The organism is Paenibacillus soyae, assembly GCF_024623455.1.
Taxonomy (GTDB): domain Bacteria; phylum Bacillota; class Bacilli; order Paenibacillales; family Paenibacillaceae; genus Pristimantibacillus; species Pristimantibacillus soyae.
This window is the reverse complement of record NZ_JANIPJ010000001.1, coordinates 403,701-519,043: the sequence shown is the minus strand read 5'-3', so window position 1 is coordinate 519,043 and position 115,343 is coordinate 403,701. Positions and strand designations below refer to the sequence as shown.

General features: G+C 54.5%; 100 protein-coding genes, 1 pseudogene and 1 other annotated feature (2 of these 102 cut by a window edge). Of the genes and pseudogenes, 9 read left to right on the top strand and 92 right to left on the bottom strand.

Features of this window, described 5'->3' with window-relative positions; translation table 11 throughout:
- A protein-coding gene (locus NQZ67_RS02290; protein WP_306812647.1) for an ROK family protein crosses the window boundary here: on the top strand, positions 1–502 show its end. 698 nt of this gene lie to the left of the window's left edge; the window shows 502 of its 1,200 coding nt (coding positions 699–1,200); its start codon lies off the left edge, out of view; its stop codon occupies positions 500–502.
- Between the two features lie 106 nt (positions 503–608).
- Here NQZ67_RS02290 and NQZ67_RS02285 read toward each other — a convergent pair whose 3' ends face one another.
- The 16 genes from NQZ67_RS02285 to NQZ67_RS02210 all read right to left on the bottom strand — a co-directional run bounded on the left by NQZ67_RS02285 (position 609) and on the right by NQZ67_RS02210 (position 27,434).
- Positions 609–2,984 carry a DUF4962 domain-containing protein gene (locus NQZ67_RS02285; protein WP_257442348.1) on the bottom strand — a complete coding sequence of 792 codons (2,376 nt, stop codon included), beginning with the start codon at positions 2,982–2,984 and terminating at the stop codon, positions 609–611.
- Positions 2,981–5,074, bottom strand: coding sequence for a heparinase II/III family protein (locus NQZ67_RS02280; RefSeq protein WP_257442346.1), 2,094 nt, complete (start codon positions 5,072–5,074; stop codon positions 2,981–2,983). The genes NQZ67_RS02285 and NQZ67_RS02280 overlap by 4 nt, the downstream gene beginning before the upstream one ends.
- Complete coding sequence (locus NQZ67_RS02275) at positions 5,071–5,838, bottom strand: SDR family NAD(P)-dependent oxidoreductase (RefSeq protein ID WP_257442345.1); 768 nt, start codon at positions 5,836–5,838, stop codon at positions 5,071–5,073. The genes NQZ67_RS02280 and NQZ67_RS02275 overlap by 4 nt, the downstream gene beginning before the upstream one ends.
- Entirely contained in the window at positions 5,828–7,702 is a 1,875-nt protein-coding gene (locus NQZ67_RS02270) for a sensor histidine kinase (protein ID WP_257442344.1), read from the bottom strand. The genes NQZ67_RS02275 and NQZ67_RS02270 overlap by 11 nt, the downstream gene beginning before the upstream one ends.
- Complete coding sequence (locus tag NQZ67_RS02265) at positions 7,702–8,745, bottom strand: response regulator transcription factor (RefSeq protein WP_257442342.1); 1,044 nt, start codon at positions 8,743–8,745, stop codon at positions 7,702–7,704. Before NQZ67_RS02265 ends, NQZ67_RS02270 begins: the two co-directional genes overlap by 1 nt.
- A 133-nt stretch (positions 8,746–8,878) precedes the next feature.
- Entirely contained in the window at positions 8,879–10,480 is a 1,602-nt protein-coding gene (locus tag NQZ67_RS02260; protein ID WP_257442340.1) for an extracellular solute-binding protein, read from the bottom strand.
- A gap of 147 nt (positions 10,481–10,627) precedes the next feature.
- Complete coding sequence (locus NQZ67_RS02255) at positions 10,628–11,500, bottom strand: carbohydrate ABC transporter permease (RefSeq protein ID WP_257442418.1); 873 nt, start codon at positions 11,498–11,500, stop codon at positions 10,628–10,630.
- A 23-nt stretch (positions 11,501–11,523) separates the two neighbouring features.
- Complete coding sequence (locus NQZ67_RS02250; protein ID WP_257442338.1) at positions 11,524–12,435, bottom strand: ABC transporter permease; 912 nt, start codon at positions 12,433–12,435, stop codon at positions 11,524–11,526.
- Positions 12,436–12,441: 6 nt separating this feature from the next.
- Positions 12,442–12,624, bottom strand: coding sequence for a tautomerase family protein (locus NQZ67_RS02245; protein WP_257442337.1), 183 nt, complete (start codon positions 12,622–12,624; stop codon positions 12,442–12,444).
- Positions 12,625–12,795: 171 nt separating this feature from the next.
- Positions 12,796–13,464, bottom strand: a complete 669-nt coding sequence (locus NQZ67_RS02240) for a DUF1961 family protein (RefSeq protein WP_257442335.1) — start codon at positions 13,462–13,464, stop codon at positions 12,796–12,798.
- Positions 13,465–13,611: 147 nt separating this feature from the next.
- Positions 13,612–14,730 (bottom strand): type I phosphomannose isomerase catalytic subunit, encoded by a 1,119-nt coding sequence (locus NQZ67_RS02235; protein ID WP_257442333.1) that lies wholly within the window; start codon positions 14,728–14,730, stop codon positions 13,612–13,614.
- Entirely contained in the window at positions 14,727–15,956 is a 1,230-nt protein-coding gene (locus NQZ67_RS02230; RefSeq protein WP_257442331.1) for an MFS transporter, read from the bottom strand. The genes NQZ67_RS02235 and NQZ67_RS02230 overlap by 4 nt, the downstream gene beginning before the upstream one ends.
- Positions 15,953–18,250 (bottom strand): DUF4962 domain-containing protein, encoded by a 2,298-nt coding sequence (locus tag NQZ67_RS02225; protein WP_257442329.1) that lies wholly within the window; start codon positions 18,248–18,250, stop codon positions 15,953–15,955. Before NQZ67_RS02225 ends, NQZ67_RS02230 begins: the two co-directional genes overlap by 4 nt.
- 175 nt (positions 18,251–18,425) lie before the next feature.
- Positions 18,426–19,904, bottom strand: coding sequence for an S-layer homology domain-containing protein (locus NQZ67_RS02220; RefSeq protein WP_257442326.1), 1,479 nt, complete (start codon positions 19,902–19,904; stop codon positions 18,426–18,428).
- The gene (locus tag NQZ67_RS02215; RefSeq protein ID WP_257442325.1) at positions 19,901–23,527 is read right to left on the bottom strand and encodes a CBM96 family carbohydrate-binding protein; all 3,627 of its coding nucleotides are present in this window, start codon (positions 23,525–23,527) and stop codon (positions 19,901–19,903) included. Before NQZ67_RS02215 ends, NQZ67_RS02220 begins: the two co-directional genes overlap by 4 nt.
- 25 nt (positions 23,528–23,552) lie before the next feature.
- Entirely contained in the window at positions 23,553–27,434 is a 3,882-nt protein-coding gene (locus NQZ67_RS02210) for a discoidin domain-containing protein (protein ID WP_257442324.1), read from the bottom strand.
- A 313-nt stretch (positions 27,435–27,747) separates the two neighbouring features.
- Here NQZ67_RS02210 and NQZ67_RS02205 point away from each other — a divergent pair, with 313 nt between their 5' ends.
- The 3 genes from NQZ67_RS02205 to NQZ67_RS02195 all read left to right on the top strand — a co-directional run bounded on the left by NQZ67_RS02205 (position 27,748) and on the right by NQZ67_RS02195 (position 30,950).
- Positions 27,748–29,067, top strand: coding sequence for a polysaccharide lyase family 7 protein (locus tag NQZ67_RS02205; protein WP_257442322.1), 1,320 nt, complete (start codon positions 27,748–27,750; stop codon positions 29,065–29,067).
- Positions 29,068–29,313: 246 nt separating this feature from the next.
- Positions 29,314–30,270: a sugar kinase gene (locus tag NQZ67_RS02200; RefSeq protein WP_257442321.1), complete on the top strand. Its 957-nt coding sequence runs from the start codon at positions 29,314–29,316 to the stop codon at positions 30,268–30,270.
- A gap of 11 nt (positions 30,271–30,281) precedes the next feature.
- Complete coding sequence (locus NQZ67_RS02195; RefSeq protein ID WP_257442320.1) at positions 30,282–30,950, top strand: bifunctional 2-keto-4-hydroxyglutarate aldolase/2-keto-3-deoxy-6-phosphogluconate aldolase; 669 nt, start codon at positions 30,282–30,284, stop codon at positions 30,948–30,950.
- Positions 30,951–31,664: 714 nt separating this feature from the next.
- Here the strand turns inward: NQZ67_RS02195 and NQZ67_RS02190 are convergent.
- The 5 genes from NQZ67_RS02190 to NQZ67_RS02175 form a co-directional block, all read right to left on the bottom strand.
- A complete protein-coding gene (locus tag NQZ67_RS02190) occupies positions 31,665–31,871 on the bottom strand; it encodes a DUF5348 domain-containing protein (protein WP_257442416.1) in 207 nt (68 codons plus the stop codon).
- Between the two features lie 17 nt (positions 31,872–31,888).
- Positions 31,889–32,689 (bottom strand): ExeA family protein, encoded by an 801-nt coding sequence (locus NQZ67_RS02185; RefSeq protein ID WP_257442319.1) that lies wholly within the window; start codon positions 32,687–32,689, stop codon positions 31,889–31,891.
- Positions 32,682–34,037 (bottom strand): DDE-type integrase/transposase/recombinase, encoded by a 1,356-nt coding sequence (locus NQZ67_RS02180; RefSeq protein ID WP_257442318.1) that lies wholly within the window; start codon positions 34,035–34,037, stop codon positions 32,682–32,684. The genes NQZ67_RS02185 and NQZ67_RS02180 overlap by 8 nt, the downstream gene beginning before the upstream one ends.
- 46 nt (positions 34,038–34,083) lie before the next feature.
- Positions 34,084–34,506 (bottom strand): DUF6431 domain-containing protein, encoded by a 423-nt coding sequence (locus NQZ67_RS30560; RefSeq protein WP_371825253.1) that lies wholly within the window; start codon positions 34,504–34,506, stop codon positions 34,084–34,086.
- A 1,032-nt stretch (positions 34,507–35,538) separates the two neighbouring features.
- Positions 35,539–35,811, bottom strand: a complete 273-nt coding sequence (locus NQZ67_RS02175) for a hypothetical protein (RefSeq protein ID WP_257442317.1) — start codon at positions 35,809–35,811, stop codon at positions 35,539–35,541.
- 128 nt (positions 35,812–35,939) lie between these two features.
- Between NQZ67_RS02175 and NQZ67_RS02170 the strand changes: the two genes are divergently transcribed.
- A complete protein-coding gene (locus NQZ67_RS02170; RefSeq protein WP_257442316.1) occupies positions 35,940–36,284 on the top strand; it encodes a hypothetical protein in 345 nt (114 codons plus the stop codon).
- 448 nt (positions 36,285–36,732) lie between these two features.
- Here NQZ67_RS02170 and NQZ67_RS02165 read toward each other — a convergent pair whose 3' ends face one another.
- Positions 36,733–37,245, bottom strand: coding sequence for a DUF6042 family protein (locus NQZ67_RS02165; RefSeq protein ID WP_257442315.1), 513 nt, complete (start codon positions 37,243–37,245; stop codon positions 36,733–36,735).
- Entirely contained in the window at positions 37,226–37,642 is a 417-nt protein-coding gene (locus NQZ67_RS02160) for a hypothetical protein (protein ID WP_257442314.1), read from the bottom strand. The genes NQZ67_RS02165 and NQZ67_RS02160 overlap by 20 nt, the downstream gene beginning before the upstream one ends.
- 129 nt (positions 37,643–37,771) lie before the next feature.
- Between NQZ67_RS02160 and NQZ67_RS02155 the strand changes: the two genes are divergently transcribed.
- A complete protein-coding gene (locus NQZ67_RS02155; protein ID WP_257442313.1) occupies positions 37,772–38,125 on the top strand; it encodes a helix-turn-helix domain-containing protein in 354 nt (117 codons plus the stop codon).
- 596 nt (positions 38,126–38,721) lie between these two features.
- Here NQZ67_RS02155 and NQZ67_RS02150 read toward each other — a convergent pair.
- From NQZ67_RS02150 to NQZ67_RS02080, 15 genes and pseudogenes are all read right to left on the bottom strand, one after another.
- Positions 38,722–39,150: pseudogene (locus tag NQZ67_RS02150) on the bottom strand (AAA family ATPase); the annotation flags it as partial.
- 75 nt (positions 39,151–39,225) lie between these two features.
- Positions 39,226–39,981, bottom strand: coding sequence for a class I SAM-dependent methyltransferase (locus tag NQZ67_RS02145; RefSeq protein ID WP_257442311.1), 756 nt, complete (start codon positions 39,979–39,981; stop codon positions 39,226–39,228).
- Positions 39,974–40,372, bottom strand: a complete 399-nt coding sequence (locus NQZ67_RS02140; RefSeq protein WP_257442309.1) for a VOC family protein — start codon at positions 40,370–40,372, stop codon at positions 39,974–39,976. Before NQZ67_RS02140 ends, NQZ67_RS02145 begins: the two co-directional genes overlap by 8 nt.
- 197 nt (positions 40,373–40,569) lie before the next feature.
- Complete coding sequence (locus NQZ67_RS02135; protein WP_257442307.1) at positions 40,570–41,325, bottom strand: tRNA threonylcarbamoyladenosine dehydratase; 756 nt, start codon at positions 41,323–41,325, stop codon at positions 40,570–40,572.
- Between the two features lie 31 nt (positions 41,326–41,356).
- Positions 41,357–43,171 (bottom strand): aspartate--tRNA ligase, encoded by a 1,815-nt coding sequence (gene aspS, locus NQZ67_RS02130; RefSeq protein ID WP_257442305.1) that lies wholly within the window; start codon positions 43,169–43,171, stop codon positions 41,357–41,359.
- Between the two features lie 56 nt (positions 43,172–43,227).
- Positions 43,228–44,472: a histidine--tRNA ligase gene (hisS, locus tag NQZ67_RS02125; protein ID WP_257442304.1), complete on the bottom strand. Its 1,245-nt coding sequence runs from the start codon at positions 44,470–44,472 to the stop codon at positions 43,228–43,230.
- Positions 44,473–45,013: 541 nt separating this feature from the next.
- The gene (locus NQZ67_RS02120; RefSeq protein WP_257442303.1) at positions 45,014–45,181 is read right to left on the bottom strand and encodes a hypothetical protein; all 168 of its coding nucleotides are present in this window, start codon (positions 45,179–45,181) and stop codon (positions 45,014–45,016) included.
- Between the two features lie 90 nt (positions 45,182–45,271).
- Positions 45,272–45,715 (bottom strand): D-aminoacyl-tRNA deacylase, encoded by a 444-nt coding sequence (gene dtd, locus NQZ67_RS02115; protein WP_257442302.1) that lies wholly within the window; start codon positions 45,713–45,715, stop codon positions 45,272–45,274.
- Between the two features lie 19 nt (positions 45,716–45,734).
- On the bottom strand, positions 45,735–47,921 hold the full coding sequence (locus NQZ67_RS02110) for a RelA/SpoT family protein (protein ID WP_257442301.1): 2,187 nt from the start codon (positions 47,919–47,921) through the stop codon (positions 45,735–45,737).
- A gap of 240 nt (positions 47,922–48,161) precedes the next feature.
- On the bottom strand, positions 48,162–48,692 hold the full coding sequence (locus NQZ67_RS02105; RefSeq protein ID WP_257442300.1) for an adenine phosphoribosyltransferase: 531 nt from the start codon (positions 48,690–48,692) through the stop codon (positions 48,162–48,164).
- Positions 48,693–48,736: 44 nt separating this feature from the next.
- Complete coding sequence (recJ, locus tag NQZ67_RS02100) at positions 48,737–50,752, bottom strand: single-stranded-DNA-specific exonuclease RecJ (RefSeq protein ID WP_257442299.1); 2,016 nt, start codon at positions 50,750–50,752, stop codon at positions 48,737–48,739.
- Between the two features lie 32 nt (positions 50,753–50,784).
- Positions 50,785–51,198, bottom strand: a complete 414-nt coding sequence (locus NQZ67_RS02095; protein ID WP_257442298.1) for a cation transporter dimerization domain-containing protein — start codon at positions 51,196–51,198, stop codon at positions 50,785–50,787.
- Positions 51,199–51,344: 146 nt separating this feature from the next.
- Positions 51,345–52,268, bottom strand: coding sequence for a protein translocase subunit SecF (gene secF, locus NQZ67_RS02090; protein WP_257442297.1), 924 nt, complete (start codon positions 52,266–52,268; stop codon positions 51,345–51,347).
- Complete coding sequence (gene secD, locus NQZ67_RS02085; RefSeq protein WP_257442296.1) at positions 52,258–53,496, bottom strand: protein translocase subunit SecD; 1,239 nt, start codon at positions 53,494–53,496, stop codon at positions 52,258–52,260. Before secD ends, secF begins: the two co-directional genes overlap by 11 nt.
- Positions 53,497–53,578: 82 nt before the next feature.
- On the bottom strand, positions 53,579–53,818 hold the full coding sequence (locus tag NQZ67_RS02080; protein ID WP_257442291.1) for a post-transcriptional regulator: 240 nt from the start codon (positions 53,816–53,818) through the stop codon (positions 53,579–53,581).
- A gap of 183 nt (positions 53,819–54,001) precedes the next feature.
- Between NQZ67_RS02080 and spoVB the strand changes: the two genes are divergently transcribed.
- The gene (spoVB, locus tag NQZ67_RS02075) at positions 54,002–55,573 is read left to right on the top strand and encodes a stage V sporulation protein B (RefSeq protein ID WP_257442283.1); all 1,572 of its coding nucleotides are present in this window, start codon (positions 54,002–54,004) and stop codon (positions 55,571–55,573) included.
- Here the strand turns inward: spoVB and NQZ67_RS02070 are convergent.
- Positions 55,566–56,324, bottom strand: coding sequence for a YetF domain-containing protein (locus tag NQZ67_RS02070; protein WP_257442414.1), 759 nt, complete (start codon positions 56,322–56,324; stop codon positions 55,566–55,568). The two genes, spoVB and NQZ67_RS02070, sit on opposite strands and share 8 nt — an antisense overlap.
- Before the next feature lie 227 nt (positions 56,325–56,551).
- Between NQZ67_RS02070 and NQZ67_RS02065 the strand changes: the two genes are divergently transcribed.
- Complete coding sequence (locus tag NQZ67_RS02065; RefSeq protein WP_257442281.1) at positions 56,552–56,947, top strand: TIGR04086 family membrane protein; 396 nt, start codon at positions 56,552–56,554, stop codon at positions 56,945–56,947.
- Positions 56,948–56,997: 50 nt separating this feature from the next.
- Here NQZ67_RS02065 and yajC read toward each other — a convergent pair whose 3' ends face one another.
- The 49 genes from yajC to lonB all read right to left on the bottom strand — a co-directional run bounded on the left by yajC (position 56,998) and on the right by lonB (position 110,356).
- Positions 56,998–57,318: a preprotein translocase subunit YajC gene (yajC, locus tag NQZ67_RS02060; protein ID WP_257442279.1), complete on the bottom strand. Its 321-nt coding sequence runs from the start codon at positions 57,316–57,318 to the stop codon at positions 56,998–57,000.
- A gap of 14 nt (positions 57,319–57,332) precedes the next feature.
- Complete coding sequence (gene tgt / locus NQZ67_RS02055; protein WP_257442412.1) at positions 57,333–58,466, bottom strand: tRNA guanosine(34) transglycosylase Tgt; 1,134 nt, start codon at positions 58,464–58,466, stop codon at positions 57,333–57,335.
- A gap of 25 nt (positions 58,467–58,491) precedes the next feature.
- Positions 58,492–59,541, bottom strand: coding sequence for a tRNA preQ1(34) S-adenosylmethionine ribosyltransferase-isomerase QueA (gene queA / locus NQZ67_RS02050; protein WP_257442278.1), 1,050 nt, complete (start codon positions 59,539–59,541; stop codon positions 58,492–58,494).
- 7 nt (positions 59,542–59,548) lie between these two features.
- Positions 59,549–61,660, bottom strand: coding sequence for a SpoIID/LytB domain-containing protein (locus tag NQZ67_RS02045; protein WP_257442276.1), 2,112 nt, complete (start codon positions 61,658–61,660; stop codon positions 59,549–59,551).
- 22 nt (positions 61,661–61,682) lie between these two features.
- The gene (gene ruvB, locus NQZ67_RS02040; RefSeq protein ID WP_257442410.1) at positions 61,683–62,687 is read right to left on the bottom strand and encodes a Holliday junction branch migration DNA helicase RuvB; all 1,005 of its coding nucleotides are present in this window, start codon (positions 62,685–62,687) and stop codon (positions 61,683–61,685) included.
- Positions 62,688–62,710: 23 nt separating this feature from the next.
- Positions 62,711–63,346, bottom strand: a complete 636-nt coding sequence (gene ruvA / locus NQZ67_RS02035) for a Holliday junction branch migration protein RuvA (protein WP_257442274.1) — start codon at positions 63,344–63,346, stop codon at positions 62,711–62,713.
- Positions 63,343–63,846: a crossover junction endodeoxyribonuclease RuvC gene (gene ruvC / locus NQZ67_RS02030; RefSeq protein ID WP_257442271.1), complete on the bottom strand. Its 504-nt coding sequence runs from the start codon at positions 63,844–63,846 to the stop codon at positions 63,343–63,345. Before ruvC ends, ruvA begins: the two co-directional genes overlap by 4 nt.
- Before the next feature lie 247 nt (positions 63,847–64,093).
- Positions 64,094–64,738, bottom strand: coding sequence for a BofC C-terminal domain-containing protein (locus NQZ67_RS02025; RefSeq protein ID WP_257442269.1), 645 nt, complete (start codon positions 64,736–64,738; stop codon positions 64,094–64,096).
- Between the two features lie 195 nt (positions 64,739–64,933).
- Positions 64,934–67,270, bottom strand: a complete 2,337-nt coding sequence (locus NQZ67_RS02020; protein ID WP_257442267.1) for a LysM peptidoglycan-binding domain-containing protein — start codon at positions 67,268–67,270, stop codon at positions 64,934–64,936.
- A 290-nt stretch (positions 67,271–67,560) separates the two neighbouring features.
- Positions 67,561–68,445 carry a branched-chain-amino-acid transaminase gene (gene ilvE, locus NQZ67_RS02015; protein ID WP_257442265.1) on the bottom strand — a complete coding sequence of 295 codons (885 nt, stop codon included), beginning with the start codon at positions 68,443–68,445 and terminating at the stop codon, positions 67,561–67,563.
- 37 nt (positions 68,446–68,482) lie between these two features.
- Entirely contained in the window at positions 68,483–69,358 is an 876-nt protein-coding gene (pheA, locus tag NQZ67_RS02010) for a prephenate dehydratase (RefSeq protein ID WP_257442259.1), read from the bottom strand.
- Complete coding sequence (thrB, locus tag NQZ67_RS02005; protein WP_257442258.1) at positions 69,355–70,338, bottom strand: homoserine kinase; 984 nt, start codon at positions 70,336–70,338, stop codon at positions 69,355–69,357. Before thrB ends, pheA begins: the two co-directional genes overlap by 4 nt.
- Positions 70,339–70,342: 4 nt before the next feature.
- Positions 70,343–71,629: a homoserine dehydrogenase gene (locus tag NQZ67_RS02000; protein ID WP_257442251.1), complete on the bottom strand. Its 1,287-nt coding sequence runs from the start codon at positions 71,627–71,629 to the stop codon at positions 70,343–70,345.
- Positions 71,630–71,656: 27 nt separating this feature from the next.
- Complete coding sequence (locus NQZ67_RS01995; RefSeq protein ID WP_257442249.1) at positions 71,657–72,094, bottom strand: ACT domain-containing protein; 438 nt, start codon at positions 72,092–72,094, stop codon at positions 71,657–71,659.
- 113 nt (positions 72,095–72,207) lie between these two features.
- Positions 72,208–73,533, bottom strand: coding sequence for a GTPase ObgE (gene obgE / locus NQZ67_RS01990; protein ID WP_257442248.1), 1,326 nt, complete (start codon positions 73,531–73,533; stop codon positions 72,208–72,210).
- 13 nt (positions 73,534–73,546) lie between these two features.
- Entirely contained in the window at positions 73,547–74,284 is a 738-nt protein-coding gene (locus NQZ67_RS01985) for a Spo0B domain-containing protein (protein ID WP_257442246.1), read from the bottom strand.
- A 140-nt stretch (positions 74,285–74,424) separates the two neighbouring features.
- Positions 74,425–74,736, bottom strand: coding sequence for a 50S ribosomal protein L27 (rpmA, locus tag NQZ67_RS01980; RefSeq protein ID WP_257442238.1), 312 nt, complete (start codon positions 74,734–74,736; stop codon positions 74,425–74,427).
- Between the two features lie 47 nt (positions 74,737–74,783).
- A complete protein-coding gene (locus tag NQZ67_RS01975) occupies positions 74,784–75,119 on the bottom strand; it encodes a ribosomal-processing cysteine protease Prp (protein WP_257442237.1) in 336 nt (111 codons plus the stop codon).
- 12 nt (positions 75,120–75,131) lie between these two features.
- Positions 75,132–75,443 (bottom strand): 50S ribosomal protein L21, encoded by a 312-nt coding sequence (rplU, locus tag NQZ67_RS01970; RefSeq protein WP_257442236.1) that lies wholly within the window; start codon positions 75,441–75,443, stop codon positions 75,132–75,134.
- Positions 75,444–75,458: 15 nt separating this feature from the next.
- Positions 75,459–75,542: a sequence feature (ribosomal protein L21 leader region), on the bottom strand.
- Positions 75,543–75,634: 92 nt separating this feature from the next.
- A complete protein-coding gene (locus NQZ67_RS01965; protein WP_257442235.1) occupies positions 75,635–76,882 on the bottom strand; it encodes an Rne/Rng family ribonuclease in 1,248 nt (415 codons plus the stop codon).
- Positions 76,883–76,922: 40 nt separating this feature from the next.
- A complete protein-coding gene (locus NQZ67_RS01960) occupies positions 76,923–77,804 on the bottom strand; it encodes a M50 family metallopeptidase (RefSeq protein ID WP_257442234.1) in 882 nt (293 codons plus the stop codon).
- A complete protein-coding gene (locus NQZ67_RS01955; protein ID WP_257442233.1) occupies positions 77,797–78,795 on the bottom strand; it encodes a M23 family metallopeptidase in 999 nt (332 codons plus the stop codon). Before NQZ67_RS01955 ends, NQZ67_RS01960 begins: the two co-directional genes overlap by 8 nt.
- A gap of 171 nt (positions 78,796–78,966) precedes the next feature.
- A complete protein-coding gene (locus NQZ67_RS01950) occupies positions 78,967–80,115 on the bottom strand; it encodes an FtsW/RodA/SpoVE family cell cycle protein (RefSeq protein ID WP_257442231.1) in 1,149 nt (382 codons plus the stop codon).
- Positions 80,116–80,122: 7 nt separating this feature from the next.
- A complete protein-coding gene (gene minD / locus NQZ67_RS01945) occupies positions 80,123–80,914 on the bottom strand; it encodes a septum site-determining protein MinD (protein WP_257442230.1) in 792 nt (263 codons plus the stop codon).
- A 3-nt stretch (positions 80,915–80,917) separates the two neighbouring features.
- Entirely contained in the window at positions 80,918–81,580 is a 663-nt protein-coding gene (gene minC / locus NQZ67_RS01940; protein WP_371825252.1) for a septum site-determining protein MinC, read from the bottom strand.
- Positions 81,581–81,648: 68 nt separating this feature from the next.
- Positions 81,649–82,173 carry a rod shape-determining protein MreD gene (mreD, locus tag NQZ67_RS01935; RefSeq protein ID WP_257442228.1) on the bottom strand — a complete coding sequence of 175 codons (525 nt, stop codon included), beginning with the start codon at positions 82,171–82,173 and terminating at the stop codon, positions 81,649–81,651.
- Positions 82,170–83,018, bottom strand: coding sequence for a rod shape-determining protein MreC (gene mreC, locus NQZ67_RS01930; RefSeq protein WP_257442226.1), 849 nt, complete (start codon positions 83,016–83,018; stop codon positions 82,170–82,172). The genes mreD and mreC overlap by 4 nt, the downstream gene beginning before the upstream one ends.
- Positions 83,019–83,104: 86 nt before the next feature.
- Complete coding sequence (locus tag NQZ67_RS01925) at positions 83,105–84,136, bottom strand: rod shape-determining protein (protein WP_257442225.1); 1,032 nt, start codon at positions 84,134–84,136, stop codon at positions 83,105–83,107.
- A 57-nt stretch (positions 84,137–84,193) separates the two neighbouring features.
- The gene (radC, locus tag NQZ67_RS01920) at positions 84,194–84,883 is read right to left on the bottom strand and encodes a RadC family protein (RefSeq protein WP_257442224.1); all 690 of its coding nucleotides are present in this window, start codon (positions 84,881–84,883) and stop codon (positions 84,194–84,196) included.
- A 68-nt stretch (positions 84,884–84,951) separates the two neighbouring features.
- Positions 84,952–85,581: a Maf family protein gene (locus tag NQZ67_RS01915; protein WP_257442223.1), complete on the bottom strand. Its 630-nt coding sequence runs from the start codon at positions 85,579–85,581 to the stop codon at positions 84,952–84,954.
- Between the two features lie 54 nt (positions 85,582–85,635).
- Positions 85,636–85,878, bottom strand: a complete 243-nt coding sequence (locus NQZ67_RS01910) for a DUF4321 domain-containing protein (protein WP_257442222.1) — start codon at positions 85,876–85,878, stop codon at positions 85,636–85,638.
- Between the two features lie 62 nt (positions 85,879–85,940).
- Positions 85,941–87,347: a hypothetical protein gene (locus tag NQZ67_RS01905; RefSeq protein WP_257442220.1), complete on the bottom strand. Its 1,407-nt coding sequence runs from the start codon at positions 87,345–87,347 to the stop codon at positions 85,941–85,943.
- 178 nt (positions 87,348–87,525) lie between these two features.
- Positions 87,526–88,926 (bottom strand): UDP-N-acetylmuramate--L-alanine ligase, encoded by a 1,401-nt coding sequence (gene murC / locus NQZ67_RS01900; protein WP_257442218.1) that lies wholly within the window; start codon positions 88,924–88,926, stop codon positions 87,526–87,528.
- 7 nt (positions 88,927–88,933) lie between these two features.
- The gene (locus NQZ67_RS01895; RefSeq protein WP_257442216.1) at positions 88,934–90,322 is read right to left on the bottom strand and encodes a bifunctional folylpolyglutamate synthase/dihydrofolate synthase; all 1,389 of its coding nucleotides are present in this window, start codon (positions 90,320–90,322) and stop codon (positions 88,934–88,936) included.
- A gap of 28 nt (positions 90,323–90,350) precedes the next feature.
- Positions 90,351–92,993, bottom strand: a complete 2,643-nt coding sequence (locus tag NQZ67_RS01890) for a valine--tRNA ligase (protein WP_257442214.1) — start codon at positions 92,991–92,993, stop codon at positions 90,351–90,353.
- Positions 92,994–93,493: 500 nt separating this feature from the next.
- A complete protein-coding gene (locus tag NQZ67_RS30555; protein ID WP_257442207.1) occupies positions 93,494–94,888 on the bottom strand; it encodes a LysM peptidoglycan-binding domain-containing protein in 1,395 nt (464 codons plus the stop codon).
- Positions 94,889–95,169: 281 nt separating this feature from the next.
- Positions 95,170–96,153: an RluA family pseudouridine synthase gene (locus NQZ67_RS01880; RefSeq protein ID WP_257442205.1), complete on the bottom strand. Its 984-nt coding sequence runs from the start codon at positions 96,151–96,153 to the stop codon at positions 95,170–95,172.
- 24 nt (positions 96,154–96,177) lie between these two features.
- On the bottom strand, positions 96,178–97,476 hold the full coding sequence (gene hemL, locus NQZ67_RS01875) for a glutamate-1-semialdehyde 2,1-aminomutase (RefSeq protein ID WP_257442203.1): 1,299 nt from the start codon (positions 97,474–97,476) through the stop codon (positions 96,178–96,180).
- The gene (gene hemB, locus NQZ67_RS01870; RefSeq protein WP_257442201.1) at positions 97,476–98,480 is read right to left on the bottom strand and encodes a porphobilinogen synthase; all 1,005 of its coding nucleotides are present in this window, start codon (positions 98,478–98,480) and stop codon (positions 97,476–97,478) included. The genes hemL and hemB overlap by 1 nt, the downstream gene beginning before the upstream one ends.
- The gene (cobA, locus tag NQZ67_RS01865) at positions 98,477–100,030 is read right to left on the bottom strand and encodes a uroporphyrinogen-III C-methyltransferase (RefSeq protein WP_257442200.1); all 1,554 of its coding nucleotides are present in this window, start codon (positions 100,028–100,030) and stop codon (positions 98,477–98,479) included. The genes hemB and cobA overlap by 4 nt, the downstream gene beginning before the upstream one ends.
- A 2-nt stretch (positions 100,031–100,032) precedes the next feature.
- On the bottom strand, positions 100,033–100,995 hold the full coding sequence (gene hemC / locus NQZ67_RS01860; protein ID WP_257442198.1) for a hydroxymethylbilane synthase: 963 nt from the start codon (positions 100,993–100,995) through the stop codon (positions 100,033–100,035).
- Complete coding sequence (locus tag NQZ67_RS01855; protein ID WP_257442197.1) at positions 100,979–101,662, bottom strand: precorrin-2 dehydrogenase/sirohydrochlorin ferrochelatase family protein; 684 nt, start codon at positions 101,660–101,662, stop codon at positions 100,979–100,981. Before NQZ67_RS01855 ends, hemC begins: the two co-directional genes overlap by 17 nt.
- A gap of 20 nt (positions 101,663–101,682) precedes the next feature.
- Positions 101,683–102,495 carry a cytochrome c biogenesis protein CcsA gene (gene ccsA / locus NQZ67_RS01850; protein WP_257442195.1) on the bottom strand — a complete coding sequence of 271 codons (813 nt, stop codon included), beginning with the start codon at positions 102,493–102,495 and terminating at the stop codon, positions 101,683–101,685.
- A 38-nt stretch (positions 102,496–102,533) separates the two neighbouring features.
- A complete protein-coding gene (hemA, locus tag NQZ67_RS01845; protein WP_257442189.1) occupies positions 102,534–103,916 on the bottom strand; it encodes a glutamyl-tRNA reductase in 1,383 nt (460 codons plus the stop codon).
- 199 nt (positions 103,917–104,115) lie between these two features.
- Positions 104,116–104,514: an adenosylmethionine decarboxylase gene (gene speD, locus NQZ67_RS01840; protein WP_119601759.1), complete on the bottom strand. Its 399-nt coding sequence runs from the start codon at positions 104,512–104,514 to the stop codon at positions 104,116–104,118.
- Positions 104,515–104,851: 337 nt separating this feature from the next.
- The gene (locus NQZ67_RS01835; RefSeq protein ID WP_257442186.1) at positions 104,852–105,442 is read right to left on the bottom strand and encodes a non-ribosomal peptide synthetase module; all 591 of its coding nucleotides are present in this window, start codon (positions 105,440–105,442) and stop codon (positions 104,852–104,854) included.
- Between the two features lie 201 nt (positions 105,443–105,643).
- A complete protein-coding gene (yihA, locus tag NQZ67_RS01830; protein ID WP_257442183.1) occupies positions 105,644–106,246 on the bottom strand; it encodes a ribosome biogenesis GTP-binding protein YihA/YsxC in 603 nt (200 codons plus the stop codon).
- Positions 106,243–108,615, bottom strand: a complete 2,373-nt coding sequence (gene lon / locus NQZ67_RS01825; protein WP_257442182.1) for an endopeptidase La — start codon at positions 108,613–108,615, stop codon at positions 106,243–106,245. Before lon ends, yihA begins: the two co-directional genes overlap by 4 nt.
- A gap of 37 nt (positions 108,616–108,652) precedes the next feature.
- Complete coding sequence (gene lonB / locus NQZ67_RS01820; protein ID WP_257442180.1) at positions 108,653–110,356, bottom strand: ATP-dependent protease LonB; 1,704 nt, start codon at positions 110,354–110,356, stop codon at positions 108,653–108,655.
- Positions 110,357–110,632: 276 nt separating this feature from the next.
- Here lonB and NQZ67_RS01815 point away from each other — a divergent pair, with 276 nt between their 5' ends.
- Positions 110,633–110,881, top strand: a complete 249-nt coding sequence (locus NQZ67_RS01815; RefSeq protein WP_257442178.1) for a hypothetical protein — start codon at positions 110,633–110,635, stop codon at positions 110,879–110,881.
- Between the two features lie 61 nt (positions 110,882–110,942).
- Here NQZ67_RS01815 and ispG read toward each other — a convergent pair whose 3' ends face one another.
- The 4 genes from ispG to tig all read right to left on the bottom strand — a co-directional run.
- Positions 110,943–112,052 (bottom strand): flavodoxin-dependent (E)-4-hydroxy-3-methylbut-2-enyl-diphosphate synthase, encoded by a 1,110-nt coding sequence (gene ispG, locus NQZ67_RS01810; protein ID WP_257442176.1) that lies wholly within the window; start codon positions 112,050–112,052, stop codon positions 110,943–110,945.
- A 165-nt stretch (positions 112,053–112,217) separates the two neighbouring features.
- A complete protein-coding gene (gene clpX, locus NQZ67_RS01805; RefSeq protein WP_257442175.1) occupies positions 112,218–113,474 on the bottom strand; it encodes an ATP-dependent protease ATP-binding subunit ClpX in 1,257 nt (418 codons plus the stop codon).
- 24 nt (positions 113,475–113,498) lie between these two features.
- Positions 113,499–114,089 (bottom strand): ATP-dependent Clp endopeptidase proteolytic subunit ClpP, encoded by a 591-nt coding sequence (gene clpP, locus NQZ67_RS01800; RefSeq protein ID WP_257442174.1) that lies wholly within the window; start codon positions 114,087–114,089, stop codon positions 113,499–113,501.
- 241 nt (positions 114,090–114,330) lie between these two features.
- On the bottom strand, positions 114,331–115,343 hold the 3' portion of the coding sequence (gene tig, locus NQZ67_RS01795) for a trigger factor (protein ID WP_257442173.1). Its footprint extends 277 nt past the window's final position; 1,013 of the gene's 1,290 nt are visible here — the last part of the coding sequence; its start codon lies off the right edge, out of view — the gene reads right to left on this strand; its stop codon occupies positions 114,331–114,333.

Below are 115,343 nucleotides of genomic sequence, written 5' to 3'. Positions count from 1 at the left end.
ATCGGTTGACAGAGAAGGCTCCATCGGTCAGATGATCATTCAAACAGACGGCCCAAGGCTTCATGACAAAGGCAATTATGGAGCTCTTGAAGCCTATGTATCGGTTCAGGCCATTGAACGAAAGGCGCAATCCGAAGCCAAGCTTGGGAGGGTCGGCCTGATTAGCCGCTCCGCCGTTAGACCGGAGGATATCAGATACGACTTGTTATTGAGTGAATTGGCATTGGAAAACCCTGTTACGCTGGAATTGTTCCTCAAGTCCGCTAGGCATCTGGGTATCGGGCTGGCGAACCTGATTAATATCTTCCATCCAGAGTGCATCGTTCTTGGCGGAACCTTAATCAATTCGCATGAATCGTTCTATCGGACGGCAATTGAAGTTGCGATCGACAACACTTATCATTATCCCGAGTATACACCGCATTTTTCCAAGGGCATTCTTAGAGAGGATGCCGTAGCAACAGGTGCGGCGCTGATGATGTGGAGAGATATGAGTGTTTAGATTTAGGTCATTCTGTGCTTTGTAATCGGAAATGCAGAAAGCCCGATCGGCTAAAGTAAATGCCGATCGGGCTTTGTTTTATTTTTATTGTATCATGCCATGCTCATTAATAAGCCTTCGCAACCTCAATCTTGCGTGTCTTGCCTGCTTCGTTCGTGAAGTACAGATGCACGCCGTGGTCCTGATCGTCCATGAAGTGCGAGACGAACTTGGAGTCGCCCTTCTTCATTGGGACAAGCAGCGATACAAGCCTATGGCTCCGTGCTTCCTTCGTCTCGGCATGCAGATGCCACTGCTTCGGAAGCCCCTCATATTCGGAAGGCTCCACATCGGTGAATTCGTCATGCTGGCGAAGCGACAGGCTGCCCGACGAGCTGTATACGAACCGCACATCCATATCCGCCTTAGTTCCATTGACCAGGAACGCATTGGAGGATAATGTCATTTGGTTCATCGTATGCAGCAGCCATTCCACCTTGCCCTTCTGCTCCAGGTCCACATAATCCACGATCACGAAATAGGATTGGTCGATAAAATAAATCTCGCGCATGCAGCGCTTCACATACGGCACCGTCTCATTGTAAGCTGCCGTTGCGTCGCTTCTGCAATAGCTGATCCCATCCTTGTGCCATGCTTCCTGCACAACCCCGGCCGCTTCCATAGCGAGCACCTTGTTTGTTCCAGCATACTGCCCTTGTCCGTCAATAAGCAGCGCATTGGTGGAACGGGTCTGCCTCCGCCAATTTCGGTGCATCGTGCTGCCGAACGCTACATAATAGCCGCTTTCGATCGCCAGCGGCTCGCCGAACGCGTGAATGAGGAAGCCATTCTGATCGCCATGGCTGTGGCTGATGGAGCCATAAGGGCTGCTCTTCGCCAGCAGCATGACATGCTCAGACGGCTCATGCATGCGGTGATGCATCGCGACCCAGCCGATGTCTCGGAACCACTTCACAGGCTCGATAACGCTCTCATCCGGGATAACCGGCGCTACCTCGGGATAATCATGGCGGAACATGACGCTGTCGAAGCGGAAGTCCCACCAGCCATAGTTATAGAACTTGGAGTCCGGGTCGGGATCGTTGTCCAGCGTCTGCTCATAATACCACTGATACAGGCCGTTGCCGGTAATACCGGCGAACTGACGGATGTTGTAGCCCGTCTTCAGAATAGGACGATCTCCCAGCGAGGACTGATCGCCGAAGCTTGCTCTTGTTGTATCTGGGCTGTTGCAGTACAGCGGGAAATCTCCCGTCTTCGAGAAGAACGGCCGCTTATAGATGTCAATGCCGCAGTAATTGCGAACCAGGTTCAGCGCATCGATCAAGTAGGCCATGCCCGTCGTCCAGTACATAGGACCTTCCGCCCAGCCGCCGTCCTCTCCGCCCCATGGCGAATACAGGCAAGCGTAATACTCCAGCGTATAGTCCAGCCATTCCAGCGCTTCCGGCTCTTCATGCAGCAAAGCGATGGCTGCAGGCACCAATACCGAAGAAAGCGATCGAACGGCATGACTGTCGAACGGCACCTGATGAATGCGGGAGCGGTCGATGACATGGAACGCAACTTGTCTCGCGCGCTCCAGCAGCGCTTCACGCACAGCCTTCCGCTCCTCCTCATTCAGCACATCGTGCAGCCAGTCGTAACCCCAGGCAAGCGCGCCCGCGATCCGGAAGGAGGATTCGTCGTTATAATCGCGCGACGTCGTGCCTTCAACATTCCACGAGGCGGCATGCAGCAGCCACTTCTTCGCCGCCTCCAAGATCGTCTCGTCCTGCAGCACCACACCGGCAACACTCAGATGGCGAATCGCATACAGCGTCTCCTGGCAATCCATGTACATGCGGCGCCATAGTACAGCCACACGCTTGTTATCGGGATATGGAGCCGGCTCGGCAATCAGCTCGCGCTCCAGCCATGGCTGGACGGAGCGCTCCATGAATATGTCCCAGCCCGCATAAGCGGGGTCTGCCGCGATACGCTCCCGAAGGTTTAGAAGTCCGTCTTGATTCAGCCATAGACGTGGATGCGTCGCGATGGTGGAGCTGTAGCGGCCGTCTCGATCAGGAAGCGGCGTTTCAGGCAAGCCTTCCGGTACTTGAAAACTCCTTACCACGCTCCAGCTGCTGCCGATTGACCCATCCAGGTCTCCGCCAACGGTTTTGGATACGCTGCATGCCTGAGAACCGCTGCGGCTGGAAGCCGGGCGTCCGCCCTCCAGCGCGTAACGCCAATAATAGGAGCCGGGCTCCAGCGCTTCGGACGGCGTATACAGGTTGTACGGGATATTGCGAACCGTAACGGTATCCCCCGTCTTGAAGTCGGGCGAGCTGGAGTACTGCAGTGCATAACAATCGCCTTCCGCGAGCGCGGGCATCCACGTGAAGCGAGGCGGATTCTCCAGCAGCTTGCTTTGATCGTTCGGTTCATATGGGACAGACAATATACCGCTTTGCGGTTCAAATAGCTTGAGGGTATTCATAGGCTCATCTCCCTGATTCCATCTGCGGTTAATTGATAGCTGATCTGCTCATTGCCAATGCGCACGGTAAGCTTCTTCTCGCCGCTTGCTCCGCTCTCATCCAGAGGCTGGAGACGAACGTCCAGCTCCTTGTCGCCGGCGGCATATACGGCTGCCACATCGGCACTAGCTCCCGCTGTCCGGACGAGAACACCCTTCATCATGACACTGGGGTCATCCGCAAGTCCAGGGGATTCCACCAGATATGCTGCCGCATTCTCCGAGAGGGCAACCGCGGACGACAGGCTATTGCCGCCTTCCAACCCCGATATCTTAACACGGGCCATGACGTCTGCATTCGCTACTGCCGAAGTTGTCTTGCTCCATTGCGCAAGCGAACGTACATATTCGTAGCCGTTGTCCTGGCCCAGAGCGGCCGGAGTCGCGGTGAAGTCCCAGCCCTCTACCGACGGTTCGCCGATGAAGTGGAACCACCAGTCAATCTCGCCCGGCTCAGCCAGTCCAATCTGGTACCAGTCCACGATATAATCTGCGCTCACGAGCAGATGGCGGACAAGAGTTGCTCCAGGATAAGTGCCGTCCACTGACATCGTCATTGCGGTATAGGCCTTCTCTTCCACAAAGGACAGGCAGCGTCCCTCTGCTTCTTGCTGAGACTGTCCATTCACGCTGACCGTGTTATGGCACGCGGTTGCCGGATACCAGCTCTTCTTGAGCACCGATCCATAAGGAACGGTTCCTCTGTCTGGTGAAATAGGCTTGCCGTTCAAGCTCAACATCACATTCAGCTTGTCGAAGTGGCCATGCGAGCCGCCGTGCGGACCAAAATCCACCATGGCCGTAAGAGGATTGCCGGCATGTCTCAGCCAGGCAAACCCGCTGTCCGGAAGCAGAGCGGAGGAAGCGGCTGGCGGATTCTCAAGGCTAATCTCCTCGCCCGTCCACTGACGGTACAGCAGCGCTTCGAGACCAGCGTTTCGATAGGCCCACGGCTCCGATGATTGGAGCGCCTCGCTGTTCCCCTGCCCCATTGTTTCATAATAATAGTTTAATAATTTCCAATATTCAGGCTTTTGATATTTCGCCAAGCCCTTCTCGAACACTTCAATGATCTCAAGCGTATAAGGCATTCTTCCATACGGTCCATCATGTGTCGCTGGAAGACGGCCATCTTCTTCGGCCAGGCGGATCAGAACATCCAGCATGCCTTCGATATGACGCGAGCCCTCCGCCTTGATCTCGAAGCCGTCGATGTCGAAGCGCTTCAGCATCTCCACCGTTATCAAATAAGCGCGAAGCACAAAAACGTGATAATAGACGCTACCTTCGAATTCCAGACCATCGTTCAAAATCGCGATTTCCAGATGGTTCCGGATGCCGCCCTTGCGCTCAAGCAGACTATCAAGCTTCGCGTGGTCCTGCTTGACCGCGTATACGCAGCTTAACGCCGCATTCAGCCAGGCTGTGTAGTTATTCTCAGGCTGGTTTCTTTCGATCGTCAGAATATGATGATATTGCTCCATGCTGCTCTCCAGCATGCCGATAAATGTTGTAATATCGGCTTGCGCTTCCCCGAACGCCAGTCCCGCGTCCTGCAGCAGCAGATAGGCCTGGAGAAGCGTGGTTGCCCAGATCGCCTCGGTCAGCGCCTGATGGAAGGCGCGGCCCTTCAGCATCCAAGGCTGCGCATCGGGATGAACGGGATACAGGGGAAACTGCTTGGCATAAGCGCTAATAATATCGCGCCCATAGCTCCCGTATGCAAGCTCCTTCGTTGCGGCGTATACCGCAGCCGCCTTCAGCGAGCGTCTGGCCCATAGCTGGTGACGATACACCAGCCATGCGCCATGATACGGCTCCCGCTCCAGCACGCAGCCATATGGACAGTGGTAGCGTCCGTCATCCTCGCGAAGCTCGTCAAACAGCAGCTCTGTATGATGGGTGGGACATACATACTGATGCCACCAGCCGCCTGGCTCCATAGGAATGGAAGCCTCGCGCGCCATCGCTTGATCCAATTCCTTCTTCAGCCGGTTTAGTGCAGCCTGGTGTCCTGCCTGTCCTTTGGTTTGCCCTTGTAGATTCATCATCGCATAAACATTCCGCCGTTGATCTCGATCGTTTCTCCCGTCAAGTATGCCGACAGCTCCGATACGAGGTACAGGACGGCTCCCGCAACATCCTCCGGCGTGCCTTCTCTCTTCAGCGGAATACCTTGAATCGTCGCTTGTCTGGCCGCGTCAGGGGTAAAGGTTGCATGGAATGCCGTGCCGCCAATAAAGCCAGGCGAAATCGCGTTAACCAGAATGCCATCACCAGCCAGCTCTTTAGCCAAGCCTTTGGAATAAGACAATACCGCAGCTTTGCTCGCCGCGTAGATGGAAGCGCCTGGTCCACCGCCGTTATGAGCCGCGATGGAGGTCAAATTAACGATTCGTCCGCCTCCAAGCTTCTTCATGCCTGGAATGACCGCCTTGCTGACAAATACGGTGCTCTTCATATTGACGTCCATAATTTTATTGTAAAGCTCTTCTGTCATCTCGGCATTAGCAAGCCGCTGAACCAGATGACCAGCGTTGTTGACAAGAATATCGATAGGTGCGCCGAAGGCCTTCTCGACCTGAGCTACCATATCGTTAATTTGCGCCACGTCCGTTACGTCTGCGCGGATCGCGACAGCTTCGCCGCCGATCGCCTGGATTGCGGCTACCGTTTCCTCTGCTCCTTGCACGCTGCTCAGGTAGTTAACGGCTACCTTCGCTCCTTGCCTTGCCAGCTCGATGGCTACTCCGCGGCCAATACCGCCGCTTGCGCCTGTTACCAATGCTACTTTACCTGTCAAATCAATGTTCATTTCTTGTTCCTCCCCAAGTGATCTCTTTGTGTACGCCAATCGATTGAGAATCAGGCATCGTAATATAGATAATCGTCCCCTGACCATCCTGGCTGTCAACCGATATGCCGAATTCGTCTCCGTAAACCATCTGAAGTCGCCGATGAACGTTAAGAACGCCGATGCCGCCTCGTTTGCGGCCGCCGCTTATATCCTGTTCGTCGGATAACCGATTCTCAAGCAGACGCTGTCTCAGCTTGCGCAGGCGTTCCTCGGACATGCCCGCGCCGTTGTCTTCTACCGTAACGACGATCCGCCCCTCGGACTGCTTCGCGTCGATTCGAATAAAATGATTAGTCTCTATCCCGTTCGGGAACGCATGCTGGAAGATGTTCTCCACGATGGGCTGAAGCGTCAGCCGGACCATGCCCTTCAGCAGCAATTCGGGCTTCATGACGACGTCGACCTCAAATTCTCTGCCGATGCGATGCTTCAATATAATCATGTAATTTCTAACGTGATTCAGCTCATTGACGATCGTGCTTTCCTCCAAATTCGTCTGCACGGAATATCGAAGCATGTAAGCCAGCGCCTCGACCATCTCCGAGATATCGTCGGAATCCTGCACGATCGCATAACAATTAATCGTCTCCAGCGTGTTGTACAGGAAATGCGGATTAATCTGCAGCTGCAGCGCCTGATACTCCGCTCTGTGCCGCTCCAGCTGCAGTTCTCTTAGCTCAAGCTGCGCCTTTTGCCCTTTGAGTTCAGCGTCGTACACCCGGTCTATCATTTCCGACAGCCGTCCGACCATCAGATTATAGCTGTGAACAAGTGCGCCCACTTCATCCTTTCGGGGCTTCACTTGTACATATTGCCAATTGCCCTTCTCCGTCTCCCGCATGCCGTTCATGAGAATACGAATCGGACTGACAATCGTTCGTCCGAATCGCAAGGCAAGCACAAGCGCTGCCGCCAGCGTCAGCAGGCCAACGGTGACAGTTGTTGTGCGGATCGCTGAGATTGGCTCGCGCAGCTCATCTAGAGGCATGGCGATCGCCAGGCTCCAGCCGGAATACTCGGACTTTCGGGATACAATCAGGCGCTCCTGCTCGCCGTCGTTGATCACAAATCTCTGTTCGCCGTTCTCGACGATTCTACCGGATACCCGCTCCAGAAACGGACTGTCTACTCTATCATCATCAGGTGCATAGACGACCTGGCCTTGACCGTCCAGAATGAAGAAAAACCCATCTTCGCCAAGGTCCATCAGGTCCCACAGGTCGGTCAGCTGCTCTTCGTGAAACTCGATGGCGAGCACGCCTTTGATGTCATAAGTCGAGTATCCTCTAATCTTCCGCGCTACCGTAATGACGCGATCCGCATCCTGAGGGAGCAGACTTGTGCTTAGAATTGAAATACGTCCGTTAGCTTCCGTCTGCTCATCCAGCTCTTTCAGTCTATCCGACGTATCCACACTATGAGCGGAGAAGTTTTGGTTCGCATCGAAGATGGTCCGACCGTGATAGCCCAGCACGTACATCATATTAATTTGATTGGGATACATAATATGAATTTTCTCGAAGATGTCCTTTTGGATTTTGGTCGAGAACTGATAGTAAACATAGCTGTCATCCGGGTCCATATCGAGAAACTTCTTCACTTGCTGCTGGGATAGAATCGACACCGACATCCGTTCGAACATCATCAGCTGTCGATCGGTCTGCATGGCCGCATTGTTGATGACCGTCGTAAAATATTTTTCGACCTGCTTATCGATCGCTCGAGCGGATTCCATATACGAGAAGATGCCGACCGTAGACATCGACAGGAAGACGAGAACGAAGAAGTAGACAAAAATTTGCTTCGCCAGGCTTTTCCTCATCAATCAATCCCCAGCATTTCCCGGTACTCCGACGGCGTCAAGCCGGTTACCTTCTTGAAGGTTTTCGTGAAATACGGATGGTCCGAATAGCCGACCTCGTGCGAGATGTCGGTAATTTTATAATGAGGCAGCGCCAGAAGCTTCTTGGCCCGCTCCATCCTTCGTTTGATCCGGTATTGCACGAAGGTCTCATCCGTCATCTGCTTGAACAGTTGGCTAAAGTAGGATGGATTCAGTCCCAGCCGTTCCGCCACTTCCTCCAACGATAGTTCCTTCGACAGGTTCTGCTCGATGTAAGCCTTCACTTCCTCGACTGGGTCCTTGACATGCCCCCTCCGTTTGGTTCGAATTTGCCGAGCGATCTCCTCCAATTGCTGCTCGAACCATTCGAATACCTCCTCCGGACTCCTTTCATCCACACTTACGGTCGCTCCTTGCTCCGGGAAGGTGTACACATCGCGCCGATTAAGAAGCTTGACGATACGCTGGATTAGTTCCTGCAGCAGCTGTCCCAATTGCACGGCATGGAACGAATGCTTTACGCAATAATCCTTCAGATGCGCCAATGTCCGATCGCGCTCCGAGGCATTCAGATGCCAAAGCGCGTCCTCCAGCTGCTCCGCCCACTCCGCCTGTTCCTCAAATGAGATAAAAGAGGCTTTTCTGCGGGCTTGCGCGCCATCTATCAACTTCTGCACGGCTTCAGCTATTCCCGTACGGGTCACCGGCTTTAATATATATTCCTTGACCCCGTAAGAGACGCATTTCTGAGCGTACTCGAAGTCGCTGTAGCCCGACACGACTACGATATCGATATCATATTGAAGCTCTCTGATCCGCCTGCACAGCTCCAGTCCGTCCATACGCGGCATTCGAACATCGGTGAACACAAAATCGGGTCGAAGCGCTTTTATGCGCGAAAGCGCTTCTTCTCCGTTCGCGGCGCTTTCGATTTCGGCTTTACCCTTGCAAGCCAGATGAATGAGCTTTTCCAGTCCTTTGCGAATCATTGGTTCGTCTTCGACGACAAGAATACGATACATGGAGCACCTCATTTCATGTGGCTTGTGAGAGAATAAAGCGAATTTCCAGCCCATACGATGCAGGAGCCCCTCCCGATTAAGGCGGCGCCTTGATCGGGAAGGGTCTTCTTGCGGCTAATAGATCAGCAGCCGATTATTCGAAGGCATTTTCTTTGCTGTTGTAACGTTCCGTTGCTTCCTTAATCACATCATTTCCGCCTTTGGACAAGTATTCCTCCAGCACGTCGTCGAACGAGTCAACGGAGTCTTTGCCGTATACAATGCGAAGGACCTTCTCAAGAACCAACGGCGGCATTTCATCGGATTTCGGAGTCAGATCCGGATTCTGGATAAGAGCATCGAGACGCGGATCAAACTCAATACCTCTGCGGCCTTCTTTGGATAGCATATTATCGAAAGCATCGATCATTTGCAAGCCGCTGTCCGACAAGGAAGATACCATCTTATTGTACGTTGTATCCTGGACCATCCACAGCCAGTAGTTCAGGTATCTTAGCTTATCCGTGCCTTCCGTATCGGTTGGAACCTCGAACTTTGGCTCTCCGTTTACGACCTGATAATCTTCGCCTTCAATGCCGAAGCTGAAGAATAGTTCGGCTTCCTCGCTAACCATCCAGTTGAAAAACTTCACGATATCGGCTGCTTTGTCCTTTGCCTCCGCATTAATATAGAAGGAGCGCGTCACCGGATTGTAATGTGCGTAACCGCCTTTTCCATCTGTGCCTACCGGTGAAGGAATTAAAGCGATTTCGGCTTCCGGTACGTTGGATTTAAGCTGCGCACCCCATATTGGAAGCTCATTCGCATTCATCGACCACATGCCAACCTTGCCGCTTGTGATGTTGCTGCGGAAATCCGTACTTTCCACCGTCGCGAATTCCTTGCTGATCAAACCTTCGTCATACATCGTTTTATACACTTGAATCGCTTTTTTCATGTTTTCTGTATCGAAGAAGCTTGGTTTCACTTGTCCGTCCGGGAACAGCTTAAATTGGTTCAGGTAACCGAATACGTCGTAAGCGCCGAAGAACGTGTCGGAATATTTGAAGTTTTGACGGCCCGCGAACGGCTGCTCTACGCCGATCTCCTTGAATGCGCGAAGCACCTCCATCGTCTCCTCAACCGTAGTCGGAATATCCTTGCCTACCTTCTCCAGCAGGTCCGTGCGGATCCAGGTTGCGCGGCGCGACGGATTCGACAATATTTCCGGAATCCCGTAGATGTTGCCTGTGATGGAATCCGTCATGCGAGCCCAAGCTTCCTCGGGAATAAACTTCAACAGGTCTTGACCATGCTCTTCCAGCAGATCGTTAAGAGGAAGGAACACGCCGTTCGCGACAGCTCCAGCCAGCTCTGCTCCGCTCAGACCGCCGCTGCCTTGCACAACATCCGGAATATCGTTCGTGGCGAACATTTGAACCATCTTGTCCTGATATTCATTATGTGGAATTAATCGAATGTCCAAATCCGCGTTCGTCATTTCTTCTAGCTTCTTGACGTATTTGTCTTCATTGATATCAGGATGCTTCTCTACGTAGGCTACGTTCAGCGTTCTCATCGAGATGGAGAATTTGACCGGCTCCTTGTTCTCATCCGCAGTCTCATTACCGTTGTTCGTCGCAGTTGGAGACTTTGTCGCGTTGGCCTCTTCGTTCCCCCCATTGTTGCCGGAGCATGCAACCAGCACGGCGAATGTTGTAAGCAGCACGCCGGCTCTAGTCAAAAACCTTGTCATGCCTAACCCCTCGTTTCGTTTTATATTGGTTGAAAACGACTTCTTGAAGCGCTTTCAAGCTCAACTCAAGTATAGTCAGTGTCCATACGGTGCAACAATGGAGTCCCTTTGTGTGGACTTGTCGTTTTTTTAGGTCCCTTTACAAGACTACGATTTAATTGATCCGATCAGCATGCCGCTAATAAAGAAGCGTTGGAGGAACGGATATAACAAAATGATCGGCAATGTCGCTACTATAATGACGGCCATCTGGACGCCTTGCACGGACTGAGAAGTGACTTCAAACGCCAGATTTCCCGTATCCGACAGGTCATCGGTAATAAGCAGCTCTCTAAGCTTGACCTGAAGCGGATACAAGCTTCGGTCATTAATATAGTACAGGGCATCCATATACTTGTTCCAATTCGTAACCGAATAGAAGATACCAACCGTCGCAAGCGCAGGCTTCGACAACGGAAGCACAATACTCCATAGTGTACGCGTTTCTCCGCAGCCGTCAATCCTCGCCGCATCGATAATTTCGTTGGGCAGCTGAGCAAAGAAGGAACGAAGGACAAACAGATTAAATGCGCTGATCGCGGTTGGCAGCATAAGCGCCCAGAGAGTATTGGTGATATGCAGCTCTCTCATCAAAATAAATTGTGGAATTAGAGGAGCGCTGAAAATCATGGTCAGCAGGATTAGAATCATAACCAGACGCCGACCTACATATTCTTGACGTGAAATGGGATAAGCTAACATGGAAGTTGCCGCAAGATTTATGACCGTGCCGACGACCGTAATGTAAACGGAAATCGCAAAGGCTCTCCAGATCGATACATCCTCGAATACATACTGGTAATAGTGAGTCGTGAACTCCACCGGCCAGAACATCACCTCGCCGCGGTCGATCGCTCCGCCGCTGCTGAACGACTGGGCGATGACATTCATAAACGGCAGGAACATAGCTAATCCGAGTAATGTCAAAAACAAATAGTTGGAAACCATAAATATTTTCCTGCTTAAGCTTGCATGTCTCATTTGCAATTACACCTCTCCCCGAGTTAGTACAAGGATTCTCCCGTCGCTTTTTTACTTAGCGTGTTGGCAATCATGAGCAAGGTCAAGCCCACAACCGATTTAAACACGCCGATCGCCGTCGCGTAGCTGAACTGCAGCTGCCTCAGACCGGCCTTATATATATAAGTGTCCAAAATCTCACTGTTCTGAATGTTAAGCGGGTTTTGGAAGACGAATACGCGCTCGAAGCCATAATCCATGAAATCGCCGATTTTGAGCAGGAACAGAATCGTAACTACGGGCAGCAGCGCAGGAAGCGTAATGTTGAGCGTCTGCTTCCAACGGCCCGCTCCGTCAATTTCAGCCGCCTCGTACAGGTCGGGATTGATGCCTGCCAGGGCAGCCAGATAAATAATCGTCCCCCAGCCTACATCACGCCATAATCCGGAGCCGACAAGAATGGTTCGAATATACGACTCGTCCCCCAGGAAGTAGATCGGATCAATGCCGAACCAGCCAATCATAACGTTCAATACGCCAGATTCCGGCGACAGAATGCCGACGAAGATACCGCTTACAATGACCCAAGAGAGAAAGTGCGGGGCATACATGACAGTCTGAATAATTTTTTTGTAAAGCATGAGCCGAACTTCGTTCAGCAGCAACGCCAGTATAATCGGAGCCGTGAAGGCGAACAAAATATCATACATGCCCAGAAGAAGCGTATTCTTCAGGATGTTGATAAAATCGTAATGCGAGAACATCCTTTCAAAATGCTTGAAGCCCACCCACGGACTGCCGAATACGCCGCTAAACAGATTGAAATCCTGAAACGCGATGACCGAGCCGAACAGAGGCACGTACTTGAACACTAGAAAATACAGCAAGCCTGGAATAGAGAGGAAATACAGCATCTTGTACTTCCACATATAACCTAACTTCGATTGCTTAACCATCTGCTATCACCTCTTGTTCTTCAGATTGGCGGGAGCTTGATCATCGATCGGTATTTCGTTGAATTCAATGGTGATGAATTCTGGTTCCCGGTCTATTATTCGTGAAAGCTCTTTCGTGAACACTTCAACAATTTCATTTTTTTGCGCATCTGTACGACCCTCGTACATTTTGATTGTAATTTGCGGCATATGCATTCCTCCATGTATCGAATTACCCTTGCGGACTTATCTCTATCCTAAAGAGATATGATAACGCTAACAATGGAGTCGCTTTGCGGCCCTTGTACTTTTTTTAGGTTTTGCTGCTTGAAGACAGAAAAAGCGCCGCCATTCGTCAAACGAATGTGCAGCGCTTGGCACTTAAACCTGAGTATCCGAGAAATCATACACTCGCAAATTTGCATACTCCGCAATAAGCGGACTCATCTGGCGGAAGCCGATACGCCCTGCCCCCAGCAGAGGTCCATATGCCGCGCCGTCGTCCTGACAGTCGAGTACCGTCAGGTTGTCTACGGCAAAGGTGATACGTCCGTCCTTCTTTGTCAATCGCAGCTTGTAGAAGCGGTCCGTATCAGATGCATCCGGTATCGGATCTGCGCCCTGAGCGACGAGATGAAACCCGTAGCTCTTGCGCAAGTTGACCGTATGGAACGCCCGCTCCTCCGGGTAGCGTCTGCGGAAGTACGACAGGTGCATCGCGTCTATTTCTCCGTGATGATACATATCGTATTCCCCTGTACGCGGTGTAAGTTCGGGGTCGAACATGAATCGTCCGTTACGACCCGCAGCCGCAAAAAATAGGATGCACAACCCCGGCTCGCGAATCGGTCGAAACTCCCATTCGATAGCCAGCTCCGAGGGGAATTCATCCGGACACCAATATACGAAATTAGACTTCTGCCCTTCACCGGGATCCAGCAGGCTCTCCAGCCGCATCCGGCCAAGCAGAAACGTGACGGCAGCCTGCCCCTCCATAATGAAGCCCGCCACGTCCTCCGGGGCAGCAAGCGGGTTATGGTAAATTAGCATTCAATACTCTCCTCTCCCTGCAGCTTAAAATGATCCAAACCTAGCTCCATCATATTGCCGAACCCTATTAAAGCGCAACCAAAAACAGGGTAGACAGAACCGCCGCTTCTGCTTACCCTGTTTTCTCATACTTGAACGAAGAAGTTATCACTCAGGCGGGTAACATACAACAACCTTCAAATCAGCATGCTTGTCAGCATTCACCCAGGTAACGGCTTCCACACCGGCTGGCAAGAACAATTGATCGCCTTGCCGGACCGACATACGCTCCTCTCCCCAGTACAGCTCGCCTGAACCTTGAACAACGATTGCAATGGAGAAGCTGCCATCCTGACGCTTGGCATACGGACCGTTCATTTCCAGCAGTCTCATGGCGAACCTGTCGGTATCAGCGGCGCCGATCAGAACGGTCTCCCGTCCTCCTTGCGTAAGTCTAACCACTTTCGGCTCCTTCTTGTATCTAGCTAGCGTATCCGCCAGATTAAGAGGCTCATAGCGGAAGCAATCCAGCATGGCTTCAAATCCGACACCCTGGTGACAGGCGGAATCAGGGACCTGCAGACCGCTCGGCGTAACCCGCTCCGTTCGGAGAGTTAGATCCGTTGGCTCCTGAATTTCGATCAGGAAGCAGCCAGCGCCGATCGCATGGGGCACTCCCCCCTCCACCAGATAGACATCACCCTTCTTAACGGGGATACGATGGAGCGCATCCAGCATCTCAGGAATCGCTTGACTCTCGAACAGCTCCCTCCATCTTTCCTTCGTCATTCCCGGCTTGAAGCCCAGATAGATGCATGGCTCTTCGCCATCGATCACTCTGCCGCCGAGCACGTACCAAGCCTCCGTCTTCCCGAATTCCGAGGCGAACAGCTCTCTGGCTGTCTTGCGGCTTGGATGCACTTGAATGGTAAGCCGTTCGCCTGCATCCAGCACCTTCACCAATACCGCCATCTGCTCCTTGTATCTCTTGACATGATTAGGCCCCAGAAAAGCAGCAGGATCGCTCTCCACCAGCTCCTTCAAGGTTACGGGCGCTTGCCCCGGCTCCTCGGGTTCAACTAGACTCCAGCCTTCTGCAATATGCTCTCGTCCGGCGTTTTTAGCCTTCACTGCTGAAGCCACCCATTCCTCAGGGAAAGCCGTATCTATAGCATCGGGCTTGCCTTGCCAGCCTTCAATCAGCTTGCCGCCCGTGTAGGTTCTCCATACTCTGTTGCTTTTTAGCTTTAATGGTCTTCTGCTGCGTTGAACCCAATCGGTCGTCATGCTTGCTCCTCCTTGATGCGTGCTTTGGACTTTAACGTTTTGAGCCAAATAAATATCGCCGTCGAAAAGCCGATAAACGCGCTAATGATCCAAGGCAGCTTGAAATCCGTTTCCATCTGCAAGGCTATCTCCTGAAGTAAACCCGTTAACGAATTGCCCAAAAAGCCCCCAGCCGCGAGGAAAAACCCCGAAAATCCAAAATATAAAGCGAAGGATTGCTCGTCTGCAAAACCCGAGGTCATCTCGTTCATCTTGGGCACAAAAAAGATCTGACCCAGCGTAAAGATCAAAATCCCCCCCAATAACATCCAGATGCCAGATGCAAATCCGATGATCAGGTAGCCCGATGCAAGAAAAAATGCTCCGATGCTTAGCATCCGCCAGCCGCTCAGCACTTTACTGCAGCCGATATGAATCGGCAATTGAAGGATCACCATGAACACCGCGGCAGCCGTATAGAGATAGGCCAGCTTCGAGACATCTAGCATCAGCTGTTCTGCGCGAATCGGAACGATCAGGTACAGCTGGACAGACAGCGACCAGAGAACAAGCGCCACCAGATTGAATCGGATAAAAGGCTTATCGCGAAATACAGTAGACAGCATAGCTCGAACAGATGGCGAGCTTCCTTCCTTGCGCTCCGACTTACGTATATTCGGGACAAAATAATAGGTCAATATCCACGCAAGAAGGAACATGGCAGCCGAAGAAAAGCAGACGATCTTAAAATCGATGGAAAGTAAGAACATACCCATAACGGGTCCCAGAATAAACCCCAGATTGCTGAGCATCTCCCGCATCGCGTAAATTTTGGAGCGTCCTTCCTTCTCGGTCAGCACCGCATACACAGCGTAGCTTGCAGGATGGAATAACGAACCTCCGACCCCCGCGATAAACGCTGCGAGCATAAATCCTGCAGGCACCTGAGCCAGACCGAACAGAACATATCCCGCAATTCGAATGCCTACTCCTAATAAAATCGCTTGCTTATACCCGATTTTCTCGGCGATGATACCGGACACGAATCTAAGGCCTTGCTGAGAAAGTCCGCTGATCGCCACAATAATGCCGGCAATGGCCGGACTCCACCCCATATGGCTGATTGTATAAATGGACAACAGCGGGATTAACATGTAGAAGCCGATGGCCATACAGAGCGTGTCGAGATACATCGCGAGCAAACCGAGACGCTGCTGACGCCCCCCCTCGCTTGCGGGACCGCTCATGACTTCCTCACTTCAATAGAAGTTGTATTTCCTTCACAGGTAAACCTTAAATGGACAACATCATCGGTTTCTTCTACTTCACAGGTCACCAATTTCTCCTCCGCTCGTTTCATCGGCACCAGCAGCGTCACAAGCCGGTGGCTTATCGCAGCTCCGGACACTGCGTGTAGATGCCATTCGCTCGGCATGCCTTCAATCTCGTCTGTATCCACTTCTTCATACTGATTGGTCTGGCTAAGCTCCAGATCTCCCGAGGAGCAATAGACGAAGCGGCCAAGAAGCTCTGCATTGCCGGTTACCGCTCTGAACGTTTGGCCATTCAGCTCCATCTCATATGGCGTATGCATTAGCCATGTCAGAGAAGCCGGTTGTTCAAAATCCACGTAGTCAACAACAACAATATAAGCGTTATCTATGAAGTAATACTCCCGAACAAATCTGCGCAAATACGGCACTTCATGCTGATAGGCCGCGGTTGCATCGGCTCTCGTGTAAGAAACCCCATCTTTATGCCAAGCCTCTTCGATACGGCCGCTTGCTTCGAGATTCAACGTCTTGTCTCTGCCGCCATACTGGCCTTTGCCATCGAATAGCAGCACATTTTTGGAACGGGTCTGCCGGCGCCAGTTCAGATGCATAGTGCTGCCGAATGCCACATAGTAGCCGCTTTGCACGGCAAGAGCTTCCCCATAGGCGTGCAGCACGAAAGCGTTCTGATCCCCGTGGCTATGGCTTACAGAGCCGTAACGGCTGCTCTTCGTCAGGAGCATAATATGCTCCTTTGGATTCGTAGGACAAGCGTGCATCGCCACCCAGCCGATATCTCGGAACCACTTGACGGCTTCCATATCAGCCGGCTCGACAGCTTGCACCGCTTCAAAGTCGTGCAGATACAACATCTCGTCAAAGCGGAAATCCCACCATCCGTAGTTGTAGAACTTCTGATCCGCTTCTTCGAAAGTTTCTCTTGTGCGAATCTGCTCATAATACCACTGGTATGTCCCATTACCTGTAATCCCAGCGAATTGACGCATAAGGAAGGCCGTCTTCAAGCTCGGAGGATCTCCTAATGTCGATTGATCGCAGAAGCTGGCACGAGTCGTATCCGGGCTGAAGCAGTAGAGCGGGAAGTCCCCTGTACGCTGGAAGAAAGGCCGCTTGTAATAATCAACATTCGTTGCGTTCCGGAGCAAGTTGAACGCTTCTGTCACATAGGCTAGACCCGTTGTCCAGTACATTGGTCCTTCGGCCCAGCCCCCATCAGCACCGCCCCAAGGGGTATAAAGGGCGGAATAATAATCCATTGTATAGTTGAGCCATTCCGCCGCGCTATCGTTCTCGAACAACATAGCCAGGCAACAGGGTACGAGAACGGAGGACAAGGAACGGACAGCGTGGCTGTCATAAGGCACGGAATGAATACGCGAGCTTTCAATGACGTGGCAGGCAACCTGTCCGGTACGGCGCAGAAGCACCTCGCGAACAAGCTGCCGCTCCTCTCCTGTCAGTTCGCCGTACAGCCAGTCGTATCCCCACGCAACAGCGGCTGCAATCCGGAAGGCCGCTTCGTCGTTGTAATCCCTCGAAGTAGGCCCTTCGGGATCCCATGCGCATACATGGAGCAGCCATTCCTTCGCGCGATTCAATAACCGCCGATCCTGAAGAATAACGCCGGCTACGCTCATATGTCGAATAGCATACAACGTCTCTTGACAATCCATATACATCTTCCGCCACAGCTTGGCTACTCGTTTGTTGCCCGGATAAGGCAAAGGTTCGGAAATGAGCTCCCGTTCCAGCCAAGGCAGCACAGAGCCTTCATAGAACGACGGCCAGGAGCAATAGCTCTCGTCCTCTTGCAATCGCTTGCGAAACTCGACAATCTGCTCCGCGTTCAACCATAATCGTGGATGATCCTCCCTTGTTGCTCGATAGCGGTCAATCGGATCCGGCAGCGGAGTCTCCGGCAGAGCTTCCTCCACGTTGAAGGAACGGACGCGGCTCCACTCGGATAATTCACCCTTGCCGAATACTGCGGCGTAACGCCAATAATAAAAGCCGGGGTCTAATACAACGTCCGGCGTGTAGAAGGGGTATTTGACAGGTCCGGCCAGAACGGTCGCTCCTTCCTCGAAGGAAGGCGTTGTCGACCATTGAAGCATATATCCTCTCTCGCCGCTGTCGGCGGCCATCCATGTGAATCGGGGAGGATTCTCTAGCAGCTTGGTTTCCTCTGTTGGTGAATATTGGACACTTAGCGCGCTGCTCTCGGGTTGATTTAATGTTCTATCCATGTGCGCTGCTCCCTTCCATTCGTTTCTTGCATTTGCCGCACATTGAAAACGCATACGATTTTCCTCTCCAAAAGAAAACCGGCGGCCTCTATATCTATCATAGAGGTCGCCGGATTAAGCTCACAATGGACTGGTTTCCGCTGACTTGTATTTTTTTTAGGTTTTTCCTGCTCTGTTAGGGAAACATGCGATACACAACCTGCGCGGCTTCCGCGCGAGTCAGCAGCCCCTTCGGTACAAACTGGCCGTTGCCGCGGCCCTTCACATATCCCGCTTCCGCTGCGGTATGGACCGCGCTTACAGCCCAATCGCTGATCGCGTCCTCATCCTGGAAGGCAGCATTCGCAGAGCCTGAAGCCGTTTTGCCTGCATCCCCTTGCTTAATGCGAGCCGCGTTCATCAGAATGACCGCCATCTCCTCGCGGGTCAGCTGGGCTTCCGGAGCAAAGACCGTGCTGGATTTGCCGGCAATCAGCCCCGCCGCATAAGCAGCCGCTACCTCATCCGCATACCAGCTTCCTGCCTCTACGTCTGCGAAAGGCGCTGGCTCAGCCGACTCCAGCTTCAGCGCGCGAACCAGGGTCGCCGTGAATTCAGCTCTCGTCATCGAGCGGTCCGGCGCAAACTTGCTTTCACTTACGCCTTGCATCAGATGTTTCGCCGCGAGCTCTTGAATGACTCGCTGTGCCCAATGATGCGCCGGCACATCCTCGAATGTCTTCTTATACTCCAGCACCGCATAAGTGCTGAAGTGGTCGAGCATCGCCGTCAGCTTGGAGCCATCCCATATGCCGCCTACATATTCGGGTGCGCCATTAGTAGGGATGTAATAAATCCCGACTAACCCTTTGTCCGCCCCGTTGTCGACGGACATGGACAGCTTCAGCGGCTCTGGGAATGCCGCCAGCTGATGCTTTGTGCCATTCGCCTCCAAGACGAACAGCTCCAGCTCCAGTCTGTCACCTGCTACATGGAGCCCAGTCGTTGCCGAACCCTCTCCAGACAAGCTCTGCTCACCTTCCGCCTTGGAGACTGTGAACCATAATTCCGCTTGACCGATAGCTGAGGCAGGAACCTGTTTCATCAGTTCGTTCAACACTGCGGCAGGAATGTTCACCGACATGGAGTCATGCTCAATCTGAAGCTGCTTGCCGTTCTCCACTTGGAGAGCCTGGACAGGAACCTTCAAGCCTTGCTTGCTTCCTAAGCTAATCTGCAAGCTCCCATCCGAATTCCAGTTCAGCCGGTTCAGCTGAACCACCTTCGACTCGGGCATCTCAGGAATTATCGGTACAACAGGAGGCAGCGTCACGGGCGGCGTATAGGTCACCTCTTGGCGGAACCCCCCCGTTAAGCCGGCTGCGCCGAGAACCACCTCATATTCCCCTGCCGTCTTTCCTGCCATAGGTACAACAAACGTGAAGCTCCCGTTCGAATCACTTGTTGTCTGGTCCAGATGGGCGAGCTCGCCCTCGGGTCCCGTCATGCGAAGCGAGATCCAGCTGCTGTTTCCAGTTGACAAGACTCCGCTCACCGTCAGCTCTGAATCTTCTACGGACAGGGCTGCCGTCATAGTGGCACTATCCGCATGGGCCGACGGCATAAGTCCGAACAACATACTGCAGATCAACAATAAGCCTGCCCATTTCTTCATCGAATCTCTCCCTCCTCTACCAGCTCGATCTGCACGTCGATTTCATAACCGGCAGCATTCGCAGGCAGCTGGAAGCCCGCCTTCAGGATAGTCTGCTCCTGGGATGCCAGTCTCTTAACGGTAGAGACCTTGGCAACAGAGGTTCCGCTGGCATCAAGCAGCTGGAACACAATACGAGCTTCTGTGCTCTCGCCTGAGGCGTTCACTGCTGCTGCTTCAATGACTGCAAACCTAGTATCGTCCAATTGCGCGATAGCCTGGCCCTTCATATCCTTCATTCCCGTAATGCTTACTTGAAGAGGGAATCTCGGCGCTCCCGTCGCCGCCTCGGAATCAGGACCCGCACCCGCTTCATTAAAAGCCGCTACCTTGTAATAATAAGTTAGGTCATTAACGACCGTCTCATCGACATACGAGAGCTCGGTTGTCTGATTCTTAACCGTCTCATAAGGACCGTCCGGCGAGCTCGCGCGCTTCACGGTATAACCCAGCGCTCCGGTCACTTCGGTCCAATTGAGCTCGACGCGTTCATGACCGCTCTCCGCTGTCAGCTGCGGCGCTTCCGTCAGCACTTGCTTCTCCCCGATTTGGAGAATTAGCTGCGCCGGCTTATCGGTTGTCGTATCCTCTTTGGAGGCGTACTCCGCGCCCCGACTGCTGTCAATGCCTCTCAGACGCAGGGTGATCGTTGCGTCCTTGTGTGCCTTGACGAAGCTTGTGACATCCAGCGACACATAGGTGCCGATTTCAGCTTCTCCAACGAATACACGAGCAAGCTCAGCGCCCTCCTCGGCTGGCGCATTCGTGTAGGTTATGCCCATCTCGGTCCAGGAATCATCGTTGATGCCTCTTACATCGATCCAATATCCTTTCTCAGGCTTAGTTAAGGTCGAGCCCTCGATGCCCTTGACGAACAGCTGCAGCACGGCCTCCTCCACGACGCCATCTATAGACGGCATATTGAATTTGAGGAACATATCCCTGTTCTCCGAGGAGGTGCGCTTCAGCTTAAGCGTCGGGCTGCCGCCATAGTTGTCATCTTCAGACGTGCCGCCCTGAATATACGTATCCTCCGAAACCTCCACGATGAGCGAGTCAGGCTGCTCCGGCTCTTCCGGAACTTTCGGTTCCTCCGGCTGCTCCTCTTGCCCCTCCAGCACAATCTCCAGGACAGGAGGCTTCGTCAGATCATTTTCCTTCGACGCAAAGTCCGAGCCCAAGTTATCCTCTACGCCGGCAACTCGGAAGCTGACGTAGGCATCCTGCTGGTTTTTGACAAATTCGCTGACGTTCAGCTCAACGTATTGTGCATCTCCCTCTACCTTAACCGGACTGGAAACCGCTGAGCCCGTTGGCGCATTTGCGAATGTAACGGTTCCTTCCTCCCAGCCATCTTCAATGCCAATGGCCTGAATCTGATAGCCGCCGGCCGTGCCCGTCGCGGTCTCCAGATTCACATTGTAGAACTTCAATGTCGCGCGTCTGACGTCCCCTTCTAGATCCGACAGATCAAATTTCATGATCGCTTGTCTGCGGAAGTCGTTGCCGGCAGCTCTCTCTTTGACCTTCAGCTTGGTAGCGTCACCATAATTGTCATTGGCATAAATGCCGTCTCTGATAAAAGAATCCGCGATCGCCGTGAGCTCTATCGTCTCTCCATCAACGCCGCCTTCCTCCCCGCCCCCGGGCGGATCAGTTGGAGTCGGTTCTTGCGAGCGGGTATCCTGCATATTGGCGAAGGTATTGTCCGCGACGACATTCGTGTCATCCACGTTAATATTCGTGCCCGCGTGAATCCGAATGCCGCCCGTATTATTCGTAATGGTATTTCCGGTAATCAAGATGTCATCCGGCTCCCCAGCGCCGGCCTGTGCGGCGTTCGAGTCGCCCGGATCCTGCTCCAGCGAGATGCCCCAAAACCCGGAAGCCGTATTGCCTGTAATGAGATTAGACCTGACGATCGTGCCGGGTGCGTTCATGAGCAGAATGCCCTTGGCGCCATCAGGACTAACGGTGTTCTGGATCGTATTGTTCTCAATTACCGTGTCCGGACTGCCCATATGCACCTTAATGCCTTCCCTGGCGTTCGTGATTGTGTTGTTTGCTATGACGTTCCCAGGGCCGGAGTTGTCGTGATTGGACGGCGCCGTTCCGCCCGTGTTGCCGAGCGCGATGGCTGCACCCTTCGGAATATCGCTGATCGTATTCTGTTCAATCATGTTCAAATATTCGTCTTCGCCATGAAGATCGATCGCGTCAAGCACCGTTCCCGTAAGCGTATTGCCCGTCACAAGATTGTTGTGCGCATAATATTGCAGCAGCACGCCATGACGAATATGCGGGCCGATGAACTCGGAATTCTGAACGACATTGTAGATCGTGTCGTTGGCATATCCGCTGCGGTCCGTCTTCACGGTGCCTTGAATCGATACGCCGTATCCCGCTCCGCCTCCTCCAACGTCCGTCGCATTGCGGAAGAGGGAGTTCGTCACGACGATATCCCGGCTGTTCTCGATCCGCACGCCCATTTTACGGAAATTCTCCACGATAACATTGTCGATTGTCATATTATAGGAGGGGACGCGCCCAATGCCGTCCGCAATGTAGATACCATAATCCGGACCCGCCGCCGACGGATTGTTGATCGTATGATCCGTGGAATATGAGCCGGTAAAGTTGAACGTAATCGTCAAGTCGGATATTCGGATATCGTGTTTGCCGAAGGCGTTCATCACCTTGCCGTTCTGCTGCGCTGCCAGACTGGATACCAGCTTGACATTCTCCCTGCTTTCACCGCGCAGATTAACGCCCGATTTCAGAGCGATATGGGAAGTGCCGTCCGTTGCAAGTGTACTGTTCAAGTTGTAGGTGCCGTTAGGCAGGTATACCTCGTCGCCGGCTTCAGCCGCTTCCAATGCGGCAAGGATGGCAGGCAGATCATCCTGCCCGTTGTCCTGCGGATCGGCGCCGTAAGCCTCTACGTTCAGCGTTTCCCCCGTCACCGCATTCGGCGTATGAATGACATGCGCGGAGCCATCCGGATTCACCATGCCAGGCTGTGTGTAGGTGACATCCTCTCTCTCCTCGGCTGGCGGAGGCTGCAGCTCCTGCAGAGGCGTGGAACCATCCGGCTGAGGCGCATAAAGATGGACCACCGAGATACTATTCCAATCGTTACTCGTGTTGCCGTAACCCGTAATCCGGATATAAGACGCCGTTGTATCGGCCATATCGAACGCTTCCAAGCCGATCGTCGCGCCGGAGCTTATGGTCTGTCCCAGCACCTCGGTCCAGTTCGTACCGTCCTGGGAGGCTTCGATACTTACCGTTGTTTGTCTCTGGTCGCCCTTGACGAACGCGATGCCGAGATAACCGACCTCTTGCGCGCTGTCCAGCTGATAAGCAATCCACTGACCGCTGCCCTGAGCAGACCATCTCGTCTCCAGATTGTCGTCCAATGTATTGTCCGGGAAATTCCCGTCATGCCCGCTTGCCGTAACGGCTATTACGGAAAGCTTAGATGCGGCTGCATGGGTGATCCCCGCCATGTAAGGAACACATGCCAGCAGCATGGCCAGAACCAGCAGCAAGCTCGTGCTTCTCCGAACTTGAATTTTCTTCATTGTTTGGTCCCTCCTTCATATCCGCTTAATCAATTTGGAACGCTTCGGACAACGGCGTCATCCCATCCCATGAATCCCAGGCGAACAGCTTGATGGAATCCGCCCCGGAAGGCAATTCAAGCTCAGCGCTAATCGTTTCGCTGGCCAGTCCGTTCAAGAACCCGCTGATAAACAAAGTGCTTAGCAGTCTGCCTTGCTGATCATAGACCCCAACGGTTAGAGCCGCCTCCTGCGATTCATGCCGCGTATTGGTTATCACAGCTTCGACCTGGACAAATGCTTGACCGTCAACGCTCGAGATCGCGGCTCCGCTGCGATCCTTCAGCTCCACATTGCTCAGCAGCACCGGAGGCGCGTCTGTCGCATGCCTGCCGAAAATCTCCGTCTCCAGCAGACTGTTCCATCCGCTGGCTGTATTGCCGTAACCGACAATTCGGATATACCTCGCCATCACGCCCGCTTCATAAGCCTCCAGCTTCTCGGTTTTGCCGCTGGACCATGCCGGTTCGGTCACGGTGCTCCAGCGCTTGCCGTCGACGGAAGCTTCAATGGCAAATTTCGTTTGCCGGAGATGCCCGGAGCTCCAGGCCAGCTTCACATAATCAACCTGATAAAGCTCGCCCAGATCGTAAGCGATCCATTGTCCTTCCCCGTTCTCGGACTTCGCGGACCAGCGTGTTGTCATATCGCCGTCCACTGTGTTCGAAGGCACATTGCCATCATCTGCGCTCGCCGTCACCTGAGCGGCTTGCAGCTTCTCGGCAGCTGGATCATCCAGCAGCGGCACGAATAGGAGATTGGACACCGAAGAAATGTTGTCCGCTTCATCGGATGAACGAATGGCGAAGAAATACGTTAGACCCGGCTTCAGCCCTTCAATCGTCATGCCTTGCCCGGTGCCGACAGATAATGGCGCCGGTTCTCCTTGCACTTGAACAGCCTGGCTCCAGCTTGCCTCGTCGATCGGCGATGTGCTGTAACGGAGATCGTACGACGCTGCCGTTCCTTTGTAGCCGTCATCTCCTGGCGCGCTCCAGGTCAGACTCGCTGTGCTTGAGGAGACCGAAGCAAGCGTCAGGTCTGTAATCGCCGCTGGGGCGATGACGTCATCCGCCGAAGCCGTCGTCACGGAGGCCGCATTGGACAAAGCGGAGACGTTGCGTGCCGCATCACCGGATTTAACCGCTACATAATAGGTCGTCCCTGCGCTTAACCCGCCAAGAACCATCGATTCTTGTGTACCGGGCGCGCCTGGCACAGGCTCTCCAGCTGCTTGACTGGCTTGACTCCAATTCTGCTCCGTAATCGGCGTCACGCTGTACCGCACGTCATAGAAGCTAACGGCATCGCCTGTATTCGCATCGGCAGGCGCAGTCCATGACACGATCGCCGCGTTCGCTCCTTCATTCACGGCATTCACATCCGTAATCGCCAGCGGCGCGGTCACGTCCCCCGCTCCCTCATCGACATATTGGATTTCCAACTCGCCGCTGCCGGACAGGGCAAGCGTGACGTAGCCGTTCGCTTCAGAAGCTATCACCGCTTCTCCAGCCAGACTGGCCGAAGCGACCGTCTTGCCATCCGGTACAAGCAGCTGCACCGTATACCCTTCAGAGGCAGAGGTAATATAGCCGCTGTGACGCTCTCGCTCCGACACATCCAAGGCAAGCGCAACAGGCGCGCTGGAAGCGGCCAGCAGCTCTTCGCCATAGCTGATGGAGGTACCCTGCTTCATCGCATATTGCTGCACCCAGCCGTTATGGCGCACATAACCGAATTCAGCATCGGAGCTCAGATCGCCCACTTCCGTCATCGAGGCATCGTTTTGCACCAGGTACGTATCCAGATTGCCATTCATGGCTACGGTTCCGCCTGTGCGGTTCTCGTCGCTTGCATCGGTCACAACCGGCGTGTCCGCCTGAATAGGATTCGGAATCAGGATTTGCAGGAAGCTGGCATTGGCCGCTTGCTTCTGGGCGGTCACATAGCCGAAAGAAGCCGCATCGTCCTTGATATAGCTCACTTCACCAACATGATTGGTCAACGTGGCCTCGTCAGACAGAATCCATGCGGACAGCTTAGCCGCTGTGCCGTACGCATCCTTGGAGTAAATCCATTCCCGATAATGGCCGTCGCCGATCATCGTGCCGCGTCCGCCATGCAGATACAGCTCGAATTGGCCGTTCTCGCCATCCTTTGTGCTTAACTGGTCGGCAACCACGAAGTATTCCTGATTCGGGAACGCAATCGAACGTTTGATATACCCCGTGCTCTCGTCGTCCGATGGGAACAGCAGCGGGTTTTCCCCTTTGGTCGTATCATTCGTAATGGCGATAAATCGCGCTTCCTTCTGCTGGAAGTCGAAGAAATCAGTGTCCATGCCGAAGCGCGACACCGGCGTTACGTTCTGCGCCGTATCAACCGGCCACGCCCCATTCAAGGTCACCGTGTTATGCGCCTTGGCCGTACGGTACCAATTGCGGCGCTCGGCATCCCCGTAGGCTGACTTGGAGTAGCCGGAATCGCTTGCCATCATCTGATTCTCTGCATGAATGACAAAGCTCAGATGATCGAACTGATTATGGTTGTCCATCTCCGCCTGCCCGTGGAACAGCAGGTAGCGGGAGGAAGGGTCGTCGTTCCAATGATTGCGGAATAGGGTCTGTCCGCCCTCGTTCAGGAACTGAGTAGCAGAACCAGTAGGTGCGATCGACTCCACGGACGGATCGTAAGTCAAATATTTGTTGAGATCCATCGTATCGTCGTAGCTGGCACCCGTATTGTTGCCGAATTCTCCGCCCCATGGCGCGGTATCGGTCTTCTCGTAGCGCCACTGGAACAGATTTCCCCATTTCGCAGTTGGGTGAAGAGGTGTCGTATCCTCGTCGTTCACGAATTGGCCGGCAACCATCTGCAGGAAGTTGTGTCTTAGAAAGGAATCCTCGACATTGGGCATCCACCCTTTGTTATTCGTAACGGAGAATTCCCAGATGAAGGCCGGTTTGTACACAGGGAACAGATCAACCTGGGATACATGCTTGTAGTGGTAGAGGAACGGGAGGAAATTCAAATGGGAATAAATATAATATTGCGAGCCTTCCCGATACACCCCATCCGAGCTGAAAAAATATTTGGTGTTCGTATTGGCTGCCCCAAGCGCAGTTTGAAGCCATTGCTCGGCATCCTCGTGTCCGCTTAGCGCCAAGGCAGCAGTGCCAAGCCCCCATGCCGGCTTGGAGCGATGATTATGCGGGCGCGGCCCCCATATGTACATGTAGTCGTTAAGCGCCTGCGCTTCTTTGGCAAATGCGGCGCGGATGGCCGCATCCTGCTCGGTCGTCAGCTCGCTGTGCATCCAATCATACGCTTCCGCGAAATTTTGAATCCAGACGCCTCTGTAGGTTTCATCCACCGGACTGCTCGACACGGTCGGATCGCATTGGTAGATCGGTCCGTCATAAGCGCGCAGCAGTGCATCGATTGCCGCGGTCTTATGCTCCTCCGCCCCCTCCATGACATACATAAACGCGTTGTACTTCGCAATTCGGGCCATATCCCCGTAGTAGCTGTGCAAGCGGCTGTCGACGCATGGATTGGGATACGCCGGCACCTCTGGGAGCGCCGCCCCCAAATATTTGCTGCCCTTCACATTGTTCCATAACTCAAGCGCATATTCGTCCGCATTCCGTTTGTCATACACGTCGGCCGCCTCATCCGCCTTGAACCATAAGCTTGGATGGGCTTCCGTCTCCGGAAGGATCGGCACCTCGGAGGTTGTAAAGCCGCTATAGCTCTCATAGTTGACCTCATCCGCGTCGATCGTCGCCGTCGTCATGAAGAAGGTCGCCGAAGCTACGGCAACCGCCAGCATAAGAGACACCGGTTTTTTCCATTGTGTAACTCGCACTGCATCATCCCCTTACCTTGTTAATTAAGTTGGTTGCGCATTCTCCCGGCATGCGCCTGCCTCGCCCATATCATACTTCTATCATCCCTTAACCTGTAAGCGGTTACTTTTTGTTTGGCTGGTACTTTTTTTAGATCATGCAATAATTACCAAGTTATCTTAAAAAACAACAAGGCAACGCTCCCAAAAAAATGTATAGTCAATCCCGAAGGAGGTGAAAGCGCTTTTATGAATTAGAGCAATCGCATCACGAGCGAATCACAGAATGATTGACCTGTCATCGCTTTCCAAATTTATCGAAGGAGCTGTTATGATGAAAAAAACAAAGTCTCTACGTATGCGAACGATTGGCTTCCTTACTGCGCTTGTTCTTATGATTGGCCTTATCCCGTTATCTCCTGCCGCATTTGCAGCCAGCGAGCTGCCAGTGGCCTCCGTTACGGCCAGCAGCCATGACGGCAATGTTCCCGCCAATACGCTTGACAACAACTACACAACGCGATGGTCTGCACAAGGCAACGGACAATGGATTCAATATGATCTGGGCCAATCCGCTTCGATTGAACGCGTCAAGCTCGCTTGGCATCAGGGGGCGCAGCGCCAGTCCACCTTCAATGTTCAGGTATCCGCGAACGGCTCCAGCTGGAATCAGGTGTATGCGGGCACCAGCAGCGGCACAACAGCGGCTCTCGAGGTTTACAATTTCACGACGGTCACGGCCCGCTATGTGCGTATTAACGGCTTCGGCAACAACGTCAACAATTGGAACAGCATTCTCGAGACCGAGATTTGGGGCACCGTATCGAGCGGCGGCGGCGGAGACACTGGCGGTGGCGGCACTGGCGGGCTTAATCCTTCCTTGCCTCCGAGCGGGAATTTCGATTTGACCAAGTGGAAGATTACGCTTCCGGATGCCAGCGAAGTGCAGCCCTCCTCGCTAAGCAATGGCTATACGCATCCAAGCTGGTTCTACACAAGCTCCAGCAATGGCGGCATGGTGTTCCGCTCGCCCAATCTGGGCAGCACAACGACCAACAGCACGTATACCCGCTCCGAGCTGCGCGAGATGCTGAATCCATCCGCCGGCACCACATCCTTGGGCAACAACTGGGTCACCTCCACCTCGTCCTCCAGCACGAAGTCGCAGGCTGGCGGCGTTGACGGCACGATGAATGCAACGCTTCAGGTCGACAGGGTTTCTACGACCGGCGACAGCACTAAGATGGGACGCGTAGTTGTCGGCCAAATTCACGGACCGGACACTGAGCCCATTCGTCTGTATTACCACAAACGTCCGACTGATACAAAGGGCGCCATCTATTTCGGCACGGATGACCTGAGCAACAACAACACCTGGGTTAATATTATTGGCGGGCCTTCCAGCCTGAACCCTTCGAACGGTATCGCGCTTGGGCAGAAGTGGAGCTACGAAATTAAGGTCGTTGGCCTGACGATGACGGTCAAGGTAACGCCAGAGGGCGGATCGACAACAACGGTGCAATACACGCTTCCGTCCGGCTACAACAACAAGTATCTGTATTTCAAGGCGGGAGTTTACAACCAGAACAACACAGGCACCTCCTCGGATTATGTCCAGGCGACCTTCCATAAGCTCACGCATGTGCATTCTTAATGCTTGAACCCTTCAAGTACCGGACGGTAACCGCCCGGTACTTGAAGCTCAGAACCTCTTCCATCATGCCGATGGAAGAGGTTTCTATTTTTTCTTCTTATCCTCATAACATTCTTATCGCATCCTCCGCCGTATCTCATATTTCTGCCAAAAAAACAACAAATGGATCTGGAATTACTCTATCTCTCGTCAAAGCCATAATGCTATAAGATGAACAAAATAACTTATCAAAGGATGAATACTTCGATGCCAACTAAACTAGATGTCGTTACATTCGGGGAAAGCATGGGCCTCATTACTCCGGACGACGGAAGAAGCCTGGAGACAACGCAGAGATTAACCAGAGGCTTCGGGGGAGCGGAGAGCAACACGGCCATCGGGCTGGCGCGGCTCGGCATACAGGTCGGCTGGTTCGGTCATCTCGGAGATGATTCCCTGGGACGCTCGATCTTGAAGCAAATACGGGGTGAAGGCGTGGATACGTCACGGGTCAGACTGAACGAATACGCTTCGACAGGACTCATGCTTCGCGAAGTGTTGGATGACCGGCTCGCTGTACATTATTATCGAAGCGGATCAGCGGCAAGCCGCATGACTCCGAATAGCCTGGACGAAGCTTATATCGCCCAGGCCGGCTTCCTTCACCTGACGGGCATTACCGCGGCGATCAGCGCAAGCGCCAGAGCTACTGTGCATGAGGCGATTCGAATGGCCAAGAAACACGGCGTTAAGGTCATCTTCGATCCTAATATCCGCTTGAAGCTTTGGTCCATCGAGGAGGCCCGTCCCATATTGCTGGAGCTGGCGAAGGAAGCTGATTATTTCCTGCCCGGATTGGACGAGCTGAAGCTGCTTTATGAGACGGACGAGCTCCCCGACATGTTGAACCGCATCGCTGAATTGAATGCCATATCGGTCATTAAAGGCGGAGACAACTGCTCCTATTTGGTAGAGAAGAATAACGTAACAGCTGTTCCTTTCGTAAGAGCGTCCCGCGTCGTCGATACCGTCGGAGCAGGCGATGCTTTCTGCGCAGGATTCATTACAGGTTTGGTGTGGCGCAAGCCTCTCGAGGAGTGCGTGAAGCTAGCCAGTCTGCTGGGCAGCCTCATTGTACAGGTTAATGGCGATTGGGAGGGGCTTCCTTCACGAAGAACTCTACAAGCCAAGCTAGACGGAAACGCCAATCATATAGAACGATAGGACGGTGTGAGATGAAGAAATTAAAGCTTCTCCAGCAAGTGTATAATGAAGGAATTGTTGCAGTCATAAGAGGGGACAGCGCGGAGGAGGCGCTTGCCATGGCTCGACAAACTATTATTGGCGGCATCAACCTCATCGAGATTACCATGACGGTGCCAGGAGCGTTGCAGGTCATTGAGCTGCTTTCTTTAGAGGCCGCTTCTACCGAGCCCCCGAATAACGTCGTCATAGGCGCAGGCACTGTTCTTGACGCGGAAACAGCCCGTGCGGCGATCTCTGCGGGCTCCGCCTTTATAGTAAGCCCCAGTCTCTCCGAATCAACCATTGAGCTATGCCATCGCTATCGAATCCCTGTTATGCCGGGCTGTATGACCATTCAAGAAATCCAGCGTGCAATGGAGCTCGGGGTCGATGTTATCAAGCTGTTCCCAGGGAACTTGTATCAGCCATCCGTTATCTCCGCCATTAAGGGCCCGCTGCCGCAGGTGAATATTATGCCAACCGGCGGCGTGGACTTAGACAATATCAGCGATTGGCTTAAGGCCGGCGCCTACGCCATAGGTATTGGCTCCGATCTGACCAAGGAAGCCGTCAGACAGAAAAACTATCATTTGATACGCGAAAGAGCCGCGCAATATGTGGCAGCGGTGCGTTTAACCCGCGCTCAACAGCTGCAATGATAATTATAAAACCTCAATACATGATAGCGGCCTAATTAACTATAAACTTGATGTATTTTCGAAAAAACTTTTTAATTTATGAATCAGTGATTTGTGCCCGTGATTTTTGACCTCATTGAACAAGGAAAGATTCAAAGGATCACTGACTTGAAATGCTACTTCACTGCATGCCCGAGGTCGCCTATCCATTAACTTTAAACATGCAATAACAAGGAGGAGCCTGTCATAAAGGCTCCTCCTTGTTTTATGAGTAAAATTTTGTAATGAACTCTCTTGTAATTCGGCATGTGTAGTCTGTTGCCTCCATTAATAATTTTTATATTTTTATTTTTAAATAATTACACTAATTCCTTCTAAAATAAGTTTTGGATTCATGGCCCAAGCGGTAGCGCCTGGGGGTTTTTCGGCACGAAAGAGGATGCCGAGTTTAAGTGAGCTCCCACTATAACGGGAATCATGGCATACTCTTTACCGAACGGTAACAGGCCCTATCTTCAGACATCTTTCTCCATTTTGAAATCAAGTATCGTTATCCAGAAAAAGATCACTTCCCTTGCTATAAGGTAGCTTGCCTAAATGTTATTGGTTATTGTTACTGCTGATCCATACTGTCCAGAAAATGATCGCGTTAGTTGTCCGAGGCCTGATAGCAATCATGTCCGTAAAGATTCGAAGAATGGGAAAGCCAAGAAGATTTCGGCTTTCCCATTTCTGTTAAACGAATCGAATATGGTAAACTTCCTTGTTCCTCAAGTTAAATCGCGTTTCTCTCATAATCACGTACCAATATCGGTCAAGCTCGAGTCGACAGGGAATGCCACGATCTCCAATGCGAATTTCAAAACATTCACCGCAATAAACAGGATAAGCTTTCTCTCCTAGCTGGACAAACCAACTGTTCGCGTCCCGATCGTACGTCATCCGGTTCCAAAGCTCATTCATGACAATTCACCCTGAATCACGTGCTTCACCATATGATCGTCAATGATGCGACGCTTGATCTGGGCTCCGTAGATGAGGCAATGAGTGCTCAACTTGTTGATGAGTCTGGCCGATCCGCCCGAGAATCGGTAAACTTCATTTACCGCCTCATCAGAGAATATCTCATGATCGGTGCCGGCATACGCTAACTGACGCTTCAGATATTCACCGACTTGGGAACGGTCGAAATAGGGCAGCTTGCACTGAAGGTCAATCCGCTGACGAATCGCTGCATAGGATTGAAGACGAAGCTTGTCCCATAGCTCGCTCTGCCTGACGAGAATCAGTGCCATAGGGCTTTGCGCATCCATCTTGCAGTTGAGCAGGAAGCGCACTTCCTCCAGCATCTCCCGATCGAGCAGATGGGCTTCATCTACGACGACAACCGGTTCCAGTCGATGGATGCCGCGCATGAGCTCCACTTCGCGATGCAACTGACGCTTCGCATCGCCCCGGTAGAACTTCGACTCGCATCCGAGTTGTTCGAGCAGCCCTTTGTAGAAGTGGCGCGGCGTTAGCTTGGAGTCCGACAGGTACAGCAGCCTATACTTCGCGGCATCCAGCATGGCGGCAAACCGGCGGACGGTCGTCGTCTTGCCCGTCCCGCAGTCGCCGCTAATGACGGCGAATAATTGGCGCTCAGCAGCGTATTGCAAACGGTCCAGCATCTCTTCCATAGCGCTCGCCGGATAAAGCTCTGTTACGGGAATGTCCCGAGCAAATGGGGTACGGGTCATGTTGTAGAAGGATTCAAACATCCTTGCCAGCCTCCTTCCTCAGCATGCGGTAGGAGACGGCCGGTGTTTGGGTTTGTGCGCGCTCGTCATGCTTCCGCTCGGCACCGCGGAGCAAGCGGGACTCCGTTGCTGGCTGCTTCTGCAGATGCTCCGGGAGGGCCGGCCGCTTGCCTGCCCTTTCTCCAATGACGAGCTCCCGCGCTTTCCATGGCGTACATCCCTCGTATTCGATCGTCACTTCTGTAATATCTGCCGGGTCATAGACGACTTGCACCGTTTGTCCAATGAACAAAAGCCCAACTTCATACTTCTTGCCTTGAAAGCTGATACAGCCGGCCTTATCCACTTTCCGCTGTTCCGCATGAAGGAAGCTGGCCGCGAGGTGCTCGGGATTTACGAACTGCAGCGCTGCTGGATCGCTTCGAAACGCTGCTTCAGGTGTTTGTTTGTTCGCCAGCGCGGCATGGGGCTTATTCTGGTAACACTCTGAGAGCCACACTTGGAACCAGTCGTTAAGAGCGGTGAGCGTCTTAACATTCTCGAGTGCGACCTCGTCCAGAAAGCTCTGCACAGCGCCGTTTAGACGCTCAACTTTGCCTTTACTTTCCGGAGAGTAGGGCTTGGCAAAGAGCAAGCGAATACCGAGTTTCGCGCACGTCCGGTTCATCCATGTCGTGCGGTATTGCTTACCGTTGTCGAAGTACACGGCCTCTGGAACACCGTATTTCTCGATCGCTCTTCGGAAACTGTCCTCGACGATGGCTTGCTCCATCGACGCGTAGAAGGCTCCATGCAGGACATACCGCGTCGCGTCATCCACGAATAGCACCAGATAGACTTGCTTCTTTGTTCCACCAGGACCAATGGGAAGGTACGGGCCGAACTTGATGTCGCTTTGCCACAAGCGATTGCGGGACTGCTTCTGAAAGCGCCGCGCCGCCGTACCTCCACCGGCATACATCCGCATTTGCCTTGAACTGTAACCGCGCCGGGTTAATTTTGCCTGCAAGGTGCTGCGTTTGATCGTTCCCGGTGCGACCTTCTCCTCCCATTCGAGAATCTGGATAATTTGGCGCACACTCCGCTTCGGCACCTCCCGCCGAAGCAGGATCGCTTCTTCCAACACCTCCGTTGGTATGGTGTCTGGCAGCGGCTTCCGGCCTTTGGGTTTCGGCTTTAGTCCGTCAAACCCATCCTTGCGATATTCGGCCAAGTACCGGCGCAGCGTCCTCTCCGATAAGCCGGACTGCGCACAAATGGCCGACTTTAACTGAGCCGCCTTCGCTGCGTCCAGACCGGATGCTAGGAGCGGCGACAGCAGCTGAAAGCGTTCCGCCGCAACCTCGTCCGTTTTCTTCTGTTTGTTCATCCTCATGCCTCCATTTACTAGAGTTAGCATGAGTCTAAGCCAAGCTTCAGCGGACAGACAGGCAGAACGGGTCTGTAACCCAAAGATTTAAATTGGCGATGGGACGGACAGCTCTTCCTAGCCATCCGGCTACATCACCGACATACCGTCCTAAAGCGTGGAGTGCGGACCGTGGAGCAACGGACGCTTGCTGCACGGGAAGCTTGAACCGGATGCTAATCGCCTGAAGAGCTGCTGCTGCATACACCGCCCAAACCTGAAACCAGGCTAGCCATCTAGAAATGGTGGATTCGTCTGCGGCTACTGCCGAAGCATCTGGCTCCTGCAAGACATCTTCGATGCTTTCAGCGTCATACCGCTTGTAAGGAACGAGTAGATCCGGGAGCTCATGATGAATCCTTGCGCATGACGTGCAATACAGCCTCCGAATGATGAGCTTTGCTCGTTCTCCGCTGCTTTTGTACCACACCCGTTCCCGGCTGCCCGCTACCTCTAACCAGCCACCGCAGCAGGGGCAGGGGACCAGTTCCGCACTCCTAACAAAAAACGCCGGTTGCAGAATCCTTCTCAACCAGCGTGAAATCTGATACAATGACCATATTCTTGGGGTGACGCTTCCGGTTATGCTGCTACCAACAGCATGACGATGACGGGAGCGTTTCTTCTTTCTTTAGACTGATAGTATGGTCACTATATCGCTCTAATTTCGGACATTTATGAATGTCAACTTCCGGCTATATTTGAGCGGCAGAAACAGTTATGATTAGGGAGGTAATAGAAAACTCTGACATCAAAACTATCACCATGAACCTCTAATCTTATCATTGAATCATGCTTCGGCCCTTCAAACAGCGGAAGAAAGCCGATCCTGATCCAGATCAACCCCTCTTGAGGCTATTACTTCGGACTTACTTTCTGGCCAAGGGCTGGTCGAACGTCCAGATCTGCCAGCTCCTTCAAGACCAAACCGGAATAACGTCAAGCTGGCAATGACTCCAACACCGTGCTGCTCGGCGCGCATAGAGCATGCAAGAGTCCCAACAGCAGCATATGCTTTACATGCATGTCGGCGTCAGCTTGCGTTCCTCCATAATGTCCGAGGGCCAGACCGTTCACGGATCCGTTGACAGGGAAAGCTCCATTGGTCAGATGATCCTTCAGGCAGACAACATGACCATGTTCCCGGTGAAGCCAGAGGATATCAAACGACCTGTTATTGAGTGAACTGGCACTGGAAAACCCTGTTGCTCTGGAGCTGTTCCTCAAGTCCGCAAGGCATCTGGGGTATCGGGCTGGCGAACCTGATTAATATCTTTCATCCGGAATGCATCATTTTTGGCGGAACATTAATTAACGCGCATAAATCGTTTTATCGGACTGCCATCGAGATTTCAACAGGAGCGGCACTAATGATGTGGAAAGGCTTGAATGTCTAGACAAATAGAATTTCGTAGTTGGGCAAAAACAAAGCATAACTAGACCCGCTTCAGACCAATCGTAATTAAAGGAATAACGGTCTTCTTTTGTCAATCTTTCCACTTACAACTTTAATGTACTCTGCATCAGGACCTTCGACTGTTGGACCCTTATAAACCATCTCAACTTTGGACACATCAAGGATCAATTGAGTTCGCTTTTCATTGGCAGACTTGTACATGAGCTGGAGATATGAGGACGGGAGCTTTTTTCCACGATAATTCCAGCAACGGTTCAAAATGTCGGGTGATCCAAAGACGATTCCTCGAGTCGTTCTAATAATCGGAAGTTTCTCCATTAGACACACTCCTAATATCGAATAATTGATTATCCAAAACCCTTTCTAAGGATAAAAAATAATCTAATAGAAAAAATTTTATACAAACAAATTTGGTGGGAACGCCCCGCTAGTCTAGGAGGGTTATTATGTATTTTTCGGTTATTCGCAATAATCGATTCTTTGTAATCGTAGCCGACGGCGTCGTAGAAACAGAACTTATCGAGCTCCCAACGGAAGAGCTTTCCGATCAAGTAGCTTACCTTTTACAGCTTGCATGGAATGAAGGGGAACTATGGGGGAAGGAAACACAAAGAAAAGAAATGGATCCGTTAGGGTACAGTAAAGTAATTTCTGAAGCAATACTAAGAATGAAGTCTTTAACTCACGATGAGATAAATGCGGAATCCGAATTCAATGAAAAACGAATAGATGAATATAATAGGCAAGTCATGGTACAAGTATTATCTTGGAAATCAACGGAAAACCAATAAAAATCAATATTACTATACATTCTACTCCGTTATATACTTTAAGTCTTTTATCCGTTCGTGCAGTTGTGCTAAATTAAAATCTCTAAGATGTGATACATGAACCACATTGCCACATTCTGAACAACTCCCTTCTTTGCCTCTATAAATCAATCTTAAACCGCCCAACGCTTTGTAAAACATGACATTTTTCTCAATAAAGCCAACATAATCACGACACTTCTCACAATAAACATTTATCATTTCATCCTTCCTCAGAACAACTCATTTTGACTTACATAACTACGCAAAATTGGGGAGAACGGTTAGTTTACCATACAAGCTACTCCGTCTCCCCAGATTTCTAATGACAACTTAAACTGCAGCCTGACGCATGTTTTCCCTGAACTACATTTCGGTCAGTGTCCAAATATGTCAGGAAGCCGAACGTCTGTCGCATCGATGAATTCAACTATGGATTAAGTAACACATCATCAATATTCTGAAGTGGACGAATAATCATATCTAGAAACACCAATCCCTGAAGGTCTACTATATCGAACGCCAATCCTAGAGCAATATAAAGACTAACTACATCATTTATTGATTCTGGATACTGAAATCCATTAGCCTCTAGTCTCCTTTTAATCTCTGTTTCTCTTTCATTTATATAGAGATTTTCAATTTCTTGATGGATACTTGCGGTTTCTCCATCTTCACATTTTTTTTTGAATGTATCCGGTTTAGTTTTTTCCTCCAAAAATGCGATAGTCTCTTCCCAACATAAACCACTTGTTATAGAAACGCTAAAGAAGGGCAATAAGGAAAGATTCGGAATAGGAAGCCACTTCCCCCAACCCCTCTCGTAGAATTGGTTAGGTATCACGCAATGCCCTTTAGGTATAAGTCCTAATTTTGTCAGACCTCTAACAGTGACTTTACCATTCGTCATAAAATTTATTACATCATTTTGAAAAGTACACATGTTCCGCTCCTGTTTGGATAATATATGGCAATATGTCAAGCGGATTCCCATCTGAAATTCTGTATTCAGAGGAGAAACAGCCTTTATGAACTACCTTATTGAAACTTATCCCCACTACCCAATATTCTTCATTTGAATCCATTGAATCTACTAAAGCCTTAACATGCCATTTTTGAAGATATTCCTCCAGTTCCATGCACTCATCTTTATTGGCCTCTCTTAATTTGACCACCTCCTCGCAACATTTTATTTTCATGACTTTAAATTGATCCTGCTGCTGTAGCAGTAAATACTGAAAATCTTTGTGGAAAATGACTTTACGGAATCGACTAGTAAATTGCTCCTTTGTTTGATTTGTAAGGATCAGCGATTCTACTGACCACACTTTTGGAATCATTTTGTTCACCCCTAGACATAATAATTAAACAATACCACTTATAAGTTAATTTAACAACTATATTCACTTATAGTGTTATGTATTTTTTTTAGTTAAACCTTTACCCTTAAGTAGGGAGGTAATAATTCCATGTCCAGTTTAAAAAAAGTTATCGGAGAACGTATACGTAATGTACGCAATAAACAAAATTTGACTCTACAGCAGTTAGGTCAACTCACCGGACATCAGGCTTCTTATTTAACAGAAGTTGAATTAGGTAAAAGAAATATCTCTATAGATTCACTCGAAAAAATTATGAAGGCCCTTTGTATAAAACCAGGTGAGCTTTTTGATTTCCGGGAAATTGACCCTGACTCGCAAGAATTTGAAACCACATCGATCTTAGAAATTCATTATCAATTTTTAATGGAGAAAAAAAGTGATGACGTGAAGATGATCCACAGAATTACGAAAGATATCTTCAGGTCTATTGAGGATAGATAATCGTAAATATTTCAAAAGGAATCGGGGTTTTATCTCTATTCGAAGGCCTTGTGGAGGGATAAACAATTCGAAGTTTTACCTCAGTTCATCAAATAAACCACAGTAATCTTTGATATAGCGCGGTAAACCAAAATTTATAGTCGACTTTTTTAGCAACGATAAGACTTGCTGTTCGTAATATTTCGCGAGCAGCATGAATATTTATTGCAACAATGACAGTTGGAATAACAATTTACTTTTTTTAACGCTGTTAAACTATTATTAGGATGCCTTTTATAGCACAATAGGAACCAAATCAATATCACCTTTGACTTACCCCTACTTTATTCACATCCCCTTATCTTATGATATCCTTCTGCTTAATCTTGTTGACTCAAGCTTAGTTTTACTTTTTAGATTGAATTGAATTCATGCCTTATCAATAGTCTACCTGAAATGTCCTAACGAAGATTACTTGCTTAAATATTTTCGAGAAAAAGTATTAATAAGAACCTTTTCCTCAATAATGACTTTTTCGCGTTTAATTAAGCACAAAATATCCTTTGTAATACTGCATCTGGAGTTTTTCTCTTCAAAAATATGTGTATATAACATACAGTCGCTCCGATGAAGATGATGATGCCTTGCTCCACGGCGGGAAGAAGCGCGTCTTGACGGGACGTATTGAAGCGGTGCACCTCGTCGAGGAACAGGATCGTCTTCTTGCCGTATAACGTCTTGTTCGTGCGAGCGCGGTCGATGACGTCCCGAACGTCCTTGACCGAAGCGTCGACCGCGTTCAGCTTCACGAAGTCCCCTTCCGTCCTTAGCGATATGATATGGGCGAGCGTCGTTTTGCCGCAGCCGGGAGGACCGTAGAGCAGAATCGACGATACCTGATCCCCCTCGATCGCGCGCCTAAGCAGCTTGCCCTTCCCCACAATATGCTCCTGCCCGATATATTCGTCGAGCGTCTGAGGGCGCATCCGGTCCGCCAGCAGGCGGGCGCGCGGCGCCTCCGTCTCCTCGTAGCTAAATAAGTCCATGCCTCGTTCAATCCTTTATGATGGGATTCCTTCATGATAGCATAGAGGCACAGATGTTCGCTACTTCATCGAGGTCTACACCTCTCCCCAGTAAAGCTCCGTCACGTACTCCATGTCGACGACGCCCCCTTGCTCGCAATCCCGGTAAATGCCTGCCAGCTCCTGGATCATGGGCTCGTAATTCGGATGACCGGGCAGCGGAGCGTACGATGAGGAGAGCAGACGGCCTCGCAGACTCTCTTCATCCAAATGCTGAATCATCGAGAACGTATCGAGCGCAGGTCCTCCATTCGCAAAATATGGCCGAAGCGTCTCTCGCGTAATGCTCTTATGCCCGACCTTCTCGTAATCCGTGCCGTATGCCAGGAGCAGCGACTCGATCCGCTCCAGGAAGGGCGTCCCGCTCGTTTTGCGCGAATTCCAGATGAGCGCGACCCTTCCACCCGGCTTAAGAATGCGGCGGAACTCGTCTCTCGCCTGTTCTCTGTCGAACCAATGATAGGACTGCGCGCAGACGATAAAATCGACGGATTGCGCAGGCAAGCCGCTTGCTTCCGCCGATCCCGGCCTTGCTTCGTACTCTCCCTCCCCGCCCAAGGAACGGAGCGCCGCTTCGCGCATGGCCTCGTTAGGCTCGAGGGCGATTACCCGGCTGCCTCGTTCCAGAAGCAGCTTCGAGAAGATGCCGGTACCTGCTCCTACGTCCGCGATGACGCTATCCTTGGCGAACCCGACCCTTTCGTACAGAAAATCGATCGCGTCCGCCGGGTAGGTCGGACGATACTTCACATAGTTATCTACTCTGTCCGTGAATCGTTCTTTGCTATCCATCGCCTTCTTCCTCCGTTTCGATTCGTTCTAGAAACTCCAGCCGGTTGCCGAAAGGGTCATAAGCGAAAAAACGCCGAAAGCCCTCTTCGATTCTGAGCTCGTCGTCTATGACGCCGATGCCGTTTGCCGTCAATTTCTCCTTCAGCTGCTCCAGTCCCCGGACGGCAAACCCCGGATGCGCCTTAAGCGCGGGAATGAAGGATGATTGTACGCCGATGTGAACCTCATGCATCCCGCATCGGAACCAAACGCCGCACCTGTCCTTCAAGGCGGCCGGCTTCTCAAGCTCCGTCCAGCCGAGCAGCTCCCCGAAGAACGCTCTCGCCTTCTGCTCGCAGTCCTGCGGCGCGGCAAGCTGCACGTGATCAATGCCCTCAAAGCGGAAGCTCATTCGTATCCCCTCACTTTCGGCTTTTGATAGTTCCATACAGTGAAACATAGTTTCATTATAATTACATTTCCTATTATATCCCAATAGATATCCGCGCGCAACGGCCACCGATTTAGCGCCTCCGTATGGGTCCGCCAACAACAAAACAAAAACCGCAGAAGGCGCGGCCCTCTGCGGTTCAATTTAACCTATTACACTTACAGCTTCACGCCGCCTGCTTCCAGCAGATCCTTCACAACGACGCTGACCATGATCAGCCCCGCGACCGGCGGAACAAATGCGTTGCTGGACGGCGGCTGCTGCGCCTTGCGGATCTCCGGGGCGTTCTCCGGCACGATGCGCTGCGTGACGTCCTCGCGCGGCTTCATCGGCTCCTCGTCGGAGAAGACGACCTTGACGCCCTTCTTGATGCCGTCCTTGCGAAGCTTCGTGCGCACGACGCGCGCGATGGGATCGGTATGCGTCTTGGAGATGTCCGCGACGCGGAACCGGGACGGATCCATCTTGTTCGCGGCGCCCATGCTGGAGATGACCGGAATTCCCCGCTCCAGGCACTGCTTGATCAGATGAACCTTGTATATGATCGTATCGGAAGCGTCCACGACGTAATCGAGCGGATAAGCGAACAGCTGCTCATACGTCTCTTCCGTATAGAACATCCGAAGCGAGATGACGTCGCATTCCGGATTGATCAGCTTGATCCGGTCTCTCATCAGATCCGCCTTCGGCTGCCCGACCGTCGTCGTAAGCGCGTGAATCTGGCGGTTGATGTTCGTAATATCGACGACGTCCTTGTCGATCAGAATGATGCGGCCGACGCCGGTTCTAGCCAGCGCCTCCGCCGCGATGGAGCCTACGCCGCCGATGCCGAGCACGGCGACCGTGCTTCCTTTCATCCGCTCCAGCCCTTCCGGACCGATCGCAAGCTCCGTGCGTGAGAATTGGTGCAGCATGGGACTGCCGCCTCCTTGTCTATTCGAACTCTTATTCCTTGTTTTCCGCGGCTGCTCCGGCGCCGGCAGGTACCGGCTTCGGCTTCAGCACCGTGCGGATATGCAGCTGCTCCAGCTGCGACAGCTCGACCTCGGAAGGCGCGTCGCAGAGAAGGTCGGTCGCGTTCGCCGTTTTCGGGAAGGCGATCGTCTCTCTCAGGTTCGTGCGGCCGGACAGCAGCATGACCAGACGGTCGAAGCCGAAAGCGATGCCGCCGTGCGGAGGCGTGCCGTATTCGAAGGCGTCGAGCAGGAAGCCGAAGCGCTCTTGCGCTTCTTCAGGCGAGAAGCCCAGCGCCTTGAACATTTGCAGCTGCACATCGCGCTTGTAGATCCGCATCGAGCCGCCGCCTACTTCATAGCCGTTAAGCACCAAGTCATACGCTTGCGCGCGGATTTGGCCCGGATCGGTATCGAAGAAATGCAGATCGTCGTCGTTCGGACGGGTGAACGGATGGTGCAGAGCCACGTACCGTTTCGCTTCTTCGTCCCACTCGACGAGAGGGAAGTCTACGACCCACGCGAACTTGAATTTGGAGTCGTCGATCAGGTTCAGGTCGCGGCCGAGCTTCAGACGCAGGTTGCCCAGCACGTCGGCTACAACCTTCGGCTTGTCGGCGGAGAACGTCAGCAGGTCGCCCTCTTCAACGCCGAGACGAGCCGTTAAGGCTTCGATTTCTTCCGGCTTGAGGAATTTCACGATCGGACCGCGCCATTCGCCGTCCTTCACCGTGATCCACGCGAGGCCTTTGCCGCCGTAACGCGCGGCGAACGGCTGCAGATCGTCCAGCTCCTTGCGGCTCCAGCTCGCGCAGCCTTTGGCGTTCAGCGCTTTGACCACGCCGCCGCTTGCCGCTACGCTCGCGAATACCTTCACGTCGCTGCCCGACACGATATCGGTAATGTCTTCGATCTCGAGACCGAAGCGCAGGTCCGGCTTGTCGGAGCCGTATTTGTTCATTGCGTCGGCAAAGGTAATGCGCTGGAACGGAAGCTCCAGCTCAACGCCTACCGTCTCGCGGAGCAATCTAGCCGTCAGCTGCTCCATCATGCCGAGAAGCTGATCCTGAGTCAGGAAGGATGTCTCAATGTCGATCTGCGTAAATTCCGGCTGGCGGTCGGCGCGAAGATCCTCGTCTCGGAAGCAGCGGGCGATTTGGTAGTAGCGCTCGACGCCGCCTACCATCAGCAGCTGCTTGAAGATTTGCGGCGATTGCGGCAGCGCGTAGAACTCGCCTTCGTGCACACGGCTCGGCACGAGGTAATCGCGCGCGCCTTCCGGCGTGCTCTTCGTCAGAATCGGCGTTTCTACTTCAAGGAAGCCGTTGTCGTCCAGGAAGTCGCGGAAGATCTTCGCCGATTTGGAGCGAAGCAGCAGCGTTTTGTACATTTCCGGACGGCGAAGGTCGAGATAACGGTATTTCAGGCGAAGCGACTCGTCGACTTCAACAGAGTCTTCGATCGGGAACGGCGGCGTCTTCGCGGCGTTCAGAACTTCGATCTCCGTGACGCGGATCTCGATCTCGCCCGTCGCGAGGTTCGCGTTGTACGTCTCCGGATCGCGTTCCACCACTTTGCCCGTTACGGCCAGCACGAATTCGCTGCGAGCGCGGTCGGCGATCGCCAGCGCGTCGCCGGAGAAGTCAGGGTTGAATACGATCTGCACGATGCCCGTGCGGTCGCGAAGGTCGATGAAGAGCACCCCTCCGAGATCGCGGCGGCGCTGCACCCACCCGTTAAGAGTTACGGTCTGTCCTACTTCGGCTTTGGTCAAGGTTCCGCAGTTATGCGTCTTTAATAATGTCATCTTCGTTCTCCTCGTTTCGTGTCCATATTATAGAATGGGTCAAATGATGCTAAAACTTACTTCAGCTCGCCCGCAAGCGCCGAAATCGCCACAATGCGCTGCTCGCCCTGCGCCATATCTTTCAGGGCGATTTCGCCGCGCGCAAGCTCGTCGTCGCCCAAGATGGCTGTGAATCGGGCGCCCAGCCGATCCGCGGATTTCAGCTGCGCCTTCATCTTGCGGCCTTGATAATCGCGTTCCGCCCGAATTCCCTGCCTGCGCAGCTCGTACACCAGCTTCGTCGCTTCGCGGTCCGCCGCCTCGCCGAGCGCGACGATATACACGTCGATCCCGTGCAGGTTCGGCAGCTCCGTCTTCTGATGCTCGAGCAGCAGAATCGTGCGCTCCAGCCCGAGACCAAGACCGACGCCCGGCTGCTCGGGGCCGCCGATATCGGACACCAGGCCGTTGTAGCGGCCGCCGCCTCCGACTGTATCGATCGCGCCAATGCCTTCCGCTTTGTATTCGAAAGCGGTATGCGTATAATAATCGAGGCCGCGCACCAGACGATGATTAATTTCGAACGGGATGCCCATATCCGACAGGCATTGCTTCACCTTGTCGAAATGTGCCGTGCACTCCTCGTCCAAGCTGTCCAAGATGGACGGAGCGCCCTCGAAATGCGCCTGATCCGTCTTGCAATCCAGCACGCGAAGCGGATTGCGATCCATCCGGGATTGGCAGTCCTTGCATAGGATTTCGCGCTTCGGCTCGAGGAACGCCAGCAGCCGCTCGCGGAATGCCGCCCGCACGGCCGGCGTGCCGACGGAGTTGATCTCCACCCGAACGCCCTTCAGCCCGACTTCCGTATAGAAGGAATACCCGAGCGCGATGACCTCTGCGTCAAGCGCCGGATCGACGGAGCCGATCGCCTCTACGCCGAACTGGTGGAATTGACGGTAGCGGCCCGCTTGGGCGCGCTCGTACCGAAACATCGGCCCGATGTAATACAGCTTGCTGACATCCGGATCGCCGAACAGCTTATTCTCCACGTACGAGCGGACGACGCCGGCCGTCCCTTCCGGACGAAGCGTCAAGCTGCGTTCGCCTCGGTCGACGAACGTATACATTTCCTTCTCCACGATATCCGTCGTCTCGCCTACGCCGCGCTGGAACAATTCCGTCGACTCGAACAGCGGCGTGCGAATTTCCCTGAAATTGAACCGGCTGCAAATATCGCGGGCCTTGCTCTCCACGAACTGCCATCTCTCCACGACTCCCGGCAGAATATCCTGCGTTCCGGGTGATTTCTGAAATTTCATTTGTCCTACCTCCCGACTCCCTGTCTCTGAAATCAAAAAAACTCCCATCCCGATCGGCAAAGCCGAAGGGACGAGAGTTATGTCATCTCCCGTGGTACCACCCACATTCCGAGCGACTGGAGTGCTATCGCTCGCTTCATGACGGGTAACGTCCGCCTGCCGCTTATCAGCTAATGAGCATCTCTTCTAGGCCGCATTACGCAGCAAGAGGCCGTTCGCCGACCGTTCTCGGGGAGGTTCTTTCATTCTGCCGTTATAAGGATGCTTGCAGCCTATGGCATCCCTCTCTGCGTATCCCGCGCGGAATTACTTTGTCCCGTCATCGAATCAGATATGGAAGTTAATGATTGTAATTTTACTTGGCGCAAGGGCGAAAGTCAAGGAAGTCGAACGCGGAAATGGACAGAAAAAAACCTGCACCGATGTGCAGGTCCAAAGTAAAGTATATTTTAAAAAAGGGGGTCGAGATTTATTATAGGTCTAAGATGTTAATAGAACGTTAGCAGTTGATTACAGATATGTTACAAATTCGAAAGCGCTTTTACCGATCGAATCCGGTTCTGCCTACAAACGACTGTCGTCCTTCCCATTCCTCCGCCGCTTCCATATCCGTGCCGAGCTCCGCAAGCATTCTCGCTTCCCTGCGGTCCGGATTCAGCAATATTCTCGACGCCCGCTCCAGTCCTTGCTCTTTTCTTGATTGACGCATGTGCCGCATTCCTCCAACCTAGTTGTCCGCCGGGGGAACAGACACGTCCCCTCCGGCTTGTATCCCTAGTGTTGGCCTCATTGCCGAACTTTAAGCGCCGCTCTCCAAAATTAACGTCACAGGCCCGTCATTGGTCAGCTCCACGTCCATCATCGCGCCGAAACGTCCCGTTTCGACATGCAGTCCCCGCTCTCGTAAAGCGCCGTTAAACGCCTCATAGAGCGCCTCCGCTTGCTCCGGTCTCGCCGCCGCCATAAAATTCGGACGTTTTCCTTTGCGGCAATCGCCGTACAAAGTAAATTGGGACACGGACAAAATGGCGCCGCCCACATCCGTCACCGAATGATTCATTTTGCCCGACTCGTCCTCGAAGATCCGAAGGCCGGCAATCTTATCCGCCATCCACTTCACGTCCGCGTCCGTGTCTTCATGCGTAATGCCGACGAGCAGCACCAGACCGGACTCGATCGCTCCGGTTACTTCGCCGTTTACCGTCACTTTTGCTGTCTTGCTTCGCTGCGCGACTACTTTCACTGCCGACTACTCCTTACTCTTATTGCATGATTCGCTGCACGGAATAAATGTCCTGTACCCGCTTAATCTTCTCGACGACGGACGAAAGATGGTCGATATTCTTGATGAGCACCGTCATATGGATGAGGGCCATCTTGTTCTTCACCGAGCGGCCCGTCACCGCGGAGATGTTGGTCTTGCTCTCGGAAACCGCTTGAAGCACTTCGTTCAAGAGGCCTCTCCGGTCATGGCCGGTAATTTCGATATCGACGCTGTAATTCGCTTCGACGGAATCCTCCCACTCGACCTCGATGACGCGTTCCGCTTCCTCGCCATCCGCGCCGAAGGGGATGTTCAGGCAATCCATCCGATGCACGGACACGCCTCGCCCCCGCGTAATATAGCCAACGATTGCATCGCCCGGCACGGGGTTGCAGCAGCGCGCGTAACGAACAAGAAGGTTGTCGACCCCCTTGACCTTCACGCCGTGATTCGGCCGGTTCTTCTTGACGGTCATGCCCGCGGCTTTGATTTCCTTCTTCTCCGCGGTCAGCTCGATCTGGCTCGCTTCCTCGGCTTCCCTGCGCATCTTCTCCGTCAGCTTCGTACAGATCTGGGCTGCCGTAATGCCGCCGAAGCCGATCGCGGACATCATATCCTCGATGTCGTTGAACGTGAACTTTGCCGCGGCCTCCTGCAGCTTATCCTCGCTCATCCAAGCCGACGGCTCCAGCCCGAGACGCTTGAGCTCACGCTCTATGAGCTCGCGGCCTTTAGCCACGTTCTCCTCGCGCTTCTCCTTCTTGAACCACTGCCGGATCTTGCTGCGGGCATGGGACGACTGCGCGATCTTCACCCAATCCTGACTCGGACCGTAAGAATGCTTCGACGTCAATATTTCCACGATGTCGCCCGTTTTGAGCTTATGATCGAGCGGAACGATGCGCCCGTTCACCTTGGCGCCGATCGTCCGGTTGCCCACCTCCGTATGGATCCGGTATGCGAAGTCGAGCGGCACCGAGCCGGCCGGCAGCTCGATGACTTCGCCGCTAGGCGTAAAGACGAAGACGAGGTCGGCAAAAAAGTCCATCTTCAGCGATTCCATAAATTCCGCGGCGTCGCGGGTTTCATGCTGAAGCTCCAGAATTTCCCGGAACCATGACATTTTGTCCTCGAAATTGCCATCCGGCACGACCATGCCTTCCTTATACGCCCAATGCGCCGCGATCCCGTATTCCGAGGTCCGATGCATCTCCCAGGTGCGGATTTGCACCTCGGTCGGCTCGCCGTTAGGACCGATGACCGTCGTATGGAGCGACTGGTACATATTCGCCTTCGGCATCGCGATATAATCCTTGAATCGGCCGGGCATCGGCTTCCAGAGCGTATGGATGATGCCAAGCGTGGCGTAGCAGTCCTTGATATTGTCCACGATGATGCGGATCGCAAGCAGGTCGTAAATTTCGTTGAACTGCTTGTTCCGCGTCGTCATTTTCTTATAAATGCTGTACAAGTGCTTCGGCCTTCCGGAAATATCGCCTTCGATGCCCATCTCCTCGAGCTTCTCGCGAATGCGCGAAATGACGTCGTCGATGAACTGCTCCCGTTCGGCGCGTTTCTTCTTCATCAGATTCGCGATCCGGTAATACTGCTGCGGATTAAGGTAACGGAGCGCGATGTCTTCCATTTCCCACTTGATGGCCGATATACCCAGACGGTGCGCGATCGGACAGAAAATCTCCAGCGTTTCGTACGCGATGCGTCGCTGGGATTCCTCCGATTGGTATTTAAGCGTGCGCATATTGTGAAGGCGGTCCGCAAGCTTAATGAGAATGACGCGAATGTCCTGAGCCATGGCGACGAACATTTTACGGTAATTCTCGTTCTGCTGCTCCTCCTTGGATTGAAACCTGATCTTCTCGAGCTTGGTCAGTCCGTCCACCAGCATTGCGCAGGTTTCGCCGAATTTCGCCCGTACCGTCTCCAAATCGACAGTCGTGTCCTCCACGACGTCGTGCAGGAGCGCGGCAATGATCGACATGACGTCCATGCCCATATTGACCAAAATATCGGCAACAGTCACGGGATGCAGGATATAAGGCTCTCCTGATTTCCGCACTTGTCCATGATGGGCTTGCTCTGCGAAATCATAGGCTTCCTTGATGCGTATGAGATCCTGCTCTTTCATATAGACGGATGCCTTCTCAAGTAACTGCTCGATGCCCATGAAACGTCCCTTTCCAAGCGTAAGCGTATAACGCCGTTATATTCTCGAAACCTCCGCCATGCCGGCTATTGCAAATGGTTGCCGCATTATGGAGTGAGGTTTTATCATATTATGCCTTTAACTGTAAGGTTACGTCAACTTCCATCATCAAAAAGAAGCCGCCCGGCGCCACCATCCCTTCATAGAGACGGCGTGCCCGAAGCGGCTTCGCTGCTGGCCGATTGCTCCGGCCCGCTCTTCTTATTCGTATGTCATCAGCGAGAAGACGTCGATGCCGTCCAGCTTCTCGCGTCCGTTCAGATACGCGAGCTCGATGAGGAATGAAGCTCCCACAACCTCGCCGCCAAGCTGGCGAATAAGATTCATCGAGGTCTGAATCGTGCCGCCAGTTGCCAGCAAATCATCCGCGATCAGTACGCGTTGACCCGGCGAGATCGCATCCTTATGCATGGCGAGCTGATCCTTGCCGTATTCGAGATCATAGCTTGCGGTGATCGTCTCGCCGGGAAGCTTGCCGCTCTTGCGGATCGGCGCGAAGCCAACGCCCAGCGCAAGCGCGAGCGGAGCGCCGACAACGAAGCCGCGGGCCTCTGGTCCGGCCACGACATCGATCTTCAAATGCTCGACGGCCGCCTTCATCTCGTCGATGACGGCGCGGTAAGCCGGGCCGTCCTTGAGCAGAGTCGTAATATCCTTAAATCGGATGCCCGGCTGCGGGAAATCCGGAATAACGCGAATGTAATCCTTGAAATTGTATGATGCCTTCGACACGTACGGTCAACCCTTTCTTCTTCACACTGTTTATGTTTCCTTCGTCACGCAAGCGCATGGCTGCGGTCATGCCGCTCCTTCGCCGCCCGGTAACGCTCCGAGGTAGCCAGCTCGCGCTTCTCAGGCGATGCCTCCGCGATATACTCGCCGCCGCTGCGGCGAATAAAGCGAAGCTCCTCGAATACGTCAAGCATAAGCTGAACGGCATCCGCAGTCAAGCCGATTTGCTCCGAAATTCTTGCGGTTAATCCCCGTTCCTGAACCTGTCCCATCCGCCTTAGCAGCTGATAGACTTGGCCGAATTGCTCCCTGCTCGGGAATTCCGCAAGCGCGGCCGGCTCGTAATGCATATCATGAAGCTGCAGCTGAGGCTTCCGTTGATTGTTCCATTCGTTAATGGACAGCTCGCCGATACAATCGATCCGGCAGCCTGGAGGCAGAGTGGCAACCATGCTTCCCATGCCGAAGCCGATGCCATCCAGCAGCTTGCGGCCGCTGCCTAGCGCCAGTTTCAGGTGTTTGGCTTCCTTGCCGATCGCCTTCCGATCGGCGAGCTGGATGCCGGAGAACATCAATCTCGGCGACGGATTCGCCACGCCGAACGGCTCCAGCAAGGAGAGCTGCGAGATCGTCTCGAGCGTCGCGTCCTCCAATCCGCACGCGATATCCACTTTGGTTTTCGGAATCCAATCCTCCGCCGTGAGCCACTCTTCAGCCAGTGACGACATCCGTTGTTCAAGCTGCTCTAATTGATCGCGATGCAAGGTCATGCCCGCGGCTGCCTGATGCCCGCCGTAATGGTCCAGCAGCTCTTCGCATTCGGTTAACGCGGCATGGAGGTCGTATCCGTCAATCGATCTGGCCGAGCCTTTGCACATGCCCGTTTCTTTGTCGATACCCAAAATGATGACAGGGCGATAGTGCCTCTCAAGCAGCTTGGAAGCGACAATCCCGATGACGCCTACATTCCAGCCCTCGCCGGCGAGGACGATGACGGAAGGCGGTTTCGTACCCGCCTGCTCGGCCGCCTGAAGCTTCGATTGCCATTTCTCTTCCGCCTCTTTGGCGATGGAATCTACGATGCGTTGTCTTTCTTTGTTTAGCGTATCCAATTGGACGGCGGATAATATCGCTTCGTCATAGTCATTCGTCGTGAGCAATGCAACAGCCTTTTTCGCATGGTCCAGTCTGCCCGCCGCGTTGATCCTCGGCGCCATGCCGAACGCGATGTTCGTCGAGACGATCGCGTCGAGCTCGATGCCGGACGCTTCCGCAAGCGCCCGAAAACCGACGCCGGCGTCCTTGCGGAGCCTCTCCAGTCCATAACGGACAAGTATCCGGTTCTCGTCCAAGAGAGGCATCAAGTCCGCTATCGTGCCAAGACTGACGATATCGGCTAGCTCCAGCGGAGGACGCCCGAGCAAGGCTGTAGCCAGCTTGAACGCGACGCCGACGCCGGCCAGCCCTTTGAACGGGTAGCCGCAATGCTCCTGCTTCGGATTAACGACGGCGCAGGCGTTCGGCAATCGCTCCGGAGGCTCGTGGTGATCCGTAACGACCACGTCGATGCCGAGGGTTCCCGCGTATTCGATTTCATCGTACGCGCTAATGCCCGTGTCGACCGTGACGATCAGCTTTACGCCCTCTTCCGCCGCAAGGGCGATCGCTTCTTTGTTTAAACCGTACCCTTCCAAAGCGCGATGAGGAATATAATAGTCGAAATGAAGGCCCATCCCGCGGAATACGTGAAACAGCAGCGAAGTGCTGGATACGCCGTCCGCGTCGTAATCGCCGTATATGCGTATCTTCTCTCCATGCTCGGCGGCGGCGCGAATGCGTCTAACCGCATCCTCCATGCCGCTGAGCAGATAGGGATCGTGGAGATGACTCTCATCCGCATGCAGGAACGCGCGGGCGCTCGCCTCGTCGGCATAGCCGCGCTGCACGAGCAGCCGGGCAACAAGAGGAGGAAGGCTCAGCCTCTCGCTTAGAAGCTTGGCTGCGCCTTCCTCCGAATCTTTCCATTCCGCTAGAGTCCAGCGGGTCTTCCTATGAATCATCAGGTATTCTCTCCTTCCTGCTGACTAGCTTCCTACTGCAGCAGTGTTGGCATCTGCTCCTGATTAGGGTCGTGATTGGATTTATATGGATAACCGGGATCATAAGGCTCAACGAATACCGATACTTCCGACAAATGCAGGAAACGATGCATCAGCAGCGTCTTTACGCGCTTCGCGATCTCTTGCCCTTCGAGCACCGTAATCCGAGGATTAACGCTGATGACGATGTCCGCCACCACGTAATGGCCGTGCTCCCTCGCTTTGAGCGACTGGACCGTTACGACACCATCGACGCGCTGCACCACCTGCATCAGCTCATCCGCGTCTTCTTCGCGGCTTGCTTCCTTCTGATTTTTCCGAGAGCCCCGAAACAGAATGTCCAGAACGCCCCATAAGCGCGTTCGGCTGCCGGGATCTCTCTTCCCATCTCGCGGTCTGGTTGACATTTGAACCTCCTAAAAGGTTTTGCGGATGCATTTCCTTCTTCGTAAGCATAGGCTCAGGAAGTGCAAAGCACTTCCTTGCTTCGTAAGCATAGGCTTAGAAAGTGCGTAAGTAAGCATAGGCTTAGGTTTTGCGGAATAAAACCCGATTAAGGATTCGTGTTAGCCGAAGCAGCCTTCGGTTTATGCTTCTGATTGCGTTTGAACAGGTACCATAGAGGGCTCGCGATGAAGATCGTCGAATATGCGCCGCTCACCAGACCGATCAACATCGCCAGCGAGAACAGCTTGATCGATGGGCTGCCCCATATGAAGATGCTGGCTGTCACGATGACGACCGTCAATACCGTGTACAAGTTCCTTGCCATCGTCTGCCAAATACTTGCGTTAATCAGCTCGGCCAACTGGCTCTCATTCTTCAACTGCGAGAATCGCATGTTTTCGCGAATCCGGTCGAAAATAACGATTTTATCGTTGATCGAGTAGCCGAGAGTCGTCAGGACGGCCGCGATAAACGGAAGATCCACTTCCAGCCTCAGAATGGAGAACATGGCGACGACGAAGAAGCTGTCGTACAGAATAGAGATATTCGCCGCAAGGGCGAACCGCCACTCGAAACGGATCATGACGTAGACCATGATGCCGATGCTTGCGATCAGAATCGCCCAGATCGTCTTGATGCCGAGCTCCCGCGCGATGTCCGGCGATACGACAGCCACCTCGGAGGAGACGTCCTCGCCGAATTTCGCTTTCATGGCCGCATTGACCTTGGCCGATTGCTGTTGATCCAAAATGTCGTTGAATCGGATAGTAACCCTGTCGTTGTTCTGTCCTCCAACCGTAGGGGTAATGTCCGTATAGCCGTTCTCAGTCAGTACATCCTTCACTTCCTGCTGCGTGACCGCTTTCGGCATGGAAATATCCATGTTGGTGCCCGCTTTGAAATCGACGCCCAAATTCAGTTGGAATAGAATCAGGGAAAGAATGCCGGCGAGGGTCAACGCAAGTGAGATGATAAAATACTTATTCCGGTTGCCCACCACGTCATAACGGATCTTCGTATTAAAGTTCACGGATTTCACTCTCCTTCACGCCGTAATAACCCGGCTTCAGGAACCGGTTGCTTCGTACGAGCAGATCCAGGAGGAAGCGCGCGAAGTAAATATTCGTAATGATGCTTACGATATTGCTGAAGATCAGCGTCAAAGCAAAACCTTTGATCGCGCCGTCGCCGATGAAATAAAGCACGGCTGCCGCGATAATGCCCGTAATATTGGCGTCCATGATCGTACGGAACGAGTTTTTCGAGCCGGACCGAAGCGAGGACAGCATGCTCTTGCCGCTGCGGATCTCTTCCTTAATCCGCTCGGCCGTAATAATGTTGGCGTCGACGGCCATGCCGACCCCTAGCACGAATGCCGCGATGCCTGGCAGCGTTAGCGTCGCTCCCATCAAATTCTGCACGAGAATAAGCAGCCATGCATAACAAATGATCGTAATCGCCGCCACGAATCCAGGAACACGGAATATGACGATCATGAACACCAATACGATCAACGATCCGATTACGCCGGCCGTTACCGTATCTTCAAGCGATTGCAAGCCGAGTTTTGCCCCGACGCTTTGCGTATACAGGGCTTCGAGCCTCAGAGGAAGGGATCCCATATTGATTTTGTCGCGCAGATCGCGCGCTTCATCAACGGAAGAATTGCCCATCTCGATAATCGCGCTGTCGCTGTTGATTGGCTGGTTCACCATCGGACTGGATATCAAGGTCTCGTCTAGATAGATGGACATGGCTTGTCCGACCAAATCCGTCGTTACTTTCCCGAATTTCTCCGCGCTCTTTAGCTTGATCGTGACGATCGGTCGATTCAGATCGTCGAACGCGAGCCCCGCTCCGTTCTCCACGAAATCCGTACCGGTCAGCTTAATCGTGCCGTCAGGCGCGCGGAAGGTGAGGTTAATCGGTTGCGAGAGCATTTTCAATACTTCGTCGTCTTCGCTCTCCACGCCCGGCAGCTTGACCCGGATGCGGTCCTTGCCTTCAGGCGTAATCTCCGGTTCTACCAATCCAGAATCGTCGATCCGCTTCTGGAGACCCTTCGCCGTCTCCTTCAAGCTTTCCGGCGTTACGGCCGAACCCCCTTCGAACGGCTTAGCCTGATACAGAACCTCATAGCCGCCCTTTAGATCGAGCCCCAGCTTGACCTCTTGCAGCAACCAAGGGGTCGTCGCGGCCATTACGCCGAATGTCACGATCACGACCGCAAGGAAGGCTAGTATTCTCTTCCCGAACATACGTCTCATATCCCCCTTATGATCTCAATATTCCCATTATACAGATGGCGCAAAAACGAGTCAAAAAAGAAAGAACCCTCGGTTAGAAAGGGTTCCCTTTAAAGGCACTAAGCGTCATATAATTCATAAATTGCGTGACCTTCAGCGATAAAATGTCGTTCACCAGCTGATGCAGCTCCGGCTGCCCGGTCTTCGCGTATTTGGCGCTGACGCAATCCCAGATCTCCTTGCCGTCCACATGCTCGTAGCCGAGCATTCGGAATTCTTCCGCTTTGCTGTGACACAGCTCTTCAATCATCACGCTTAACTCATCGCCTGCCATGCCGCACCTCCTCGTTCGCTTCGATGTTCTCTATATATTCTTCTTCTTTGTCGAAAAATCCTGCTAGTTATCTCAAATTTGACTGACATGCGAAAGGACATGCCAAGCATACAGTGATAATACCTGCATGTCCGGAGAATGACCTATGTGCAGGTTACCTTGAAGGAGATGGGGTCTTCGATCATGACCAAGCAAACGTTCATAAAAGGTGCCATGATCCTGCTTGCCGCAGGCATCGTCAATCGGCTGCTCGGCTTCGTGCCGCGCATCGCGTTGCCGCGTATCATCGGCGCGGAAGGAGTAGGCTTGTATCAGCTGGCCTATCCGTTCTTAATCGTGCTGCTCACGATCATAACAGGCGGGATTCCTCTTGCGATCGCCAAATGGATCGCGGAGGCGGAGTCGCAAGGCGATCATAAGCGGGTCAAACATATATTCCGCACGGCTATGGCGCTGACCGTGTCTATTGCCGTCATCATGACGGCCGCGATGCTGCTGTTCGCGCCGTTCATTATCAAGCACGTGCTCCCTGACGCCAGGGTTTACCGCGCCTTCCTCATGATGAGCCCCCTGCTTATTATTATCGGGGTGTCATCGGTTTACCGGGGGTACTTCCAAGGCAAACAAAACATGATTCCAAGCGCTTTATCGAGTCTCGTCGAGACGATCGTACGCATCATCGGAACCCTTATCTTCGCCTACTTGCTTCTGCCTTACGGCTTGGAATGGGCGGCTGCCGGCGCTATGCTCGGCGTCGTTGCGGGGGAAATCGGCGGACTGCTGGTGCTCTTGTGGAAATACGGCAGGGACAAAACCCGCAAAGCCTCAAAGGAGGCGGAAGGGGGGGCTTCCTCCCTCGAAGAGGATCAGGAGAAGCATCCTTCCGTATTGCGTCGCCTGCTCGGATTGTCCATCCCGGTTACGGGCAGCAAGCTGGTCGGATCCCTCTCCTATCTGCTCGAATCGATATTCACCGCGCGCAGCCTGGCGGCCGCGGGAATCATAACAGGAATCGCAACGGCTCAGTACGGGGCTTTGCAGGGCATGATCATTCCCCTGCTGCTGCTTCCGACCGCGCTGACGTATTCGCTTGCGGTATCGCTTGTGCCGTCATTGTCGGAAGCGGCCGCCCGGAACGATAAGCCGCTTATTCATAAGCGGCTGCATCAATCGATGCGCATCGCGCTTGTTTCGGGCGCTCCTTTTGCCGTCGTGATGGGATTGTTCGCCGAGCCTCTGTGCCGGATCGTATACGACCATCCCGAATACGCTCCCATGCTGCAGATGATGGCTCCCGTCGCGTTGTTCATTTATTTACAGGCTCCGCTTCAAGCCGCCCTCCAAGCATTGAACAAACCGGGTACCGCCCTGCTCAATACGTTTATCGGCGCAGCCGTGAAGCTGGTGTTGATCGTTCAGCTCACCTCCAAGCCGGAGCTCGGCATTTATGGAGCGATAATCGCCATTAACGTCAATATCGTGCTAGTCACCGTCCTGCACGCCATCAGCGTCCTCCGTTTCATCGGCTTCCGCATGAAGAGTCTAGACTTCGTTAAGGTGATCTCGGCGATGATCATCATGGGAGCCGCCGCGCAATGGACGATGAAGCATTCCCCGCTTGGCGCGGAGTGGATGAGTCTCCTGCTGGCAAGCGCGGCGAGCGTAATCCTCTATTTGCTGTTGATGATTTGGATGAGGATTATCGACCGCTATGATCTCGCTCGTATTCCCTGGCTTGGCAGATGGTTTAAGTAATTTTCTTCTTGTTAACGTCTACGAACAGCTTCCCTTTATGATCGATCGTGCAAAGAAACACGTCTTTGAAATCCGTCACTTGATGAGCCTGTAGCGCGTTTTTCAGCCAAAATCTCGTTTTTTCGATTTTGATCAAATTTTCGTCCTGAACCTTGCCGTCCATAATAAGCGGGATCGGCAATATTTCGAAACGGTAGCCCGCCGGAATCAGCTTTTCCCTGCCTTTAGGCAGAGGCGTGTGACCGGATGTCTCGACATCGACGTTTGGGGCTTCTTTGACTTCCGGTGAAGTCTCTTTCGCCTCCACCCTTTCTTTCGGAATAACCGAAAGCTTTCCGCTCGTCTCCAGAATGGCGAACTCCACATCGGCGACGGAAGTCATCTTGTTCTCGCGCAATTGCAGCATTAAATCATCCAAGTTGTAGCGCTGCTTGCGCATTTCATCCCGGTTGATCTTGCCTTTGGAAATAATGACGCTCGGCTTGCCGTCGAACAGAAGCCGTATTTTTCTATTATACATGGAAAGCAATGCCGTTCCGACCTGAATTAGCATCAAGACAACCATCGGCACAATTCCGTCCAACAACGGCCGATCCACGTCCTCGATGACAATGACGGCGATCTCCGCGACCATAACCGAAATGACGAGATCAAGCACGGACAGCTTGCCGATTTCCCGCTTTCCCATGAACCGCATGATCAGAAACACGACGAAATAGATAACCGCCGTCCGGATCAACAAGCTATACATATCCAAGTGGTAAGCGCCTCCTTGATAGTAGCATGCTGGCTGCTGAGCCAGTGTCAAGCTCGTACAGCTATTCTCCCCCCCGCCTATCACAACATACGATGCGCGGGTGCGCGAATATATGGCAGCTTATCCAAAGGAAAAAGCGAATTTAGTCCGGGAACCTGTACTATTTGCGCCTGCTTGGCCATATGGATTAATCATAAAATGAAAACTTAAGGAGGAATACGATGAGTTCCGTCAAACAAGCTCCCAAGTCGCCCATCATCGCCTCGCCGCTGCTGGCCGGAGTCGCGTTCTCCATCATTTGGCTCGCGGCGGGAGCGCTCCTGCTTTCCTTGCTGCTTCATTTCTCCAGCATGAAAGAAAGCGATCTCAGCTCCTACACCTTGCTCGTCCACGGCATGTCCGCGCTGGCAGGCGGATTCACCGCCGGCAAACGTTCCGAACGAAGAGGCTGGTATAACGGCGGCCTGCTCGGGCTCGTTTACGGCATTCTCGTCATGATCGTCAGCTTTCTCGCCGCGAACGCCGCGCCTTCTTGGAACAGCGCATTAATCCTCGGCGCCGCCCTCCTGGCCGGCGCGTTCGGCGGTATGATCGGCGTCAACCTCAGAAGATCTTGAGCGCAAAAAAAAACGACCGGCAGACGGATCTGCCGGTCGTTTCTTATGTATTATTTGTCTGCTGCCACTGCTGGAGCAGAGCTTACGATCGTGTTGACGGCGCTGCGTTCGAACGTCATCTTCGTCGTATCGTTGACGCGAATGACGACCGTATCGTCGGTCAGTTCCACGACAGTCCCGTGTAGACCGCCGATCGTCGTGATTTTGTCGCCTTTTTTAATTTGATTAAGCATGGCAGTACGCTGTTTTGATTTCTTCTGCTGCGGACGGATAAGCAGGAAATAGAATACGGCAAACATCAGGACAAACGGAAGAACGATGCCCCAAATGTTTTGTTCTCCAGCTGCACCCGTTGCTTCAAAAATGGTCATAGCTTTCCCCCCTTTCAAAATCCTTTGTCGTTATCGTTAAGGCCGTACGACTCGAAGAAGGCATCCCTGAAGTCAAGAAGCCGGTCTTCCATAATCGCCTGGCGCACGTCCCTCATGAGCTGCAATAAGAAGTGCAGGTTATGATAGGTGGTTAAGCGAATGCCGAACGTCTCGTCCGCCTTCAACAGGTGACGGATATAGGCGCGGGAATAGTTCTGGCACGTGTAGCAGCCGCACTTCGGATCGAGCGGCCCCAAATCTTCGGCGTACTTGGCGTTCCTCACGACAAGCCGCCCTTCGCTCGTCATCGTTGTTCCGTTCCTTGCGATGCGCGTTGGCAGGACGCAGTCGAACATGTCGACGCCGCGGATGGCACCCTCGACGAGCGCGTCCGGAGATCCAACGCCCATTAAATATCTAGGCTTGTCCGCCGGGAGCTCGGGAACGGTATAATCCAACACTTCGTACATCAAATGTTTAGGTTCGCCCACGCTCAGTCCACCAATAGCATACCCCGGGAAATCCATGGAAGTCAAATCTCTGGCGCTCTGAATGCGCAAATCCTTATGCATGCCGCCCTGAACGATAGCGAACAAAGCCTGATCGTGAGGTCTCGCATGAGCCTTCAGACAGCGCTCCGCCCAGCGGGACGTCCGCTCCGTAGACTGCTTCACATATTCGTATTCGGCCGGGTAAGGCGGGCATTCATCGAAAGCCATCATGATATCCGGTCCGAGCGCGTTCTGGATCTCCATCGCCACCTCGGGCGACAGGAACAGCTTATCACCGTTCAGATGCGAACGGAACTGTACGCCTTCCTCCGAGATCTTCCGCATCTCGCTTAAGCTGAATACCTGGAAGCCGCCGCTGTCCGTCAGAATAGGACGGTCCCAGTTCATGAATTTATGAAGCCCGCCCGCGCGTTTGATCAGCTCGTGACCTGGGCGAAGGAACAGATGATAGGTGTTGCTCAGAATAATCTGGGCATCCATCGATTTGAGCTCCTCGGGGCTCATCGTTTTGACGGTCGCCTGCGTGCCTACCGGCATGAAGGTCGGCGTCTCGATAACGCCGTGCGGGGTATGCACGCGGCCGAGCCGCGCTCCCGATTGCTTGCACTGCTTGATCAATTCGTATTTTACAGCCACTTTCGTCACGTTCCATTCTTCTGATTTAGTCGTAAATAAACATGGCGTCCCCGAAGCTGAAGAACCGGTATCGTCTATCGACCGCTTCCCCATAGGCTTTCATGATCGCATCCCTGCCGGCCAGCGCGCTCACCAGCATGACGAGAGTCGATTTCGGCAGGTGGAAGTTCGTCAGCAACGCGTTCACAAGCCGAAACTTATAGCCGGGATAGATGAAGATCGAAGTCCATCCGCTGCAGGCTTCAAGCTGCCCTTCGGGGAATCTGCCGGCCAACGTCTCCAATGTCCGGGCGGAGGTCGTACCGACCGCAACGATTCTTCGGCCGCTTCTTGAAGCTTCGTTCAGAAGCTCCGCGTTCCGCTCGTCGAGCTCGTAATATTCCGAATGCATTTCATGCTCCTCCACGGTATCCGCCGACATCGGCCTGAATGTTCCGAGCCCCACGTGAAGCGTTACATAAGCCAATATGACGCCTTTCTCCTCGAGCTTCCGAAGGAAGGACTCCGTGAAGTGAAGACCTGCGGTAGGCGCCGCCGCCGATCCCTCATGACGGGAATACACCGTCTGGTACCGTTCCCGCTCCTCCAGCCTTTCCTTAATATATGGAGGCAGGGGCATCTCTCCGAGCCGGTCAAGGAGCTCCTGAAAGATGCCTTCGTAACGGAAGCGTATGACTCTCGCTCCCATCTCGCCTTCCTCCAGCACATCCGCTTCCATAAGCGGGCTGCCGCTGCCGTCATCTCCGAACGCGATGACCGAGCCCGTCTTCAGCCGCTTGGCGGGCTTTGCGAGCGCCTCCCAGCGGTCCTCTCCCAGCTGCTTAAGCAGCAGGAGCTCGGCTTTGGCTCCCGTATCCTTCTTCATGCCCATTAATCTTGCCGGAATGACTCTCGTATTGTTCAATACGAGAACATCGCCCGCGCGAAGCTGCTCCTCCAGATCGGTGAAGACGCCGTGACGTATATCTCCGTTGGATTTGTTCAGCATGAGCAGTCTTGAAGCCGTGCGTTCTTCAAGCGGAGTTTGAGCGATCAGCTCCTCCGGCAGGTGGAAATCAAACCAATCTACATTCATCTCAACTTCATTCCTTAGCTAACGTTATGCCGTTATAATAGTATTTCAAAATATATTCATAGTCATACCCTTGCTGCGCCAAGCTTAGCGCCCCGTATTGGGATAAGCCGACGCCGTGGCCGAAGCCCGTGCCGCTGAAAGCGAACGCGGGATCCTTCGTCGCCGCGCGAATCTCGCCGTCCGCGTTCATCGCGTACATATAATCCCCCGAGTAGGCGGCCGACTTGCCGTCCGCGCCCATTACATACACTTTGCGCGCGGCATCCGTCTTCGTGGACGTTTGGCCCGCGGCTCCCAGAATCGCGACCTTGCCGGTCTCTTCGACTTCGAACAGCGTGCTCGGCAGCGATCCTCCGACGCCTAGAGCCGAACGGATCGTATCCGGCGACGAAAGCCCCAGCTTCGTTCCATTCACCTTCATCTCCGTAGCGCGGCCGGATAAGCCTCGCAGGCTCACTTCGAGGGTCGTGATCGGACCCGCTACCTTCGGATTCGCTCTTGCGTTAACTACCGCAAGCAGCTCTTCGCCCGAGAACGGGCCTCTCACCCAATGCATCGGATTCGATTCGATCACCTGCTCCAGCTCGACCACCTTATCGCCTTGCTGCAGCTGGGTTACGACGGGTACCGTATCCTGAATAAGCGGATGGCGCCGGATGTTCGTGCCGTTCGACGTCAGCTCGAGAATGCGGCTTCCCGCCGCGGTCGTCATTCCTGTATTCCGTACCAAATCCTCGCGGACATAACCGATCTTGCCATCCGGAGTCACGATGCGATGCCATTGATATAACCCGGCTTCCGATGATTCGTCGGGGCTCTGCACAGACTGCAGATAAGGAACCGCATTGCCCCAAATATCTCTCGCGTCCGCGGTTACGCCTCCGCCGTTCGAAGAGAAGACGGCTTCGATGACTTTGCCGTTATAGATCGCGACTTCGCCTCTTGTCGCTTCTACCGCCTCCGTCGAGGACGGCTTCTCGACGCCGGTTCCGTAGTAGGCCTGGCTGAGCGTCGTATCGACGACGTGGGCGATGCCGAAGCCGAAGCCTTTGTTCAGCGCGTAGGAACGAGCCGCGACCGCTTGCGCTTTCAGCGCCTCGATCGGCCAGGACGTATACATCTCCACCGCCACAACGGAATACAGGTACTCCTCGAACGGCAGCTCGTTCACGACGGCCAGCTTGCCGTTATAGGCGCTGAGCTCGAAGCTTCCCCTGTACGTGCGGTTGCTGCGCTCCTTGAGGCCGATCGGCGAATCCGCCTTTGGCGTCAGCCACACTTTCATGTCTCCTGCCGGCAGCATGTAGAGATCCTGGCTCGCGTCCGCTTTGGCGGTATTGCCGTAATCCGGACGGATGAGCAGGTATCGCGAGCTCGCATCCACGGGCTTCAGCGATGCGCCGCTCGGCGCCTTGACCGCGGCCGCCTGCAGCTTCGCGAATTCCTCCTGCGTAGACGCGCCTCCGACCATTACCGAATAGGAAGGCGCGCTAGCGCCGCCTCTCACGGCCACATAGGCGTCAAACCCGGCCGCTCCGTAAGTTGAGGCCATGCTTTGAGCGGCTTGCTCGGTTGCCATACCAGGCGATTCCATGCGCAGCGGTCCGTGCGTCTCCGGCTTGAAGCCTTGCAGCAAGGCGGACAGCTTCGCGTCCGCGTTCAATCGGGCTAGCGCCGCCGATGCCTCGGCAGCCGTCTTATAGGCGCCTTCGAACACTTGGTAATGCGCCGCGCCGTTTTTGTTGACCGACGTGATGTAAGCCGCGCCCTTCGCGCCAATGACGTACTGATAGACGGCCCACGCGCTGGAGAAGCTCTTATGCTCCATCAGCTTCACTTTGAAGTCGTCGAGAGCGATTCGGATGCTTTCGTTCTTCGGAATGGCAAGCCATTCCGTCGCGCCTTCCGGCTCCCGCACGCCGAGCCCCATGCCGCCTGCAGACTGGAACGTCGCGGCAGCAGTCGTCTGATCGTATTTGCCCGGGAGCTGCATGAACATCGCGACGCGGATATCCTGAAGCGTCGGCACGGCCGCTTGCGTCGGAACCGCCGTAATCGCGGTGACCAGCACGAGGACCGCGGTTATCGTAAGGGCGATTTTTTTCCCGTATTTATTCATCGTTTCTCGTAGCACTCCTTCTCTAGTTGCGTTTCGGAAGCGGCAGACCAAGGTGCTGATATGCGCTGTCCGTCGCGATCCGGCCTCTCGGCGTACGCTGGAGGAAACCTATCTGCATCAAATATGGCTCGTACACGTCCTCGATCGTCTGGCTCTCTTCGCCGATCGTTGCGGCGATCGTATCCAGTCCCACGGGTCTGCCGGAGAACGTCGTCATCATGGCATGCAGCATCTTGTGGTCGATATGATCGAGCCCCATCGGATCCACCTGCAGCAGCTCCAGCGCCGAACGGGCGATATCATGCGTAATGACGCCGTCGCCGCGCACCTGCGCGAAATCGCGAACCCGCTTGAGCAGGCGGTTCGCGATCCGCGGCGTTCCTCTGGAGCGCAGCGCGATCTCCGTCGACGCCTCCCCCACGATGGTCACGTCTAATATTTCCGACGCCCGGGACACGATGAACGCCAGCTCGTCCACCGTATAGAATTCCAATCGGCTGACGACGCCGAACCGGTCCCGCAGCGGCGCGGAGAGCAAGCCTGCTCTCGTCGTCGCGCCGATCAGCGTAAACGGCGGCAAGTCCAATCGCACCGAACGGGCGCTCGGGCCCTTGCCGATCATGATATCCAGGCAGAAATCTTCCATCGCCGGGTACAGCACTTCCTCCACGGTGCGGTGCAGCCTGTGGATCTCGTCGATGAACAACACGTCGCCTTCCTGCAAATTCGTCAGCAGCGCGGCGAGATCGCCCGGACGCTCGATTGCGGGACCGGACGTTGTTCTTAAATTCACGCCAAGCTCATTGGCTATAATATTCGAAAGCGTCGTCTTGCCCAGCCCCGGAGGACCGTAGAGCAGGACATGATCGAGCGCTTCCTTGCGCATCTTGGCCGCCTCGATATAAATCGTCAAATTTTCTTTCACTTTCGTCTGGCCGATATACTCGGCGAGATAACGAGGCCGAAGGCTTAGCTCCACGGCTTGCTCGTCCATCATGAGGTTGGCGGAAATGATCCGGTCGTCCATCACTTGCTGTCCTCTCCTTTCCGTTACCCTTTAAACAGCTGCTGCAGCGCCCGCTTCATCAGCGAGTCGACCGTCTCGTCCGGCTTGACGCTGTCCTGGAGTCCACTCCACGCTTTGTCCAGCTCCGCCGCCGTATAACCGAGCGCCGCGAGCCCTTCGCGCGCTTCCTTCCAAGCGGTGCCCGCTCCTTGCTGGCCTCCCGTTTCGCCCGCCAGCTCCGCGGCGAAGCCGGCGGCAGCCAGCAGCCCTCCGTCGGCCACGGCGCCGAACAGCTTGTCCTTCAGATCCAAGATCATGCGCTGCGCCGTCTTCTTCCCGATGCCGGGCAGCTTCGTCAGAAAGCCGATGTTCTCTTGCTGAACGGCCGCGACAATGGACTCGGGCTTGCCGGCCGACAAGACGCCAATCGCGACGCGCGGGCCGATCCCCGATACGTCCAGCAGCTTGCGGAACAACGTCTGCTGCTCGCGGGACTCGAAGCCGAACAGATGGATCGCGTCCTCGCGGACGTGATGGTGGATATAGACGGTGACGGGGCCTTCCTTGGCCGCGAACGCGTACGGGCTCGGCACGAATACGCGATAGCCGACATCCCTTACGTCCATCACGATGTACTCCGCGTCGATATGTACGACAGGGCCTTTCAAATAGTCGATCATCGGTTGGTCACCTCGTTGATTTTATTCGTCAGTACGGCGGAATGGGCATGGCAGATCGCCACCGCGAGCGCGTCCGCCACGTCGTCAGGCTTCGGGATGGCGGACAGCTTCAAGAACATTTTCACCATCTCCTGCACCTGCCTCTTCTCCGCTTTGCCGTAGCCTACGACCGACTGCTTCACTTGAAGCGGCGTATATTCCGCGACGGGCAGTCCTCTCTGGGCCGCGGCCAATATAATGACGCCCCGCGCCTGCCCCACCGCGAAAGCCGTCGTGACGTTACGGTTGAAGAACAGCTTCTCCACCGCGACGGAATCCGGCTTGTACCGGTCCATGAGCGCTCCGGCCGACTCGTAAATCTGCACCAGACGCTGCTCCTGCGGCGTATGGGCCTCCGTCGTGATCGCCCCGTATTGCACCGGAGTTAATTTGTGTCCATTCTTATCTATGAATCCGAATCCCGCGATCGCAATACCCGGGTCAATGCCTAAAACTCGCAAAACGCCATCTCCCAATCAACCAGCCTTAAATGCCTGCCCTCCATTATATCAAAAGTTGTTGGATATGAGAACGAATGTTTGATAGATTTGTCGGGGAAAGACGCTCTTTCGAAGAAATCCGTTGTTCGCGCATAGCCAAAAGAAAGAAGCCTTCCGTTAATAGGAAGACTTCTTCCGCCCCTTAGTTAACAAAAGCCCCGCCGCAAGCGCTCGGGGCTGTCTTGCTGCAGGGCTCTGATTCGATTGCTCAGTATTCTTTCATACTGTCGAGAACCTTCTCCCGGCCCACCGCATAATCGCTGAAAGTAGACAACACGCTGTTGTATTCGTCGATATCGCTTACCCGGATGCCGCGCGACAAATGGTCGAGCTCGTCCTTCGGCAGACTGCTTTCAAGGAAGCGAATGTCCAATTGAAAAAACGTGCGCATCACTTTCTCTTGCTGCGGGATACCGTCGAACAAAGAAAAATTCCCTTTGCGGTCTACGCCGAAATACGCATGCGACTTGCAATGATTGGACAGATCCTCAATTTGCTCGGCGAGCACAACCGTCTGTCCGTCCTGGTCCAGCGTCGCGCTCCATTCCGAATTTTCGCGAAGCAGGGCTATAATCTGTTCCGACTCGAGCCTTCCCAGCATTTCCGTCTCTTCCCCGCATACGTAAATACGGCGAAGCATAACCGGTACCGCATCGTTCCGGTCGGCCAGGTAGCGGCTGACGGATGGCTGCTCGGCTTCTTCGGCATATGCGGTAGCCGAGGCCGTCCCTAGCAATATGGCCGCAGTCAGACAGGCGAACATCCACCAAGCGACGCTGCCCAATGTCCATAACGGTTTGCGGTTTCTTCTCAATCTGCGTTTTAATTGCTTCCACAAGCTGAATGCCATCATGAGGAAGACCCCTTTTTCGATTTATTAACCAAATGGCGATATACATTCATTGAAAGCGGCTGTGCATCTTCGTAACACTTCGGTTAAGGTTTGTTCATATTGTGCTCCAAGACTCCATAATTATGCAGGCAAGCGAAAACGGACCCTTCCCGGAAAGGGAAGAGCCCGTGATATGAGGAATATCGTCGCCTTGGTTTAACGGTTAAGCCAAGGACGGCTACCGGGGGTCGACTTTTTCTTCGGACGTGGCGCGACCGTACGGATTACGGCTTTTTTTGCTTTTTTGCGCGGTTTGGCGTTCTGGGCTGCCAATTTGCCTCCCACCTGTTCTTCCTCGCGTTTACCGCCGCAGCCGCAGTCATCGTTTACGCCCGCAACTGGAGCTTGTTGGTTCGGCCATACAGGATAAGGATACCCCGTCGGATACCCGCTGATATAACCGGAATAGCCTGGAGGCGGGTACATAGCGGAATATTCATGGAAGTTGGTTTGAGCAAGAGGCGAGACCATACCCGCGTTCGGATTGGCCGACAGCGGCGAGAACATGCCCGCGTTCGGGTTGGCCGACAGCGGTGAGACCATCCCTGCGTTCGGGTTGGCCGACAGCGGCGAGACCATGCCCGCGTTCGGGTTGGCAGACAGCGGCGAGACCATGCCCGCGTTCGGGTTGGCCGACAGCGGCGAGACCATGCCTGCGTTCGGGTTGGCCGACAGCGGCGAGACCATGCCCGCGTTCGGGTTGGCCGACAGCGGCGAGACCATGCCCGCGTTCGGGTTGGCGGACAGCGGCGAGACCATGCCCGCGTTCGGGTTGGCCGACAGCGGCGAGACCATGCCCGCGTTCGGGTTGGCTGACAGCGGCGAGAGCATGCCCGCGTTCGGGTTGGCCGACAGCGGCGAGACCATGCCCGACTTTCCTTCCGAAAGAGGCCCATAGGATTTGCCATAACCATATTCTGGTCCTGCCGAATACGGCATCAGCCCGGGCGCCGGATATCCAACCGGATACATCCCTGGAGGACAATCGTAAGGATACATTGGCGGCGTGTCGCTAAGAGGCCCGATATTCGAGTTTGCGTCAACGTTATAAGGCATGAAGGAGTTAGGTGAATCATACATACCCATCGCTTCGACGGCTGGAACATTATACTGCTGGAACAAATCGACGCTTTCCATGTAGGTGGACTGCACCGGCGTTACTTTTGTTTCGATCGGTTTCTCGATCGGGAGCGCCTTCTTCGCGTATGGAGCCACTTTGCCAATTGGCGCGGCATTCGCGAGCGGCGATACGTTCTCGGCCATTGGCGCCATATTTCCGATGGACAGCGGCGACACATTGCCTGTTGTCAACGGAGATACGTTCGACGACAGCGGCGATACATTGCCCGTTGTCAACGGAGATACGTTCGACGACAGCGGCGACAAGTTGCCTGTTGTCAGCGGAGATACGGAAGTGTTTGCATACGGCAAAGTCTTGCCCGTCGACAGCGGAGATACATTCGCTTCCGACACCGGGAGCGTCTTGCCTGTCGACAGCGGGGCCACATTCGCTTCCGACACTGGCAGCGTCTTGCCTGTCGACAGCGGGGACACATTCGCTTCCGATGCCGGCAGCGTCTTGCCCGTTGAGAACGGCGAGATGTCGCCTGTCGCAAGCGGAGACACATTCGACGTGAGCGGCGAAATGTCGCCTGTCGCAAGCGGGGACACATTGCCTTTTGACGCCGGTAATGTTTTGCCTGTCGACAGCGGAGCTATGTTCGACGTATCCGGCAGCGACTTGCCTGTCGATAACGGCTCGACCTTGGAAGCAATGGGCTCCGTTTTGGCGGCGAGTGGCTCGACTTTAGTTGCAAGAGGCTCGACTTTGGTTGCGGCAGGCTCGGTTTTAGTCGCCAAAGGCTCCACTTTCTCGGCTAATGGCTCGACCTTTGGAGCGGGCTCGACCTTTGCGGCCGGCGGCTGCGGAGCAGGTGCTGGCGGCACGGGCGATACGATCGGAGCGGTCGGCGTTTTTTCGCTCACAAAGCCTGTGAATGTTTTACCGATGACGGAGGGAGCAGTCGACAGCTTGCCGACGACGCCCTGTACGCCCTGTTGTACGCCCTGCATGAGTGATGACGGGCTCAGAGGATGTGTAGGCGTTTTGCCCGGGACGCTCTGCGCGGCAAAAGTAGCCGGCACCTGAGCGTCAGCTTTCGGGATGTTTACGATTTCGCCGGTTAGCAGCACATTAGGGTTTTTGAGATGAGGGTTGGCATGAATCATCGTAGCAAGCGGAACGCCCCATGCTTTGGACAGCTTCCACAGGGTATCGCCTTGCTTCACGACATGCTGGTGCATGATGTCCGCGCCGTTCACGCCATGATGCTGTCCGCCGTGGCTTGACGGAATTTTGATTTTCATGCCGACCTCGAGCACATCCGGATTCGAAATGCCCGGATTCATTGCCAAGATCTCCTCGACCGAAACCTTATACTTCTGGCCGATGAAGTATAGGGTATCGCCTTTTTTGACCATATGGATTTTCACTTCGCCGATGACCTCCTGTCACGTTCTGAATAACGGCACGGCTAATGCCTGTTATCAATCTCTACATCCTATGCAGAACATGGGCAGGTGTCGCCACTTTCGGTGAAAAAAACGTCGATGCTTGTACTTTTTGGCGCCGTCAGCCCACGCAAACAGAAACCTTTAGTTACTCCGACTGCTTCTCCGGGCACATTTAAGCGACTCTCAGTCCCCTATAAACTTTCTGTTTTCTAGGCTGCACGCAGCAAGAGGCCCCTCCGCAATTCCCGCGGAGGGGCCTCTCATAATGTCTACTCGTATACCTTCACGCCGTCGACCGTGACGAGGCTGCGGAATTCCTGCAGCAGATGCGTCGTAATCGGACCGGCTTGTCCGGAGCCAATCGTGCGGCCGTCTACTTCGCGAACGGCGATAACCTCGGCCGCGGTGCCCGTGAAGAATACTTCGTCCGCCACATACACATCGTGAAGCGTGAACGGCTCCTCTTTCAGCTTATAGCCAAGCTTATCGCAAAGCTGCATAATCGCCGCGCGAGTGATGCCTTCGAGAGCGCCGACATAACATGGAGGCGTGAACACCGTACCGTTTTTGATGATAAAAATATTGTCGCTGGAGCCTTCGGCCACATAGCCCTGCGAGTTCAGCATAATCGCTTCGCCGACGCCAGCAAGGTTCGCTTGGATCTTCACCAAAATGTTGTTCAAGTAGTTGAGCGACTTGATCTTCGGATTCAAGGCGTCCGGAATATTGCGGCGCTGCGACACGGAAACCGACACGAGACCGTTCTTGTAAGCTTCCTCCGGATAGATTGCCAACTGCTCCACGATAATGATGACATAAGCAGATGGGCATCTTCTTGGATCCAAGCCGAGATTGCCGGGACCGCGCGACACGACAAGGCGGATATACCCGTCGCGCAGCCCATTGCGGCGAATCGTCTCAACCAATGCGTCCTGCATCTCGTCGATCGTCAGCGGAATGTCCAGCATAATCGATTTGGCGGAATCGTATAGACGGTCCAAATGCTCTTTACATTTGAAGATGTTGCCGTCATAAATCCGGATGCCTTCGAAGATGCCGTCCCCATACAGGAACCCGTGGTCATAAACCGAAATTTTGGCGTCTTCCTTCGATACATAATCACCATTCAGATAGATCCATTGCTGCTGTGCCATAGTACTCTTACACCTCCGGAATATATGTCAGAAAAGTTTATAATAGCTGCTCGTAAGTAAAGCTAGGATAACAGCCGAGCACCCGGATCTGGCAGCCGATCGCCTCGATTTCCTGCAGCGCGGCGGGAAGGAGCACAGAATCCAGAGACATCTCGATCTCGATATAAAAATAATAATTGCCCAGCTTCTTCTTCGTCGGGCGGGACTCGATCCGCGACAGGTTGATGCGCCGCCATGCGAAGGCGGACAGCACCTGATGGAGCGCGCCTGGAAAATCTTCCGGCAGCGTCACGAGAATGCTCGTTTTGACGCGGTCCGACTGACGGGCGGTATACGGCTCGTTGCCGACCAGCATGAACCGCGTATAGTTGTTGTCATGATCCGTCACTTCGGTCGCCAGCAGGTCGAGGCCGTTGTTCGAAGCCGCGATACGCGTACCGATCGCCGCGATGCCTTCACCCGGATGGTCTCGAACGATGCGAACGGCTTCCGCCGTGCTGCTAACGTGCTCCGTCTCGACACCGGGCATGCGCGTCCGAAGAAACTGCAGGCACTGCGCCATCGCGACGGGATGACTAATTACTTTCTTGATCCGCGTGAGATCCAACTCGCCCGTTCCGTTCAGAAGCTCGGATCTTCGGCCGATCAAATTCTGAATCGACGGATAGACCCATTCCGCCTGCATCGGAAGATCCACTTCATGGACGAGCCAATCCATATGCAAGCTGACGGAACCTTCGATCGTATTCTCGATCGGAATAACGCTGTAATCGCTTATACCGTTAACCGTGGACTGGAACACGTCCGCGATCAGGCGGTGATGCTTCCATTCCATATGGTCTTCCCCGGCGAACAAATGCTTCGCCGCTTCGTCCGAGACGGAGCCGGCGGGCAACAATGCTATCGTCTTCATGCTTTGACTTCTCCTTTGATTCGCTCCGGCAGCGACAGCCCTTCGCCGCCCGCAATCTCCTCTACCGTTACCTCAGCCCCGTGCGGGCAGGGCGACAGCCACAGCGTCTCCGCTTCAATGCCTTCCTTCGCCAGCGTCGACTTCAGAAACTCTTCAAGCGCGGTCTTCTCCCCGCTCGCCGCATCCACGAACGCGATCAGCGTCGGCCCCGCCCCGCTTAGCGCAGCTCCCAGCGCGCCGAAATCGGCGGCGCGCTCCAAAATTTCCGCCATGCCGGGGATAAGGGCCGCACGATAAGGCTGGTGCAGCCGATCCTTCATCGCATGGCGGATGAGGCCCAGCTCGCCGCCGGCCAGCGCCGCGACGAGGAGCGAGCTGCGTCCGACGTTGAATACCGCGTCGGCCATGGACAATGTGGAAGGCAGCGCATGGCGCGCCTTCTCCGTAGCGAGCTCGAACGCCGGGATCGCAACGAGCGTCTTCAGCCTCTCGTGCGGCTCGATTCTCGCGTAGTGCGCCTCCGAGCCGTCCCAAGCCGAGACGACAATGCCGCCGAAGAGCGAGGCGCCGACATTATCGGGATGGCCCTCCAGCTCGGTGGCGATCTTGAACAGCTTTTCCTTGCTGAGCGGGCTGCCGATTAACGCGTTAGCGGCGACGAGAGCGCCGATAATTGCCGAAGCGCTGCTGCCGAGGCCTCTTGTCAGCGGAATGTCGCTGTACATGGAGACGGTTAGCTCCGGTACGCGGACACCTGCTTCTTCGAATACAAGCTGCGCCACTTTGTATAACAAATTCGATTTGTCCCGCGGCAATCCGTCCATGCCTTCGCCGTAATACTCGAACGTTGTTTCTCCGGTTCCGGACTCCGACATCTCGATCCACGCATAGAGCGATAACGCCATGCCGAGCGTATCGAAGCCGGGTCCTAAGTTAGCGGTGCTGGCAGGAACCTTTACGATAACCTTACGATTTTTCATAAGACTAACCTTCTACCCGGTAGACGCTTTTCACTTTGTGCACGACATCCAAAGATTTGAACTCGCCCAGAACCTTTTGGATTGCCGCTTTGCTCGCGTCATGCGTAATGATGATGATTTCGGCTTCCGGATTGCTCGGATTCGGCTGCTGAAGGACGGATTCCAGGCTCACCTCGAAGTCTGCGAATACTTGCGTAATGCGTGCAAGCACGCCGGCGCGGTCCGCGACATGCAGCAGCAGGAAATATTTCGACGAGATCTGCTCGTCGGTTTTGAGCTTCTTCTCTTTGTAGGCGACGGCTCCCTGCTTGCCGTTCACGCCAAGCTTCAAGTTCTTCACGACGGCCACGAGATCCGCCACGATGGAAGTAGCCGTCGGCAATTCGCCGGCTCCGGCTCCGTAGAACATCGTTTCGCCCACCGCTTCGCCGTATACGTACACCGCGTTGAACACGCCGTTCACGGAGGCGATCGGATGGGACTTCTTCACCATCGTAGGCTGTACGCTGACGCTGATCTGATCGTCCTGGCGCTCCGCGATGCCGAGCAGCTTCAGCTCGTAGCCGAGACGCTTCGCGTAGAGGATATCTTCTTTGCTCACGGATGAAATGCCTTGCGCCGATACATCCTCGAGCGCTACGTTCGAACGGAAGCCCAGCGTCGACAGAATCGTCATCTTGCGGGCAGCGTCCAGTCCTTCCACGTCGGAGGTCGGATCCGCTTCCGCGTAGCCGAGCTCCTGCGCTTCCTTCAAGACGTCCGCGTACGACGCGCCTTCTTGGCTCATCTTGGTCAAGATATAGTTCGTCGTGCCGTTGACGATCCCCATGATCTTCGTGATGCGGTCGGAAGAGAAGCCTTCGACCAGCGTACGGATGATCGGTATCCCGCCCGCTACGCTTGCCTCGTACAGAACGTCGCAGCGATGCTCCTGCGCCTTGGCCAAAATTTCCGCGCCGTGCAGCGCCATCAAATCTTTGTTGGCCGTCACGACATGCTTGCCAAGCGACAAGGCTTCCAGGATATATTCCTTCGTATGTTCAATGCCGCCCATTACTTCGACGATAACGTCGATCTCCGGGTGACGGATAATTTCCCAAGGATCCTCGGTCAGCTTGTCCGGGGATATCGAGATGTTCCGCGACTTGCTCTTATTCTGCACCAGTACTTTCTCGATCATGATAGGAGATCCGACCTGAGTCTGCAAATCCTCCTGATGGCCTTCCACAATGCGCACGACGCCCGTTCCGACCGTGCCTAATCCCAACAAACCAACTTTAACCGGTCTCATATTTCACCCTCCGCTTATCTTCAAATTTTATCCGCGCCCGATGATCGCCGCTTTCCGAACGCCCGATTGGCGCTTCAGCACCTCGATCAGCTCGGAAGCGTCGCCCGCCGTCTGCGACACGTCGACGGACAGCACGACGTTCGCGAAGCCTTGCAGCGGAATGCTCTGATTCATGGTCAGCACGTTCCCTTCCTGACTGGCGATCAGCCCCAGTACGCTGGACAATACGCCTGCCCGGTGCTCCAAATCCATCGAGATCGTAACGATTCTTTCCTGCGTGATTTCATTCAGCGCATACACGCCATCCTTATACTTATAGAAGGCGCTTCGGCTGAGTCCCGCCCGTTCGACGGCTTCGTGAACGGTGGTGGCGCTCCCGTTCGCAAGCATTTCCTTTACCTGAATGGTCTTCTGTATCGCTTCCGGCAAAATGTCCTCCCGAACGACATAATAGCGATCAGCCACTTGCGTCCTCCTCAAAAAGACAAATGTACACCTATAGTGGACATTATATCGAAAGCAAGCCGCTCCGGCAATAGGCTTCATTGAAAAAAGACGACTTTCGTCGTCTCTTGTCTTTAGTCGTAAGGATTGTAGTCGCTTCCTTCAAAAAATTCAAACGCAAAATCCGCGACCCGAACCATGTCTCCGTCCTTCGCGCCCGCCTTGCGCAGCGCGTCGTCCACGCCCAGCTTCCTCATCGTGCGCGCGAAACGCATGACCGCGTCATACGAATTCAGATTCATACGCTTCATCATCCGAGCGATGCCTTCGCTCTCCACGACGAAAATTTCGTCCTCGCGATGAATCGTGAACGTAATCTCTTCTTTTTTCTCGTAGCTGTATACCTTGCGTTCCTCGATTTCCTTCACTTCCTCGACCTCGGCATGTACCGCGATCGTGTCAAGCAGATCGGCCGCCTTGTACAGCAGCTCCTGTATGCCCTGCTTGGTCAGCGACGATATTGGGACGATCTGATGAACGCCTTCCTGTCCAAGCGCCTCCAGCTGCTCCTTGAACAGGGCGAGTTGATCTTCCGCTTCAGGCATGTCCATCTTGTTCGCGGCAATGATTTGCGGCCGCTCCGCCAGCTTCGCGTTATACAACGAAAGCTCGGCATTGATTTTCTGCCAATCGTCGAACGGATCTCTTCCTTCGGACGCCGCCATGTCGACGACATGGATGATGACCCGCGTCCGCTCGACATGCCGCAGAAACTCGTGGCCCAGGCCTACGCCTTCATGCGCTCCCTCGATCAAGCCGGGTAAATCCGCCATCACGAAGCTTCTGCCGTCGCCTACGTCGACGACGCCGAGGTTTGGCGTAATGGTCGTGAAATGATAAGCGCCGATCTTCGGCTTTGCACCCGATACGACGGAGAGCAAGGTCGACTTGCCTACGCTCGGGAAGCCTACCAGACCGACGTCGGCCATAACCTTAAGCTCCAAGACAACCCAGCGTTCTTGGCCCTCTTCTCCATTCTCGGAGATGTAAGGCGCCGGATTCGTCGGCGTCGCGAACCGAATATTGCCCCTGCCGCCACGGCCGCCCTTGGCGACGACAACCTGCTGGCCGTGACGCGTCATATCCGCGATGATCTCGCCGGAATCGTCATCGATAATGACCGTTCCCGGAGGAATACGCACGATCGTATCTTCCGCGCTGGCCCCGTGCATCCCTTTCACTTTGCCGCGCTCTCCGCGCTCGGCTTTGAAATGCTTCTGGTACCGGAAATCCATCAGAGTCCGAAGACCTTCGTCGACGCGGAAGATCAGATCTCCGCCATTGCCGCCGTCTCCTCCGGCCGGTCCGCCGTTCTCTACATATTTCTCCCGGCGGAACGAGATTATGCCATCCCCGCCGTCTCCGCCTTTTACAAAAATTTTCGCCTTATCGACAAACATATCTTGCCTCCGTTCAAGCCCGCATTTCCGCTTTCAGCAGCACCTTGGAGAAGCTCTGCTCCGTGCCTTCGAGCCTAAGCGGCGCGCCGGCGAGCTGCTGTTTCATTTTTTGATTCCATTGCTGCTCGTTAATGAGCTCGCCTTCGTAATAAAAAGCCGCGTACAGCGCTTCTTCGTCCGCGCTTAACGCAAGCCGCAGCACGGACGTATCGCCGGCCTCCGGCTTGGCGGCCAGCCGATAATTATTAATGGTATGTATGAGCGTCTCCGCAACCGCTTCTCCGTCCAGATCGAGCTCGTTCAGATTCAGATTTTCCTGAATCTCGACCTCGAGAGACAATGTGTTCGACACCGTTCGGAACGACTGGATGAAGCTGATCAAGGATGGCACGCCGAGCTTCGATACCGCGCTCTCCGCGACCATTCTCTCCCTTATTCTCTCCACGTAATGAACGGTCTTATCCAGCTTGCCCAGTCTGATGTACCCGAACAGCACCTGCAGGTCGTTCATCCAATCATGACGGTGATGGTTAAGCGTTCGAATGCCGGATGTTTGCATCGCTTGAATCGTTCGAGTCAGCCTCTCTTGGTGTTCTTTGCGTTCTGCGCGAATCCAGAATGCAGCTGCAGCAATGAGCCATACGATTAGGATGGCCGTCAGCCACAATCGTCCCGGCCAGATCAGAACCGCGCTGGCCGGCAGCAAGACCGATGCCGCCGCATAATGCTTCGCCGTCGTTAAGCGTCCCATTTCCAAGAACCTGCCTTTATTTGATTTCCTAGCTTATCCAGTATACCATGACGAGACACCGCGGTCATCCTAAGAGGACTTTTAAGAAAAAAAATCCCGGCCAAGCAATGCCGGCCGGGGCTTGTCGAACATATAAGAAATTAAGCTTCTACTGCAGCGGCTACTGGAGCCTCAGCAACAGGGTATACGCTCACTTTCTTGCGGTCGCGTCCAAGACGCTCGAACTTCACAACGCCATCGACTTTCGCGTACAGCGTGTCGTCTTTGCCGATGCCTACGTTCGTGCCAGGGTGGATCTTCGTGCCGCGTTGGCGGAACAAGATGCTGCCTCCCGAAACGACTTGACCGTCAGCGCGCTTAGCGCCAAGGCGCTTGGAGCGGGAGTCGCGTCCGTTCTTCGTGGAGCCTACGCCCTTCTTCGAAGCGAATAGCTGAAGATTCAATTTCAACATGGTGTATTCCCTCCTTCTTAAGTCATTGCGTTGCCGTCATTCGCGGCTCATTGAAGCCGCTCATGCAGGACAACATGTTTGCCGTATGATGTAGCGATCGTCTCGAGCATGACCGACATCGATTCGAGCAGCAGCTGCATCTTCGCGTCCGAATCCGCATCGGGCAGAACCGGAATATCCGACGACAGCCAGCCGTTCTTCATCGTAGCCGGGAGCTCGACGCCCGCCAAAGTCTCAATCGCATTCACCGTGCCGACCGAAACCGCCGACACGCCGGCGCAGACAATGTCTTTGCCGGGTTTCGCATATTTAGCATGTCCTTCGACCGCAAATGATACGATGCGTTTGTCTTCCGACCGTCTAACGAAGGTAACGGTAATCATGGAGAAACCCTCTTACGCTTGGATTTTCTCGATTGTTACTTTCGTGTAAGGCTGACGATGACCTTGCTTGCGGCGGTAGTTCTTTTTGGCTTTGTATTTGTAAACGATGATCTTTTGGCCTTTGCCGTGTTTCTCGACTTTGCCAGTAACGCTAGCGCCGGATACGACCGGAGCGCCTGTTACGAGACCGTCCTTGCCGGATACGGCCAGAACGCGGTCGAACGTTACGTTTTCGCCTTCGTTGCCGTTCAGTTTCTCGATGTAGATCACATCGCCCTCCTGAACTTTGTATTGCTTGCCGCCAGTTTCGATGATTGCGAACATTGTTGGTGCACCTCCTTGTTTTCGAAGACTCGCCTGATTAAGGTGGAAGCCGTGTTGCTGAGACTTCTCTTGCAAACCTGATCGGAGCGGTACCTGCATATTCGCGCAAAATAATGTTACGGAACATACACCCAAACAGTTTATCACATAGATAGATAGAGTTCAAGCTTTAAAATAAGAAGTTTTCAGGCTTAGCTGCTCGTCCGATCCGAAGCCGAGCTCCGGCCGCAGGCTTTGCACACCTCGCCGATCTGCTTGCCGGCGTTCTCTCGCACTTTCTTCCTGGTCAGCTCCATAAGACCAAGCTTCGTCCAGCCGACAATCGTGCATTTGGTTCCGTCCCGCTTCGCTTCCTCGGTCATTCTCGCGTAAATTTTGGAGCGGCTTTCCTCTTGCTGCATATCGATAAAATCAATAATGACAATACCCCCGACATCCCTGACCCGCAGCAGTCTGGAGATGAGCTCCGCAGCTTCCAGATTCGTCCGGTAGACGGTATCCTCCAAATTATTAGTGCCCGTATACTTGCCCGTATTCACGTCGATTACGGTTAAGGCTTCCGTCTCCTCCCAGATGAGATACCCTCCGCTCGACATCGGCACCCTTCTGGAGAAAGCTTCTTCGATCTGCTCGGATACCCGGAATTCCTGGAACAATCCGAAGGCTCCCGTACCCTTGTACAGACGCAATCTTTCCTTCAGCGCCGGAGCCATGTTCGTGAGGAGCTTCTTCGCTTCGCTGAAAATCGAAGGACTGTCAATCCATATTTCGTCGATATCCCGCGTCAGCGAATCCCGCACGACTCTATGCAGCAAACCGGCTTCGCTGTGCAGCAGCGCGGGAGCCCGCACGGCGGATGCCCGCGAGGAGACCGATTGCCAAAGCTCCCGAAGCATGAACACGTCCGACTCCAGCGCCGCCGCTTCCTCCCCTTCCGCCGCGGTTCTCATGATGATGCCTTCTTCGTCTCTTCGCAGCCGTTCTCCCAGCGCCTTGAGCCGCTCCCGCTCCGCATCGCCGTTTATCCGCTTCGAGACGCCGACGTAGTCGGCGCGGGGCATGTACACTAGCCATCTGCCGGCAAGATTGAAGTGCGTCGTGACGCGCGCTCCTTTGCCGCCGAGCTGGTCCTTGACCACCTGCACGATGATCTCCTGACCGGATTTCGCCAGCTCCGTTACGGAAGGCTTCTGTTTAGGCTGCTTATCCGCGTTGGGGTGCAGCATATCATCTATGTAAAGAAAAGCGTTTTTTCCAAGCCCGATATCGACGAAAGCGGCTTCCATGCCAGGCAGAACGTTGACGACTCGTCCCTTATACACATTCCCGACCAAGCTTCCGCCCCCGGAGCGCTCCATAAAAAACTCCACAAGCTTGCCGTCCTGCAGCACGGCCGTCCGCAAAGCGTCTCCATCCACATGCATCAGCATCTGCTTCATCTTGTACCGTTTCCTCCGCTCGTGTGGTTTTCTTCTTATTCTACCCGAAAAGCTCGCTCACTGCACGGTGAGGATCTCGTCCGGATAAACAGCCCTCCACAATTGTTCCCTCCGGAATGACTTGCAATCCCGATGCGGACGGCACGATGACATACACCAGATGATAGCTGTCCCTGCTGAAGAGCTTGGCCACGGATAAAATCGATTGTTTGCCGTTCACGATAAGAGGCTTAACCTTCCGGCCGAGCTCCGGCTCGGGATCGTGCATTCGCTCCCGGTGCGTAAGAAAGCGGTAAAACAGAAAGGGAATATGCCGATGATAAGTCCAATTCGTCATAAGAAGGAACGTCCCGACGATCAGCAGGTTGAACTGGATGCCTCCGCCTTCCATCAGCAGCGGCAGGAACGCGCACGTCATCATGCCGATGCTCAGGGCGATGCTGATGCGCGCCGTAATGAGAAGCATCCGGTAATAGTTGAACATATAGCTAAGAAGCGCTTGCAGCAGCTTGCCTCCATCAAGAGGATATATCGGAAGCAGGTTGAACAAAGCGATCATCGCGTTTGCCCCCGCCACGTAATGGCCCCAATCCTCGTCCCAGATCCCGAGCGCGCCAAGCGACCAGGCCAGCAGCCCCATCCATACGTTTTGCAAGGGACCCGCAATGGCGACCAGAGCATCTTCTCTCGCGGAGATGCCCCCGGCGTCTTCCACTTCCGCGACCCCGCCGAACGGGAGGAGCTTCACCTCCCGGATCCGCCAACCGAACCCCCGCGCCACGATAACATGACCCAACTCGTGGACCAGTACGATAATAAACAAGGTGAGCAGCTCCGCAAAATAGCCGGTTAATGCCGAAGCCAGCATCACGATGACGAACAAGGGATGAATGGACCAGCGTATGCCCCGCCATTTAATCAATCGGTATCACGTCCAACGGATCCATGTAGCGATCATTCTGCTTGACGGCGAAATGCAGGAAGCTCTGCTCGCCGTCTACCGCGGTCTGAAGACTGCCGATCTGCTGGCCGGCTTCAACCCAGTCGTTCACCGCTACGTTCGCCGTTCCCAGCTTGCCGTATATCGTGATCCGGTCGTTGGCATGCTGAATTAGAATACTGTCGCCTTTCTCCGTCACCTGTATGACTCTGCCGGTTTCCACCGCGACTACCGGCGCGCCGGACTCTCCGGCGAGCTCGATTCCGTTCAGCAGCTCCGCGAACGTGCGGACAATTACGGCTTCTTCGATCGGGGCCACGACGGGCGTGTTCGGTTCACCGTCCACGAGCGCGGCGCCGCCTCCCCTCTCTTCGAATATCGGGATAAACGAAGGGGCACCGGCGAAAACGTCCTTGTACCAAAGCGCGACCGCGTCGAAATTCATCTCGTCCGTCATCGCCTCCTTCACGAATTGCTGTCCCTGCTGCGCCAGCGGATGGTCAAGCTCGAACATCATCCATATACCGCCGAACAAAGCGGCGGACAGAATAAGCTTCCAAGCGAATGACTTGCGCAGACTGCCCCAACCTCCGCCCTCCGGCGGCTCGAAATCGTCCGTATGCTGCGACTTGACAAAGCTGCGCGCGCCCGAAGTAGACGGACTGCCGTTATCCCAGCCTGCCCAGGGGTTCGGATTTTTTTTCCAGGCCAGTTCAGGATCCTCAGGCCTGCTCCTGCGGGCGCCTGGCTTGGGATCCGTAAGCTCGGGCTGCATGGCTGCCCAATCTGGCGCGCTTCTCCAGCTATCCTGCTCATCTAATAAGGCTTCGCTCTCCGGCGCGACGCCGCTCGGCCTACCTCTCTTCGGCTGCGGTATGCTTATCTCCGTTTGTTGCGGTCTTTCCTGGTATTGATGCAGCAAGCTCCTTATCTTCTCTTGCCTGCGCAGCTTGACGTCGTCCCTAACTCCCATAACCGTACCTCCCCGGCTTCGATTGGCTTCGAAAGCTCGTCTTCTACTACATAATTATGTGGACAAGAAACCAAGTATGTCCCAGTCGGAACGACAGCTTACCTTGGCAGGCATTGTAAAAACAAAAAAATCCCTTTTCAAGAACCGCTTGAAAAGGGATGGATCGAATATTTAATTATCCGCCAGCTCATACACTTCCTGATGGGCCTTGATGCTGAACACGAGACCGATTGAAGCCATGTTGAGCAGCAGCGAAGTGCCGCCATAGCTGACGAATGGCAGCGTTATGCCCGTTATCGGCATTAAGCCGATCATCATGCCGATGTTCTGGAACACCTGGAACACGAACATCGAGACAATCCCGATGACCATGTAGGAAGCCCGCCTGTCGAAGCATTTGAAGGCGATGATGATCATCCGGTAGATAAGCAGGAAATACAGCAGAAGAAGAACCGCCGAGCCCTGGAAGCCGAATTCCTCCCCGATGACGACGAAGATGGAATCGGAATACGTGTACGGAACAAAGCCGCCGTTAATCATATCGCCTTGAAGGTAACCGTCGCCGCTCAATCCTCCCGTGCCGATTGCAACCTGGGCGTATTCCGACTGACGCTTGGAATCAGGGTCTGCTAATTCAGGGTTGACATAGGTGTTTATACGTTCATACCAATGTCCTTTATTCTGTTCATACATAAAGTCTTCAATTTCCGTATTGAACGTATTGAACAGAAACATAAACAGCATAACGCATCCTACCGCAACCGCTAATCCGATGGCAACATGCGTATATTTGACGTTGCCGATCCATAACATTCCGATAACGATAACGACATAGATAATCGCATTACCGAGATCGGGCTGAATCATGACGAGAAGAAACGGCAAAAAAGAAAATGAGCCGATGACCAAAATGTCCTTCGTAAAGGTCAGCCGCTCCCCTTGTCTTCTTCCCAGCAAGTAAGCAAGTCCGATAATTAATATGATTTTGACCATTTCGGCCGGCTGGAACGAAAGCTGACCGAAACGGAACCATCCTTTGGCACCGTTAATCTCCGCTCCAAGGAAATAGACGAGGATGAGCAGAATGACTCCTATCCCGTACAATACATACCAGCTCTTGAGCACGATTCGGTAATCGAACAATACGGCTGCGATCGCTACGAAGAAACCAAGCCCAAAAAACACAAGCTGTTTAATATGATGATTATGATAAAGCGGATTATTAACTGTTGCACTGTGAATCACGATGACGCTGACCGCCATCAGACATAACAAGATGATGAGAATGCCCCAATCCAGCTTCTTTAGTTTGTTAAGCACGAGACATTCATCCTATTCCCAGAAACTTGCGGAATCGCTTGAACGCGCCCGCTTTCTCGTCGAGCAGCATCAGCGGCACCATATCTCCAAGAATTCGCCTTGCGATGTTCCGGTAAGCGATCGCCGCTCTCGATGCCGGATTCATGACGGTCGGCTCGCCGTTGTTAGCGGCGGAGATCACTTTCTCGTCATCGGGGACGATGCCGAGCAGATCGATCGCCAGCACTTGGCAGATCTCGTCGATATCGAGCATTTCGCCGCTTTTCACCATCGATTGACGGATGCGGTTGATCACTAATTTGGACGGAATCTTCGCCCCTTCGAGCAGGCCGATTACCCGATCGGCATCCCGCACGGCGGCGTTCTCCGGGGTTGTGACGACGATCGCGCGGTCAGCGCCCGCGATCGCGTTGCGGAAGCCATGCTCGATGCCCGCCGGGCAATCGATAATGACGTAATCATGATCCTGCTTCAGCTCCAGAATCATGCTGCGGATTTGCTCGGGCTTAACCGCGTCCTTGTCTTTGGTCTGCGCGGCCGGAAGCATATAGAGCTCGTCGAACCGTTTGTCTTTGACCAGCGCTTGGCCAAGACGGCAGCGCCCTTCCGCCACGTCGACCAAATCATATATAATCCGATTTTCGAGACCCATCACAACGTCCAGGTTGCGAAGTCCGATATCGGTATCCACCAAACATACCTTTTTGCCGAGCAGCGCCAGCGCTGTCCCGATATTGGCCGAGGTCGTCGTTTTGCCTACTCCGCCTTTGCCCGATGTTACAACGATCGCTTCTCCCATGCTCTACACTCCTTTAAACGTTATAGGATTATGCCTGATGCGGAACAACTGCGACAGCTTATCGATTTGCATCTGACCTTCTTCCAAATAGGCGAATTCCATCGCGGCGTCCCCGGATATCCATTCTTCCGGAGGCCTGCTGACGACGTCCGCGATTCGCAGCTGGGTCGGACGCATGAGTGACGTAGCAATAACGGCGTCGTGACGCCCGTTCATCCCGGCATGAGCCATTCCCCTAAGCGCGCCCATGACATAAATATCCCCCGTGCAGAGCAAGGTGCCGCCGGGGTTCACGTCTCCGATCAACAGCAGATCGCCGTCGTGCGTAAGCGTCTGGCCCGAGCGAATGATCGACGTTATGATCTGCAAATTGTTCGGCCCCGCGCTCGCTTGCGCGCTTGGCGTGTCCGACTCTATCGAGCTGATCATCAGATTCCCCTGCGACCGAATAATGGCCGCGATCTGTTCCTTTTGTTCATCGGTGGCGCTCCTGGCGCCCAGCTTCACGTGAATATGGACGAGCGGTCCCGTAAGCAGCTGCTGGTGCGTCTTCTCCAGCTTGTATTGCAGCTCGGCTAGCAGAGCTTCGAATGTGCATTGATCGTCGAGAAGGAACAGAAGACCTTCTTTGACGCCTTTTATCATTATATGTTGCTTCTCGGTCACGACCGTCCCTCCCCAACCTATTGAATTCTTGCTAGCCGCACCAAATTCCTGCTTGGGACCGGTCGAATTTATTCTTCGTCACCGTCCATAGCCGTCTTGCCGCGAGATTCGAACATTCGCCTGACCGGAATGTAGCACGCGAGGGCGAATGCCAATTGGAGGAACAAGCTAGGCAGAATATAGTGAAGCAAGGCCCAGGCATACGAGGAATCGGTGATTCGGAACACCTTGTAAATATAAAATAACGAGGTGTCGTAGAGCAGGCACGCGAAGCCTATAATCGTAATCGCCATCATGACGGTCGCCCGCTTGCGTTCAAGGAGCACGCCTGTAAAGTAGCCGATCAAGCCCATTGTAAAAAAATGAAGGCCGAGCAAATGACCGTAATAGACGACATCCTGCAGCAGTCCGAAGCCGGCGCCAAGCATCAGTGCTAGGTGCCGATTGCCGTATAAGGCGGAATAGATCACGATAACGAAAATAAAGTGCGGAATGATGCGGTCTCCGAAACCATCCGGAATGATCCAAGGCATTAACGCGCCTTCGAGCACGAAAAGCAGCAGCATGATGGAAACGATCCGATTCATGCTCATTCCGCTTGTTCCTCGCTCTCCGACGGCTGGACGACGAATACCTCCGTCAAATGGTCAAAGCTGGTGAACAGCTTGACGCTTGCCGTGTAGGTCAGCCCGAAGTCGCCGACCTCCTTCGTCTCCACGGTCCCGACGCGGATCCCGCGCGGGTAGATTCCTCCGAGTCCCGACGTGATGACGGTATCGCCGATTTCCATTTTGTCCGTCTCCGCGATCCGGGTCATCACAAGCCTGCCCGTTTCCTTGTTATAGCTGCTGAGAATGCCGAACGATTCGTCCTCCCGACCCTGGATCGTGGCCGCGATGGAACCATTGGTCGGCGATTCTTCGCTCAGCTCCGTGATCGGCGTAATGGTTGACGTGAACGGGGTGACGGAGCTGACCAGACCGACGAGTCCGTCGACCGTTGTCACCGCCATATTCGGCTTGATTCCGTGTTTGGAGCCCAAATTGATGTTCATCGTCCGATTGTTGGCGTCGTTGCTGACGGAGATGACATGAGCGATCAAATAATTGTAGTCGTTCATTCGCTTCTGCTGTTCCGTAAAATTAAGATCCTTCTGGAGTCGTTCGTTTTCTTTCTTTACGAAATTATACTCGACTTTATCCCGAGCGTAAGCGGCGGCCATCAGCCTGAGCTGCTCGTTCTCTTCGTAAACCGTCCTCAAATTCCTCAAGTCCTCAAAGAAGCCCGCTATAGATCCAGCGGGCTTGTAGAACCATTGCTGCACGTAGCCGGATGTATCCTTCAGAAACTTCTCCGGCCACGTCAGTTCCTTGCGATCGCTCAGCGAGAAGCCGATGATCGCGATGAACAAGATCAACCCGATCATAAGCATGAACATTCGCTTATTTCTCATGAGATTAAACAGTCCGATCACCTGCCCGTCAGTCGCTTATCCAATTCTATCGATATTCCGGCGCGCTGCTTCTATCGTCTCGATCTCACAGCGGAGCTTCTGCTCTTGAACAGGTGGATGTGATCGAGGGAACGTCCCGTGCCGATCGCCACGCAATCCAGCGGATTATCCGCCACGATAACGGGCATTCCCGTTTCGCGCTGCAGCAGCTTATCCAAATTGCGAAGCAGCGCTCCGCCGCCCGTTAGGACGATGCCGCGGTCCATGATGTCCGCCGACAGCTCCGGAGGGCACTTCTCCAGCGTGAACTTCACCGCGTCGACGATCGCGTTGATCGTATCCATCAGCGCGTCCGTAATCTCGTCGGATGTGATCGGAAGCGTCTTCGGCAACCCCGTCACAAGGTCGCGTCCGCGAATCTCCAGCGTCTCCGGCTTATCCAGCTGAAGCGCCGAACCGATCTCCATCTTCAGCTGCTCGGCCGTTCTCTCGCCGATCATGAGGTTGTACAGACGCTTGATATATTGAATAATCGCTTCGTCCATCTCGTCGCCCGCCACTCGGATCGAACGGCTCGTTACGATGCCGCCGAGGGAAATAACCGCAACCTCGGTCGTGCCTCCGCCGATATCGACTACCATGCTGCCGGTCGGCTCCCATACGGGCAAATCAGCGCCGATCGCCGCCGCGAATGGCTCCTCAATCGTGTACGCTTCGCGGGCTCCCGCTTGCTTCGCCGCGTCTTCGACCGCTCTCTGTTCGACCGCGGTAATGCCGGAAGGCACGCACACCATCACGTTCGGATGGCGCGGGAACAGCGAACGCTGCTTCTGCGCGGAACGCATAAAATATTTGATCATTGTTGCCGTCGTCTCGAAATCGGCGATGACGCCGTCTTTCATCGGTCTGACCGCGCGAATGTTGCCCGGCGTCCTGCCGATCATCTTCTTCGCGTGCTCCCCTACCGCTTCAATCGTTTTTGTATCCGTACGCAGAGCAACCACAGACGGCTCTCTTACGACAATTCCTTTACCTTTCACATATACAAGGGTATTCGCCGTACCCAAATCGATTCCTAAATCTTTCGAAAAACTACCGAACATGATCTTGCTCCCTTCTAAGTACGACAATCCCTTTTGGAACAGCCTCTTATAATTATATTACAAGTGGCCTAGCTCCTTCAAACTGACGAAGCGGCCGTCGCCGATGACCAGATGATCCAGCACCTCGATTCCGACGAGCTGTCCCGCCTCGGCGAGCCTCTTCGTCAGAGATATATCCTCCGGGCTTGGAGTAGGGTCGCCGCTTGGATGATTATGCGCGCAAATAATAGACGCGCTGCTGTATTTGATAGCTGCCCGGAATACTTCCCTCGGATGGACAAGCGATGCGTTAAGCGTCCCCATCGACAATGTTTCCCGGGCAATAATATGGTTTTTCGTATTGAGAAACACGCAAACGAAATGCTCTTTCTTCAAGTAGCGGAGCTCTTCCATCACATAATCGGCGGCATCCTGCGGTCTTCGGACCGTGATCGTATCGCCGAGCTTGCTCTTCGTAATTCTTCTGCCGAGCTCGATGCCGGCTCGCAGCTGCAGCGCTTTGGCCGGACCTATGCCCGAGATGGCCGTCAACTCTTCCACGCTCATATCGAGCAGCCCGCGAAGGCTACCGCATTGCTTCAAAATCGCGCCCGCCAGATGAACGGCGGATTGGCTCTTCGTGCCCGTTCGCAATAAGATAGCCAGCAATTCCGCATGGCTCAAAGCTTCTGCCCCATATCTCATCATGCGCTCTCTCGGACGTTCCTCATGGGGGACATTACGCAAACTGTTCGACTGCATCGACATGTCCCTATCCCGCCTTCTCTTCTCCTGACCTGATTGCCGCTAATACCCGTTACCCGCCTGCCGGCGGTCTAAAACGTCCGGATGCCGTATTGCTCAAGCATATCGGACAGTAACGCGAGCGGAAGGCCCACCACGTTGAAATAACACCCTTCGATCTCTTCCACCAGCGTCGAACCGAGACCCTGAATGCCGTAGGCGCCCGCTTTGTCCATCGGCTCCCCGGAAGCGATATACCGCCTGATTCGATCTGTGCCAAGCTCTCTCATCCGGACAATCGTCCTTCGGAAAGCGACCTGCGTTTCCCCGCTGTCGGCCGCGATGCAAGCGACTCCCGTGAATACATCGTGCTTCCGGCCGGACAGCTTGCTCAGCATGCGGAATGCATCCTCTTCGTCCGCCGGCTTGCCGAGAATTTCACCGTCCACCGCGACAATGGTGTCCGCGGCGATAATGAGATCCCGATAGGCCCCGGCATCCTGCGATTGCCGAAGCATGTCCAGCGCGGCCCTAGCCTTGCGCGAGCTTAACGTCTCCACGGTTTGCTGCGGCGTCCACCCCGGAAGCACCGTTTCGTCGGAATCCGTAGACAAAATATAAACCGGCAAGGAAAGGTCGAGAGTTGCGACCAGTTCCTTCCGGCGCGGCGACGATGAAGCCAGCACGATGCGGCTTATCGGTTCATATGCTTCATTTGTCATTCTTTCTTCTCCTTGCGAATAGAAACTGGCAGCCCTTACTCGCGGAAGGGCCGTCTACATGCGGCGGTACAACCAGATTGCCGCCGCCGCCCCTACGATGCTGAGCAGGCTGAGCTGCAGGTCAAGCTGCAGCGAGAATCTGATCACATAGAGATCAAATGCGGGCGACCAGGAGGTTACGATCGGCTTCGTCAGGAATGATAGGCCTTGGACCGGTTCCAGCCACTGCGCCACGAGAGCGCCGGCCACGAGCCCAAGCAAGATAAACAAGGCGAGAATCCATCCGTTTTTCTTCATCAATCTATTCCTTTCGTCACGATCTGACACCTTCACTCTATTATACGCAGGAACGCACCCCTTTACAATGCGCTCATAGACTCAAACCATTCTTTTTGGGCAAGCACCGAATCCATTAGGGCCGTCTGCGCTTTCCACAAGCTGGCCTTGCTGGTCGCCTTATCGTAAGCGAGCATCGCCTCTGCGCCCGAATCGATAGCTTTCTTCATTTCCGACAAATATTGACGGCCTTTCTCGTCCGTGACACCCTCTTCCATCTTGCCGGCCAAATCTCCCCATGCTTTGTATTTCTCCTTCCAAGCGTCCGCCGCCGCTTGTCCAATCGGGGATAGGGTCGGCTGTTCAAGCTGGGTGACGACGAGAGTCGACCACGACGCTACAAGCGAGTTGGTCAGTTCGAAGAAATTCGACGCCGTCTCCGCATCCCCTTGGAAAGCAAGATTGCCGGGGCGCAGCGTCACTTCTTTTTTGTAAACCTGCAGATCCGGCATAACCGAAGAAAGCGTGGACGCTTCGGCCGTGCTAGCGGCTAGGCCCGCATAGACTAGATACTTTCCGTTCGATTCAGTGGAAGAGCGCGGCAAGTCTTTGTCGGCCAGCTGTTGCAGCGCGGCGTCCCGAGTTGCGGTGCCGCTGAACACGCCGTATTGCAGCAGCGTATAATCGTACTCGCCGTTTATGGCGACGGTAGCTGCCGGAACGCTCTCTCCCGGATTGTCCGCTTGGGGCCCTTCTTGGTTATTCGTTCCTTCCTCGACACCACCCGTTGCTTCCGTAAGCGGGAGGTTTACGATATCGTCCAGGCTGACCGTTTGCCCCGCCGTCTCATCTCCTGCTCCGTTACCCGAGCTTCCCGGCCAGATGAAATCTCCGGTGAACAAATTCAAGATCAGATAACCGAACAAGGCGCCTGTCGCAAGCGCTCCGGCTACCGACAAGAACACGTTAAACCAGGAAGGCCCTTTGCCGCTTCTGCGATAGGCCGATTTCGCATAAACCGATTCATCGATGAGAGGAAACCCGGAATCTCCTCCGCCGCTTCTCGCCAATTCAACGTCCTCATTGGCTGCCGGCCGTTCATACTGAAGCTCGTACTCCATGAGATCCGAGTCGGAAGATTCCCGCTGCGCTGCTCCCCATTCAGAGCTTATGTCAAACGGATGGTCATCACTCGTCACGAATAGCGGTTCCTCTTTCTTCCCCGCTTCCGTGACCCCGTCATCGCGCTCACGGCTTGTCCCGTTCGTGCCGCGGATGAGCTGCTCCAAGTCTCCGATTTCATCATTCGGGGTGCTAGTCCATGGCTGGACCTCTATAGTATTCGCAGGCGATTGTTGATATAAGGGGATTACATTATCGGCTGGAAGTTGTTCCCTTTCGCTCTCAAGCGATTTCCGTTTGTCTTCCGGCTTCGAAACTTGCTTGCCTTGACGGTCGAAACGATAGGTGATGCGGTTATTCGGGTTCATGTCCATCTCTCCTCGTCTTGTTCTAGAGGTCATTCAAAAAGTCCGCATTCGGTTCTTTGAACGTTTATTACTATCATCCTATGAATCCGAAGAGAGAGTTATGACCGATAATAGAGAGAAAATAGAAAGCGGAGCCGTCCCCATGGACAACCCCGCTTCTGAATGCGGCTGCGCCGCGTTATTGAGCTTGCTTCAGCGATTTCGCCAGCGCATCCGCCACTTTCCAGATATCGCCTGCCCCCATCGTAATGACGAGATCGCCAGGCGCGACCCTGCTTGTCAGCGCCTCCAGCACTTCTTCCTTCGTCGCGATATATTCGGCTTTGGCGTGGCTGTTCTGCCTGATCAGCTCGACCAGCTTGCTCGAATTTATTCCTTCGATTTGCTTTTCGCCCGCCGGCGAGTAGATGTCGGTAATGATGACTTCGTCCGCCTCCGGGAAAGCCCGGCTGAACTGTTCGAACAAGAAGTACGTCCGCGTATAGCGCTGCGGCTGGAAGACGGCGATTATCCGCTTGCCTGTCGCTTTGGCCGCGCTGATCGTCGCTTGAATCTCGGTCGGATGATGAGCGTAATCGTCGATAACGAGAATGTCGTTCGCTTCGCCGAGAACCTGGAACCGTCTCTTCGCACCGCGGAACGACTTGATCGCTTCCTTGATGTCGTCGAACGCAAGTCCCGCTTCCAGACAGGTAATGACGGTCGCCATCGCGTTGTATACGTTGTGCTGCCCCGGCACGGACAGCTCGATCGAGCCGAGGAGAACCTCTTGCTTGCGCATGTCGAACGTGACTTTCCGGTCGCCCAGCTTAATATTATCCGCCGTATAATGAGCGCTGCCGCTGATGCCATACGTAACGAGCTGAGCATTCTCGCGTTCGTTGTCATTCTCGTAAATTCTAGGCAGAAGCTCCTTCACCGTCTCGTCGTCGGCGCATACAATAGCTTTGCCGCCGTCTTTCACTTGGCGCAGGAATTGGACGTAAGCCGATTTCAGCTTCTCGAAATCGCCATCGTAATTTTCCAGATGATCGGGTTCGATATTGGTAACGATCGCGATGGACGGATGATATTGCAGGAAGGACCCGTCACTTTCGTCTGCTTCCGCAACAACGTATTCGCCTTTACCCGCTTTGGCATTCGTTCCGACGTTGACGATTTCTCCACCTATGATATAGGTAGGATCCGCTTCGCAGGCTTCCATGACAAGAGCGATCATGGACGAAGTCGTCGTTTTCCCGTGGGCGCCCGCGACCGCGACGCCTTTGCCCGCGTTCATCAATCTCGCCAGCATCTGGGCGCGATGGAGTACGGGGATGTTCAGCTCCTCGGCCGCCTTTCGCTCGACGTTGTCGCTCGTAAGCGCCGTCGAATAGACGACCAGATCGGCTCCTCTTACATGCTCCGGCTGGTGACCGATGAAGATATCGGCCCCTTTCGCGGCGAGCTTCTCCGTGAGCTCTTGACGCGCAACGTCCGAGCCTGTCACTTTATAGCCCATCTCCAGCATGACGCGCGCGATGGCGCTCATCCCGTAACCGCCGATTCCGATGAAATGAACGTGTTCTGCCGTATTCAAAGACGGTTCACCAACCTTTTTCAGAATCCGAGTTGTACAGCAAGCGGGCACGCGCATCGGCTATCAAATAGAGCGTCCCCGTCACGACCCCAAGATCCTTGGACCCGGTTATCTGTTGTAATGTTTGCAGTGCCTGCTTCCAATCTTTCTCCACTACCAGCTCAAACGGCCTCTCTACCTGCATGTCTTGCCGCAGCTTCCGCACGATCTCGGCCAAATCCATCGCATCCATCTTCATCCGGTAATCAGGCTCGGTTAAGATAAGCGTATCCACTATTGGTAGTATATGCTTAAATGTATCTTGATGATTCTTATTCTCCAGCATCCCCATAACAACATGCAGCTTCTCGTATTGGTATGTAGACTTCAGACTGGCCGCCAGCATTTCCGCGCCTTCCGGATTATGCGCGCCGTCGAGCAGAATGCGCGGATTCCGCTGCACCATCTCCAGTCTGCCCGGCCATGCCGCTTCCTCCAAGCCCGCATACAGCACTTCGTCGTCTACGACAAGCGCATTGTATTGGCGGAGAACTTCGAGAGCCATGACGGCAACGGCGGCGTTCGTACGCTGATGGGCGCCGTTCAGACGAATCCGCAGCGAATCGATATCGCGGAACAAGCCGCGGAACCGGAACGACTGCTCGTCTTCGCCTACTTCGAGCGCCTGCTCGTCGAAATGCTCGCCGATCATATAGATCGAGCACTTCTTCTCCGCCGCGACCCGCTTCAGGACGGCCTTCACTTCCGGCTGCGTCGCCGCGCTGACGACGGGAACTCCCGGCTTGATAATGCCAGCCTTCTCCTCGGCCACCTTCTCCAGCGTATCTCCCAGACGGTCCATATGATCGTGACCGATATTCGTTATGATCGAGAGAACGGGATAGACGATGTTGGTGACGTCGAGCCTGCCTCCTAGTCCCGTCTCCCATACGACGTAGTCCGGATAGGTGACCTTGGCGTAGAACAGAATCGCGAGCGCCGTAGACACTTCGAACATCGTCGGCGACCCGAGCTCCGTCCGGCCGATTGCTTCCACGTGGGGCCGCAGCTCGTTCGCCAGCTTCAGGAGCGTCTCCTCTTCTATATCCTTGCCGTTATATTGGAACCGATTCGTGAATTTCGTAATATAAGGCGACGTGAACGTACCTACGTCGTAGCCGCTTTTGACGAGCACGCTCGTCAAATAAGCGCAGGTCGAGCCTTTGCCGTTCGTCCCGGCGACGTGGATGAACTTCAGTCTGCGGTGCGGATTGCCCAGACGTTCCATTAGCGCCTCGATCCGGTCAAGTCCTGGCCGGATTCCGAACGGGACAAGCCCCGTTATCCATTCCACCGCGGCTTGATAGGAAGGGAGAGCGCCTGACTCTCCCGCATATGCGTTGCTTGTATCTGTCATATCCTTTTACCCTCTTCCATTCATGAAGCTAGCCGCGAAGCTCGGCGATTCTTGCTAGTACTTTATCCCGTTTGTCCGCGTAATCGTTCATCTTCGCGCGTTCTTCCTCGATGACCTTCGCCGGCGCTTTGGCCACGAAGCCTTCGTTCGCGAGCTTCTTCTCCACGCGCTCTACTTCGGAGATCAGCGTTTTCAGCTCCTTCTCCAGCCTTGCGATTTCCTGCGAGATATCGATCAGACCCGCGAGCGGCAAGTAAAGCTCCGCGCCCGTAATGATCGCGGTCATCGCTTTCTCCGGCGCGTTCACATGCAGACCGCTCTCGAGAAGGGACGTTCCGCAGAAGCGCTTAATGAACTCTTCGTTGCGGGACAAGATCGCCGCTTCGGCTTCGCCTGCCGGCTTGATCAGCAGCTCGACCTTCTTGCTCATCGGCACGTTCACCTCGGCGCGGATGTTGCGGACGGAGCGGATCATCTCCATTAGCAGCTCCATCTCTTTGACGGCGTCCGGCGCTTCGAGCGCCGCTTCATAGACCGGCCACTCGGCAAGCGTAATCGTCTCGCCGACATGCGGCAGATGCTGCCAGATTTCTTCGCTGATGAACGGCATGAACGGGTGGATCAAGCGCTGCGTGCGATCGAGCACGTAAGCGAGCACGGATTGCGTCGCTTTCTTTGCGGCTTCGTCCGAACCGTTCAGGCTCAGCTTCGAGAACTCGATGTACCAGTCGCACAGATCATCCCAGATAAAGTTGTACAGAAGACGTCCCGTCTCGCCGAATTCGTAGCTGTCGATCAGACGCGTCACGTCGCGTACGGTTTCGTTCAGGCGGTGCAGAATCCAGCGGTCGGCGGTTCCCAGCTTCACGCTGATATCGATATCGGCGGCTCCGAACCCTTCCAGATTCATGAGCGCGAAGCGGGACGCGTTCCATATCTTGTTCGCGAAGTTGCGCGCCTGCTCGACCTTCTCGAAGCGGAAGCGCAGGTCCTGGCCCGGCGTGCTGCCCGTCGAAATCATGAAGCGCATCGCGTCCGCGCCGTATTGCTCGATGACGTCGAGCGGATCCACGCCGTTGCCGAGCGACTTCGACATCTTCTGGCCGTCCTTGTCGCGGACGAGACCGTGCAGCAGAACATCCTTGAACGGCATTTCGTCCGTGAATTCGAGAGCGGTGAAGATCATGCGCGCAACCCAGAAATAGATGATGTCATAGCCGGTTACGAGAACGTCGGTCGGGTAGTAGCGCTTCAGGTCTTCCGTCTGCTCCGGCCAGCCCAGCGTAGAGAACGGCCACAGCGCGGAGCTGAACCACGTATCGAGCACGTCGTTGTCCTGGCGCAAATGATCGCCCTTCATATCCTCGCGGGAGACATGCATCTCGCCCGTCGCGTCATCATACCAAGCCGGGATGCGGTGTCCCCACCACAGCTGACGGGAGATGCACCAATCGCGCACGTTCTCGATCCAGTTGAGATAAATTTTTTCGAAACGGTCCGGCACGAAACGAACGCCCTTGCCCGACTTCTGCGCGGCAATGGCCGCTTCGGCAAGAGGCTTCATCGCAACGAACCACTGCGTCGACAGGTACGGCTCGACAACGGCGCCGCTGCGCTCGCTATGGCCGACCTGATGTACGTGATCCTCGATGCGGACGCAAACGCCTTGCTCCTGCAGATCCTTCACGAGCTGCTTGCGGCAGTCGAAACGGTCCATGCCCTTGTAAGGACCGGCTTCCGCGTTCATGATGCCGGATTCGTCCATTACGATAATTTGCGGCAGATTGTGGCGCTCGCCTACCTCGAAGTCGTTCGGATCATGGGCCGGGGTAATCTTCACGGCGCCGGAGCCGAATTCTTTCTCGACGTATTCATCCGCGATAATCGGAATTTCGCGGCCGACAACAGGCAGCACGATCATGGAGCCGATCAGATGTTTATAGCGCTCGTCTTCCGGATGAACCGCGACCGCCGTATCGCCCAGCATCGTCTCCGGACGGGTCGTGGCTACCGTAATATGGCCGGAGCCGTCCTTCAGCGGATACTGCAGGTGATACAGGTGGCCGTTCAGCTCCTTGTATTCGACCTCGATATCCGAAAGCGCCGTGCGCGCCGCCGGATCCCAGTTAATGATTTTTTTGCCCCGGTAGATCAAGCCCTTCTCGTAGAGGCGGACGAACACTTCGCGAACCGCTTTGGAGAGGCCTTCGTCCAGCGTGAACCGCTCCTTGGAGTAGTCCAAAGACAGACCCATCTTCGCCCATTGGTCGCGGATGGTATTCGCGTACTGGTCCTTCCACTCCCATACCTTCTCGAGGAACGCTTCGCGCCCAAGATCGTGACGCGAGACGCCCTGCTCGCGCAGCTTCTGCTCGACCTTCGTCTGCGTCGCGATGCCCGCATGGTCGGTGCCAGGCAGCCAAAGCGCGTCATAGCCCTGCATTCTCTTCGTCCGGATGAGAATATCCTGAAGCGTGAAATCGAGCGCGTGCCCGATATGCAGCATCCCCGTTACGTTCGGCGGCGGAATAACAATGGTGTAGGGCTTTGCGTCCGGGCGTTTGCCCGACTCGAAGAATTGGCCTTTCATCCAGAAGTCATACCACTTCTGCTCGGCCGATTTCGGATCATAGGTCGTTGGCATTGCCGTTTTCAACTGATCATCTGACATAGGTCTCATACCTCCACAAAATCTGTATGCAAGCCCGTACGTACACGCCGTCCGGGCGGTGAAAACATAACGGGCAGCCTCGCTTCGCGCGCTTAAAGCATATAAAAAAGCCTCTCGTCCTGTCATAAAGGACGAAAGGCTATGCTCCCGTGGTACCACCTTCGTTCCGCGTTAGAAGAAACCCCCGCGCGGCACTCGAACAGATAACGGCTGCTGCCGGCTAGATCTATCGCGAGCCGCATCGGCTTCGCGGTTCAACCCAGCAACTCCGGGGCGACATGTAGGCAGTCCGTCCTGCAGAACCTCTCAGCAATACGGCTCTGCTCTCTGAAGGCTTGCTGCATACAATTCCCCATCAAGGTTGTTGAATCACATTTATGTATAATCATACCGTTGTTGCGGGTCGGAGTCAACTCTTCCTATGAAGATATAGGCCGTATCTATAATCGTCTGCATACGAAAGGGCGGAACGGCACGGCCGTTTCGCCCTTTGTTTTCTTTTATCTTGGGATGTAGAGGAGCTGTCCCTCCGCGACGGACGATTCGTGCAGTCCGTTATGAATCAATATTTCGCGAGGATTCAGGCTGTAGCGCAGGGCAATCTGCTCGAGCGTCTCTTCTCTCTGGACAATGCACATCCGGATTTTGCGGAATTCGTTCTCCTCGGATTGCTTGCTTAGGAACAGCCGCTTCCACTCGATCTCCTCTTCCGCCGTCTGATCGCGCTTCGCTTCCGCCGCCTGCTGGGATTCGATCTCTTCGGCCGCCTGTCGCGCCGCCTGCTCGCGCCGGCTGGATTGGAGAATCGACCGGAAGCCGAGGCCTCCCTGTTCTTCTTCCGACCCGATCGCACGCTTGCCCGAGAACGCGATCTGAACCTCCTGCGGCTTGCGTGGCTCCGGCTCGGGTTCAGCTGCCTGCTGCAAGGAGCTGGCCGCTTGGGACAGCTCCCATTCGCCGGCCGCTTCCGTTTCCTGTTCTTGCGAAGCCTCCGCCTGAATCTCGATTGCCGCTTCCGGACGGTATTCCGGCTGGTCGGCAGGCTCGCTCGCCTCGGCGACTGCCGGTTCCGCAATTGGAGCGGGCTCCCGCTCGCTCGGAGGTTGCGCGGACGGCGGCTGGAATTGCGAATAGAGCGACGTCAGCTGGGACACGCCCTGCTGCGCGTTCAGCTGCTCCTCCTGGGGCTGCGCCTCGGTTGACGGTTCGTTCTCGCGGCCTTTCAGGTTCAGCTGAATCCAACCGTCCTCTTCCTGATCGCGAGACGAAACCGTAATTTCCCTTTCTTCGTCCGGCTGAGCCGCTTCCCGCGAGTCGACGGACGATATGTAGTGCTCCTCTTCAGAGGTTGCCTCTCCTGCTCTTTCCGAATACGCGTATTCGGCTTGGCCGGGTTCGGCCTCGCTCAAGGCGTTCGAAGGCGCTTCTTCGATTTCCTGCTCGACCTCGTTTATCTCCTGGTACTCGCGCTGGTGAACCGCGGTGAACGATTCCTCCTGCCATTCGGCCGCCTGTTCTTCGCGGACGGGCTCGACTGTAATGCCGCGGAGCGATAATACGCCGGTAATATTGAGCGTCCTTGCCGAGAGCAGGTCCACATCGAAATTATCGATTTCGATCGAGATGTCGTCCAGCTTGGACACTCGATTCATCGGCAGCGATATTTCCACCGGAATCCAATGCTCGAGCGCGTATGGCCCTGCCGCTCCTTCCTGCCCCCGATAGACGCCGCTGAGAAGCAATTGGCCTTTCAAGACGGCTTGGTCCCCTTGATCAATAACTTGTATGCGGGGGACCAGCTCAATCTCCTCCAGCTCGTCGATCCCCGCGACGTCTTCGGGCAGATGTACCCGCTCATACACGTCAAAGCGCAATCCGTTCGTCCCATTCGACACGCCCGTTTCCTCCCTTCGCCTACTGAATGCTTGGTCTAGCTATACATTCACTACTTATCTATATGGCGGAATGGAAGGGAGCATGACTGTCAATTTCGCTGTAAGGAAGTTCAAAAAGTCCACTTTTGATCACGAAGGATATCAGGGAGCCTACTCAGCGTCGAATATCGAATTCAGCCGGAACTTCCGGTGCTCACGTAGCCTCCACTACGCTCCGCTCCTCAGTTCCTAGCTTCATCCGATCTTCTCGGTGCTGAAAACTGGACTTTTTGAACAACGAACTAAAAGCGCCTATCGCCCAGCAGGTCCCTCAGCCACTTCGGCCAAGGAGCTTCTACCATCGTAGGCTTGCCCGACAGCGGATGCGGGAAGGACAGACGCTCCCCATGAAGGGCCTGATGCTTAAGCGGTTTTTGCGGACCGCCGTACAAGGCGTCCCCGAGGAGCGGGTGTCCCAAATGGCTCATGTGAACGCGAATCTGATGCGTCCGGCCCGTCTCGAGCCGAAGGGCAACGATCGACGCGTCCGCAAGCTCCGCTTTCACTTCGTACCGGGTCAGCGCGGCATCGCCAGACGGGGTGACCCGCCGCCTAGCGCCGTGATGCCTGTCCTTCCCGATCGGAGCGTCGACGATGCCTTTTGCCCGTTTCAGCTTTCCTTGAACGGCCGCGACATACTCGCGGTCGATTCGCTTCTCCCTCATCGCTTCGTCGAGAATCAATTGGGCAAGATCGCATTTGGCGTACAGAACCGGTCCCGACGTGTCGTCGTCCAGCCGATGAATATGCCGGACGGGCAGAGGGTCCCGCTGCCTGAGCTGATGGATGCAGGCCGCATGGTCGAGCGTGCCTTCCTGCCCTTCATGGGAAGGGTGGACCGGCATGCCCGCCGGTTTGTTCAGCACGAGGCAGTAATCATCCTCGTAAAGAACATCCGGCACGGAAGCGGACGGCAGCTGAGCCGCTCCCGCCGCTTCCCGGTACAGCTTATCCTTTGCGATGTCCACGGCCTGGAATGCAAGAAGTCCGATTCGCTCCCCCCGCCACTGAATGCCGCCGACCGAGAATAGCCGGTTGATCCATTTGCCCGGGAAAAGGCAAGAAGCCAGCAGCCATTGCCGCACGAGATGCGGATGGCTGCCGGCCTGAGGACACTCCTTGATGGAGCCAGCTGATGCTCGCTTTGAAAATTCGGGATCCGCCGATAACTGCTCCGCATCCAGCAAGAGCCACTCGCCGTCCCGCGCAACGTATTTCTCAAGCATCGCGTGATCCTCCTTCTTGTCCGACTAGAGTCTTCCTAGCGCCGCGTCATGAGCCGCGATCGTTTCTTCGATATCCGCGTCGCTATGAACGGCCGAGACGAACATGCCTTCGAACTGGGAAGGCGCAATGCTAACGCCGAGATCGAGCATGGCCGCAAAATATTTGCGGAACCGGTCCAAATCGGATGTTTTGGCCGATTCGTAGTTATTGACGGTCTGTTCGGTGAAGAACGGGCAAACCATGGAACCGACGCGATTGATCGTCGACGGAACGCCGTGCTTCTCCGCGTTCGCTTCGAAGCCGAGCTGCAGCTTGACCGCTTGGCGCTCCAGAAGCTCGTAGGTTTCGGGCGTCAGCAGCTTCAGCGTCGTATAGCCCGCCGCCATCGCGAGCGGATTGCCCGACAACGTGCCGGCTTGATAGATCGGTCCGGCCGGAGCGATCATCTCCATGATTTCACGCTTGCCGCCGTAAGCGCCGACCGGCAAACCGCCGCCGATTACCTTGCCGAAGCAGGTCAAATCCGGCGTGACGCCGTAGAGGCCTTGCGCGCAGTTGTAGCCGACGCGGAAGCCCGTCATGACCTCGTCGAAAATAAGCAGGCTGCCGTAGTGGGAAGTCAGCTCTCTCAGTCCTTCCAGGAAGCCTGGAAGGGGTGGAACGACGCCCATGTTGCCCGCAACCGGCTCAACAATCACGCAGGCGATTTCTTCGCCGAACTTCTCGAACGCCAGCTTAGCCGATTCAATGTCGTTGTATGGCACCGTAATCGTATGCGAAGCCACGTGCTCGGGAACGCCCGGGCTATCCGGCAGGCCCAGCGTCGCGACGCCGGAGCCGGCCTTGATCAGCAGGCTGTCCGCATGGCCGTGGTAGGAGCCTTCGAATTTCATGATTTTGCTTCTCTTCGTGTAGCCGCGGGCCAAGCGCAGGGCGCTCATCGTCGCTTCGGTCCCGGAATTGACCATACGCACGACGTCAACGGAAGGAACGCGCTCGCAGACGAGCTCGGCCATCAGAGTCTCGAGCTCTGTAGGCGCGCCGAAGCTTGTTCCTTTCTCCGCCGTATTGCGGATCGCTTCGATCACTTCCGGATGAGCATGGCCCATGATAAGCGGCCCCCAAGAAGCGACGTAATCGATGTATGCGTTGCCGTCAATATCGTAGACCCGGCTGCCGGCTCCGCGTTCCATGTACACGGGAGTAAGACCAACCGATTTGAACGCCCGCACAGGCGAGTTCACCCCGCCCGGAATAACCTTCTTCGCCCTGGCGAAAGCTTCAGCGGAGCGTGTGTCGACTCTCTTCTTGCCGCCTTCCATTACATCCCGTCTCCTCTCAGCCACTTGGCCGCGTCTTTGGCATGATACGTAATAATGAGATCGGCTCCGGCCCGCTTCATGCCGGTCAGCGTCTCCAGCACGATCGCGCGCTCGTCGATCCAGCCATTCGCCGCAGCCGCTTTGACCATCGAATATTCCGCGCTTACGTTATACGCGACGACGGGCAGATCGAATTGCTCTTTGAGCGTCTTCACGATGTCCAGGTACGCGAGCGCAGGCTTCACCATCAGCATGTCCGCGCCCTCCGCCACATCGGATTCCGCTTCTCGGAGCGCTTCCCGCCCGTTCGCCGGATCCATCTGATACGTCTTCCGGTCTCCGAATTGCGGTGCGGAATGGGCGGCGTCGCGGAACGGACCGTAGAAAGCGGAAGCGTATTTCACCGAGTAGGACATAATCGCGATATCGCTGTAGCCCGCTTCGTCGAGACCTGCGCGAATCGCGTACACGAAGCCGTCCATCATATTCGATGGCGCGATGATATCGGCTCCCGCTTCCGCCTGCGAGATGGCCGTGCGAACAAGCAGCTCCAGCGATTTGTCGTTGTCCACCACGGCGATTCCCGTCGCCTCGTCCTTGCGGACGACGCCGCAATGGCCATGATCGGTGAATTGGCACAGGCAAGTGTCCGCTATGACGACCAATTCGGGAGCCCAGCCTTTCACCGCTCGCACCGCCTCCTGCACGATGCCGTTCGGATCATACGCGGAGGAGCCGTGAGCATCCTTGTGGCAAGGTACGCCGAACAGGAGGACGGCCTTGATGCCAAGAGCCGCAACCTCCCGGATTTCCTGCTCCAGCAGATCCATGGATAGATGATAAACGCCCGGCATGGATGGGATTTCGCTTCTGATGTTCTCTCCGTACGTGACGAAAATCGGATAAATCATATCGTCCGCCGTAAGGACGGTCTCCCGGACCATGCTACGCAAACCTGCGGACCTGCGCAGGCGGCGATGTCTAACGATAGGGTAACTGCTCATTGTGTCGTTCTCCTCTCTTGGTTGAATGCCTGAATGGCTTCCAGCAAGCTGTCGATCGTGGAAGACTGTGCTTCCACGGTGACCTTCAGACCGGAATCACTAACCGTCTTGCTCGTAATCGGACCGATGCTGGCAATCGGAATTCCGTCCAGCAATCGAACCGGATCCGCTACCCCGCATCGCTTCAAAATATCCAGCAAATTCGTAACCGTCGACGAGCTCGTGAACGTGATCATATGTATGCCGCCCTCGCGCAAGTACTCGAGCGCGAGCTCATCGCCGGAATCAGCCGCCGTCGTCTCGTACACATCGATCTCCACCGCTTCGACCCCGCGTTTCGCAAGCTGCTCCGGCAGCACCTCTCTAGCCAGATCGCCTCGCGGCAGCAGCGCGCGTTCTCCGGGCCGGATCAAGCCATCCAGCCGTTCGAGCAGCGATTCCGCATGGAACTTCACCGGCAGCTCCTCCACGACCAGCCCCCGATCCTGCAGAGCTTCCGCCGTCTTCGGCCCGACGGCCACGATTCGAGCCGCGTGAAACCGCCGAATATCGATCCCGAACCTCCGGAGAAAACGGAAAAAATAATCGACGCCGTTGACGCTCGTGAACATGAGCCAATGATAGCTTTCGGCTTCTTCCAGTCGCGCCCGCAGGTTCCCGATCGCCTCCGGCGCCTGCGGCTCCCTGATTTCGATGACAGGAAACTCGCACGGCTCGCCGCCGAGCGCCTCTATCGCGTCCGCCAGCTCGCTGGCCTGCGCCCGGGCCCGCGTGACCAGCACGCGCATGCCGAACAACGGTTTATTCTCGAACCAGCGAAGCTTCTCCCGCTGCAGCACGACATCGCCCACGACGATGACGGCAGGAGGCTGGAAGTTCGCGGCCTTGACGACCGCTTCGATCGTCTCGAGCGTCCCGACGACGGTCTCCTGCTCCACTCTCGTTCCCCAGCGGACCAGCGCTACCGGCGTTTCCGGCGGTTTGCCGTGCTTGACCAGCTGTTCCGCGATATAGCCGATTTTGGCGACGCCCATGAGGAACAGCAGCGTTCCCGTCGCGTTCGTCACCTTGTCCCAATGGATCGAGCGGTCCAGCTTATCGGGACTTTCATGCCCGGTTATAATCGATAAGGATGAGGCCATGTCCCGGTGCGTGACCGGTATGCCCGCGTAAGCGGGCACCGCTATCGCGGAGGTGATGCCCGGAACGATCTCGAACTCGATGCCGTTATCGTACAACAGCTCGGCTTCTTCTCCGACCCGCCCGAATATCGTCGGATCGCCGCCTTTGAGCCTCGTAACCACTTTCCCGTCCAATGCCAAATCGACTAGCAGCTGATTGATTTCCTCTTGCTTCATCGTATGGCGGTCCGGAAGCTTGCCGACGTATACCAGCTCGGTGCCGGGCTTCACGTGGCGAAGCAGTCTGGGACTGGCCAGCCTGTCGTAAACCACGACGTCCGCCTTCTTAAGGCATTCCAAGCCTCTAACCGTAATCAGCCTGGGGTCGCCGGGACCGGCGCCAACCAAATAAACCTTCCCCTTGTTCATGGTCAGCCCCCGATCTCCGCCAAAATACGATCCGCACCGCCCGCTATCAGCGTCTCCGCGACCGAACGGCCGAGCGCTTCCGGATCTTTGCCCCGCTTCATTTCCTTCAGCATCGTGACGCCGTCCGGCGATCCGACCATCCCCGTCAGCTCGAGCAAGTAGCCGTCTTCGTCCTTCGATACGACCGTCGCGTATGCGCCGATCGGCACCTGGCAGCCTCCGTGAAGCGTGCCGAGGAAGCTGCGCTCCGCCCGGACGGCCGCTTCCGTCTCGCTGTCGTTGAGCAGGCCGAGCAGCTCCCTGATCTGCGCGTCGTTCTCGCGGCATTCGATGCCAAGAGCGCCCTGACCCACGGCCGGCACGCAGACGTCATCCGGCACAAGCGCGGAGATGCGATCCTCCCAGCCCATGCGCGTCAGCCCAGCAGCGGCGAGCACGACCGCGTCGAAGCCCTCCGTCTCAAGCTTGCGGATACGAGAGTCGATATTGCCTCTAATCGACTCCAGTTGGAGATCCGGCCGGACGTTCTTCAGCTGGCAGGATCGTCTTAAGCTGCTGGTTCCTACTCTAGCTCCTTCAGGCAGCGATTCGAGACCACCGCCAGCTTTCGTAATCAGACAGTCCAGGGGATTAACCCGTTTCGGCGTGGCGCCGTTCATCAGCCCTTCGGGAAGCTCGTAAGGCATGTCTTTCATGCTGTGGACCGCCAAATCGATTTCTCCGTCAAGAAGCGCCTGCTCGATCTCCTTGACGAACAAGCCCTTCCCTCCGACCTTGGACAACGTCACGTCCAGAATGCGATCGCCTTTGGTGACGATCTTGCGGATTTCGAAGGTGTAGTCCCAGCCTTGGCTATCGCTGATCCGCTTCAGCTCGTCGATGACCTGCCCCGTTTGCGTGAGCGCCAGCGCGCTCTGGCGCGTGCCGACGACGATGACCCTGCTTTTGTTATCCGTGCTGCTCATTATGTAGTCCTCCCTTTACCCGTTCCACTAAATGTTTCAACCATGCCGACGCATCGTAACCGCCGCTTTCCGGCCATTCCTTGCTTAGCGCTTCTTCGGCCGCAAGCCGAAGCACCCATAACCTCATCTGCGAATCTTGAAGCGTAGTCTGCGCGAGCTTCCTAAGCTCGTCCAACCGATCGAGGGCCATTCCGTACCGGTCGCCGACCTTCGCTTCCAAGTCATCCTTGAGCGCCCTGGCAAAAGCCGGACTGGCTCCCGTCGCGGTGACGGACACAAGCAGGCGCCCTCTGCGGATAACGGACGGCGTAATATAGCTTCCGCGTTCGTAATCATCCGCAATGTTCGCCAGCAAGCGGTGTCTATCCGCTTCCTCCGCGATCAACCCGTTAAGCGTTCGATCGCTGGTAGCCGCAACGACAAGCCAGGCGTCCGACAGGTCGGAGACGATGAACGTTCTCCTCTCCCACCGGATACGCCCTTCCTCCGCAAGCCGCCTAATCGCTTCCGTGACGTCAGGACTGATCAAGACGACATCGTCCGCCCCCGCTTCCAGCAAGCCGTTCAGCTTGCGTTCGGCCACTCTGCCGCCGCCGGCAATGACGCACCGCCGTCCGGCCACTCTCAAAGCGACGGGATAATAACCGTTCGAAGCTGATGACTCCATGCCCGCCAGCCCCCTATTCTCTAATGAAAAGAAGATAAAGAATTCGTCAGAACGCTTAAGATAAGCATGCCGAACGCAAACATATAGACCTTCGCAAGCTGCTGTCCCGGGCGATTATTGACCGCCCTCTGATACACGTACACGATATAGGCGAGCAGGGACGCGAAGGACGTAAGCACCTTCCAATCGAGCAGCAGCATTGCTTTGTCTCCGGCGATCAGCATCGTGGCGGCAACCGCAAGCGACATCGCCAGAAGCGGCACTCCGATAATAACGGATCTGTCGGCATAACGTTCGATCGCGTCCAAGCTAGGATATCTGCGGATGTACTTGGACCAGCGCTTGCTCTTCAGCCGGTGGTGCAGGAACAAGTACATGGCGGCCAGCAAAGCGCCGATCGTCAGCGCCGCGTAAGCGCATAAGATCAGACTGATATGTATGTAGAGCAGCTCTCTCGTCGTCTGCCACAGCGCATAATTCCGATCCTGCGCGGAGCTAGTGTAAAAATTTAGCGCAAGCACGGCGAAGCTGATGACATTAACGAAGAATACCATGTATTCGATATGAAAAAATCGGCTGATCACTAGCGAGGCCGTAACAAGCAGCCAGGAGAACGCCAGCCAATAGACGAATGAGGTCAGCTGGGGCAGCTCCAAATGCGAGATGAACCGGGTGATTAGAAACGCAGACTGCAGCACCCATACAAAAATAAGCAGCCCTGTACCGATCCGTTTCGCTCTCCGGCTTGCATTCATGAAGTCGGAGAAATAAAACAGAAGGCTCAGGGCGTACAAATATAATATTCCATCATATATCCAGTTCGCGTATCCCATAGCTCCTCCACTTTATCCGCCAGGAGATTGCCTTCCGCTTACGGGCGGGCAAATGCAGGGGCAGCCGCATTCTGATGCGCAAGCTCGGCATGCTTCGCCGGAACGGAGGTGGCTTCCGCCGACCGGATAAGCTCTTCCTTGCTCGACTCCGCAAGCTGCTCCTCCAGCGCGAACAGCTTCACGAACATATCCATCGCTTCTTCAGCTCGCTTCTCTCCAGCCATCTCCTTGATGCGCAGAATGGGATCCTGCATCATTTGGTTCACGATGCTCTTGGTCAGCTTGCGGATCACCTTCATCTGATGCTCGTCGAGGTCCGGCAGCTTGTTGGACAGGCTGTTCATCGTCTCTTCGTGGATTTCCGCGGACTTGGTTTGCAGGGCTCGGATGAGCGGCACGACGCCGAGCGTCTTATACCATTGCTCGAACTGCTGCATCTCCCAATCGATCATCGATTCGATCTTTGCAGCTTCCAATCTTCTTTGCTCCAGGTTGCTTTGCACGATGCCCTCCAGATCGTCGATATCGTACAAGAATACATTGTCCACTGCGGCGATCGACGGATCGAGATCCCTAGGAACCGCGATATCGATCATGAACAGGGGCTTCGACTTCCGTTTCTTCATCGCTTCCTTCACCTGCTCCCGCGTCAGCACGTAGCTTTCCGCGCCCGTTGAGCTGATAATGATATCCGCTTCGTGCAGCTTGTTGACCGCTTCTTCCATCGAGTACGGAATGCCGTTAAACTTATCCACCAGCTGCGCCGCTCTCTCGAACGTGCGGTTGACGACGATAACCCGCTCGGCGCCGTTCGCGTATAGATGCTTGGCGGTCAGCTCCCCGGTCTCGCCGGCTCCGATGACCATGACGGTCTTCTTGTTGAACTGGCCGAAGATCTGCTTGCCCAGCTCGACGGCCGCGTAGCTGACGGACACTGCCGTCTCCCCGATCATCGTCTCCGAATGCGCCCGCTTCGCAAGCGTCACCGCCTGCTTGAACAGCATGTTAAATACCGTTCCCGTCGTTTTCTCGCTTTGCGCGAGCAAGAAGGCGTTCTTCACCTGTCCCAAGATCTGCGTCTCTCCGATGACCATCGAATCAAGTCCGCTCGTCACCCGGAAGAGATGCTGGATCGCCTTCCCGTCCTCGTACATATATAGATGGTTCGTAAATTGCGCTCTTGGCAGGTTGAACCATTTCTCCATGAAGCTGCGAATGTAATGGCCGCATAGATGATGCCGATCTACGACCGCGTATAGTTCCGTGCGGTTGCAAGTGGCTACAATAACACATTCCATAATGCTCTTCGTTTCCATGAGGCCTTTCAGCGCGGCCGGCAATTCTCGATCGGCGAACGTGAACTTCTCCCTCACTTCGACTGGAGCCGTCTTATAATTAAGACCAACTGCGATAATGTGCATGAGCGATCACCTGCCTCCTTCTTCTGCTAGTCCAATTCCCTTCGATGTTATCGATAATTATAGCATAGTTCGACATTCATAAAGGGTTCATTTATGAATAATGTTTGAAAATACTTTTTTTCATTATGCCCATTTTTGTACAAAGAAATAACCATGGAAGGGCTCCATGGTTATCTCCGTATCATACGTTTATGAGCCGTTATACCAGCTCGATTTGTTTCATCTTTGGTTCTTCTACTTGCAGCTCGCCCATGCCGCGAACAAGCTTCTTCGCATGAGCCGTCTTCGGCTTCAGCACCGCCAGCATGTAATCGATCGCGAGCTGAGGATCAACAGTTTCACCGCAGGTATAGCAGTCCAGCGCGGCAAAGCCTCTCTCAGGATACGTGTGAATCGAGAGGTGACTCTCCGACAGCAGCACGAGCACCGTTGCGCCTTGAGGTTCAAATTGTTTGGATTGCACCGACAATACCGTTGCGCCGCATGCTTCAGCAGCCTCTACCATGTGAGATTGCAAAAATTCAGCGCTGTTCAGCAAATCAAAATCTACACCCCAAGCATCAACAGCAACGTGTCTTCCGAAAGTTGAGTATTCCATCTTTCGGTTCCCCCTTCCTAGGAATAAAATGTTTAAAAAATTTCATCCGCTAGGACCTACGTCATTCACTTCCCGAGGGATTAATCTCTCGCAACATAACCATGTCCTGAGTGAATCCTGGTTCCTAATTTTCATTGCAGCAATGTTTTCAACGAAAATAAAAATAACATCTATCCGTGATAAATGCAATAGTTTTTTTTGCTAAACTTAAAACCCTCTGCCAGCAAGATTACGTATCAATCTATGTATGCGGGGATTGTCCCGCTACTTGCTGCGCAAAAAAAAGAAGCCGCATCAAGCGGCCCCTCTTCCATACCGGATTTCGTCCTTGTAAAGACTAGGCTTCCAGCATAAACAACTTGCGGGTAAGCTCCGTCAGCTTCTGGTCGATCGTAGCGATCTCCCCTCTGTCCGTGGTCTGGTTGCGCAGGTCCAGCAGTTCGTTCACCGCTCCTTGCACAAGCCCGATCTCCCGTTCGATCAGTCGGCTGCGGAATACTCTCTCGAGCTGGCCAAGGGTGTCCTTGTGCTCGAATACGACACGTTCGCCCGAATCCGTGCTCTCCACAATCTTCTGGACTGTGCCGTTCGTATAGTGATAGATCATCGTATAATGGCTGTAGATACGGTTGACGATCGCGTTGCCCCGGAAAGCGGAAACCGCTTTGCGAAGCGCGTTCGCAAGCCGAGGTTCGACAAGACGGCATGAGAGCTCGCAAACGTAATAATCCTGCCTCCGTTCGAAGGTAAGCCGGACTTCTTCCTTCCCTGCTACGTCGTGTAGAAGGAGTTCCTGATTGCCGTTATCGAGCACCAGCACCTGCAAGCGCAGCTGCCCATCCTCCATAAGGGCAATAAAACGGGACATCTCATCGACTTTAAACTGCAGTTTGGCATTTACATACTCTGTGGCTAGCCGCTTAGCCATAAAAATCTCCTCAATTCTTTGAGACCCCATCGATTTCAACCAATGGCAGCCTTTTCAGCATTGCTTATGTTTATTATACGTGATCTGCCAATTTCTTTCCTGCCCATTAATCTTCATTTTCGATCATATTTCAAGAAAAAACGGAAGAATCCACAAAGAACCCTCGGAATTACCCTGTATTCTCTGCTTTATGGAAGAACATCAAGGGCTTTCTTCCTCGCTTGCGATCGCGCCCAGAATAACGTCCCACAGCTGCTCGCGGCCAAGACCCGTCTCGGAGGAGAACAATACGACCGGATCGCGCGGATCTGCCTCCAGCGTCGTCTTGACCATCTTGACGTGTTTGTCCCACTTCGACCTCGGGATCTTGTCCGCTTTGGTCGCGACGATACAAGTCGGAATTTCGTAATGCTTAAGCCAGTTGTACATCAGCACGTCGTCCTTCGACGGTTCATGGCGGATATCAATGATGAGCAGCTGCAGCTTATGAGGCTCGCGGTCGCGCAGATAAGTCTCGATCATCTCCCCGAATTTTTCCCTTTGCGTTTTGGATACTTTGGCGTAGCCATAGCCGGGGAAGTCCACCAAATACAACAAGTCGTTCACCCGGTAATAGTTCAGCTGCTGCGTTTTGCCGGGCTGCGAGCTTGTTCTTGCTAAGTTTTTGCGTAGGATAAGTTTATTAATCAGCGATGATTTCCCAACGTTGGAGCGCCCGGCCAGAGCGATCTCTGGCAGGGCGTCCTCCGGGTATTGCTGCGGTCTTACCGCGCTGATGACGAATTGTGCGTCTAGTATCTTCATGAAATCGTAGTACCTGCCCTCTCCTCTGTCGCGACCGGCAGCAGCGCGTGCTTCAGCACTTCGTCTATATGGCTCACCGGCACGAATTCCATCGCCTCGCGGATGCTGTCCGGGATATCGCGCAAATCCCGTTCGTTGTCTTTCGGCAGCAGCACCTTCTTGATGCCTGCGCGATGCGCCGCCAGCGACTTCTCCTTCAAGCCGCCGATCGGCAGCACCCTGCCTCTCAGCGTAATTTCGCCGGTCATCGCCACTTCCTTGTTGACATAGCGGTTCGTGAGCGCGGAGATAAGCGCCGTCGCCATCGTGATGCCGGCGGAAGGGCCGTCTTTCGGTATGGCGCCTTCCGGAATATGAATATGAATATCGTTTTTCTCGTGGAATGCCGGATCAATGTTTAGCTCCGCGGCTTTGGATCTGATATAACTGAACGCCGCCTGCGCGGATTCCTTCATGACGTCGCCCAGCTTGCCGGTGAGCGTCAGTTTGCCGCTGCCCGGCATGACCGTCACTTCGATCACGAGCGTATCCCCGCCAACCTCCGTCCAGGCGAGCCCCGTTACCGCTCCGATCTGATTCTCGATCTCGGCGAGGCCGTACCTGAATTTAGGCGGCCCGATCCATTCCTTAATCTTCGCGACGTCGACCTTCACCGGCTCGGCGGCGGCTTCTCCGTTCTCCTCGGCCACAAAATGCTTGGCCGCTTTGCGGCATACGGCCGCGATCTGCTGCTCCAAGTTGCGAACGCCGGCCTCGCGCGTATATTCGCGGATCAGAATGCGAACCGCCTCGTCTTCGACTTGCAGCTGCTCCTCCGTCAAACCATGCTCTTTTTTCTGCTTAGGCAGCAGATACTTCTCCACGATCTTCTCCTTCTCCAGCTCCGTATAACCCGGAATGTACAGAACCTCCATCCGGTCAAGGAGAGGGCGCGGAATCGTGTGAAGCGCATTGGCCGTCGTGACGAACATGACGCCCGACAAGTCGAACGGCACTTCGATGTAATGATCGCTGAACGTATTGTTCTGTTCGGGATCCAGCACCTCGAGCAGCGCCGACGAAGGATCGCCCCTGAAGTCGGAGGCCATCTTGTCGATCTCGTCCAAGAGGAATACCGGGTTCATGCTGCCGGCCGTCTTCATCCCTTGCATGATGCGCCCCGGCATCGCGCCGACATAGGTGCGTCGATGTCCGCGAATTTCCGCTTCGTCTCTTACTCCGCCAAGGGAGATACGGACGAATTTGCGCCCCAGCGATTTCGCTACGGAACGGGCAAGCGACGTTTTGCCGACGCCGGGAGGACCCACGAGACAAAGAATCGGCCCTTTCAGCTTCTTGACCAGCTTCTGCACGGCCAAATATTCAAGCACGCGTTCCTTGGGCTTCTCCAAACCGTAATGGTCTTCGTTCAATATTTCTTCGGCTTTGGCTAGCACCAGATCGTCTTCCGTTTTTTTGCTCCATGGCAGCGCAAGTAACCAATCGATATAATTGCGGATTACGCCTCCCTCGGCCGATGAAGGCGGCATCTTCTCCAAACGCTCGATTTCTTTCTGGACCTTCTCGCGGACGCTGTCCGGAACGCCGGCTTCCTCCAGCTGGTTGCGCAGCTCCTCGGCTTCGCCGGCCCGGCCTTCCTTATCGCCGAGCTCCTTCTGGATCGCTTTCATCTGCTCGCGGAGGTAATATTCCTTCTGCGTCTTCTCCATCTGCTTCTTGACGCGCTGGTTAATCTGCCGCTCCAGCTCCAGCACCTCGCGCTCGTTGTTCAGCAGATCGAGAAGCCGCTCCAATCGGGCGGCGACGTCAATCGTCTCCAGAATGTCCTGCTTATCCTTGATCTTCAGCGACAAATGGCTCGTGATGACGTCCGCCAGCCTGCCCGGCTCGTCGATATCCGATACCGCGGCGTAAGTTTCCGGGGTCACTTTCTTCGACAAGGAAATATAGTGCTCGAATTGGTTAAGGACCGAACGCATTAACGCGTCCACTTCCGGATCGTCTGTCTCTGGCTCCGGAAGCTCCTTCACGAGCACCTCGTAGAATTCTTCGTTCGATAGATAGCTTTGAACTTCCGCCCTGACGACCCCTTCGACCAAAACGCGGATTGTGCCGTTCGGCAGCTTCAGCATCTGCCTGACCTTCACGATGGTGCCGACTTTATAAATATCCTCTTCCGTCGGATCTTCGATATTCACTTCCGATTGCGAACATAACAAGATCATATGGTCGTCGACCATTGCCCTCTCCAGCGCGCGAACGGATTTATCCCTGCCCACATCCAAGTGGAGCACCATGCTGGGATACACGAGCAGCCCTCTAAGCGGAAGCAGGGGCAGACGACGACCTTTCGATTTGCCAGGTCCCATGCCAGCACCTCCATTCTTATGCATCTAGCTTATTTTATCATTCTGCGGAATCCGCCTGCAAATAGGGGACGTTCGAAGGCAGGAACGCGTCCGATTGCACCGGCTTCTCTTCTGTTTCTTCCGGAAGAACCGACTCCGGGAAGACGTGGCCGAACACTTCCTCCACGCGGTCTACCGGAATCACCTTGAGCCCGTCAAGGTCGGCGAATATAGCCTGCCAGTTTTCCCGCGGAATTATGACTTGAACGGCTCCTGCCTGGAACGCCGCCTCCACCTTGGCAAGAACGCCGCCAACCGGCTTCACGTTGCCGTGAATGCCGACTTCGCCCGTCATGGCCAGCTTATTATCGACCGGTACGCCCATAATGGCGGAAGCGATAGCCGTCGCCATGGCGATGCCTGCGGAAGGTCCGTCGATTGGCGTCCCGCCCGGAAAATTGATATGCAGGTCGTAATCCTGCGGATTCAAGCCTTTGCGGCGGAGCACGGTTAATACGTTCTCCACAGAGCCCTTCGCCATGCTTTTCCGGCGCAGCGTGCGGGAGCCGCCGCCGAGCTCCTCTTCGTCCACGACGCCCGTAATCGTGTACTGCCCGCGGCCTTTGGCCGCCTCGATCGCGCTTACCTCGATCTCGAGCAGCGTCCCCATATTAGGGCCGTATACGGCAAGTCCGTTCACGAAGCCGATCTGCGGCTCGGACGGCACCTTGCGGTCTGGACGGGGCGGAATTTGACTGCTGTTCACGACCCACTCGATATCGGAGGCCGAGATGCGGTCGCGTTTCTCGGACAACGCGACGCCCGCCGCCAATTGGATCACATTGACCGCCTCCCGGCCGTTCGTCGCGTACCTCTTGACGACGTCGATCGCCTCCGGGCAAGGACCGAACCCGATTTTTTTGACGGCGTTTTCGGCGACCTGGGCGATTTCATCCGCCAATAGCGGGCGGAAATATACCTCCATGCAGCGCGAGCGAATGGCGGGCGGAATTTCTTGAGGCGACCTAGTCGTAGCGCCAACCAGTCGAAAATCCGCGGGCAAGCCGTTTTGGAAAATATCGTGTATGTAGAGCGGAATGTTCGCGTCCTCCGAGTTATAGTAGGCGCTCTCCAAAAATACTTTCCGGTCTTCCAGAACCTTTAATAATTTATTCATCTGGACGGGATGCAATTCCCCAATCTCATCGATAAACAGAATTCCTCCATGCGCCTTCGTCACGGCTCCCGGCTTCGGCTGGGGAATTCCCGCAACCCCCATCGCTCCGGCGCCTTGATAAATCGGATCGTGCACGGAGCCGATCAGCGGATCGGCAATACCTCTCTCGTCGAAACGAGCGGTCGTCGCGTCGATCTCCGTGAACTTTGCCTCGGGCAGGAACGGGGATGCCGGATTTTTTTTGGCCTCCTCCAGAACGACGCGGGCCGCCGCCGTCTTCCCTACTCCGGGAGGACCGTAAATAATGACATGCTGCGGGTTCGCGCTGCATAATGCCGCCTTGAGCGCGCGAAGACCGTCCCTCTGCCCGATGATGTCCCCCATCGTCTGCGGTCTTGTCTTCTCCGCGAGCGGCTTCGTCAGCGAGACGGAGCGCAGCTTTCTCAGCTTATCCATTTCTTTTTTGGATTCGCGGTCTACCGCCGAGCGGTTGGTCTTCTGATTACGAAGCAAATTCCAGAAATAGAGACCGATAACAACCGCAAAAAACACCTGAACCAACATTAAAACGAGACTTAAATTCATAACCCACCCGCTCCTTTCAAGCGAAAACGTAGACGCCGGAGCCGCATTTGCCTGCGGCAACCGGACAAAGCCCAGCCGTTAATTATATCCGTATTCAGTCAGTATTGCCTCTTGCGATTCGGAATAATCGCCGCTCGTACGGAAAATAGCATTAAATCGCCCGGTGGACAAGGACTGTTCAAAAACGAATCGGGCGTAACGCCTCGGACAATCTCCCTTACATGCCCCGCAAGCTTGAATAAGATGAATCTATCAACACGGAAAGGGGGGATCACTATGCATTTCGAATTGCTCAAAGGCCTTATAAACGCAGCGATTGTCATCGTCGATGAAGGCAGCTCGTTCGTCAAACAGCAATTGAATACGCAGCTTACGAACATCGAGAATAGGGAAGACACCTTGTCCGAGCTTGAGGAAACAAAAGCGAACGCGGTTGCCCTGCTCGATAGACTGACGAATATCATTCGGCCGGACGCATCTCCGTCATCGTCACCGGAGGCGGATTTGGATGAAGACGACGTATAATCCCCGCCACAGCAAAAAAAGAGATCTCCTCGTTTGAGGAAGATCTCTTTTTGCCTGCCTATTATGCGTGCATATGGTCCTTGCGGCCAGGAATTTCGCCCGTCTCTTCGAACACTCTTACAATCTCGTCGATCTCGCGCTTCAGCTCGTTAAGCAGCTCAGCTTCGGGCACCTTCCGGATCATCTCTCCGTACCGGAACAGCATGCCCTCGCCCCGGGCGCCCGCAATGCCGATATCCGCCTCCCGCGCTTCGCCGGGACCGTTAACCGCGCAGCCAAGCACGGAAACCTTGATCGGCACCTTAATCTTGGCGATGTACTCTTCGACTTCGTTGGCAATGGAGAACAAATCGATATCCAGGCGTCCGCATGTCGGACAGGAAATCAGCGTTGCCGCGTTCGTGATCAAGCCGAACGTCTTCAGCAGCTCTCTTGCGACCTTCACTTCCTCCACCGGATCCGCGCTTAAGCTGATCCGTACCGTGTTGCCAATGCCGAGCGCAAGCAGCGCTCCGATACCGGCCGAGCTCTTGATCGTGCCGGAATGCAGCGTGCCGGCCTCGGTAATGCCGAGATGAAGCGGATACCTGATCTTCTCCGCCGCCATGCTGTAAGCGGCGATAGCCATCGGCACATCCGATGCCTTCAGCGACACGATGATGTCGTGGAAGTCCAGCTCCTCCAGGATGCCGATGTGGAACAAAGCGCTCTCCACCATCGCTTCCGGCGTCGGGTAACCGTACTTCTCAAGCAAATGGTTCTCGAGGGAACCCGCGTTGACGCCGATTCGGATCGGAATGCCCTTCTCTTTGCACGCTTTCACGACGGCCTCTACCTTCTCGCGTCGGCCGATATTGCCGGGATTGATGCGGACCTTATCGACGCCGTTCTCGATCGCCGCGAGAGCCAGCCTGTAATCGAAGTGAATGTCCGCTACCAGAGGAATATGGATGCGCTTCTTGATTTCTTTGATGGCTTCCGCCGCTTCCTTGTTGTTGACGGTAACCCGCACGATCTGGCAGCCCGCTTCTTCAAGCCGAAGAATCTCGGCGACGGTCGCTTCCACATCCGCCGTCTTCGTGGTGCACATGCTCTGTATAATAACTTCGTTGCTGCCGCCAATCGTCAAATCGCCGACCTTGACCGCAACCGTGTCCTGGCGCAAATACATAATCGATCTCTCCCACCCTAGCTAATAAGACCTATATACGTTATGAAATCATTTTACGTTTCAACCCTTATATTATCGTACATAAGCAGACGAAAGTCCACCCCGCGGCCATGCGCGGGGCGCGGGACCATGGGGTGGACGTTGTTCGGCGAATCGCCGACGATATTAGGCGCTTTCTTCCTTCTTCTTGCCTTTCTTGGCCGATAGCTCGGGCATGATTCGATCCTGCACCGATTTCTCCGTGATGAGGCAAGTGCTGACGTCGTCGCGGGAAGGAACCTCGTACATCACGTCGAGCATGATGCCCTCGATGATGGCGCGAAGTCCGCGGGCGCCGGTATTGCGTTTAATCGCTTCCTTCGCGATGGCATCCAGCGCGGCCGGCTCGAAGTCCAGCTTCACGTTGTCCATCTCGAGCAGCTTCTGGTATTGCTTCACGAGAGCGTTCTTCGGCTCCGACAGGATGCGAACGAGCGCCGGCTCGTCAAGCGGCTCCAAAGTCGAGATGACCGGCAGACGTCCGACGAACTCCGGAATGAGACCGAACTTGAGCAGGTCTTCCGGCAGAACCATGGACAAGTACTCGCCTGGCTTCAGATCCTTCTGGGCTTCGCCGCCGGAGCTGAATCCGATCACCTTCTTGCCGATACGGCGCTTGATCAGCTGCTCCAGGCCGTCGAAAGCGCCGCCGCAGATGAACAAGATGTTCGTCGTATCGATCTGGATGAACTCCTGATGCGGATGCTTGCGGCCGCCTTGCGGCGGAACGGAAGCAACCGTGCCCTCCAAAATCTTGAGCAGGGCTTGCTGCACGCCCTCGCCGGACACGTCGCGCGTAATGGACGGGTTCTCGGATTTGCGGGCGACTTTATCGATTTCGTCGATGTAGATGATGCCGCGTTCCGCTTTCTCCACGTCGTAATCCGCTGCTTGGATCAGCTTAAGCAGGATGTTCTCCACGTCCTCGCCGACATAACCCGCTTCCGTGAGCGAAGTGGCGTCCGCGATCGCGAATGGCACGTTCAAAATCTTTGCCATGGTCTGCGCGAGAAGCGTCTTGCCGGAGCCCGTAGGACCGAGAAGCAGAATGTTGGACTTCTGCAGCTCGACGTCTTCGATCTTGCTGCCGGAGTTGATTCGTTTGTAGTGGTTATACACCGCTACGGACAGCGATTTCTTCGCGGACTCTTGACCGATAACGTACGAATCGAGAATCGCCCGTATGTCCTTCGGCTTCGGAATATCTTTGAGATCCAGCTCTTCTTCGTTGCCGAGCTCCTCTTCCACGATTTCCGTGCAAAGCTCGATACACTCATCGCATATATAGACGCCAGGACCGGCTACAAGCTTGCGAACCTGATCCTGAGATTTGCCGCAGAACGAGCATTTCAACTGGCCTTTCTCGTCATTGAATTTAAACATGCGCTCACCCCTTCAATTAAGTCTTTAAACAAGGCCCGGCGAAGTAATGACCTTGTCGATCAAGCCGTAAGCCAAAGCCTCGTCCGCGCTCATAAAGTAGTCGCGGTCGGTATCGCGGTCGATCTTATCGTACGGCTGGCCCGTACGCTCGACATAGATTTGGTTCAGCTTCTGCTTCGTCTTCAGAATCCAGTCGGCATGGATCTTAATATCGGTCGCCTGGCCGCGCACGCCGCCAAGCGGCTGATGGATCATGACCTCTGCATTCGGAAGAGCGAAGCGTTTGCCCTTCGCGCCTGCCGTCAGCAGGAGCGAGCCCATGCTTGCCGCCATGCCCATGCAGATCGTGGATACGTCCGGCTTGATGTATTGCATTGTATCGAATATACCCATGCCCGCCGTCACGGAGCCGCCGGGGGAGTTGATGTAGAGATGGATGTCCTTCTCCGGATCGTCGGCCGCCAGAAACAGCAGCTGAGCAATAACAGAGTTCGCGACATCGTCATCAATCGCGCTTCCGAGGAAAATAATACGATCCTTAAGCAGACGGGAGTAGATGTCATAGGACCGTTCACCGCGATTCGTCTGTTCTACTACGATCGGTACCAGATTCATGCGACCAACCTCTTTTCTTTTATGGGAATGTATGTTGCTATCTCATTGTAACACGTACGGTTATGTCTGTCATATTTCCTCTATTAGCGTATGCGAAAGCGGTCTTGCTATATGTATGCGGATGTTCCGCGGGGTCCTGCGGTCGTGCGATATGTAAGGTCAAAATAAGGCACGTATGGTAAACGCGCCTTATCTTGGGTACTGCTTATTCTTCTATACCGGATGATATCCGGAATTTCATTTACGCCGTTTTGCTGTTGTCAAGCAAGAACTTAATCGTCTTGCGCAGCAGAATGTCTTCGTTCAGGTTGCTGATATTGCCATTCTTCTCGAAAATGCTGCGAAGCTCTTCGGCAGGACGGTTGTACTGCTTGGACAATTTCTCGAGCTCTTCGTTCAGGTCTTCAGCCGTTGCCTCGAAGCCTTCCGCTTTCGCGATAGCTTCCAGAACCAGGTTGTTGCGAACGCGTTTCTCGGCGTCGGCGCGCATTTGGCCGCGAAGCACTTCTTCGCTCTGACCGGAGAATTGGAAATACAGCTCCAAATTCATGCCTTGCATCTTGAGGCGGTTTTCGAAGTCCTTCACCATGTAGTCGGTTTCGGTATCGATCATCGCGGCAGGGATTTCAACCTCGGCAGCGGCAGTTGCTTTGTCGACAACGGCAACTTCGAGCGCTTGCTCGGCTTCTTTCTCCTTGCGCTCTTTCAGCTTGGCAGCCAGATCTTGCTTGTACTCTTCCAGCGTGTCGAATTCGCTGACGTCTTTGGCGAACTCGTCGTCTAGAGCCGGAAGCGATTTGCGTTTCAGCTCGTGCAGCTTCACTTTGAACACGGCAGGCTTACCCGCCAGATGCTCCGCGTGGTAGCTCTCAGGGAACGTAACTTCTACGTCCTTGAAGTCGCCCAGCTGCATGCCCACGACTTGCTCCTCGAAGCCTGGGATGAACGAGCCCGAGCCCAGCTCCAGGGAATAACGCTCGGCAAAGCCGCCTTCGAATTGCTCGCCGTCTACGTAGCCGTCGAAGTCGATAACCGCGATGTCGCCATTCTGAGCGGCACCGTCTTCAACAACCGTAAGCTCGGCGTGACGCGATTGCAGACGCTCAAGCTCAGCCGAAATCTCTTCTTCCGTAACAGCGGCTTCTACCGCTTCGACTTCAAGACCTTTGTATTCGCCAAGCTTCACTTCAGGCTTAACGGTAACTTTGGCCACGAATTTGAACGTTTGGCCTTTCGCGAATTGCGTGACGTCGA

Excerpts from the sequence above, each read along its gene's own strand:
- NQZ67_RS02285 (WP_257442348.1), bottom strand. The coding sequence starts at position 2,984 with ATGAATACCCTCAAGCTATTTGAACCGCAAAGCGGTATATTGTCTGTC.
- NQZ67_RS02280 (WP_257442346.1), bottom strand. The coding sequence starts at position 5,074 with ATGATGAATCTACAAGGGCAAACCAAAGGACAGGCAGGACACCAGGCT.
- NQZ67_RS02275 (WP_257442345.1), bottom strand. The coding sequence starts at position 5,838 with ATGAACATTGATTTGACAGGTAAAGTAGCATTGGTAACAGGCGCAAGC.
- NQZ67_RS02270 (WP_257442344.1), bottom strand. The coding sequence starts at position 7,702 with ATGAGGAAAAGCCTGGCGAAGCAAATTTTTGTCTACTTCTTCGTTCTC.
- NQZ67_RS02265 (WP_257442342.1), bottom strand. The coding sequence starts at position 8,745 with ATGTATCGTATTCTTGTCGTCGAAGACGAACCAATGATTCGCAAAGGA.
- NQZ67_RS02260 (WP_257442340.1), bottom strand. The coding sequence starts at position 10,480 with ATGACAAGGTTTTTGACTAGAGCCGGCGTGCTGCTTACAACATTCGCC.
- NQZ67_RS02255 (WP_257442418.1), bottom strand. The coding sequence starts at position 11,500 with ATGAGACATGCAAGCTTAAGCAGGAAAATATTTATGGTTTCCAACTAT.
- NQZ67_RS02250 (WP_257442338.1), bottom strand. The coding sequence starts at position 12,435 with ATGGTTAAGCAATCGAAGTTAGGTTATATGTGGAAGTACAAGATGCTG.
- NQZ67_RS02245 (WP_257442337.1), bottom strand. The coding sequence starts at position 12,624 with ATGCCGCAAATTACAATCAAAATGTACGAGGGTCGTACAGATGCGCAA.
- NQZ67_RS02240 (WP_257442335.1), bottom strand. The coding sequence starts at position 13,464 with ATGCTAATTTACCATAACCCGCTTGCTGCCCCGGAGGACGTGGCGGGC.
- NQZ67_RS02235 (WP_257442333.1), bottom strand. The coding sequence starts at position 14,730 with ATGACGACCGATTGGGTTCAACGCAGCAGAAGACCATTAAAGCTAAAA.
- NQZ67_RS02230 (WP_257442331.1), bottom strand. The coding sequence starts at position 15,956 with ATGAGCGGTCCCGCAAGCGAGGGGGGGCGTCAGCAGCGTCTCGGTTTG.
- NQZ67_RS02225 (WP_257442329.1), bottom strand. The coding sequence starts at position 18,250 with ATGGATAGAACATTAAATCAACCCGAGAGCAGCGCGCTAAGTGTCCAA.
- NQZ67_RS02220 (WP_257442326.1), bottom strand. The coding sequence starts at position 19,904 with ATGAAGAAATGGGCAGGCTTATTGTTGATCTGCAGTATGTTGTTCGGA.
- NQZ67_RS02215 (WP_257442325.1), bottom strand. The coding sequence starts at position 23,527 with ATGAAGAAAATTCAAGTTCGGAGAAGCACGAGCTTGCTGCTGGTTCTG.
- NQZ67_RS02205 (WP_257442322.1), top strand. The coding sequence starts at position 27,748 with ATGAAAAAAACAAAGTCTCTACGTATGCGAACGATTGGCTTCCTTACT.
- NQZ67_RS02200 (WP_257442321.1), top strand. The coding sequence starts at position 29,314 with ATGCCAACTAAACTAGATGTCGTTACATTCGGGGAAAGCATGGGCCTC.
- NQZ67_RS02195 (WP_257442320.1), top strand. The coding sequence starts at position 30,282 with ATGAAGAAATTAAAGCTTCTCCAGCAAGTGTATAATGAAGGAATTGTT.
- NQZ67_RS02190 (WP_257442416.1), bottom strand. The coding sequence starts at position 31,871 with ATGACGTACGATCGGGACGCGAACAGTTGGTTTGTCCAGCTAGGAGAG.
- NQZ67_RS02185 (WP_257442319.1), bottom strand. The coding sequence starts at position 32,689 with ATGTTTGAATCCTTCTACAACATGACCCGTACCCCATTTGCTCGGGAC.
- NQZ67_RS02180 (WP_257442318.1), bottom strand. The coding sequence starts at position 34,037 with ATGAACAAACAGAAGAAAACGGACGAGGTTGCGGCGGAACGCTTTCAG.
- NQZ67_RS02175 (WP_257442317.1), bottom strand. The coding sequence starts at position 35,811 with ATGGAGAAACTTCCGATTATTAGAACGACTCGAGGAATCGTCTTTGGA.
- NQZ67_RS02170 (WP_257442316.1), top strand. The coding sequence starts at position 35,940 with ATGTATTTTTCGGTTATTCGCAATAATCGATTCTTTGTAATCGTAGCC.
- NQZ67_RS02165 (WP_257442315.1), bottom strand. The coding sequence starts at position 37,245 with ATGTGTACTTTTCAAAATGATGTAATAAATTTTATGACGAATGGTAAA.
- NQZ67_RS02160 (WP_257442314.1), bottom strand. The coding sequence starts at position 37,642 with ATGATTCCAAAAGTGTGGTCAGTAGAATCGCTGATCCTTACAAATCAA.
- NQZ67_RS02155 (WP_257442313.1), top strand. The coding sequence starts at position 37,772 with ATGTCCAGTTTAAAAAAAGTTATCGGAGAACGTATACGTAATGTACGC.
- NQZ67_RS02145 (WP_257442311.1), bottom strand. The coding sequence starts at position 39,981 with ATGGATAGCAAAGAACGATTCACGGACAGAGTAGATAACTATGTGAAG.
- NQZ67_RS02140 (WP_257442309.1), bottom strand. The coding sequence starts at position 40,372 with ATGAGCTTCCGCTTTGAGGGCATTGATCACGTGCAGCTTGCCGCGCCG.
- NQZ67_RS02135 (WP_257442307.1), bottom strand. The coding sequence starts at position 41,325 with ATGCTGCACCAATTCTCACGCACGGAGCTTGCGATCGGTCCGGAAGGG.
- aspS (WP_257442305.1), bottom strand. The coding sequence starts at position 43,171 with ATGACATTATTAAAGACGCATAACTGCGGAACCTTGACCAAAGCCGAA.
- hisS (WP_257442304.1), bottom strand. The coding sequence starts at position 44,472 with ATGAAATTTCAGAAATCACCCGGAACGCAGGATATTCTGCCGGGAGTC.
- NQZ67_RS02120 (WP_257442303.1), bottom strand. The coding sequence starts at position 45,181 with ATGCGTCAATCAAGAAAAGAGCAAGGACTGGAGCGGGCGTCGAGAATA.
- NQZ67_RS02110 (WP_257442301.1), bottom strand. The coding sequence starts at position 47,921 with ATGGGCATCGAGCAGTTACTTGAGAAGGCATCCGTCTATATGAAAGAG.
- recJ (WP_257442299.1), bottom strand. The coding sequence starts at position 50,752 with ATGATTCATAGGAAGACCCGCTGGACTCTAGCGGAATGGAAAGATTCG.
- NQZ67_RS02095 (WP_257442298.1), bottom strand. The coding sequence starts at position 51,198 with ATGTCAACCAGACCGCGAGATGGGAAGAGAGATCCCGGCAGCCGAACG.
- secD (WP_257442296.1), bottom strand. The coding sequence starts at position 53,496 with ATGTTCGGGAAGAGAATACTAGCCTTCCTTGCGGTCGTGATCGTGACA.
- NQZ67_RS02080 (WP_257442291.1), bottom strand. The coding sequence starts at position 53,818 with ATGGCAGGCGATGAGTTAAGCGTGATGATTGAAGAGCTGTGTCACAGC.
- spoVB (WP_257442283.1), top strand. The coding sequence starts at position 54,002 with ATGACCAAGCAAACGTTCATAAAAGGTGCCATGATCCTGCTTGCCGCA.
- NQZ67_RS02070 (WP_257442414.1), bottom strand. The coding sequence starts at position 56,324 with ATGTATAGCTTGTTGATCCGGACGGCGGTTATCTATTTCGTCGTGTTT.
- NQZ67_RS02065 (WP_257442281.1), top strand. The coding sequence starts at position 56,552 with ATGAGTTCCGTCAAACAAGCTCCCAAGTCGCCCATCATCGCCTCGCCG.
- yajC (WP_257442279.1), bottom strand. The coding sequence starts at position 57,318 with ATGACCATTTTTGAAGCAACGGGTGCAGCTGGAGAACAAAACATTTGG.
- queA (WP_257442278.1), bottom strand. The coding sequence starts at position 59,541 with ATGAATGTAGATTGGTTTGATTTCCACCTGCCGGAGGAGCTGATCGCT.
- NQZ67_RS02045 (WP_257442276.1), bottom strand. The coding sequence starts at position 61,660 with ATGAATAAATACGGGAAAAAAATCGCCCTTACGATAACCGCGGTCCTC.
- ruvB (WP_257442410.1), bottom strand. The coding sequence starts at position 62,687 with ATGGACGACCGGATCATTTCCGCCAACCTCATGATGGACGAGCAAGCC.
- ruvA (WP_257442274.1), bottom strand. The coding sequence starts at position 63,346 with ATGATCGACTATTTGAAAGGCCCTGTCGTACATATCGACGCGGAGTAC.
- NQZ67_RS02025 (WP_257442269.1), bottom strand. The coding sequence starts at position 64,738 with ATGATGGCATTCAGCTTGTGGAAGCAATTAAAACGCAGATTGAGAAGA.
- ilvE (WP_257442265.1), bottom strand. The coding sequence starts at position 68,445 with ATGGCACAGCAGCAATGGATCTATCTGAATGGTGATTATGTATCGAAG.
- pheA (WP_257442259.1), bottom strand. The coding sequence starts at position 69,358 with ATGAAGACGATAGCATTGTTGCCCGCCGGCTCCGTCTCGGACGAAGCG.
- thrB (WP_257442258.1), bottom strand. The coding sequence starts at position 70,338 with ATGAAAAATCGTAAGGTTATCGTAAAGGTTCCTGCCAGCACCGCTAAC.
- NQZ67_RS02000 (WP_257442251.1), bottom strand. The coding sequence starts at position 71,629 with ATGAGACCGGTTAAAGTTGGTTTGTTGGGATTAGGCACGGTCGGAACG.
- obgE (WP_257442248.1), bottom strand. The coding sequence starts at position 73,533 with ATGTTTGTCGATAAGGCGAAAATTTTTGTAAAAGGCGGAGACGGCGGG.
- NQZ67_RS01985 (WP_257442246.1), bottom strand. The coding sequence starts at position 74,284 with ATGGGACGCTTAACGACGGCGAAGCATTATGCGGCGGCATCGGTCTTG.
- rpmA (WP_257442238.1), bottom strand. The coding sequence starts at position 74,736 with ATGTTGAAATTGAATCTTCAGCTATTCGCTTCGAAGAAGGGCGTAGGC.
- NQZ67_RS01975 (WP_257442237.1), bottom strand. The coding sequence starts at position 75,119 with ATGATTACCGTTACCTTCGTTAGACGGTCGGAAGACAAACGCATCGTA.
- rplU (WP_257442236.1), bottom strand. The coding sequence starts at position 75,443 with ATGTTCGCAATCATCGAAACTGGCGGCAAGCAATACAAAGTTCAGGAG.
- NQZ67_RS01965 (WP_257442235.1), bottom strand. The coding sequence starts at position 76,882 with ATGAAGCAGATGCTGATGCATGTGGATGGAGACGCTTTGCGGACGGCC.
- NQZ67_RS01955 (WP_257442233.1), bottom strand. The coding sequence starts at position 78,795 with ATGGGAGTTAGGGACGACGTCAAGCTGCGCAGGCAAGAGAAGATAAGG.
- minD (WP_257442230.1), bottom strand. The coding sequence starts at position 80,914 with ATGGGAGAAGCGATCGTTGTAACATCGGGCAAAGGCGGAGTAGGCAAA.
- mreD (WP_257442228.1), bottom strand. The coding sequence starts at position 82,173 with ATGAGCATGAATCGGATCGTTTCCATCATGCTGCTGCTTTTCGTGCTC.
- mreC (WP_257442226.1), bottom strand. The coding sequence starts at position 83,018 with ATGTTCATGCTTATGATCGGGTTGATCTTGTTCATCGCGATCATCGGC.
- NQZ67_RS01925 (WP_257442225.1), bottom strand. The coding sequence starts at position 84,136 with ATGTTCGGTAGTTTTTCGAAAGATTTAGGAATCGATTTGGGTACGGCG.
- radC (WP_257442224.1), bottom strand. The coding sequence starts at position 84,883 with ATGTCGATGCAGTCGAACAGTTTGCGTAATGTCCCCCATGAGGAACGT.
- NQZ67_RS01915 (WP_257442223.1), bottom strand. The coding sequence starts at position 85,581 with ATGACAAATGAAGCATATGAACCGATAAGCCGCATCGTGCTGGCTTCA.
- NQZ67_RS01910 (WP_257442222.1), bottom strand. The coding sequence starts at position 85,878 with ATGAAGAAAAACGGATGGATTCTCGCCTTGTTTATCTTGCTTGGGCTC.
- NQZ67_RS01905 (WP_257442220.1), bottom strand. The coding sequence starts at position 87,347 with ATGAACCCGAATAACCGCATCACCTATCGTTTCGACCGTCAAGGCAAG.
- NQZ67_RS01895 (WP_257442216.1), bottom strand. The coding sequence starts at position 90,322 with ATGACAGATACAAGCAACGCATATGCGGGAGAGTCAGGCGCTCTCCCT.
- NQZ67_RS01890 (WP_257442214.1), bottom strand. The coding sequence starts at position 92,993 with ATGTCAGATGATCAGTTGAAAACGGCAATGCCAACGACCTATGATCCG.
- NQZ67_RS01880 (WP_257442205.1), bottom strand. The coding sequence starts at position 96,153 with ATGCTTGAGAAATACGTTGCGCGGGACGGCGAGTGGCTCTTGCTGGAT.
- hemL (WP_257442203.1), bottom strand. The coding sequence starts at position 97,476 with ATGGAAGGCGGCAAGAAGAGAGTCGACACACGCTCCGCTGAAGCTTTC.
- hemB (WP_257442201.1), bottom strand. The coding sequence starts at position 98,480 with ATGAGCAGTTACCCTATCGTTAGACATCGCCGCCTGCGCAGGTCCGCA.
- cobA (WP_257442200.1), bottom strand. The coding sequence starts at position 100,030 with ATGAACAAGGGGAAGGTTTATTTGGTTGGCGCCGGTCCCGGCGACCCC.
- hemC (WP_257442198.1), bottom strand. The coding sequence starts at position 100,995 with ATGAGCAGCACGGATAACAAAAGCAGGGTCATCGTCGTCGGCACGCGC.
- NQZ67_RS01855 (WP_257442197.1), bottom strand. The coding sequence starts at position 101,662 with ATGGAGTCATCAGCTTCGAACGGTTATTATCCCGTCGCTTTGAGAGTG.
- ccsA (WP_257442195.1), bottom strand. The coding sequence starts at position 102,495 with ATGGGATACGCGAACTGGATATATGATGGAATATTATATTTGTACGCC.
- hemA (WP_257442189.1), bottom strand. The coding sequence starts at position 103,916 with ATGCACATTATCGCAGTTGGTCTTAATTATAAGACGGCTCCAGTCGAA.
- speD (WP_119601759.1), bottom strand. The coding sequence starts at position 104,514 with ATGGAATACTCAACTTTCGGAAGACACGTTGCTGTTGATGCTTGGGGT.
- NQZ67_RS01835 (WP_257442186.1), bottom strand. The coding sequence starts at position 105,442 with ATGGCTAAGCGGCTAGCCACAGAGTATGTAAATGCCAAACTGCAGTTT.
- yihA (WP_257442183.1), bottom strand. The coding sequence starts at position 106,246 with ATGAAGATACTAGACGCACAATTCGTCATCAGCGCGGTAAGACCGCAG.
- lon (WP_257442182.1), bottom strand. The coding sequence starts at position 108,615 with ATGGGACCTGGCAAATCGAAAGGTCGTCGTCTGCCCCTGCTTCCGCTT.
- lonB (WP_257442180.1), bottom strand. The coding sequence starts at position 110,356 with ATGAATTTAAGTCTCGTTTTAATGTTGGTTCAGGTGTTTTTTGCGGTT.
- NQZ67_RS01815 (WP_257442178.1), top strand. The coding sequence starts at position 110,633 with ATGCATTTCGAATTGCTCAAAGGCCTTATAAACGCAGCGATTGTCATC.
- ispG (WP_257442176.1), bottom strand. The coding sequence starts at position 112,052 with ATGTATTTGCGCCAGGACACGGTTGCGGTCAAGGTCGGCGATTTGACG.
- clpX (WP_257442175.1), bottom strand. The coding sequence starts at position 113,474 with ATGTTTAAATTCAATGACGAGAAAGGCCAGTTGAAATGCTCGTTCTGC.
- clpP (WP_257442174.1), bottom strand. The coding sequence starts at position 114,089 with ATGAATCTGGTACCGATCGTAGTAGAACAGACGAATCGCGGTGAACGG.